Below are 115,343 nucleotides of genomic sequence, written 5' to 3'. Positions count from 1 at the left end.
TGAAGGCCTTGCCGTTGTCGGGATTGATCGCCAGCGAATCCAGCGGGCAGATCTCCACGCACAGCGTGCACCCCTCGATGCACAGCGATTCATCGATGGTTACCGGGACATCAGCCCGCTGATTGACCGACGCCATGACGGCTCAGCCTCCAATCGTTGCCTTCGGTGGTGCGAATCAAACTGTTGCGCAGGGTGATCCGATCGCCACGCATGCGGATGTACTCCAGATCCACCGGCCGTCCGTCGGCCAGGTAGGTCAGCCGCTCCAGCAGCAGCAGTGCACTGCCCTCGGGCGCCTGCAGGGTGGCGGCGCTGTGGATATCGGCGGTGATGGCCTCTACCGCGAGATCGGCGGAGCCCAGCGACTGGCCGCTGATCTGCTCGATGAGCGCGAAGATGTCCTCCGACCGCAGATCGCAGTCCAGGACCTGTTCGCCGATATCCGGCGCCAGATAGGTGTGGTCCAGGCTCAGCGGCAGATCGCCCAGGTAGCGCAGGCGCTCCAGATAGACCGCGGATTCCCCCGGCTCGAGCCCGAGCCGGTTGGCGACCGCCGGCGGCGGGGTGAGGCGCAGCGCGGCGCGTACCTCGTTGCGGACCTCGCCGTGCCCGCGCAGTGTCTCCTTGAGTCCGCGCAGGCTGTCCAGGTCGTGATCGTATTTACGCTGCGCCACGTAGGTGCCCACGCGCGGCACCCGGCCGATCAGGCCCTCATCGCGCAGCAGCGCCAGCGCTTCGCGTACCGCGTTGCGTGACACCGCGAATTCCGCGGCGAGTTCGGCCTCGGTCGGCAGCGGGTCCGGGCATTGGCCCGAGTGGATCTGCTGCCGCAGCACATCGGCCACCTGGCGGGCGCGATCGGCCTTGCGAATGGACCGGGCGCCGGCATTCGGGTGCTCGTCGGAGGAGGCCGGATGCGGGCCCTCGGCATGCTGCCGCAGCGGTACCGGATCTGCCGTCATCTCTACCTCCTCACGCTCGTGACCAGCGGTTTCCGAGAGTAATGGGGGAGCGGTGAGGTCCGGTCCGCCGCCGCGGCGCCCGGGGGTGACGCAGATCGCTTTACGCCGCCCGGGGATTCGCCGGACCTGCCGTGATGGCGGGGTCGGCGGCTATTGCGCCACCTGCGCCCGCGGGCCCGCTCATTGAAATCAGGGTGAGTGCAATCCGAACGCGAGCCGTTCTCTGGCGGATGTCGGATTCGGGATGTTACCGTTCGATACATGTCCAACAGCCGCTCGAATCGCGCACGGGTCACCTATGTGACCGTGGCGCTCGGTGTGCGGCTGCCGCGGCAGCGGGAACTGTGTTGTTCCCGGCCGCGCAGCTGAGACCGCTCCAGTCGTCTGTCTCTCGACCCTTTCCGGGCCCTTCTCACTGCCTTGTTGCCGATGTAAGACCCATCCTTCGCGGGCAGTAGCAGACCTGTCCCCGCAGGACCGTGGACAAGGACTCCGCCCATGACGAGCCCCACCCTCGAACGTCGTTCCTCCAGTACTCGCCCGGTACGCAGTGTGCCGCGCCCGGTGGTACCACCGGAGTTGCGGATCACCGACAATCCGGCCGCGGCCGTACTCCGCGCGGCCACCCGTGGCCCGATCTTTCGCGACAACGCCGCGCAGACAACGGGTTTGAGTATAGCCACGGTGAATCGCCAAGTGTCGGCGCTACTTTCGTCCGGCCTACTACGAGAACGCGCCGATCTCACAGCATCCGGCGCCGTCGGCCGCCCGCGGGTCCCGTTCGAGATCGATACCGATCGTTTCGCCACCCTCGGCGTCCACATCGGTGCGAATCTGACCCGGATCGTGGCCGCCGATCTCTCCGGCCGCATTCTCGGCGGTCTCGAGATCGCCACCCCGCAGGCCGCGCAGGAAGCGGCCATCACCATCATCGCGCGCAGCGCCAAGGCATTCCTCGATCGGCTGCCGCGCCGCCGCCCCCTGTGGGTCGGTGTGGCCCTGGCGGGACGCGTCGATCCGGTGGCCGGTGTCGTGGATCATCCTCGCCTGGACTGGCAGTCGGCGCCGGTGGGCCCGATCTTCGCCACCGTCCTCGACCTGCCGGTTTCGGTGGCAGCGCACGTGGAGGCCATGGCCGCCGCGGAACTGCTGCTCAGCACGGGCGCGCCGGAACGTTCGCAGGAACGGCCGGGCAGCAGCCTCTACATCTACGGCCGGGAGACGGTCGGTGTCGCGGTCACGCTGCACGATCGGGTGTACACCCCGGCAAACGGGCCGGGATCGATCGCCCATCTGCCGACCGGATCCGATATCGATTGCTCGTGCGGCCGGCGTGGCTGCTTGGAGGCCTCGGTCGGTGAGGCCGCGGTCCTGGCCCGTGCCGTGCGGGCGGGCATCGTGCCGAAGCGGGAGGCGCCGCGTAAGCCGATGATCTCCGAGCTGTACCGGGCCGCCGAACAGGGTTCGGCGCCGGCTCGGGAGATGCTCTTCGAACGGGCCGAAATCCTGGGCCGCACAGCGGCTCTCGTGCGCGACATGTTCAACCCGGATCGAATCGTGCTGGGCGGCCAGGCCTTCACGGGCTACCGGCCCGGGCTGGAACGGGTGGTACAAGCCTTCGGCCAGGCCACCAGTCTCGCTCCCGCCGATCTGCGGATCAGCCGTTTCGGTGGGCGCGTGCAGGAACACGCCGCGGCCGTCACCTCGCTGAGCGTCTGCTACGCCGATCCGCTGTCGGCGCTGCGCCGGGCCACCCGGTCCTCGCGCTGAGCCGAATCTCGCGCTGATCCGACCCCCGAAGGGAGACGAATCCGGCTGTCGCGCACCCGCGACAGCCGTTCGTCTCCCGTCGTCGTTCGCGGGTCGCTCAGTGGCCGGAACCGCGCGTGGCGCCGAACAGACCCTCCAGCGCGGTGATGAAATACGGGAAGTGTCCGGCGAATCGGTGCAGATTGCGATCGCGTTCGAAACCGCCGAACCAGTACAGCCCGGCCTGACGGTCGGCCGCCAGGTCCACATCGCGGAAGGTGCGAATCCAGTTGTCGGTCCGGCCGCCGATGATGGTGAACGGCAGCGCCCGCGAGAACACCAGCTCGCGGTCGGCGGGGGCGACCTGATCCGGATGCTGGGCGTCGAGCCCGTTCTGGAGGGCCTTCACCTGGGCGGCCAGCTTCCGGCCTGCCGCCGTGCGCACCGGCAGGTAGCGGCCGAGCAGCAGCATCGCCGCACCGCCGAGTGCGATGGCCACGCCGACCAGCGCGTACCCGCTCGACACCGCGAGGCCGATGGTCGCTCCCACACCGATCACCAGCAGTGCGACGCCGACCCAGAAGGTGAGCCCCCGGCGCTCGTGATCGACCAGGGTGCCGCGTTCGATGGCGTCGCGACGCAGGGCCGAGCGCGCCGGATCGGCGGCGACCCGTCCCGGGACGCGCAGCTCGGAGACCAGGACCGACTCGGCGCCCTCGGGCAGCAGGGTCGCGTACACCTGCTTCTCGTAATCGCGCAACTGATCGTCGGCGGGATTCACCCGGGTGATCCGCCAATCCGAATCGCTGACCGGAGTGACCCACAGATACCGGCGAACCGCCAGGTCCACCACGGTCGCCGCGATATCCACGGCATCGGCGGAGCCGTCGAGCAGGACGCCGGCCTCACCCGGCAGGATCCCTTCCGGTGAGACGAATTCGGCGCGCTTGCCGTTGCGCCGTACCGGATCCAGGATCTCCGCGGAGGTCAGCGCCGCGGCGTCCTGGCGGCGCGCCCAGGCCAGGTAGCCGCCGAAGGCCGCCAACGTCAGGAGCAGCACGCCGAAGGCGATCAGTACCGGTGCGGTCACGGCGAACGCGCCGGAACCCTTACCACCGCGGATATCCGCATTCGGTTTCACCGTGCCGGGCGGCAGTTGCAGGGTGACGTCGAGAACATCGCCCTTGTGCAGATTCTCCTCGTGCATGGTGAGCACGCCGTCGGGCTCGACCCGCGCGTCCTTGCACTTGCGCGTATTGCCGGTCGGCCCGACGGTGCAGTCCGCGATGCCCATCTGATAGCTCGGACTGATGATCGATCCGTCGAAGCCGGCGACATCGGTGTTGAGCGCGCCCGACCAGCGGAACAATTGAGTGCCCGGCGCATCGCTGACCGCACCGTGCACCGTGTACTTGAACGAGGATTCGCCGGGCGGCGCCTCCACAGTGAACAGATCCCCCGACACCGTGGCCGAACCCGGACCGGTACTCGAGATATCGGTCACGCTGAAGCGACGTTCCCCATCGTCGCCCAGAGCCACCCGCAACGGCAGCACCATCCGGAACTGCCCACCCTCGGGAACCTTCACCGACTCCGCGACTTCCAGCAGTCCCTCGTCGCTGAGCTTCACGTCAGCGGTGATAGCGACACCGGCCGGCTCCTGCGCTTGCGCGGACGGTGCTGCGGCGAACAGTCCCGTCCCGACCAACAATAGAGCGCCGAGTGCGCCCCCCCGAAAGTTCAGCATGGGGCCCAAGCTTAGCGGTGGGGGCGATTACCGCATCTTGCTATTCTGCGTCAGCGGCAGCGACGATGTGGATGGACAAGGGGGAGCGGGGGAGTGAGTCGACCACCCTATGGGCACGGCCCGAATCCGCCGGTCGGGCGCCCTGTTCCGCCGTACGGTCCGACGCCCGGTGATCCGCGCCGACCCGCGGGTCCACTCCCGGGATACGGCCCGCCGCCAGGCTATGGTCCGCCCCCCGGATACGGTCCGCCACCGGGATACGCTGCGCCACCGGGATACGCTGCGCCGCCGGGATATCGGCCCCCGCCGGGGTACGGGCCGCCCCCCGGATATCGGCCGCCGATGCCGCCGCCGCGACCGTACGGTCCCGCCGGGTCGCGCCCCCGGCCGCCGAAGCGCGGCGGTGGTGGATTCACCGCGGCGATCGTGGTGGTGCTGTTGCTCGTGACGTCCGGTCTGATCCGCGTGGCGGTCCGGACCGGATTCGATACCGCGAGCCACGCCGGTGAGCACTCGAACTACACGTATTCGCCCACGCCCGGCCCGGATTCGCCGGGTGTGGCCGCGACCTCGACCAATCCGCTACTGGCCGATCCGGGTTCGCCACTGAGCCCGGCCCGCTGCGATTACGCGCCGTGGAGCACCCAGGTCGACGCCGCGCGAAAGTTCTTCGAAAGCGCCGCGGGTTGCCTGTCCGCGGCGTGGAAGCCGGTGCTGGAACAGAGCAAGCTCACCTTCACCGCGCCGAAACTCCTTGTCAGTGCGAGCACTTCGGGCATCACTACTCCGTGCAGCGGGTCCAGCAGCAATTTCGCGGCCTTCTACTGCGGCGCGGACCAGACCATCTACATGCCGATCAGCCAGCTGCAGACCGATATGTTCCACGACCACTGGGAGATCTACCTCTCGGTGTTCGCGCACGAGTACGGCCACCACATCCAGGCCCTGTCCGGGATTCTCGGCGCCGCCAACAAACAACGCCGCGGCAGCGGCCTCTACAGCTCGGAGGGCCTGGAGCTCTCCCGTCGAGTCGAGTTGCAGGCCAACTGTTTCGACGGCATGTACTTCGCCTCCTCGACCGGGGGGGCGTCGGTGACGCCGGTACAGGCGCAATCCGCGCGTAAGGATGCCTACGGCCGCGGCGACACCGCCGGTGACATGCGCGACCACGGGACCACCGAACACGCCGGCGACTGGTGGAGTACCGGATTCGACAAGAACGCGACCGCGCGGTGCAACACCTTCACCGCGCCGTCCGGACAGGTGAGTTGATTCGATGACACAGCCGCCGGGATATCCGCCGCCGCCGGGGTTTCCGCCGCCCGGCCGGCCGCCGTACGGTCCGCCGCCGGGCTACGGCCCGCCCCCCGGATACCCGCCGCCGGGGTATCCGCGTCCCACCCACGGTGCGCCGCTGCCGCCGCCGGGTGTGTATCCGATGGGACCGCACGGTCACCCGCCGCTGCCGCCGCCGGGCTACTACCCGCCGCCGCGACGCGGTGGCGGGGGCGGTGGAGCTCTCGGCGCCGTACTCGCCGTCATCATGGTCGTCGTGGTGGTGGGCGGACTCGTCGTGTTCGCCACCACGGGTGGCCGGGACACCGCGTCGGCGTCGTCGTATTCGACCTCTACTCCCAGCTACACCTATACGACACCGTCGTGGGCCACCGGCACCAGCGATCCCACGACCGCCGACGCGACGTCGTCGCGATCCTCCCCGACGACCCGGTCGGCCGCCCGCACCACTCGCGCGGCCGCGACCTCGACCAAACCCGCGGGACCGCAACCCGTCGCCGCGACCGCCACCAATCCGCTGTTCGACGACCACAATTCGGGTCTGATCAATATCCAATGCGGATATCCCCGGTGGGGTTCGGACGTCGCGTCGGCCACCGCGTTCTTCAACGCCGAGAAGGAGTGCCTGGATCGCATGTGGCAGCCGGTGCTCGCGGCCGCCGATCTGCCCTTCCTCAGCCCGACGGTCAGCGCGCCGGCCCGCGCGGTCGACGCCGTATCGCCCTGCACCAGCTCCGGCGGTAGCTACGCGGCGTTCTACTGCTCGGTCAACCACACGATCTACATGCCGCTCGACACCATCCAGATCGAGAAATTCGGCGACCAGTCCGAAATCTATGCCTCGGTCTTCGCACACGAATACGGCCATCACATCCAGGGGATCACCGGGATATCGGCCAAGGAGAACCGGGATCGCTCCAATGCGGGCGCATCCTCGTCGGCCGGGCTGGAACTGTCGCGGCGACTCGAACTCGAGGCCCAGTGCTTCGGCGGAATGTGGGTCGGCTCATCGCAATTCGTGGGAACGCTCGACGATGCCCAGGTAGGCCGGATTCGGCAGACCAACTATCGTCGCGGCGACGGCCAGGGCGATATGCGCGACCACGGCACACCCGATCATTACGGCGCGTGGTACGACCAGGGCCACGACAACAATCGCACCTGGATGTGCAACACCTGGGCCTCACCCTCGGACGCGGTCTCCTGACCTGATCCGATGACGCAGCCGCCGAGATTTCCACCGCCGGGACGCGGACCCTACGGCCCGCCGCCCGGATATGGTCCCCTGCCCGGATACGGCCCACCGCCGGGATATCCGCCGCCCGGACCGCGACAGCCCTACGGCGCCCCGCTACCGCCGCCCGGCGCGTATCCACGAGGGCCGCACGGTATTCCGCCGCTGCCGCCGCCCGGTTACTACGCGCGGCCCTATCCGCCGCCGCGCTCCGGCGGTGGCGGCGCCGGTGTCGTCTTCGCGATAGCGCTGGTCTTCGTCCTGATCGGCGGTCTGGTGGCATTCGCGACGACGGGCGGCCGCAACCACGCGTCGTCGTCGTACGCGACGTCGACCCCGAGCTTCACGTATACGACACCGACCTGGCCCACCACGACCGCGTACGCGACCACCACCCGCTCCTACGCGCGCACCACCTCCGCGGCGCCGACCACCCCCGCCGGTCCGCAGCCGGTTGCCGCCACCTCGAACAATCCCCTGTTCCGCGGTGACAACGGGCTCGACAACCACGCCTGCGACTATCCCGGCTGGGCGCCGAATGTCGTTGCCGCACAACAGTTCTTTCAAGCCGGGGTGGCCTGCCTGGACCGGATGTGGAGGGATCTGCTCGCGGTCCAGAACCTGCCGTTCTCCAGCCCCGGCCTCAGTGTGACCGACGGCGCGCCCGCCGCCTCGCCGTGCGGCGGCAGCCCCACGAATCCGGTCGCCTTCTACTGCAGTGCGAACAAGACGATCTACATGCCGTTGCAGTCGATCTTCACCAACGAGGATCCCGGCGATCCGATCATCTTCCTGACCATCCTCGCCCACGAATACGGCCATCACGTGCAGGCGTTGACCGGAATCATGGCCAAGCAGAATCAGGACGCTCGCGCGGTCGGATCGAGTTCGGCTGCGGGACTGGAGATGTCACGCCGACTGGAACTGGAGGCGCAATGCTTCGGCGGCATGTTCATCGGCTCGTCGACGGCGGCCGGAACCGTCTCCGCCGAACAGGCCGGACGGGCCCTCGACGACAACTACCATCGCGGCGATCAGCCCGGTGATATGCGCGACCACGGCACCGAGGCGCACAACGGCGGATGGCTCGAGTCGGGCTATCACAGCAACCGGGCGCCGAAATGCAATACCTGGCTGGCGTCCTCGGCCGATGTCAGCTGAGGTTGTGCTCGCGCAGACGGGCCAGCCATCGGGCGCCCTCGTCCGGACTGGGGGTCTCACCGCCGATGATGCCCAGCACCCCGAACCCGAGGCCGGTCGCCGCCATCACCCGGTCCGCGATGACCTCCACATCTCCCCACGGGAGAAAGGGTTTGGCGATCATCAGTGAGGCGATCCCGTGTGCGGCCGACCAGAGTATGAGCACCATCTGCATGGGATCGCCCGGAGGCAGCACACCGGAATCCATCGCGTCCCGCACGGTCTGTGAAAAGCGCTGGAACGCACCACTTCCGAGGACCTGATCCACCGCGGTCGGCCCGTCGCCCGTGGCGGAGGTGGCGACCCGGTACTGCCCGGGATGACTCAGCGCGAACCGCACGTAGGCCATACCCTGTTCGCGCATGCGGCTGATCGGTGACGCCGCCGGATCGGTCACAGCGGCCATGGCGGCGTCCAGATCCTCGAACACCTCGGCCACCGCCGCGTCGATCAACTCGGTCTTGTCGGCGAAGTGCCGGTAGATCGACGGCGCGGTGACCCCGACCAGGCTGCCGACCTCCCTGATCGACACCGTTTCGGCATTTCCGGTGCGCGCCAGCAGTTCTCGCGTCGCGGTGAGTATCTCGGCGCGCAATTCGGTGCCGGAGCCGCGCGCGGAACGCGGGCGTCGCGGGGACATCAGGGCCGCCCGACGGGTTCCGGTTGCGTCGGCGGTGTCGGCGGGGCGGCCTCCTCGGTCAGGCCGAACCGGTCGTGCCAGCGGGCCAGCGGAGCGGGCGCCCACCAGTTAGCGCGTCCCATCAATCGCATCAGCGCGGGCACGAGCAGCATGCGGATGATGGTCGCGTCGGCCAGCACGGTGATGGTGAGCCCGAGGCCGAGCATCTGCATGAACGACACTTTCGCGGTGACCATGGCGCCCAGCACGATCGCCATCAGCAGGGCGGCCGCGGTGACGATCCGCCCGGTCCGGGCCACGCCGATGGCTACCGAGCGTTCGTTGTCGGCCGCGGTGCGATCCGAGGCCAGCCAGGCCTCGCGGACCCGGGACAGCAGGAACACCTCGTAGTCCATCGACATGCCGAAGGCCAGGCAGAACATCAGAATCGGCATCGTGGGCACCAGGAAGCCGGTGGGGGTGAAGCCGAGCAGGTCCGCGAAGTGCCCGTCCTGGAAGATCCACACCATCATGCCGAACATGGCGGTCAGCGACAGCGAGTTGATCACCACGGCCTTCAACGGCAGGACGATGCTGCCGGTGAACAGGAACAGCACCAGGAAAGTGGCCGTCGCGATGAGAGCGATCGCCAGCGGCAGCTTCGCGCCCAGTGCGTTCAGGGAGTCGACGTTCATCGCCGCCGCGCCGCCGAACAGCGCCGGTACGGGCGCGGGGACCGCGCGCAGGGCCTGCAACTGATGCTTGGCCTGCGGCGAGAACGGGTCGAGTTTCGAGATGACGGTGAGGTATTGGCCGGCGTCGTTGGACATTCCGGGAGGGCCGCCGCCCATGCGCGCGCCCGAGACGTAGACGCCGCTGCCGGACAACACCGCGCTCACCCCGTCGACCTTCGACAACGCGGTGGCGTAGCCGGTGACGGCGGCCGGGTCGCTCGGTGCTCCCGGCAGCACGATCGTGGTGCCCGCGCCGGTGTTCACGGCCGGGAAATCATTGCGGAGGTCGTCACCCACCGCGCGACTGCTCGATCCGGCCGGCAGCACTCGGTCGTCGGGATAGCCGAATTTGACCCCGAGGAACGGCGCGCCGACCGCGAGCAGCACGGCGATGATCGCGATCGATACCGGCACGGCACGCCGCATCGCCCACACCACCCCGCGGTACCAACCGGATTCGGCCTCCGGGCGAGCGACGGGTGCGGGCCGCCGGACGAGCGTGCGCAGGGTCGTGCGCAGATTCCACGCGTTGATCCGGTCGCCGAGCAGGACGAGCACGGCGGGCAGGATCACGATCGACGCGACGGCCGCGGTCACCACCACCGCGACTCCGGCGTAGGCGAACGACTTCAGGAAGTACATATCGAACACACTGAGCACGGCCAGGGCGAGAACGACGGTCAGTGCCGAGAACAACACCGTCCGGCCCGCGGTCTGCACCGCGCGCACCGCGGCATTCGCATGGGTCCGGCCCGTCGCCAGTTCCTCCCGATACCGGCTGACGATGAACAGGCTGTAGTCGATCGCCAGCGCCAGTCCCAGCGCCGTCGTCATATTGAGCGCGTAGGTCGAGACATCGGTGAACAAGGTGAAGGCACGCAGCAGTGCCAGCGTGCACAGAATGGCGAAGAACCCGACCGCCAGCGGTAGCGATGCGGCGACGACGCTGCCGAACACCAGGATCAGCACGATCGCGGTCAGCGGTACGGCGATCCCCTCGGCCAGCGCCAGATCCTTGGTGACCTGGTTGTTGACATCGTGATAGATCGCCGCGACACCGCCCGCGTGCACGGTGATACCCGGTGGCATGTCGTCCAGGGTGCTCTCGATCTCGCCCGCGGTCCGCTGCGCCCGATCGTCACCGCCGGTCAGGTAGGCCATGACCAGGGCGCTCTTACCGTCGGTGCTGCGCAGGGCGGCGGCGAGCTGCGGCGGGCTGGTCCAGTACGAACGCACTCCGATCGCATCCGGGCGCGCGTCGAGCCGGTTCGCGATCTCGGCGCCGGCCGCGCGGGCCGACGCGGATTCGACGCCATCGTCGGAGTGCACCACCAGCACGAGATTGGGTTCGGCGCCGCCGAAATCATCCGCCACGAGTTTCGCGGCGCGCGTGGATTCGGCGTTGTCGGAGGTGAACCCGCCGGCCTGCAGGTGAGAGGCGGCGGTGGCGCCGAAGCCACCGCAGATCAGCGCGAGCGCGAGCGCCGCGAGCAGGACCTGTTTCGGATAGCGGGTGGCGATCCGCGCGATTCGGGTCAGCATGAGCGCTCCTCGGTGCCGCCGACGATTGGGTAACGGCGTTAGCGTAACGCCGTTACCCACCTAGGGCGCAAGGGCGCGGCGCCTTTCAGCGATCCCCGTCGCCGCTGGGGCGCTCATCGCCCCCGAGCGGATGATGGCCGAAGATCCCGCGCGGAGCGTGCCCGTGCACGCCTTCGACATAGGCCGTCTCGGCGTGCAGGGCGAAGTCGATACCGCCGACCTCGTCTTCCTTGCTGACCCGGAATCCCATCGCACGATCGATGACCTTGCCCACCAGATAGGTGACGCCGAAGGCCCACAGCGCGACCACGATCACGGCGACCGCCTGCTTGCCGAGCTGGGCGAGTCCGCCGCCGTAGAGCAGGCCGCGCGCGCCGCCGGTCATCACCCGGTTGGCGAGCAGGCCGATCAGCAGGGTGCCGACCACGCCGCCGGTGAAGTGCACGCCCACCACGTCGAGCGAATCGTCGTAGCCGGCCTTGAATTTCCAGCCCACCGCGAACGAACACACGACCCCGGCCGCCAAGCCCACGATCACCGCACCGAGCGCGTTCACCGAACCGCACGACGGCGTGATCGCGACCAGGCCGGCCACCGCGCCCGAGGCGGCGCCGAAGGTGGTCGGGCGCCCGTCGCGGATCTGCTCCACGATCAGCCAGCCGAGCATGCCCAGGCAGCCCGCGACCAAGGTATTGAGGAATACCGCCGCGGCCAGCCCGTCGGCCTTGAACGCGGATCCGGCGTTGAAGCCGAACCAGCCGAACCACAGCAGCCCGGCGCCCAGCAGCACGAAGGGCAGATTGTGCGGGCGCATCGCGTCGACCTTGAATCCGATCCGCGGTCCCAGTACCAGCGCCAGCGCGAGAGCGGATGCGCCGGAGGCGATTTCGACGACGAGGCCACCGGCGAAGTCGAGTGCGCCGAACGATGCCAGCCAGCCGTTGGGGCCCCAGACCCAGTGCGCGATCGGGGCGAAGACCACCAGCGTCCAGACCGGGACGAACAGCATCCACGCCGAGAACTTCGCGCGATCGGCGATCGCACCGCTGATGAGGGCGACGGTCAGGATGGCGAAGGCCAGCTCGAAGGTCGCGTACAGCAGTTCCGGGATGCCGCTGCGCACTGTGCCGGGATCGATGCCGATCATCGCGAAATGTTCGAAATTGCCGATCAATCCGCCGCCGGCGTCGTCACCGAACGACAGCGTGTAACCGAGCAGTAGCCACACCACGGTCACCAGCGGGATCGAGATGAAGCTCATCATCAGCATGTTCAGCACGCCGGTTGTGCGGACCATGCCGCCGTAGAAGATCGCCAGGCCGGGGGTCATGAGGAGGACCAGCGCGGTGCTGGCCAACAGCCACGCCGTGGCGGCGGGGTCGATGGTCGGGGGCACGGACAACTCCTTTTCCACACGCGATCGCGTGGGAAGAAAAGTACCGAATCGTCCGGAGCGGGCCGATGACCGCGTCGGATACTTCCGTTCGGATCATTTCCCGCGTTTGCGAGCCAGCCGGGCCAGCGCGCGGTGACCCCGGGCGCCGGGGACCGGCAGATCGTCTTCGACGGCGACCCATTCCGCGGTGGTCAGCCACTGCTGCTGGGCACGCACGTCGGCGGTGTCGTTGAATATCCGCCGTCCGCGGTCGTCGCGCAGATCGTGGGCGAGTACCGACCAGCGCGGGGGCCGTTGGTGCTCGCGGCGATAGCCGTCCAGGAATTCCGCCACCAGGGTGCCGATGGCGTTCACCGGCCGCAGCGACACCCGATTGCCGTATTTCGCCGAATGGAAGCGGCGACCGGCGCACAGTGAGCGAGGGGTGGCGTCGAACGCGATCCACCCGGCACGCTGTGCGCGTTCCACGAGCCACAGATGTTTGATCGCGTTCGGCGCGATATCGCCGACGTGTTCGCGGATCAGGGTGAGGACCGGGTCGGCGCTCAGAATGTCGCGCCGGGTGGGGCCGATGTCGTTCGCTCGCCGGAATTGCTCGGTCTGCTCGGCGAGCACGCGCCCGAATTCGTCGATACTGCGCTGCGCCCGCCGGCCGAGGCGTTCGATGCGTTCGGCCTCCGCGCGGATGCGGTTCTGGGTGATGTGGGTGTGAATCGCGGGCAGGGTCGGCACCTGGCCACGGTCCAGTAATTCGAGAATGGCGCCCGCGGTGGCGGGATCGGCGGCCGCGGCCACCGGCAGCGAGTCCCGGTTGCGGGAGAAATCGCGGGGGCTGATGGCACGGCTGAGTAGATCGGTAGCGGACCGGTCACCGGCGAACTCGGTCTGCGCGAGCCAGGCGGCGGCGATGTCGTCACACGACGGCACTGTCGTCAGTTCCTCCACTGGGGCCGATTCAGTGTTGTGCCCCGGTCGGGATGAGGGACCGACCGGGGACACCAACCTGATGAAGGTTTGGCTACCGAAGTTGCCGAAACCAACGGTAGTCAGACGAATGTGCGGGAGGCCAATCCATTGACTTAATCGTTACTTCCATAAAAATGCGCACAAACAGGGAAGGAGTTCGGAGATATTCGCGGAAAGTCGGAATGGGGGCGAAAGCCGTCCCGTATTACCGAGGAATCGATGTGTGGCGTGGGAGCGGGATCGTTGTGCCGGTCGGTTGTGCGGCCGGTGAGCCGACAACGAGATTGATGGTGATAAAGATCACAGTTTATTGACAGTTCGCGTGGTTCGGGGGCGGCGCTGGGAGAGAAGACGCGCGAATGGTTCTCTGTCGGTGTTCGCCGGTACCCTCGGGCCGTGGCTCTGTACCGGAAGTATCGACCGGCAACCTTCGCCGAGGTAGTGGGGCAGGAGCACGTCACCGATCCGCTGAGTACCGCACTCGACACCGGGCGGATCAGTCATGCCTATCTGTTCTCCGGCCCGCGGGGTTGTGGCAAGACGTCCTCCGCGCGCATCCTGGCGCGTTCGCTGAACTGTGTCGAAGGTCCGACGTCGCGACCGTGTGGCGTCTGCTCCTCCTGTGTGGCGCTGGCGCCCGGGGGGTCCGGAAACCTCGACGTGATCGAGCTCGACGCCGCCAGCCACGGTGGCGTCGACGACACGCGTGAGCTGCGTGATCGTGCCTTCTATGCGCCGGCGGAATCGCGCTACCGGGTGTTCATCGTGGACGAGGCGCACATGGTCACCACGGCAGGCTTCAACGCGCTGCTCAAGATCGTCGAGGAACCGCCCGCCCATCTGATCTTCATCTTCGCCACCACCGAACCGGACAAGGTGCTGCCGACCATTCGGTCGCGCACCCACCACTACCCGTTCCGGCTGCTGCCGCCCGCCACCATGCGTGGGCTGCTCGGCAAGATCTGCGATCAGGAACAGGTCCAGGTCGAGGAGGCGGTCTATCCGCTGGTTATCCGGGCCGGTGGCGGGTCGCCGCGCGACAGCCTCAGTGTGCTGGACCAGCTGCTGGCCGGGGCCGGATCCGAGGGGGTCACCTATCCGCGCGCGCTGGCGCTGCTGGGGGTCACCGATATCGCCCTGATCGACGAGGCGGTCGACGCACTGGCCGGTGACGACGGGGCCGCCCTGTTCGGCACCGTGGACCGGGTGGTCGAGGCCGGGCACGATCCGCGTCGTTTCGCCACCGATCTGCTCGAGCGCGTTCGTGACCTCATCCTGCTGCGGGCGGTACCCGATGCCGCCGAGCGCAATCTGGTCACCGGCCCGGGCGATGTCATCGATCGGATGTCGGCCCAGGCCGAGCGCATCGGCCCGGCCACGCTGGCCCGCTACGCCGAACTCCTGCACGAGGGGCTCGGCGAGATGCGCGGCGCGACGGCGCCGCGGTTGTTGCTCGAGGTCATCTGCGCGCGGATGCTGCTGCCCTCGGTCTCCGATGCGGAAACGGCCGCCCTGCAGCGGCTCGAACGGCTCGAACGGCGGATGGACTCGGGTGTGGTGCCGGTGGCCGCACCGCAGTCGGTCGCCTCGCGGTCGCCCGGCCGCCCGCCGGAAGCCGAGGCGGACCCGGGTGCCGCGCGGTCGTCCGGCGAACCGCGGCGGCGCGGCGCGGAGGCGCTCGCCGCCTTGCGCGAGAAGAAGAGCGCGCCGCATCCGGCGCAGCGCGCCCAATCGCCCACCGGCCCGCAAAGCCAACCGTCACAGGACCTTTCGACGCCCGAAACTCCCACGGCGCCCGCCCCGCCCGCCCCCGCGCCGGCCGAGCCGGATCAGGCCGCCCCGCTCGCCGAGCCGGATCAGGTCACGGTGCCGAGTGCTGCCGACGAGGTCGTCGCGCCGGACAGCGTTCCCGCCGCCGCGCAGTCGCCGGGTCCGGACGATTCCGTCCCGGAGCCGAGTCCGGTGGCGGCCACCGGCAGTCGGATGGATGCGGACGCCGAGGCCCCCGCCGCTCCCGACGCCGAACCGGGCGCGCGCGCTGCGGACGAGGGCATCGCGGACCACGGAGCTGTCGCCGAACCCGTCGATCCGGCCCTCGTGGAGCCGGTGGCCGCGGAGCTCGAGGCCGACGCCGCGGCGCCGTCCCCGGTCTCGGCCGGACCCGCCGCGGCCGCCGAATCGGTCGCCGAATCCGCTGTCGAATCCGAATCCGCCGTGGAGGACGCGGCCAGCGGCGATGCGGCCGATACTTCGGAGGAGTTCGCACCGGCCGGCGCGGAACCCGAATCGGCGCCCGCCGGCGACACGCTGCGGGAGATCGAAGCGGCATGGGCGGATATCCGCGCGAAGGTGCGGGAGTTCGGCGCCGCGGTGCACGCGCTGCTGTCCGGCGCGTCGGTGGCCCGGGTGGACGGCGAGACGATCGTCTTCGCGCATCAGCACGCGCCGCTGGCCCAGCGACTGTCCAATCCGCAGTACGTCGAGGCCGTCCAGTCGGCGGTCCAGGCCGTCGTCGGCCGCCACTACGACGTGCGCTGGGAAGTCGGTTCGGGTGCCGCCGCGGGCGGTACGCGGGCCGGTGGGGCCGAGCGGTCGCCGGGGCGGGGTGCCGCCGCGGACCGGCCGGGCGGCCGGGGCGCGGGATCGGGGCAGGCGCAGGCACCGCGGTACACCCGGCCCAGCCAGGCGCAGGCGCAGGGCGGTGAGTCCGACGCGCGCGGCGGCGCCGACGGCCGCGGTAGCTCCGGGCATGCCCAGCGGCGTGAGTCACACGCATCCGGCAGTGGCTCCGCGGGTGGTCGCGGCGAGCCGGACGACGATATTCCGCCGCCCGAGGCGCCGGATCTTCCGGACGACCCCGGACCGCAGGACTACTCGCCGGTAGGTTACGACGGTGTCCCACCTGCGTTGACGCCGGAGGAAGAGCAGGAGATGCTCGCGGAATCGGCTCGGCCCGTCCCGCCCGAAGAGCGCCGCGACCCCGATGATGTGGCCTTGGAGTTGCTCCGAACTGAGTTGGGTGCCACACGTCTGGGTGGTTGACAGCCACCTGGCGGAATACGTTAAGTTAACCGGAGTTCGCATCCCGCTGTACTATGAACGGGTGGTCGTCAGCGTCGGTGCTACGAGGTTCTATGGTATGCCCAGGCATAGGGGCGTCCCGGAGCCTCGTAGGTCGACGCGTGTCGGCGTTTGTACAGCGTTATGCGCTCGGCGGGCCTGTGGAGGGAACCGTGTGTGACCTCCCGGATCGCCGGTGTGGTGGGCCTGTCGTGTCGTGGCGTCGGTGGCGTCGTGGCGCGGGTGACTCGCCGGGATCGAACACGGTCGGTCGGATGGCCGGTCGGCACCTTTAAGGAAGGAAACACTCCGATATGACCACAGAGGCCTACATTTTCGAGGCCATCCGCACTCCGCGTGGCCGCAACAAGAAGGGCTCGCTGCACTCGGTCAAGCCGATCGATCTGACGACCGGTCTGGTCCAGGAGCTGCGCAACCGCTTCCCGAACCTCGACGAGGATCGCATCTCCGACATCATCCTCGGTGTCGTCTCGCCGATCGGTGACCAGGGTGCCGATATCGCCCGTACCACGGTGCTGACCGCCGGCCTGCCCGACACCGTCGGTGGCGTGCAGATCAACCGCTTCTGCGCCTCCGGCCTCGAGGCCGTCAACATGGCCGCCCAGAAGGTTCGCTCCGGCTTCGACGACCTGGTCATCGCCGGTGGCGTCGAGTCCATGTCGCGCGTGCCGATGGGCTCCGACGGCGGTGCGCTGTTCGCCGACCCGGCCACCAGCTTCGACCTCTACATCGCTCCCCAGGGCATCGGCGCCGACCTGATCGCCACCATCGAGGGCTTCTCCCGCGAGGATGTCGACGCTTTCGCCGTGCGCTCGCAGGAACTGGCCGCGCAGGCCTGGTCCGGCGGTTACTTCGCCAAGTCCGTCGTCCCGGTCAAGGACATCAACGGCCTGACCGTGCTCGATCAGGACGAGCACATGCGTCCCGGCACCACCGTCGCGGATCTGGGCAAGCTGAAGCCCTCGTTCGCCGGCATCGGTGAGATGGGTGGCTTCGACGCCGTCGCGCTGCAGAAGTTCCACTACATCGAGCAGATCGACCACGTGCACCACGGCGGCAACAGCTCCGGCATCGTCGACGGTGCCGCGCTCGTGCTGGTCGGCACCGAAGAGGCCGGTAAGGCCTCGGGCCTGACCCCGCGTGCCCGCATCGTCTCCACCGCGACCAGCGGCGCCGACGCCACCATCATGCTCACCGGTCCGACCCCCGCCGCGCACAAGGCGCTGGCCAAGGCCGGTCTGTCGGTCGACGACATCGACCTGTTCGAGATCAACGAGGCGTTCGCCTCGGTCGCGCTGAAGTTCCAGAAGGATCTGAAGATCCCGGACGAGAAGCTGAACGTCAACGGCGGCGCCATCGCGATGGGCCACCCGCTGGGCGCCACCGGCGCCATGATCACCGGCACCATGGTCGACGAGCTGGAGCGTCGCAACGCCCGCTACGCGCTGGTGACCCTCTGCATCGGCGGCGGCATGGGTGTTGCCACCATCATCGAGCGCGTCTGATCCCGCCAATCTAATTCTCCAGGAGAACGAAAAACTATGACAGAGAACATGATCGGCTGGGAAAAGGATGCCGACGGCATCGTCGTGCTGACCATGGACGACCCGAACCAGGGCGCCAACACGATGAACGAGCTCTACAAGAGCTCGATGCACGCGACGGTCGAGCGCCTGGTGGCCGAGGCCGACGACATCACCGGTGTCGTCATCACCTCCGCGAAGAAGACCTTCTTCGCCGGCGGTGACCTCAAGAACATGATGAAGACCACCCCGGAGAACGCTCCGGACATCATGGAAGAGCTCACCAGCATCAAGGCCGACCTGCGTCAGCTGGAGACCCTGGGCAAGCCGGTCGTGGCCGCCATCAACGGCGCCGCGCTCGGCGGTGGCCTGGAGATCGCGCTGGCCACCCATTACCGCATCGCCGCCGACGTCAAGGGCGTACAGATCGGTCTGCCCGAGGTCTCGCTCGGCCTGCTCCCGGCCGGTGGCGGTGTCACCCGCATCACCCGCATGCTCGGCATCGCCGACGGCCTGATGAGCGTGCTGCTGCAGGGCAACAAGTTCAACGCGCAGAAAGCCAAGGCCAAGGGCCTGGTCAACGAGGTCGTCGGCAGCGTCGAGGAGCTCGTCCCGGCCGCCAAGGCGTGGATCAAGGCCAACAAGGATGATGCCAACGCCGCCGTCCAGCCGTGGGACCGCAAGGGCTACAAGATCCCGGGCGGCTCGCCGTCGAGCCCGGCGCTGGCCGCCAACCTCCCGGCGTTCCCGGCCAACCTGCGCAAGCAGACCAAGGGCCAGAACATGCCGGCTCCGCGTGCCATCATGGCCGCCGCGGTCGAGGGTGCGCAGGTCGACTTCGACAACGCCTCGCTCATCGAGTCGCGGTACTTCGTCTCCCTGCTGACCGGCCCGGTCGCGAAGAACATGATCCAGGCGTTCTTCTTCGACCTGCAGCACATCAACAACGGCGGCTCCCGTCCCAAGGATGTGCCCAAGCGCGAGATCAAGAAGGTCGGCGTGCTCGGCGCCGGCATGATGGGCGCGGGCATCGCCTACGTTTCGGCCAAGGCCGGTTTCGAGGTCGTGCTCAAGGACGTCTCCCAGGAGAACGCCGACCGCGGTAAGGACTACTCGGTCAAGCTCGAGGAGAAGGCGCTCTCGCGTGGCAAGACCACCGAGGAGAAGTCCAAGGCGCTGCTGGACCGCATCCACCCGACCGCCGATCCGCAGGATCTGGCCGGTGTGGACTTCGTCATCGAGGCCGTCTTCGAGAACCCCGACCTGAAGGCCAAGGTCTTCGGTGAGATCGAGGACGTCGTCGACGCCGACGCGCTGCTGGGCTCCAACACCTCCACCTTGCCCATCACCCTGCTGGCCAACGGTGTGAAGCGGGCCGAGGACTTCATCGGTATCCACTTCTTCTCCCCGGTCGACAAGATGCCGCTGGTGGAGATCATCCGTGGTGAGAAGACCTCGGACGAGGCGCTGGCCCGGGTGTACGACTACACCCTCGCGATCCGCAAGACCCCGATCGTGGTCAACGACAGCCGCGGCTTCTTCACCTCACGCGTCATCGGCACGTTCATCAACGAGGCCATCATGATGCTCGAGGAGAACATCGACCCGCAGACCATCGAGCAGGCCGGTCTGCAGGCGGGCTACCCGGCCGCGCCGCTGAAGCTGAGCGACGAGCTCAACTTCGAGACCATGCAGAAGATCTTCAAGGAGACCAAGGAGGCCGCCGAGAAGGACGGCATCAAGATCTCCGAGTCCTCGCTGGCTTCGGGCCGCGTGGTCGAGACGATGATCGACAAGTTCGATCGCAAGGGCAAGCTGCACGGTGCGGGCTTCTACAACTACGTCGACGGCAAGACCGCCGGCCTGTGGGAGGACCTGCGCAGCACCTTCAACTCCAGCCGTGAGCTGCCCGAGGGCGTCACACTGCAGGATCTGAAGGACCGCATGCTGTTCATCGAGGCCATCGAGACCCAGAAGTGCTTCGACGAGGGCGTGCTGACCAGCACCGCCGACGCGAACATCGGCTCGATCTTCGGTATCGGCTACCCGGCCTGGACCGGTGGTGTGCACCAGTTCATCGTCGGCTACCCCGGCGGCAAGGAGGGTTTCGTCGCCCGTGCCGACGAGCTGGCCGCGAAGTTCGGCGAGCGTTTCGAGGTGCCGGCCTCGCTGCGCAAGTAAGGTTCTCGCCGCGGTGACAGACCGCTGAGATCCGCTGCCGCGACCCGGATCACGCCCCGCGTGATCCGGGTCTTCGGCGTTTCGGCGCTACGACCTGCGACGGTGCGATGCCCGGACAACGGTCCCGAATCGAAGCCCGCCGAACTGTGTCCCCATGCCCATCGACCGCGCTACGTTGGAATCAGGGCGGAACGTTCGAGGTGGCTATATGAACCCACAGACGGGCAAGGTCCGCAGCGCCGACAATCCCGCGGCGGACTCGAAGCCGGTACCCGAGGGGGCCGAGTCGGAGGAGGCGCAGCAGGAGGAGGAGGCGGGGGCCAATACCGCGCGCTACCAACCGATTCGTATCGCCGACGAACTCGAGGCGATGGGGTTGTTCGACGCCGAGGAGATCGGCCGGGGTGGCTTCGGCGTGGTGTACCGCTGTGCCCAGCGCGCCCTGGAACGCACCGTCGCCGTCAAGGTGCTGTCCTCGGAGATCGATGAGGAGAGCCGCGAGCGGTTCCTGCGCGAGGAACATGCGATGGGCCGGCTGTCCGGTCACCCCAATATCGTCGATGTGCTGCAGGTCGACGTCACGCCGAGCGGTCTGCCGTTCATCGTCATGCCGTATGCCACCCACGGTTCGCTGGAACAGCTGATCCGCGATCACGGCCCGCTGAGCTGGTCGGAATCGCTGCGTGTCGGCGTGAAACTGGCCGGGGCGATCGAGAGCGCGCATCGCGTCCACGTGCTGCACCGTGACGTGAAACCGGCGAATGTGCTGCTCAACCGCTACGGCGAACCGCAACTGACCGACTTCGGAATCGCCCGGATCCCCGGTGGATTCCAGACCTCCACCAGCATGATCACCGGCTCACCGGCGTTCACCGCACCCGAGGTGCTCAAGGGTGAGGAACCGACCGTGCGCTCGGATGTGTACGGCCTGGGCGCGACACTGTTCGCGCTGATCACCGGGCATGCCGCCTTCGAACGCCGATCCGGCGAACGGGTCGTCGCGCAATTCCTGCGCATCACCACCCAGCCGGTGCCCGATCTGCGCGAACAGGACATACCCGCCGATGTCGCGGCGGTGATCGAGAGCGCCATGGCCCCCGAGCCCGCGGATCGTCCGGCGTCGGCCCTGGAATTCGGTGACGCGTTGCGGGCGGTGCAGATCGCGCACGGCGAGGCCCCCGACGATATGGCGCTGCTGGACGGGGACGGCGCCTCCGAGGAACATGCGGTGGTCACCCCGTCCACCGCCTATCCGATGACGTCGCGGCGCAGTCGCTCGATTCTCGCTCCCTCCGCGCTGCGCGCCCCGGGGGCACCCACCGGGACCGGGGCGCCCCCGACGTTACCGCCTACTGCCGCAACGAAATTCCGCCCGTCGACCCCGACCCGCGAACCCGTCTCACGACCGCGACTGCTGGATACGTTGCGGGCGGGCGGGCGGCGCAAGCTCGCGGTGATCCACGGCCCGGCGGGGTTCGGCAAGAGTACGATCGCCGCGCAGTGGCGTGCCGAGCTCACCGGCCGGGGTATCGCGGTGGCGTGGATCGGCATCGATCACGACGACGACAACGAGGTCTGGTTCCTGGCCCACCTGATCCAGGCCATCCGGCGGGTCGCCCCGAATATCGGCGCCGGGCTCGAGGAGATGCTCGAGGAGCGCCCGGCCGAGTCGGTGTCGTACGCGACCACCACTCTGATCGACGAGATCCACAGCGCCGGCGACACCATCGTGGTGGTGGTCGAGGATTGGGACCGGGTCAGCGACGACGGCGCCCGCCGGGTCATGGATGCCCTGCTGGACAACGGATGTCACCATCTGCGGTTCGTCGTCACCACCCGGGAACAGGCCGGGCTTCCGCTGAGCCGGATGCGGGTGCGTGACGAACTGGTCGAGATCGGAAGTCACGAACTCCGGCTGACCCCGGCGGAGACGCGTCAGATCCTGCTGGACCGCAACGACTTTCAGCTCACCGAGGATCAGGTGGCGCAGATCCACTCCGCCACCGACGGCTGGCCCGCGGCGATTCAGCTGGTGAGTCTGTCGCTGCGTGGCAGCGCCGACGGCGCTCCGGTGGATCCGGCCCGGCTCATCGCGCATCTGTCCGACGGTAACCACGCCATCCGGGAGTACCTGTCCGAGAACGTTCTCGACGGTATCGAACCGCGCATGCTCGAATTCCTGATGTCGATCTCGGTGGCCGAGAAACTCAACGGCCCGCTGGCCGCGGCGCTCAGCGGCGAACCCGACGCCGAACAGCTGCTGGAACAGGCCCAGCAGCGTGAGCTCTTCGTCACCCGCGTCGACCACGATCCCGACTGGTTCCGCATCCAGCCGCTGTTCGCCGAACAACTGCGTGCGCGCCTGGAGCGGGTGCATCCGGGGAAGCTGAAGTCCCTGCACCGCAAGGCATCGCGCTGGTACGCCGAGCATCAGCAGCTGCGGAAATCGGTCGACCACGCGCTGGCGGCCACCGATTTGAAGATGGCGGTCGACCTGGTCGAGAACGGGGGGATGGATCTCATCGACACCTCCCGGCTCGCGACCCTGCTCGGCACTGTATCGAAACTGCCTGTGCAACAGGTGACATCGCGATCGAAGCTGCTGATGGCGCTGGCCCGAGCCAATATCAATCTGCAGCAGTCGGGTGCGGCTCGAACCGCCCTGGGCCGCTTGTCGAATATGCTCGCCCGCAGCTCCCCCTCGGATACCGATGCCACCCGGCAGCGCTGTGAGGCCGCGGTGCTCTCGGCCGCCGATCTGGTCGCGCGCGATCGGACCGACGGCGTGCTGGAGAAGGTCCTGCCGTGTCTGGAGCACCCCGACGAACTCCCGGCCTGGACGGTGTCCACCGCGGCGAATCTGGTGTCCTTCGTGCGGCTGTGCGATTTCGATTTCGACGGCGCGGTGACCATTCAGGATTGGGCCGCGCCCTATCACAGCCGGTCCAAGGATCCGCTGGGCGTGGTCCTCGGCCTGCTCAATACCGGTGCGGTGGCCTATGAACAGCTCGATCTGGATACCGCGACCCGCTGCTTCGAGAAGGCCTGGCAGATCGGCCGGGAGCGGTCCGGGCCGCGGTCGCACGCGGTGTCGGTCTCGGCGGCGCTGCTGGGGGAACTGACCTATCGGCGCGGTGATCTGGCATCGGCGGACAGCCTGCTCGAGCAGAGCCACCTGCTCCCGGCGCGGATCGGCGCGGTGGATTTCACGATCACCACCTTCGTGGTGGGCGCGCGGGTCAAGGCGGCGCTGGGCGATCGCGACACCGCCCGGAACCGGCTGGACGAAGGCGCCCGGATGGCGGTGGAACGCAGACTGCCCCGGATGGCCGCCCACATCCGGGCCGAACGCCTGCGGCTCGGCCTCGAGGATCCGCCGATGATCTCGGGTCCGTCGCCGGTGCTGCGGTACGGGGCCGGAATCGCGGCGTTGACCGCCGAGGCCGAGGAGGTGGCGGCGGTGCGAGGGCTGCTGGCGCGCCACTACCGGAGTATGGACGGCGCCGGCGCGGCGGCCGACGGCATCGAGTCGGCGGTCAAACGCGCCCGCGCGCTCTACGGCCGGATGGTCGAACAGAACCGTCCCCGCGCGGAATTGGACGCCGCGCTGCTGCTGGTCGAATGTCTGTCGGTCGCCGGGTGGAACGGGGAGGCGATCACCACCCTGTTGCCGGCCCTGGACCGATGTGCCCGATTGGGTTGGACCAGGCCGCTTCTCGATGCCGGGCCGGAGTTGAGCCTGCTGCTGCACTCACTACGCGACGATGTGCTGCTCGCCGGTGAGGGGACCGGGTCGTTCGATATTCCCCGGCCCTTTCTCACCTCCCTGTTGCGTTAGCTCCGGCTCTCACACCCGCGATCAGGCGTTCCACCAGGGCCGCAGCGGTACGTCCCAGCTCTTCTTCGGCCCGAGCTTCATACCGAGCACCTGATGCAGCTGCACCACGTTGCGCTCGAAGCCGAGCTGGGAGCCGGCCATGTACAGGCCCCACACCTTGGCGGTGCCCTCACCGACCTCCTCGACGCACTCGTCCCAGTTCGCGACCAGGTTCTTACACCATTCGTGCAGCGTCAGCGCGTAGTGCGGGCGCAGGTTCTCCTCGTGCAGGACCTCGAGGCCGACGTTCTGGATATCGCTGATGATGCGGCCGGAACCGATCAACTCGCCGTCCGGGAACACATAGCGATCGATGAAATCGCCCGCCTTGGTGGTCCGGGAGTTGTCGGGCCGGGTGATGGTGTGGTTCAGGAACAGCCCGCCGTCGCGCAGCTTGCTCTGGATGAAGGTGAAGTAGCCCGGATAGTTCTGCACGCCGATGTGCTCGGTGAGACCGATGGACGACAGCGCGTCGAATCCCGACTCGGGCACGTCGCGGTAGTCGCTGTGGCGCACCTCGGCCAGCTCCTGCAGGCCCTCCTCGACGATCTTGGCCTGCGCCCACTCGGCCTGCTCCTTGGACAGGGTGGCGCCGATGACCTCGACTCCGCGCCGGGCGGCGTAGCGAACCATGCCGCCCCAGCCGCAGCCGATGTCGAGCAGCCGATCGCCGGCCTTCAGGTTCAACTTCTCGAACACCAGGCGGTACTTGTTCTCCTGGGCCTGTTCGAGGGTCTGGTTCTCGTCCGCGTAGCAGGCGCAGGTGTAGGTCATCGACGGGCCGAGGACCAATTCGTAGAACCGGTTGGATACGTCGTAGTGGTGGTGGATCACCTCGGCGTCGCGGTTCTTCGAATGCCGCAGACCCTCGAGCGCGATACGCCGCCAGCGCGGCAGTGTCTCCTGCGGCGGCGGGGCGATGGGCTTGAGCGCATCCCAGCCCAGCGACCGCGCGATGGTGACCAGCGCCAGCGCCGACGGGCGCCGGAACTTCAAGTCGCTCATCGCTTTCAGGATTTCGTACGGATCGCCGGGGTGGACACCCTCGGCGGCCATATCGCCCGAGATGTAGGCGCGCGCCATACCGAGATCGCCGGGTGCGGTGGCGATGTAGTTGATCCCGCGCGGCGTCGTGATCTCGAGGCTGAATTTCGAATCATCGGGTCCGGTGCTGCTGCCATCGTAGGCGGAGAACCGGATCGGGACCCCGCCGTCGACGAGCGTCTCGAAGATCTCGGCGATGCTGAGCTTGGTTCCCAGCTCCGAGAGCGGGGGTAGCTGGGAATCCTTGAATGTCGTCACTTGCGTTGCACCGCCTTCGAATACAAATCCAGCAAACGATGATCGGGGTCGTATCGTTTCTTCAGGTTCGGATAGTCGTCGCCGCCGTAGAGGCGCGCGAAGTCCTCTTCCGAGTAATAGGAATCCGAGTAGAGCGACTTGTGGCCGTCGAGGCGGGCGACCTCGTCCTCGATGGCCCTATTGGCCGCGCCTTCGATCTGGCCGGGTTGTTTCGGCACCGCCGACCAGAATCCGACATTCACGTACGTCCGCTCGGGTTCCAGCGGATAGAGCGGCCACGGGCGCGAGGGGTCGTCCGGAACGCCACTGCCGGGCGTTTCCGCGCTGTCGCGCAACCGAAGTGGGCACAACCAGAGCGGTTCGATCGGAATTTCGCGCAGGAACCAGTGCAGGAAATCGGCGGTCCGCTCGATCGGTACCTCGATGTCCTGCACCACGCGCTCGCGGGGCGGATTACCCTTGCGAGCCTCGAGTTTGTCCGCGATGTCGTATTTGTGGTCCAGCGCGATGAGTTTCCAGTAGAAGCTGGAGCGCCGGTACGGCTTGGGCCAGAACCGGCGGATCTTCGGGTTCTGGGTGCCGAATGCCCGAGAGCACCAGAACCAGTCGGTATCCCAGCGCCACAGGTAGTCGTGGATGGTCAGCCGGTCGCGTGCGGGTTCGGCGCCGTCGTGCCGGATCGACTGGTAGTAGATGTCCATCCCGGTGTAATCGCTGACCGGGCCCGGCTCGTCGGTCTGGCGTCCGAGGACGAGATAGCTTTCGTCGGCGGTGAATACGGCGCCGTCGAGATAGTCGACCCGTTCGCCCGCGTAGCTGCGCTCGGTGACGATCCGCGCCATCACCGACTCCAGCTCCCGCAGATCGTGGAAGCGCACGTGGCGCAACGCCACATACGGCTGCACCGATTCCAGCTCGATCTTCAGCCGGGTCGAATAACCGAGCGTGCCATAGGAATTCGGGAACCCTCGGAACAGATCGGCGTGTTCTCCGTCCGGGGTCACGGTGATGATCTCACCGGCTCCGGTCAGCACGTCGATCTCGAGTACGGACTCGTGCGGCAGACCGTTGCGGAACGACGTCGACTCGATACCCAGACCGGTGACCGCGCCCCCCAGCGTGATCGTCTTCAGCTGCGGAACCACCAGGGGCGCCAGACCGTAGGGCAGCGTGGCCGCGACCAAATCCTCGTAGGTGGTCATACCGGCCACCTCCGCGGTCTTGCTCTCCGGATCGACCGCGATCACCCGGGTAAGTCCCGACACATCCAATCCGGGTGCGGGGTTCTTCGCCCGGGCGCGAAATAAGTTCGACGTCTTCTTGGCCAACCGCACGTTGGCATCGGAAGGAATCGCACGATAGCTGGCGAGCAGACGCTCGACACCTTCTCGGTGCGCGGCAAAACCTGATTCGCGTGCGGCCGGCGCGCGGCCGGCCTTCCCCAACAGACTCACTGCCACACCCTGACGCTATCTCTCCGGGTTTGACCCGGCCACCGCGAGGGTACCTATCGCGTCGATTCTTCACGCATCTGTTGCATTGCGTTCGATCACGAAGGCGGTGCTCCGCCCCCACCTGTATCCGCAGTTCACGCACATATTTCCGCGCGGAAAAGAGTGAGTGGCCATGCGCTGCGCGGTTTGTGACGAATCAGTCGAAAATCGTGAACCGTCCCGGAACCAGCGTTCCGCTTCGAGGGGTGCCGTGGGTCGGCGCCGGCCCGGGCCGGCGCCGGGTGTCCGGTATCGGGGGCGTGCCCGAGGCTCGTCGCCGACTCCGGCTCGTACCGCGGCGGAGGCGGGGCGGGTGCGACGGTGATCCGCCGGCATCGCTCAGCGGTGTCCGGCGGGCGGATAGCCCTGTGGTGCGGGCGGGTATCCACCAGCGGGGCCGGGTCCGTAATTGGCTGGGCCGGCGGCGTATTGGGGATGTCCGTGCGGCGCGGCCGGATATCCGGGCGGCGGCGGGGGATAGCCGGGGCCGGCCGCCGGATATCCGGGCGGGGGATAACCGGCGGGTGGATACCCGGGCGCGGCGGGCGGATACGGCGCCGGATTCGCGCCCGCCGGCGGGTAGCCCGCGGGACCGTAGGCGGGCATCGGCGGATTGGACGGGCCGTTCGGCGTCACCTGCACGGCCTGCCGAGGGCCCGATTCACCCGGCTTGCGCAACTCCTGCACGAGGAGGAACCCACCGCCGGCGATCATCAGCACGCCGACGCCCAGCATTATCCAGCCGGTTCGAGTGTTGCTCGAGGCCTGCTCGTCCATCGAGCGGGTGGTGGTGTGACCACGCTTGCTGACCTGGACGCACTCGTCCCCGGCCTTCATGTCCTGGCCCCCGCAGTCGACCTTGCCATGGCTGTTCAACAGTGAGATCGAGACGACGATCGCGACGATGCCCGCCGCGACGAGGCCACCCCATTTGAGGATGTTCTTGATACGTGATCCGCCGCTGGCAAGGCCCGACACCTATATACCCCTGAAAAGTTGTTCGCTTCGGCAGTGCGAAACAGCATCTGCCGGTCCAGAATTGCCCCAGAGCCCGGCGTAGCATAGCCCGGCAGAACGGCCCGAAATCGAACGAACAGAACAAACCGGATCGGACTAGGAGCTCATTGTGGGACAGGTCAGTGCATCCAGCTCGACCGTCGTGGCTGGTGAACCGCAGCGCGTGCTGGACGCCATTGCGGACTACGAGGGCGTGCGGCCGCGCATTCTGTCCGCGCATTATCGTGACTACAAGGTTCTCGAGGGTGGGAAGGGGGCGGGAACGGTGGCGGAGTGGACGCTGCAGGCCACCGAGAAGCGCTCCCGCAACGTTCACGCCGTCGTCACGGTCTCCGATTCCATGGTGACCGAACGTGATTCGAACTCCACCCTGGTCACCACCTGGACGGTGTCGCCCTCCGGTGAGGGCTCGGTGGTGACTGTTCGCACGACGTGGAAGGGCGCCGGTGGTGTTCCCGGCTTCTTCGAGGGGATCTTCGCCCCGCTCGGCCTGAAGAAGATCCAGGCCGAGGTGCTCGAGAACCTCCAGCGCGAACTGGCCTGAATTTTCCGCGTCGGCACCGCCGACGCGGGTCTCGGCCCGGGTTCTACTGTCTCGCAGCGGGATTCGCAGACAGCGAGGGAAGCGGCGACCCTCAGGCACGGCCTATATCGAAGAGGTTGCCCTCCGGGTCGGCCAGGGTCGCCCAGCGGACTCCGTACTCGTCGAAGTCGCCGATGTGCTCGGCGCCCAGCGCTACCGCTCGCTCGATCTGAGCGCGCCAATCCGGCGCGCTCAGATCGAGGTGGACGGCGTTCTTGCCCGGGGTCTTGTCCGGGACCGCGGTGAACATCAGGGTCGGACCCTGCTCGGCGCTGCCGACGGTCGCGAAGTACCGGTTCGCGTCCGGATTCACCGGTCGATCCAGTAGTCGCCCGTAGAAATTCGCCAGCGTCGCCGCGTCGGCGCAGTCGAAGGTGATGTTGCTCAGCGCGAGTGTCATGTAACTACCTCTCCCGGTTGGGTTCTCGTGGAATTGCGAAAAGTCAGCGCGGGGCGATCGGCCAGCACACCTCGGTGCGGAAGGTGTCCGGATCGCCGGAATCCTGGGGTCCGACCACGTAGATCTCGCGAATCGGTTCCGCCAGCGCGACATCGTGTTCGGCGACATGTGAGCCGAGGGCGCCGTAGGTGCGATCGAAATCGGTGAACGGCCCGGTGTGCACCGCGATCGCGAAACGGCGGGCGGCGAACCGCCGGAGCTCCGTGCCGGGGTGCTCGACGGTCACCGCGGTATCGGCGAGCGGAACGTAGACCACCACCTCGCCGCGGTCGTTTTCGAAGAAGTCCGAGGAGTAGGTGGCCTCGCCCGGCCCCGCCGGATCGACTCCCGCGGCCCCCAACAGCCCGTAGAGCTGCCCGAACGCCGTCGCGCACCACTCGCCGATATCGTCGCGCGCCACCACCGTCGCCATCGCCAGGGCGGTGAACTGCGGCGTCATCCGATAGGTCACCTCGATCGGCGCGCTCGGCGACAACAAGGACCGCAGCGAGGCCACCACATCGCGAGTGCGCAGCAGTTCCGCCTCCATCCGCTCCAGATGATCGCGCAGCGCCGCATCCCGCGCCGCGCGATCCGGTGCCGCCAGTACCGCGCGGACCTGCGGAATCGGCATATCCAGATCCCGTAACCGCCGGATCAGATGCGCCCGCTCCACCTGATCGGTCGAATAGCGTCGATAGCCGGACCCCGGATCGATCGAGACCGGTTCCAGCACCTCGATCTCGTGGTAGTACCGCAGCGTCTTCACGCTGAGACACGTGAGCCGGGAAAACTCACCGATGGACACCGTCGCCGTCATGTGAACAGCACACACCCTCCAGCAGATGGAGAGTCAACTACTGTGGCCTCCGCTTCGCTCCGGCGGTTTTCGGGCCCCCGGTGTGTCTTGTCCTACCGCTCCGTGAGGGCGAAGGTGAGCAGCGGCGTGGTCTGGAAGTGGCCGCGCCACCAGGAATAACCGAGCCAGACCCCGGGAGTGACCTGACGGACCTCGTCGAGGATCTGCGGGGTGATCGAGGGGGCGTAGTCCAGGAGCCAGGCCGGTGCGCCGTCGATCAGGGACGGGCCGGAGTAGGCGTTGGCCGGGAAACCCTCGATTCCGGCACCGGTCACGCGGTTGGTGAGGGTACCGCCGTCGGGTCCGGTGTAGAAGTTCTTGCCCAGCCAGAACGGCGGCGCCACCGCCTCCATCACCGGTGGGCTGGTCACCCAGCCGTTGGTGACGCCGGTCGGGACATCTCCGCGCGGGGCCGCACGGTAGATGTCGTACTGCTGCTGGAACGTGCAATGGTCGTGCAGTGCGGCCACGGTCGCTGCGGGATTGTCGGGATAGAGCACACAGCCACCGCCGAAATCGGTATCCGCGGTCGCGAGGGGTGCCGAGATCGCGGGGGCGAGGGCGAGCGCGGTCGTCACCGCGGCCGCGGCGGCCGCACCCCGGACGCGAGAGCGCGTCGCACGGGAGGGACCCGAGAACACGCGTGCACATCGAATGCCATTCATGGCAGGCCTCCACCGGGTTGCCCCGACCCCTTGCCGTTGCCCGACCCGCATTGATGCTAATTGTCCGTTTGCGGGCCGATGCGGGCCTAGACCCAAACGTGACTAGGCTGGTGTGCATTCGCATCCCGCAGAGAGGACACCCCGTGGAGCCTGGTGGACAGTTCGACATGCAGGCACTGCTCGCGCAGGCACAGCAGATGCAGCAGGCGGTGATGGAAGCGCAGGCCGAAATCGCCGCGACCGAGGTGGCAGGCGAGGCCGGTGGCGGTCTGGTGAAGGTGACGATCAAGGCCACCGGCGAGGTGCAGTCGCTGCAGATCGACCCGAAGGTCGTCGACCCCGACGATGTGGACACCCTGCAGGATCTCGTGGTCGGCGCGATCAACAACGCGATGGCCAATGCGCAGCAGCTGGCCGCCGAAAAGTTGGGTCCGCTGGCCGGCGGTATGGGCGGCGGCGGGGCCATGCCCGGCCTGCCGTTCTGATACCCGGGCATTCCGGTGTACGAGGGTCCGGTTCAGGATCTGATCGACGAGCTGGGCAAACTTCCCGGCGTCGGTCCGAAGAGCGCGCAGCGCATCGCCTTTCATCTGCTGTCGGTGGAGCCGCCGGAGATCGATCGGCTGCAATCCGCCCTGCAGAAGGTGCGTGACGGGGTGCGGTTCTGCGTCGTCTGCGGCACGGTCTCCGATGGTGAACTGTGCCGCATCTGCGCCGATCCGCGCCGCGACCGCACCATGATCTGCGTCGTCGAGGAGCCCAAGGACGTGCAGGCGATCGAGCGCACCCGCGAGTTCCGCGGCCGCTACCACGTCCTCGGTGGTGCGCTGGATCCGCTGTCCGGGGTCGGCCCGGATCAGCTGCGCATTCGAGAGCTGTTGGGACGCATCGGCAATCAGGAGGACGGAGTCGATGTCACCGAGGTGATCATCGCCACCGATCCCAATACCGAGGGCGAGGCGACGGCCACCTATCTGGTGCGGATGCTGCGTGACTTCCCGGGATTGTCGGTCACCCGGCTGGCCTCCGGCCTGCCGATGGGCGGCGATCTGGAATTCGCCGATGAGCTGACCCTGGGCCGGGCGCTGTCCGGCCGCCGCACGCTCTAGAAGCCGACCGGCTCCCAGTCGAACGTGTCGAGCCGGCTGCGGTCCTCCGCGGTCCAATCCCAGATGAGCGTGGCCACCTGCGCGGGGTCTTCGAGCCGGATACCGAAGTGCCGGTCGGGGGAGCCGTCGCGGAACTCCAGCAGGTAGCTGCCGGGCTCGTCGCGATAGGTCTGGATGTAGACGTGATCGGCGCGTTCGACGATCAGGTACGGATTGGGTTCGGCGAGTTCGGCCACCCACTGCCGCGTGAGCCGCTCGGTCAGGTACGGGAATTCGCCGGCTCCGCCGTGCGTGACGGTGGCGTCGATCCGGCCGGTGGGATCGATCAGCCAGTTCAGCTGCGGATCGTAGAGCGCGTAGTCGCGTGGGGTGGCCAGCTCGAACAGCAGATCGCGGACATGTCCGACGGCGTCGTAGTGGGCGGCGACGTAGAGCGCGGCGCCGGTGCCGTCACCGCCGGCGGTGACGCTGAGAAACGCGTCCTCTTCCGGCAGTTCCTCGTTACGCCGGTTCACGTCGGCGGCGATGGCCGTCACGGCATCGGTCGCCGGCTGCCCCTGCTGTGCGGCCAGATAGGTCTCCACCGCATCGGTCGTCGTGGCGACACCCGCGGGCAGCAGGACGTGGTCGTAACTCATTCGGCCAGGTTACGTGGTGGGCCGCCGAGGGTGCTTTCGTCACCTCGGTAGCGACCTGTAAACTGGCCGACATCATGCAGCGGGCACTCCTTCTCGGCCGCCGCGACGGGGTCTGACACGGACCGGCTCCCGTCGCGGGGTTCAGCTGTGCCGGTCGACCCAGATATTTGGGACACCCACCCACACCCTCGGAGAAACGCCATGTCACCCGCTGACGCCTTCGTATCCGGCACGCGCACCATCACCGCGCCGTCCAAACCCGCGCCCGCCGACCAGCCCGCGTGGAACAAGCAGAAGAACTCCTCGATGCCGACCTTCCGGTACCGGCCCTTCGCCGAGGAGGTCGAACCCGTCACGCTGCCCGATCGGACCTGGCCGAACAAGGTCGTCGACCGGACGCCGGGCTGGTGTGCCGTCGACCTGCGCGACGGCAACCAGGCCCTGATCGACCCGATGAGCCCGGCCCGCAAGCGCCGCATGTTCGATCTGCTGGTGCGGATGGGATACAAGGAGATCGAGGTCGGATTCCCGTCGGCGAGCCAGACCGACTTCGACTTCGTCCGCGAGATCATCGAGGACGGCGCGATCCCCGACGACGTCAGCATCCAGGTGCTCACCCAGTGCCGTCCGGAGCTGATCGAGCGCACCTTCGAGGCCTGCCAGGGCGCGGCCAACGTGATCGTCCATTTCTACAACTCGACCTCGATCCTGCAGCGTCGCGTGGTCTTCCGCGCCGATCGCGCGGCGGTCAAGAAGATCGCCACCGACGCCGCGACCCTGTGCCTGGAGATCGAGCAGCGCTACCCGGACACCAACTGGCGCTACGAGTACAGTCCCGAGTCCTACACCGGCACCGAACTGGAATACGCCCGCGAGGTGTGTGACGCGGTATCGGAGATCATCGCGCCGACCCCGGACAAGCCGCTGATCATCAACCTGCCCGCGACGGTCGAGATGGCGACGCCGAATGTGTACGCCGATTCCATCGAGTGGATGAGCCGCAACCTGGCCCGCCGCGATTCGATCGTGCTGTCGCTGCACCCGCACAACGACCGCGGCACCGCGGTGGCCGCCGCTGAGCTGGGCTATCAGGCCGGCGCCGACCGGATCGAGGGCTGCCTGTTCGGCAACGGCGAGCGCACCGGCAACGTCTGCCTGGTCACCCTGGGGATGAATCTGTTCTCCCGCGGTGTGGATCCGCAGATCGACTTCTCCGATATCGACGAGATCCGCCGCACGGTGGAGTACTGCAACCAGCTGCCGGTGCACGAGCGCCACCCCTACGGCGGCGACCTGGTCTACACCGCGTTCTCCGGCAGTCACCAGGACGCGATCAACAAGGGCCTGGACGCTATGAAGGCCGCCGCGGACGCGTCCGACGCCGATGTCGACGACATCGTGTGGGAGGTCCCGTACCTGCCGATCGATCCCAAGGATGTGGGCCGTACCTATGAGGCCGTCATCCGGGTGAACTCGCAGTCGGGCAAGGGCGGTGTCGCCTACATCATGAAGACCGACCACGGCTTGGTGCTGCCGCGCCGGCTGCAGATCGAGTTCTCGCAGGCGGTCCAGAAGATCACCGACGGCGAGGGTGGTGAGGTCACTCCGAAGGAGATGTGGGACGTCTTCGCCGACGAGTACCTGAACCCGATCCTGCCGCTGGAGCGCATCCGGCAGAAGGTGACCGCCGCCGAAACCGACAGCGGGACCGACACCGTCACCGCGGTGGTGAAGGTCGACGGCGTCGAACAGGAGATCATCGGATCCGGTAACGGGCCGCTGGCCTCGTTCGTGGACGCGCTGGCCACCATCGGCTACGACGTGCGGGTGCTCGACTACTCCGAGCACGCGATGTCCTCCGGTGACGACGCGCAGGCCGCCGCGTACGTCGAGTGCGCGATCGGCGACAAGGTCACCTGGGGAGTGGGTGTCGCGACGTCGATCACCACCGCGTCACTGCGCGCGGTCGTCTCCGCGGTGAACCGCGCACTGCGTACCCGGTGATCCGCACGCACCCCGCTTGACAGCCGAGACCGCCCATCGCCGGGAAGGCGATGGGCGGTTTTCTGCGATAATCCGACTGGTACGGGGTGCGGCCCTTATTCACCGGCGGACCGGTATTCGGCCAGCGTGCTAGCGTTGTGGCGCATTGGCCGCGAGCTCTCTGCTCGAACTTCTCTCCGAGCAGATGGGGGAAACGTGACGACTAACGACAACTCCACTTCACCGCCTTGGTTGCATGCGCAAACCGGCGATGTAGCTGCCGAACACGACAATCCGACCTCGCCGCCCTCTCAGGACGAATCAGATGCGGATTCGAGTGCGCCCGCGCTCGATTCCGATCCGAACGGCGCCCCGGCGGACGGGGCCGCGGGCGAGTTCGAGCACGCCGCGTCCGGCATCATTCCGCCGGTGCCCGAGGGCATCGAACAGACCACCTTCGCGCCCGGACCGCAGTTCGGACCCGAGGGCGGCCAGTTCCCGCCTGCTCAGGGGGGTTTCGCGCCGCCCGGGGCATTTCCGCCGGGTGGCCCCTATCCGCCGGATCCCGGTTTCGCGCCGCCGGGATCGTTTCCGATGAACGATCATTCGGGCCCGTTCACCCCGCCCGGTGATCCGAGCGGTTTCGCGCCGCACGACCAGAACGGGTTCGCGCACCACGATCCGAACGGCTTTGTGCCGCAGGGTGATCCGAACAGCTTCCCGCCGCCGGACCAGAACGGCTTTGCGCCGCAGGGTGATCCCGGCGGTTTCGCGCCGCAGGACCGCAACGGTTTCCCGCCGCCCGGCGATCCCAACGGTTTCCCGCCGCCCGGCGACCAGAACGGTTTCCAGCCGCCGTGGGCCGCTCACGGCCCGGGGCCGGACGGATTCGCGCCCCCGCCGGGCTATCCCGGCGAGCAGGGTTTCGCACCGCCGCCGGTCCAGCCCGATCAGGGCGGGTTCCCCGGCGATCCGAACCAGTTCGCACCGCAGGGGCCGAGTGGTGAGTTCTATCAGCCCGGTCCGCCGGGCGGCTTCCAGCCGGGCCCCGGTGAGTCCGGAGACTTCGCACCGCCCAGCGGTTACGGCGAGGTGCGCCAGGAAACTCCGTACGGCGAGATCCGCCAGGAGATCGGCAGTGACGGCATGGTTCGCCGCGTCTTCGACGAGCCGCACGCTCCGCCACCCGCGCCCGAACAGCCGGTAGGCGATGCCGATCCCGCGGGCGGGCAGATCTTCAGCTGGGCGCCGCCTCCGGTCGCGCCCCCGCCGCCGCAGCCGCAGTATCAGCAGCAGCAGTATCAGCAGCAGCCGCCGCAGCAGCAAGGTGGCTGGCAGGGGCAGGGTGGTCCCGGGCAGCAGCTGCAGGGTTATCAGCAGCCGCAGCAATCGAACTTCCAGCCGCAACATATGTCCCAGCACGACCAGTCGGCGCATTCGGTCAACGACCTGAACCTGCTCAAGCGCGCTCGGCGGTCTCCCCGCAGCGGCTGGCGACGAGCCGTGCACAAGATGTCCGGTGGCGCCATCAACCCCGGCGAATCGTCGGCCGATGTCGTGTTCCGCGAACTCGTCGACCGGGTGAACCAGCCGGTGCGCGGCGATTACCGCATCGCCATCCTCTCGCTGAAGGGCGGCGTCGGAAAGACCACGACCACAGTCGGTTTGGGGTCGACCTTCGCCTCGCTGCGCGGTGATCGCGTCATCGCCATCGACGCCAACCCCGACCTCGGCACCCTGGCCCATCGCGTGCCGCGCCAGACCCGTTCGACGGTGCGCAATCTGCTCGAGGATCAGCACATCAGCCGGTACTCGGATGTGCGTGCGCACACCTCCCAGGCCCCGAGTCGGCTGGAAGTGCTTGCCAGCGAACAGGATCCGGCCGTCTCGGAGGCCTTCAGCGAGGCCGACTACCGCCGCGCGATCGGCATCCTGCAGCAGTTCTACAACATCATTCTCACCGACTGCGGTACCGGTCTGATGCATTCGGCCATGGCCGGTGTCCTGGATATGGCCAGTTCGCTGATCCTGGTGACCTCACCCGCGATCGACGGCGCCCGCAGCGCCTCGGCCACGCTGGACTGGCTCGAGCACCACGGCTACAGCAAGCTGGTGGAACGCACCGTGGTGGTGGTCAACGCCTCCCGTCGTGGCGCCTCGACCGTCGATCTGGATCAGCTGCGCAAACTGTTCCTCGACCGCACCCGCGCGGTGCAGGTGGTGCCGTTCGACGACCACCTCGCCGAGGGAGCGGAGATCGATCTGGAACTGGTCAGCAAGCCCACCCGGCGGGCGTTGCTGGAATTGGCGGCCATGGTCGCCGACGATTTCGGATATCACGTGCCGCAGCCGCCGTTCCCGGGGCCGCATACGCAGTATCCCGGACAGCAGGGCCACTACCAGGGGCCGCAGGGGTACTGATTCGGCAAATTCCTACTCCGCCGAATTGTTACCCCAATCGATCCGGGTCCGACCGGCACCGCCTACAGTTACCCGCGGTGTGGAGGTCCCGATAGATGGCAGAACAATACGGGGCCGTCTCGCGAAGAACGGTACTTCGCGGGGCGGCCGGCGCGGGCGTGTTGACCGCGGGCGCGATGCTGCGTCCCATTCGTGCGAATGCCGATCCGGGTCGGCGGGTCGCGATTTTCGGGGGCGGCGTCGCCGGTCTGACCGCCGCACACGAATTGATCGAACGCGGATTCGAGGTCACGCTCTACGAACGCCGGGCGCTCGGCGGTAAGGCGCGCAGTATTCCGGTGGCGGGCAGCGGCCGCGACGGCCGCTCCGACCTGCCGGGCGAGCACGGATTCCGCTTCTTCCCCGGCTTCTATCACCACCTTCCCGACACCATGCGGCGAATTCCGTTCGCGGGTAATGCCAACGGCGTCTGGGACAATCTCGTTCCGGCCGCCGAGGCACGATTCTCCCGTGCCGGTGCCGACGACACCATCGTGCCGATGGGCAAGGCCGGAAAGCCGTGGGCGAGCCCGGACGATTTCCGTCAAACCGTCGCCTCGGTGGTCTCCACATCGATGAAGATGCCGATGACCGACGCGATGTATTTCGCGAATCGGCTGCTGGTCTTCAATACCAGCTGTGACGACCGGCGCATGGGCCAGTGGGAGAAAGTGGCCTGGCGCGATTTCGTGGGTGCCCGGGGCCGCTCCCAGGAATTCCGCATGCTGATGTCGCGCACGCTGACCACGCTGCTGGTCGCGGCCAAGGACGATCACGCCAGCACCCGCACGATCGGCTCGATGGGCGAACAGTTCCTGGGCAATCCGCTGGAAACCGGTAACGACGGGCCGCTGGACCGGCTGTTGAACGGCCCCACCAACGAGGCGTGGATCGATCCGTGGGTGGCGCACCTGCGCGGGCTCGGGGTGCGGTTCGAATCCGCCGAATTGAGCGGGCTCGAGGTGCGCGATCGGCGGATCTCCGGTGCTCGGATCTCCGGTGGCGGGGGCGGAAACCGGTCCGTGGACGCCGACTATTTCGTCCTGGCGGTGCCGGTCGAGGTCGCGCGCGGATTGTGGACGCCGGAAATTCTCGCGGTCCGACCGGAATTGGCGGCGATGAACGATCTGGTCGTCAACTGGATGAGTGGTATCCAGTTCTATCTGCGCCGGCCCACCGAGATCGCGCGCGGGCACACCGCCTACGTCGATTCCCCGTGGTCGCTGACCTCCATCGCGCAGAATCAATTCTGGGCCCGCACCAAGGTTTCCGAACTCGGCGACGGTTCGGTCCGGGACTGCCTGTCGGTCGATATCTCGGACTGGAACACACCGGGCATTCTCTACGGCAAACCGGCGATCGAATGCACCCATGACGAAATCGCCAGGGAGGTCTGGGCGCAGCTCGGCAAACACCTGGAAGGCCGTTCGGCACTGCGGGATTCGGATCTGGTGTCCTGGTTCCTCGATACCGGTGTGGACTGGGACGCCGCGCGCGGGCGCAATACCAATGCCGATCCGCTGCTCATCAATACCGCGGGCTCGTGGGCGGCTCGGCCCGAAGCGCACGGTGGTCTCGAAAATCTTTTCCTGGCGGGCGATTACGTGCGCACCCATATCGACCTCGCGACCATGGAGGGGGCCTGCGAGGCGGCCCGGACCGCGGTGAACGCCCTGCTGGACGTGGCCGGTTCCGATGCCGCCCGCTGCCGGTTGTTCACGCTGTACCGGTCGCCGGAGCTGGAGCCGCTGCGCCAGGCCGACCGCGCGCGCTACGCCGCCGGGCAGCCGAACATGTTCGACGTGCCGATGTAGGCGCCGCGGGAACGGCACCGGCGCGCAACGAGTTCGGCATCGCATGCCGTCGATGTGCGGGCCCACGCCGCGCGCCGGGTGTGACCGAACAGACTGACAGCGCCGGATATCGCGGGTTCAATGGGGTGATGAGCGAGATCACCAGCGCCGCCGAACTTCGGGAACTGCTCGGTGAGCCGACGCCCCGCGCCGCGACGAAGGAACGGACGCGACTGCACCAGCGCGACCGAGAGTGGATCGCGACCGCGCCGTTCGCCGTCCTGGCGACCAGCGACGCCGACGGGAACTGCGATGCCTCCCCGAAGGGTGATCCGGCGGGATTCGTGCACGTGATCGACGACCTCACCCTGGCCATCCCGGAGCGGCCGGGCAACCGCCGGGGCGACGGATACTTCAACATCCTGTCGAATCCGCACGTCGGGGTGCTCTTCCTCATTCCCGGACGCAACGAGACGTTGCGGATCAACGGTCGCGCGCGGTTGCTGCGCGATGCGCCCTATTTCGACGACATGGTGGTCAAGGGGCACCGGCCGATCCTCGCCATCGAGGTCGCGGTCGAGCAGATCTTCTACCACTGTGCCAAGGCGTTGCTGCGCAGTGAGTTGTGGCGTCCCGAGCGCTGGCCGCGAGATCCCCTGCCCAGCCATGCGGTCCTGGTGAAGGAGGTCCAGCGCAACACCACCGAATCACTGGAACAGCTGCGGGACTATTACTCGCCGGAGAACTACGGGCGAATGCTGTACTGACCCGGCTCCGCCGTGCCCGCCGCCGGTCCGAGCGATGGCGCCGCCCGGCGCAGGCCCCGGCGGCAGCCCGCCTGTCACAGATCACATCGGCCGCTCGCGCGCGGGTGTGTCCCCACCAATACACTCGCGTGGTGGCAGACATCTCGATGCGCGGACGGCTGGCGCTGCGGGCGGCGGCAACGGCGTCGTGGGCCTCGCAGAAGGCCGGGCGCGGTAAGGGGTCGATGATCGGCGGGCTGATCGCCCTGCGGATCGCCCCGGACATCATGACCCAGCTGGGGCGCGACCGGCGCACGGTGCTGGTCACCGGAACCAACGGCAAATCGACCACCACCCGGATGGCGGCGGCGGCGCTGGCCGAACTGGGCCGCGTGGTCACCCAGGCCGACGGCGCCAATATGGACGCCGGTATCGTCGCCGCGCTCAACGTCGACCGCACCGCACCGCTGGCCGCGATCGAGGTCGACGAACTGCATCTGCCCCATGTGGCCGATGCCCTGAATCCGGCCGCGGTCGTCCTGTTGAACCTGAGCCGCGATCAGCTGGACCGGGTCGGCGAGATCAACATGATCGAGCGCAAACTGCGTGCGGGTATGGCGCGCCATCCCGAGGCGGTCCTGATCGCCAACTGCGACGATGTGCTGATCACCTCCATCGCCTACGACCACCCGAATGTGGTGTGGGTGTCGGCCGGCAGCGGCTGGGCTGTCGATGCCACCAGTTGCCCGCGCAGCGGTGAGCCGATCGTCTGGGAGGGCGCGCACTGGCGCAGTACCGGCGCCGATTTCGAGCGTCCGGAACCGCAGTGGTGGGTCGACGCGGACTATCTGTGCGGACCGGATGGACTGAAATTACCTCTGCGCCTTGCCCTTCCGGGGCGTGCGAATCGCGGTAACGCAGCTCAGGCGGTGGCTGCCGCGGTGGCGCTGGGCGCGCAGGCGGAGACCGCGGCGCAGGCCACCGGCACGGTCCGCGAGATCGCCGGTCGTTACCGCACCGTCCAGGTGGGCGAGCATTCCGCACGACTGCTGCTGGCCAAGAATCCGGCCGGCTGGCAGGAGGCGCTGTCGATGATCGACCCGGCCGCAACGGGTTTGGTGATCGCGGTGAACGGTCAGGTGCCCGACGGTGAGGATCTGTCGTGGCTGTGGGATGTGCGTTTCGAACACTTCGAGGGCACCCAGGTCGTCGCCGCGGGTGAACGCGCCACCGATCTGGGCGTGCGTCTGACCTATGCCGGAGTCGATCACACCACGGTGCCGAATCCGTTGCGCGCCATCGCTTCCTGTCCGCCCGGTCAGGTCGAGGTGCTGGCGAACTACACCGCCTTCCGGGATTTGAACCGCGATCTGGATGCCCGGGGATGAGGACGGAATCATCGATGAGCGAGTCGACGGTACGGATCGGGCTGGTGCTGCCCGATGTGATGGGCACCTACGGCGACGGCGGTAACGCGCTGGTGCTGCGGCAACGGCTGCGCATGCGCGGTATCGACGCCGAGATCGTGGAGATCACGCTGAACGATCCGGTCCCCGAATCACTGGACCTGTACACCCTCGGCGGTGCCGAGGACTCCGCACAGCGGCTGGCGACCCGGCATGTGCGGCAGTATCCCGGCCTGCAGCGCGCGGCCGCGAAAGGTGTTCCGGTACTGGCGATCTGCGCGGCCATCCAGGTCCTCGGCAACTGGTATCAGACCTCCGCCGGGGAGCGCGTCGACGGTGTCGGGCTCTTCGATGTGACCACCACGCCGCAGCGGGTGCGCGCCATCGGGGAGGTGGCGACCACGCCGGTGCTGACCGGGTTGAGCCAGCCGCTCACCGGATTCGAGAATCACCGGGGCGGAACGACTCTCGGACCGGACGCCACCGGTCTGGGCCGGGTCACCAAGGGAGTCGGCAACGGGGTGGGCGACGGTCTCGAGGGTGTGGTTCAGGGCTCGGTGATCGGCACCTACATGCACGGTCCGGCCCTGGCCCGCAACCCGGAACTGGCCGATTACCTGCTGGCGCGGGCGCTCGGTGTCGGCGAACTCGAGCCGTTGGACCTGCCCGAGGTCGATCGGCTGCGCCGCGAGCGTCTACGTGCCTGAACGCGTGCGCGGGCACGCCTGAATCCGGGGACCCTCGCTGAACAGTTGATATAGCTGTTCGATATGTAATGGCGCCTCCCGCTGCCGCCGATCCTGTTGAGACAACTGCCATTCGGCGGTAATCTCGCGCGCGGCCATGCGTGATGAGGGAGGTGGCCGGTGCACAGACGCGGCTTTCTACAGGCCGCCGGTGCGGCAGCAGTGCTGGGCGTCGCGGGCGCATTGCGTGGTGTCGGCCCGGCCGCAGCGGATCCGTTGTGGAACGAGTTGTTCCGCGGCTGGGTTCCCGAGATCTTCGCGCCACTTCCCGATCCGCCGGAGCACACCGAGGCGATCGTCGTCGGGTCCGGATTCGGCGCGGCGGTCGCGGCCCTGCGGCTGGCCGAGGCGGGGATCTCGAATACGGTGCTGGAACGCGGCTCACGGTGGCCGAACGATCCGCAGCGGGAGATCTTCACCGGTGATGATCTACCCGACGGCCGGGGTTTCTGGCACCGTACGAGTTTCACCGGCGTCACCAAGGTCCCGATGGAATTCGCCGACTTCGGCGGTGTCCTCGACGTCACACCGTTCGGCGGTATCGATGTGTGGCGCGGCGCGGCGGTCGGCGGCGGCTCGGTGGTCTTCACCGGCTGCATGATCGCCCCCCAGCAACGGCATTTCGACGAAATCTTCGCAGGCACAGTCGATTACGGTGAACTCGACCGGATCTACTATCCGCGGGTGCGGCAGATGTTGCGGCTGTCACCGATGCCGGCCGATATCTACAATTCCGAGCCGTTCACCCACTCGCGGATGTGGGACGCTCAGGTCCGCAAGGCCGGATATCAGCCGCAGTTCAGCGATTCGATCTTCAATTGGGACGTCCTGCGCGCCGAATTGGCCGGCCGGACCCGCGCGTCGGCCACCGCGGCCCGCAGCAATCTGGGCAACTCCAACGGCGCGAAGTTCGATCTGAACCAGAACTATCTGAAGTACGCCCAGGACTCCGGCCGGTCGAAGGTTTTCCCGGGCCACCGGGTGGACAGCATCGGCCGCGACGGCAACCGGTATGTGGTGCGGATCAGCAAACTCGATCCGACCGGCGCGATACTCGCCGTCCGCACGCTGACCTGCGACAAGCTCTTCCTCGGCGCCGGATCCATCGGCACCACCGAACTGCTGGTCCGCGCGCGGGACACCGGTGCGCTGCCGAATCTCAACGAACACGTGGGCGCCGGCTGGGGTACCAACGGTGATGTGGTGCTGGCTCGCAGCGCGAGCCGGTTGGCCGGGTTGGGACAGGGTGTGCCCAGTGCCGGCCGGATCTTCGACGATTCGGAGATGCCGTTGAGCCTGGAGAGCTGGTACATCCCGGGCATTCCCGTGGAGACCGGAGGGCTGGCCTCGCTCGGGCTCGTGATCGACCCGACGCGGGCCACGATCACCTACGACGCCGGGCGTGATGCCGCCGCCCTGAACTGGCCGCGTCGGGCGCAGGACGCGATCGTGGCCGCCTGCCGCACGGTCGACCGGCGTATCGGTGAGCGTGCGGGCGCCCTCGTCGACTACGGGCCGATCGGCTACGACGCGAACGCTCCGTTCACCGCGCATCCGCTGGGCGGCGCGGTACTCGGGCGGGCCACCGACAACTACGGCCGGGTATCCGGATATCCGGGCCTGTACGTCGTGGACGGTGCGGCGATCCCCGGCAGCACCGGTGCGGTCAATCCGTCGCTGACCATCACCGCGGTGGCCGAGCGCAATCTCGAGGCGATCATCCGCTCCGGTCACTGATTTCACACGGGTGCGACCTTCGCGGCGGCTTCCCGGAGGCCGCGGTGCCGTTACTCTCTGCGGGTATCCGTTCGATGTGGAAGGGACCGTTCGTGCCGCAGTACTCGTACCCGCGTAAGCCGCCCGCGTTGTGGACCGATCTGGTGATGCTGGCGCTGGCGGTCGTCTCGGTGGTACTGGTCGCCTGGATCACGTTCTTCCCGGTCTCGGGGCACACGTATCACGTGATCGTGGCGATCGACTATTCGGTCTGTGCGATCTTCGCGGCCGAGTTCCTGTGGCGCTGGCGGCGCGCGGACTGGTCGTGGACCTTCCCGTTCGTGTACTGGTACGAGGTGCTGGGCATGATCCCGGTGACCAGTCCGATATTCCGCGGTTTCCGATTGCTGCGGATCGTGGTGATCCTGGTCCGGCTGGCCCGGGTCGCCGACCGGGCGTTCGGTGATCGGGTCACCGCGGCGGTCGTCAACCGTTCGGTGGGGGTGATCGTGGAGGCGGTGAAGCGTCCGGTCACCATGGCGGTGCTGGAGGAGGTCGCCGACGTGCTGCGCCGCGGTCGGTACACCAGCAACATCGCCGCCGCGCTCGAGGAGAATCGGGATGAGCTCGATGCGATGATCCTGGACCTGATCAAGAACGATCCGGCGGCGGGCCGGGTGCGCTATGTGCCGTTCCACGACGAGATCATCCGGGCCATCGCCGATACCAGTTTCCGGATCGTCTTCCAGGTGCTCGCCGACCCGCGCACCGATGAGCTGGTCGGAGATGTGTTGCGGGAGAACATCAATCAGATGCGTGAGGCCGTGCGCGACGGTGCGGACGTGCCGGAGACGGTGGATCACAAACTACTGCGCGCATCCGGTGATTCCGCACCGGGCCGGTGAGCATCGCCGTGCCGGGCGGCGTCGCGCGGTTGTGCGTAACGCAGTGTCTCCCAGCAGATCAGCGCCGCCAGTACCGCGCACAGTATGCCGAGCGCGGCCATCGCCGGGAGCTGGGCGGCCAGTGGCACCAGCGCGATCAGTACGGCGGCGGTGAGCACCCGGGGCCACAGCACCACCGCGGTCGCGTAGTGGCGGAAGCCGACCAGGGCGAGCAGGTACAACACCACGCCGCCGTAGAGCGCGTACAACGGAATGCCCTGTAACCGATCGTGCAGGCTGTGCCCGGCCGCGCCGCCCAGATAGTTCAGTGTCTTCTTCAATCCGAGCGACAGGGCGACGATGCCCACGACCATCGGGAAGTGCCAGAAGGTGTAGCAGGTGCGGGCTATCTGCACCCGGCGCGCGCCCCGGGCCCGGCTCAGCGCGTGTTCCACCACGCTGGCCGCGACATCGAAGTACGCCCACCACAACAGGCCCGAAACCGTCAGCGCCAGGAGCGAACCCACGGTGATCGACCAGGAGATGGGCAGTCCGGCCACTCCGACGCCGATCGAGACGATCGATTCGCCGAGGGCGACGATCACGATCAGCCCGTGCCGCTCGGCGAAATGCGAGGCCGAATTCAGCCGCCAGTCGTTACCGGCGAAGAAGGTCCACGCCATATCGCCGGCGACGGCCGCGAACCACAGCACGATCTGCACGGTCCCGTGTTCGATCGCGGCGACGATCAACAGGGTGGTGCCGATGGTGATCGATCCCGCCGCCCACCGGCCGACCTGGCCTCGCAGCTGCCGGTCCTCGGTGCTGGCCAGCCAGAACATCGCCAGATGAACCAGCCGGATCACCAGATAGCCGATGGCGAAGACCAACGGTCCGTACCAGCCGCCGGGCATATCGTGGAAGGCCTCGGGAATCACCTCGGCGACAATGAGCCCCGCGCCCATCGCGATGAACAGCGCGACCCGGGCGATTCCTTCGTCGGCCTTCACCACATTGCCCAGCCAGGCGTAGGCGATCCACACCCACCACATCACCGCGAGCACCAGTAGCGCCCGCACCAGGTTGAGCGCGGTGACCTCGTGCGCGGCCAGATCGGTCACCTGGGTGAACGCGAAGACCAGAACGAGGTCGAAGAACAGTTCCAGCTGCGTCACCGAGGCGTTCTCGGTGACCACCTGAATGCGCGTGCGTCTGACACCGGTCATCCGCACATCGTGACAGGTCAGCGGGCGGTTCGCCGGATTCGGCGGTCCGGCGCTCAGCCCACCTCGTAGTTCTCGGCGAAGGGGAACTTCTCGATGTATTCGATGAGGTTGTGTACGGCCTCGTCATTGGCCCGGGAAAGGGTGCGCTTCAGCAGCACGCCCGGTACCGGGATGGGCAGGTACACCTCGGAGTGGTACCAGACCTCGGTGCCGTCTTCGGTCTCCTCGATATCGAACCAGCCCTTGCCGCCGCCGCCGGCGGCGCTCTCCACCACCTCCCACGCGATGCGCGCGGGCGTACAGGTGTATTCGAGGACTTGGCGATCGGAATTGTTCAATGTCGTCACCGTGGCGTACACACGCCGGGGGCGATCGAATTCGTCGCGGGTGGCCACGCGCACATCACGATGCGCAGGGGACCATTCCGGGATCCGGTCGACGGCTAGCAAGGCTTCCAGAACCTGGTCGGGTTCGACGTCGATGATGAATCGGTGGTCGGTCTTCGTGCGCATGTTTGGCCCTCCACCCCCCGTACTTCTTCGGAAGATTGTCTACAGCGTCACAGCCGGTCGTCAACCGTATGGTCTGTTCCGCGGTAACGGAGACCGACCAGTTTGATTCCACTCGGGAGCGGGCCCGATGTTTGCAGTCGCGGACGGGGGCGGTATCGCGCGGGCGGCCGCCCGGGGGTGCGGCCGGGATTCGCCCGGCGTTCGCGGGGGGCCCGCGATCGGCGCGCGGCCAGTCTGCCCCCGGCTGGGAAAGGGGGCTTGACGTTGCGCGCCGTCACGGTTACCGGTGGTGGAGGACCTCGCAGTCGGGTCCGGGGAACACCAGACTCTCGTGTCCGTCCTCGAACCGGACCATGTAGGGCGGGGTGCCATCAGTGCCGCGCGCCTCGAGTATCTCGCCGGTGCGCTCGGGCATCCCCACGGCATTGCTGTGCACGCGGATGTGATCGCCGACCTGAGCCTGCATGTCCGCCATTATCGACCGATGTGATGCTCATCACAAGGCGGTGGCATTCACTGTCCGTCGGCCGGAATCGCTCGTTCGACGGCCAGCCGAATCAGTTCGCGGGCCTGATCCTCGGTGAAGACGTCCGGCAGTGTGAGCCGCTCGACGATGAGCCAATTCAGTGCCAGATAGAGCAGTAGCACCGAATCCGCGTCGCCGGGCTGGCCGGATTCGAGATGGTTGCGGATGTTGAAGTCGATATCGGCGCGGACGCGTTCGGTGAGCATGCGCTGCAACTCCGGCCTGCGGGTCGCCTCCAGGCGCAATTCCAGCTGCGCCAGATAGCCGGTGCGGAAGGCCGTGATGCGGTCGACCGTTCCGGAGAGCAGTTCGGTCACCCCCGCGCGAGTGCGCGGGCCGTCCATGAGTTCGGCGAGGGTGGGGGCGTCGGGGGTGAGCCGCTCGTAGAACCGGCTGCCGACCTGGGTCAGCAGGTCGTCTCGGTTGGCGAAGTAGTTCGATGCCGTCCCCGCCGGCACTTCGGCCTGCTTGTCGACCGCGCGGAAGGTCAGCCCCCGGGCGCCCTCACGTGCCAGTACTTCGATCGCCGCGTCGAGCATGACCTGCCGTCGCTCTGGATTTGTCCGCATTGTCTTGACACCACTCCGTTTGTAGTACTACGTTGAAACCACTTCAAGCAGAGTACAACAGGTTGGGTGGTTCTGAAGATGCGAAAGCTCGTCTATTACGTCGGGGTGTCCCTGGACGGCTACATCGCCGGACCTGGCGCCGAGGTCGAGTTCTATCCGCTGGCCGACGACATGACGGAGGCGATGAACGCGCGGTATCCGGAGGTGGTCCCCACTCACATCCGTCCGCATTTCGGGATGGCTGTGGATACACCGAACAGGGAGTGGGACACGGTGATCATGGGGCGCGGCACCTACGAGCCCGCCCTGCAGATCGGGGTGCCGAGTCCATATGCCCATCTGAAGCAATACATCGTGTCGAGCACCCTGGAACCGGTCGACGACCCGAACGTCGAGATCGTCTCGGACGATCCGGTCGCGCTGGTGCGGAAGTTGAAGCAGCAGGACGGCAGGGATATCTGGTTGTGCGGCGGCGGCACACTCGCGGGCGCGCTGATCGAGGAGATCGACGAGCTGATCATCAAGAGCTATCCGGTGCTGGCCGGCGCCGGGATCTCGGCGCTGTCCGGCAATTTCTCGCCGGCTGCCTTCCGGCCGGTTCAGCGGCGGGAATTCAGCAACGGCGCCCAGGTCACCTGGTTCGAGCGGGCCTGACCTCGAACCGTTGCCATTCGACAACCACGCGGAGGTAGATATGCGAAAGAGCACTGTGGACAAGGCCGTTCGGCGCCATTACCCGAACCGTCCGCCGCACGCGGCGACGAAGGTCAACTGGACTCGCGGAGGAAAGAGAGGCGTACCCGGCGGATCGGGTTGTCGACGTTGAGGTCGACGAAGGCCACCGACTGCCAGGTGCCCAGGGTCAGCTCGCCGTTCAGCACCGGCACGGTGGCATAGGGCGCGATCAGGGCCGGCATCACATGGGAGCGGCCGTGCCCGTGGGAGCCGTGGGCGTGGCGCCAGCGATCGTCGGCGGGAAGCAGATCGCGCAGCGCGGACAGCAGGTCGTCGTCACTGCCGGCGCCCAGCTCGATCAATGCGACGCCGGCGGTGGCGTGCGGGACGAAGATGTGCAGGAGCCCGTCCCCGCCGTCGGCGTTCTCCCGCAGGAACATGGTGCATTGCGGGGTCAGATCGTGCACCACCTCGCGGTCGCCGGTGCTCAGCTCGATCTCGATGCTCTTCATGGGCCCATCGTGCTCCCTCGGGATTGTGGATAGGGGCGAACCCGGCGGTCGAGTTTCCCGATCCGATCTCCTGCCGTGCCGGTTGCGCAGCGACGCCCGTGTGATTACTCACATCCCCGCGGTATTCCGCCGCTTCGCTGCCTGTCGACGCCGGTATTCGGCGAGGTCGGCACGGTTATTCGAAAATATGCGGCGGATCGTGCTGCGCCACAACGGCGATCCCGCGCCCGAAAGCCACGACGACACCGATCGTCGCTGGTCCGAGCGCCGTGGCCGGGCCGTGCGGCGGAGTGATCGATTCGGCTCGAGCGGAGGTAGGCCTCCTGTCGGTGGACTCCGGTCGGTACTCTTGGTGCCTGGTAACAGCAGCTAGTCGATCTTGGAGGACCCCACTGTGGCTCTCGTCGTTCAGAAGTACGGAGGATCGTCGCTCGAGTCTGCCGAGCGAATCCGGCGCGTCGCTGAGCGGATCGTGGAGACGAAGAAGCAGGGCCACGATGTCGTGGTCGTGTGCTCGGCGATGGGTGACACCACCGACGAATTGCTGGATCTGGCCCAGCAGGTGGCGCCCTCGCCGCCGGCTCGTGAGCTCGACATGTTGCTGACCTCCGGTGAGCGTATGTCGAACGCGTTGGTGGCCATGGCAATTCATTCGTTGGGCGCCGAGGCTCGTTCGTTCACCGGATCCCAAGCCGGGGTCATCACCACCGGCACCCACGGCAATGCCCGCATCATCGACGTCACCCCCTCCCGGGTCCGCGAGGCTCTCGATGAGGGCATGATCGTGCTGGTCGCGGGCTTCCAGGGCGTATCGCAGGACAGCCGCGACATCACCACGCTGGGCCGCGGCGGTTCCGATACCACCGCGGTAGCGCTCGCCGCCGCGCTCGAGGCCGACGTCTGCGAGATCTACACCGATGTCGACGGCGTGTTCACCGCCGATCCGCGCATCGTGCCGGATGCGCAGAAGCTGGATCAGGTGAGTTTCGAGGAGATGCTCGAGCTGGCCGCGACCGGCGCGAAGGTGCTCATGCTGCGCTGCGTCGAATATGCCCGCCGCTACAACGTTCCGGTGCACGTGCGGTCGTCCTATACCGACCGCAAGGGCACCTACATCTACGGATCGATGGAGGACATCCCCTTGGAGGACGCAATTCTCACCGGCGTCGCGCACGATCGCAGCGAGGCCAAGGTGACCGTGGTGGCCCTGCCGGACGAGCCGGGCTACGCGGCCAAGGTGTTCCGCGCCATCGCCGATGCCGAGATCAACATCGACATGGTGTTGCAGAACATCTCCAAAGTCGAGACGGGCAAGACCGACATCACCTTCACCCTGCCCCGTTCCGACGGCCCGCGCGCGGTGGAGTTCCTGACCAAACGGCAGGGCGAACTCGGCTTCACCCAGGTGCTCTACGACGACCACATCGGCAAGGTGTCGCTGGTCGGCGCGGGCATGAAGAGCCACCCCGGCGTCACCGCCACCTTCTGTGAGGCGCTGGCCAAGGCGGGTATCAACATCGACCTGATCTCGACCTCCGAGATCCGTATCTCGGTGCTGGTCAAGGACACCGAACTGGACGGGGCCGTGCAGGTGCTGCACAAGGCCTTCGATCTGGGCGGTGACGAGGTCGCGGTCGTGCACGCCGGAACGGGGCGGTAACCGATGGGTGTTCGGGTAGGTGTGGTCGGCGCGACCGGTCAGGTCGGCGCCGTCATGCGGAAACTGCTGGAAGAACGTAACTTTCCCGCCGACGAGGTGCGGTTCTTCGCCTCCTCGCGGTCGGCAGGCAAGAAGCTGCCGTGGCGCGGCGGTGAGGTCGTGGTCGAGGACACCGAGACCGCGGACCCGAGCGGGCTGGATATCGCCCTGTTCTCCGCCGGCGCGACCATGTCCCGGGTACAGGCCCCGCGTTTCGCCGCCGCCGGAGTGACGGTCATCGACAACTCCTCGGCCTGGCGCAAGGACCCCGAGGTGCCCCTGGTGGTCAGCGAGGTGAATCCCGAACAGACCAGGAACCTGGTCAAGGGCATCATCGCCAACCCCAACTGCACCACCATGGCCGCTATGCCGGTGCTGAAGCCGCTGCACGACGAGGCCGGCCTGTCCCGGCTGATCGTCTCCAGCTACCAGGCCGTCTCCGGAAGCGGACTGGCCGGGGTCGAGGAACTCGCCTCCCAGGCGCGCGCGGTGATCGACGAGGCCGAGAAACTGACCCACGACGGCAGCGCCGTGCGGTTCCCCGCGCCGAACAAGTACGTCGCGCCCATCGCCTTCAACGTGCTGCCGATGGCGGGGGCGATCGTCGACGACGGCTCCGGTGAGACGGACGAGGATCAGAAGCTGCGCAACGAGAGCCGCAAGATCCTCGGCCTGCCGGAGCTGCTGGTGAGCGGCACCTGCGTGCGGGTCCCGGTTTTCACCGGGCATTCGTTGTCGATCAATGCCGAATTCGATCGCCCGCTCTCGGTGGCCCGTGCGCAAGAACTGCTCGCGGCCGCTCCGGGGGTGAAACTGGTCGATGTCCCGACTCCGCTGCAGGCCGCCGGTGGCGACGAATCGCTCGTCGGCCGCATCCGCCAGGATCCGGGCGCGCCGGAGGGGCGCGGGCTGGCGCTGTTCATCTCGGGTGACAACCTGCGGAAGGGCGCCGCGCTCAACACGATTCAGATCGCGGAAGTGCTGCTCGCGCAGCGCTGAGTATTCGATTCGGAATGGGCCGTCCGGACAACGGGCGGCCCATTCCGTGTCCGTGCGCCTGTGATCCCCGGCCGGGTCAGCGCCCGCGCAGTCCGTCGAAGACCACGGCGAATGCTCGCGCGCGCTGATCTTCGGTCGCGGTGTGGGTAACGGTGAAGGTGCCCTTGAGTATTCGCATCAGATCGTCGATGTCGATATCCGCGCGTACCGCCCCGGAACCCTGGGCGCGTTCCAGTACCCGAGCCGTCACCGCCTGGAATTCCTTTGTGGGCCCGGTGATCTCGGCCATCTGGTGACCGCCGAGCGCATCGGCGAGATCGCGCTTGACGGCGCCCTGGCCGACCATGTGATCGAGTAGTTCGAAGAAGGCCGCGCCGGGATCGTCGGCGGCCTCGAGTCCGCGCGCGTACTCGATCATTCGCTCGATGTTGTCGACGATGGCGGCCTGGAACAACGCTTCCTTGGTGGGGAAGTGACGGTAGACGGTGCCGGGCCCGACCCTCGCACGCCGTGCGATCTCATCCAGCGGCACCGAGATCCCTTCGGCGGCAAAGGCTTCGCGTGCCGCCGCCAATACCCGCTCGCGGTTCCGGCGAGCGTCGGCACGCAGGGCGCGGCGCGGTTCGGCCGCCGGTTCGGCTGTCTGATTCTCCGCCACAGCGAGATTCTACCCGGTAACCGTTGACAAACGGGGCGCACGTTCCGGATTATAAACGGGGCATACGTTCCGCTTCTGTCTTCGAGGAGTACATCATGGTTTCCCCTTCGGTACGCAGTCCGCGCGACATCGTCGAGCAGCTGTTCTCGACCCTGTCCTCCCGTGATGCCGATACCTTCGTGGCGCACCTGTCCGCGGATGTGGTGTTCGAGATCCCGTTCCCGATTCCCGGTATGCCGCAACGAATCCAGGGCCGGGAGGCGGTTCGCGAGCATCTGGCGCAGCGGTGGTCGGGCCTGTCGGGAGTCGAGATCCACGGGATCTATCCCACGGTCTACGAAACGGCCGACCCCGATGTGTTGTTCGTGGAGAACGATGTGGACATGACCGTCGCCGGCAGCCGAGCCCGAGTGCATACCTCGGTCAACAGGGTGCATGTGCGCGACGGTGAGGTCACTCTCTTCCGCGACTACATGGATACCGCGCGGGTGGCGGGCCTGCGCGACTGACCGCGGGCGTGCCGTTCAGCGGATGCCCGGCGTGCGGGGATCGGGACCCACGCAGGCCAGCAGCAGGCAGCCGGCCGGCGCGTCGGAGAACGGTGGCGCCAGCGCGATATTCAAGCAGGACAGCACATTACAGCCGTGATAGGTGTCGGGGCCGATGCCGAACAGGGCCAGCGTGATATCCGGATCGAAGTAGGTGCGGGGGTCCAGCGTCACCGGCGGTTCGGTGTACGGGCCGGGATCCGTGATCGGCGGCTGCTCGAAGGCCGCCAAGAGCCGGCGGAAGAATTCCCAGGTCAACTCGGTCGGATTCTGCAGGATGCCGGTGGGCCCGCCCGCGCTGCGATTGCCGAACACCCCGGTCCAGACCACGGTCAGTCGCAGGCTGGGAATGAAGAAGGCGTTCTGCAGCCCCATTCCCGACATCGCGAAGACGTCCGCGGGCAGGAACGACGGCATCTCGATGCAGCCGGGCCGCACCCAGAACAGGTAGCCGTAACAGGTGTGGGTGGGGCTCGGCTGCCGGGCCTGGTTCAGGTAGTCCGATGAGATCACCCGCTGTCCGTTCCACTGCCCGCCGTTGCCCACCAGCAGGGCGAGTTTGGCCAGGTCATCCGGAGGAATCAGCAGATGGGCGTAGCCGTAGGTGTGGCCGGAGCGATCGCGGGCCCAGTAGTAGTCGCCGCGGGCGATCCCCAAGGGAGCGAACAACTCTCGCTGCGCGAAGATCTGCAGTGGTTCGCCGACCGCCAGTTCCACGACGTAGGACAGCAGATCGACATTGCGCTGGCTGTAGGAGAACCGCGTGCCCGGCGGATTGTCGAACGGCACCCCCAGGGCCTGGACCGCGCTGTTCGGATCGATCGGGATGACACCGGACACCCCTTCGTTGATCACCCCGACCCGCAGCCCCGAGGTCTCGGTGAGGAGATCGTGAACGGTGATCGCGCGGTGGGCGTCGTCGCCGACCCCGGGGGGAAGATAGCGGCCGATCGGTGCGTCGAGATCGAGTTCACCCCGATCCCAGGCGATTCCGGCGACCAGCGACACGATGCTCTTGGTGACACTCCAGACGTTCCACGGCACCGTGCCGGTGGCGGCGTTGGTCGGACCGGATCCGATCAGGCAGTTGTTTCGAAAGATCTTGACGTTCAGTCGATTCCGCTCGGCGGCGAATTGCAGGGCCGATGCCAGCCGGGTGGAGTCCACACCCACCGACTCGGGTGTGGCGGAGGCGAATCCGCGGTCGGAGGTGACCGCGCAGTCGAGTTCTCCCTCCGCGCGGGCTTGGGGCGACGCGGCGCAGGCGCCACCGACCACAACCGTTACCAGTACCCCGATCACCCAGCCGAGTAGGCGTCCCATGAGCCGAGGTTAACCTCCGGCATCCGGGTGCGGGCTCGAGACTCGGCTGCCCGCAACCAAATCGGAATCGGCGCGCGAGGGCGGGGGTGGGAAGTGATCGACGCCGCCGGGCGGGGGCCTGGCGGCGTCGATACGCGGCACTACTGCGTCGAGTGGAACGGATGCCACGCCGGCTCCGCCGCTCGGGTGCCGACGCCCGACAAGCGCCTCTCGGCGAGTGGTCGCTCGAAGCGACAAGGGGTGCGGCCCGGGGCTGTCCCGGCGTCGGCAATCGGTATCAACCTGTGGGTACCCCGATCTATTTCACGAGCGGACTGTGATCTGGACAACGGACCAAGTCGGTGCCGCGTCGCCGTGGACGGTCCATGACCCTCAAAACATTCCTATGGGTCTTTTCTTGACTTATTCCAGAAAATGGGCAGACTGGGCTTATGCACACCGGTGGTTTCGATCCGCGCGAGAGGTTGCGCGCGGTCGGCCTGCGGGTTACTCGACCGCGGGTCGCGGTGCTGGATGCGGTGTCAGCCCAACCGCATTCGGATGCCGATCGGGTGGCCGCCGTGGTCCGGGAGCAATTGGGTTCGGTGTCGACGCAGGCCGTCTACGACGTGTTGCGCGCCTGTGTGGACGCCGGGCTGTTGCGCCGGATCGAACCGGCGGGATCGGCGGCGCGGTACGAGACGCGTATCGCCGACAACCACCACCACCTGGTGTGCAGGAAATGCGGCACGGTCGTGGATGTGGACTGTGCCGTGGGCCGCGCTCCCTGCCTCGACCCGTCCGATACCCACGGATTCACGGTCGATGAGGCCGAGGTCGTGTTCTGGGGGCTGTGCCCGAATTGTCGTCGCGCCGCCGACGCACCATCCCGATGACGGATGCCCGCAAACTAGAGGAGGTCTCCATGGCCGAGTCGCTCGCCAAGCCGACAACCACCAATACCGGTACCCCGGTGCCCAGCGACAACGAATCGCTGACCGCCGGTACCGAGGGTCCGATTCTGCTGCACGACCACTACCTGATCGAGAAGCTCGCGCAGTTCAACCGGGAGCGGGTGCCCGAGCGCATCGTGCACGCCAAGGGTGCCGGAGCCTACGGTGAGCTCGTGGTCACCGGCGATGTGAGCCACTACACCAAGGCGGCGCTGTTCCAGCCGGGTGCGCGGACCGAATCGCTGGTGCGGTTCTCGACGGTCGCGGGTGAGCAGGGCAGCCCGGATACCTGGCGCGATCCACGCGGATTCGCCGTGAAGTTCTATACCCCCGACGGCAACTACGACCTGGTCGGCAACAACACGCCGGTCTTCTTCATCAAGGATCCGATCAAGTTCCCCGATTTCATCCGCTCGCAGAAGCGGTTGCCGGGCAACGGACTTCGCGATCACAACATGCAGTGGGACTTCTGGACACTGCGGCCGGAATCCGCGCACCAGGTGACCTGGCTGATGGGCGACCGTGGTGTGCCGAAGACCTATCGGCATATGAACGGCTACGGTTCACACACCTATCAGTGGATCAACGCCGACGGTGAGCGGTTCTGGGTGAAGTACCACTTCAAGACCGATCAGGGCGTCGACCATCTGACTCAGGCCGAGGCCGATCGGCTCGCCGGTACCGATCCCGACTACCACCGCCAGGATCTGTGGGACGCCATCGAGCGCGGCGACTTCCCGAGCTGGACGCTCTACGTGCAGGTGATGCCGGTCGGTGAGGCGGCGAGCTACCGCTTCAATCCGTTCGACCTGACGAAGGTCTGGTCGCACCGGGACTATCCGCTGATCGAGGTCGGCACGTGGACGCTCAACCGCAATCCGGGTAACTACTTCGTCGAGATCGAGCAGGCGGCGTTCGAGCCGTCGGCGATCGTGCCGGGCATCGGCTATTCACCCGACAAGATGCTGCTGGGCCGGGTGTTCGCCTATGCCGACGCCCATCGCTATCGCATCGGCACGAACTACCATCAGCTTCCGCCGAACCGCGCGCGGGCGGCAGAGGTGCACTCCTATTCCAAGGAGGGCGCCATGCGCTACGACTTCAACGCGCCCGATGTTCCGGTGTACGCCCCGAATTCGTACGGTGGCCCGCATGCCGATGCGGCGCTGGCCCCGGAGGAGGCGGCCTGGAGTTTCGAGCCCGAACAGGTCCGCGCCGGCTATATCGAGCACGCCGAGGACAGCGACTGGGCGCAGCCGGGGACCCTGGTACGTGAGGTTTTCGACGACGGGCAGCGGGAGCGGCTCGTGAGCAATGTCGTCGGCCATGTCCTCGGCGGCGTGCGGGAGCCGGTGCTGAGCCGGGTGTTCGAATACTGGAAGAACGTGGACCCCGAGATCGGCAAGCGCATCGAAGAAGGAGTGCGCGCCGGCCTGAACGGCAACGGCTGATCGCCGACGAGCGCGGGCCCGCACCGGATCTCCGGTGTGGGCCCGCTTCCTGTCCGGCCGTTCGAGCGCCGACGGGGAGTCGCGGACTCCGAGTCGTCGTGAAACATGCCTTCCCGCACGGTTGCCGAGCCGTGCGCACGGAGCCGCTGCCTCGTCCGCGGCCGCGTGCGAAGGGTCAACGGTGTACGTCGGTGGGGGGCAGCAGGGTGTCGACGAGCCGGACCGCGGTGGTGGTGTCCAGCGGTGCGTGACCGAGCAGGAAGCGATACCAGAACAGTCCGTAGATCAGGTCCACGAGCAGGTCCGTCTCCGTGTCGGCGGGCAGCTCGCCGCGTGCGATGCCGTGTTCGAGGATGCCGCGCACGGCAGCCCGCCGGGTAGCGGTGAAGGTCCGCAGCAGTTCGGCCAGGTGCGCGTCGTGTGCGGCTTCGCGAACCAGTGCGCGCAGCGCGGGCTGGGTCGAATCCTGTTGAGCGCCGGTGAAAGTGGATTCGACAACGCTCAGTAGATCGGCGCGTACCGAGCCGGTGTCGGGTGCGGGTACGTCCTGGCGGGCGCGGTCGAGCAGGGCCTCCAGCAGTACCGCACCCTTCGAAGGCCACCAGCGGTAGATGGTCTGCTTACCGACCCCGGCCGCGGCCGCGATCGAATCGACGGTGACCGGCTGCCCGTCGGAGGCGGCGAGCTGTGCCAGCGCGGCGTCCAGAATAGCCCGGTGCGTGGCCTCGTTGCGGCGGCGCCCCGTGTGGGCCCGAGCCCGTGGCGACGGGGAATCCGGCCGCGGCCGTGGCGATCCCATGTGCACCTCCCGCTGGTGACAGTGCGCGGGAATAGGTTACCCGCAGATCTCGTTGTCGAGACTGTCAGTCTCGTCAAACTGTACAGGACAGGAAGAGCAGTTATGAGCGCTCCCAGCACCATCAGCAACCTCACCCCGCGTGTCGTCGTCATGGGCGGCAGTTCCGGGATCGGCGAGGCCACGGCCGCGCTGTTCGCCGGCGAAGGGGCCGAGGTCGTCGTCACGGGCCGCAGTCGGGACAAACTCGATGCGGCCGTGGCCCGGCTGGGCGGGAAGACCACCGGCTACCGGCTCGACGCGACCGATCCGGCGCAGATCGTGGCGTTCTTCGAACAGTCCGGCCCGATCGACCATCTGGTGATCGCGGTGAGCGGTTCCGCGGGCAGCGGATCGTTCGCCGAACTCGATCTCGATCAACTGGCGGCCGGCTTCGACGGAAAGTTCTGGCCGCAGGTCAGAATCGTGCAAGCCGCACTACCCCAGCTGAATTCGAACGGTTCGATCACCCTGATCACCGCGGCGTCGGCACACGCCGCCTTTCCCGGCACGGCCGGGCTGGCCGCTGTCAACGGCGCGCTCAACGCCATGGTGGCGCCGCTGGCGGTGGAACTGGCTCCGGTGCGGGTGAACGCGGTCGCGCCCGGCGTCATCGATACCGAATGGTGGGACCGGGTGCCGGAACAGCAGCGGCGCGATCTGTTCGACGGCCTCGCCGCGACCACCCCGGTCGGGCGGGTGGGTAATCCGCGGGAACTGGCGCAGGCCGTCCACCTGCTGGCGACCAACGGCTTCGTCAGTGGCGTCGTGCTCGACGTCACCGGCGGGGCGAACCTGGCCACCGGCCGCTGAACACCGGACCGCGGCGGAGGCCCTCGGCGCCCGGTGTCCGGGTCAGGGCCTCAGCCGTGAGTTCAGGCCATCCATGATCAGCCCGAGTTCGTGCTCGAAGTTCTCCTCGCGGGTGCGGGCGGCGTCGCGTCCGGCATGGCCGACATAGCGTCGATAGACCCGCGGATAGGGCCGCGCCGCGGTCTCGGCCGCGGCGATCATCCGCTCGAACCACAGTTGTTCGTCCAAGCCGCTGCGGGCGATGGCGGCCAGCGCGGCGGCCTCGGTCGAGGTCGTTCCGATGGTGTAGGCGAAGATCGCGTTCAACACCCGATCAGCCGACTCGTCGTCGAATCCGGCGCGTTCCAGAATCGTCAACATCGCTTCGGACAGGCGCAGCATATTCGGTCCGAGGTAGACCAGTCCGGCGCTGGCCATCGTCATCGGAATCCACGAGTGCCGCAACATGATTCGCCGAATCTCGCGGCAGAGTTCCAGCATGGTGGCCCGCCAGTCCTCCGGGGCGGGATCGATGGGTAGCGCGATCTCGCCGAAGGCCTCGTCGACGACCAGTTCGAGCAGTTCGTCCTTGTTCGCGACGTGGGTGTAGAGCGAGGTCGCGCCCGCCCCCATCCGGCTCCCGAGTTTGCGCATACTCAAGGCCTCGAATCCATCGGCATCGAGCAGTGCCAGTGCCTCGGCCACGATCTGCTCCCGGCTCAGCGCCGGTTGCTCGCGCCGCGACCGTTGCGGACGAGTCCACACCGACGGGAGCTGTGCGGCGGTATCCGGCGTATCGGCGGTATCCGGGGTTCGGGCGGCCATCACCTGTCCTTTCGCATGTCCGATCCAGCATAGCTGCAGTCGTACGGTGTTCGATTCAGCGAACAATGTTCCCATTGCGCACGCTGTGCGACGGACCGTACAGTGTTCGGCATAGCGCACGGTGTGCGCAGGAAAGTCGTTCGAAAGGGTTCACGATGAAAACTCCGGAATCGACCGCATCGGCGGTCGGCGCCTCGCGCCGCTGGCTGATCCTGGTCGTGCTGTGCCTCAGCTCGCTGGTGCTGGTCATCGACAATATGGTGCTGACCGTGGCGGTTCCGCAGATCGCAACCGATCTACACGCCAGCGCCCAGCAGGTGCAATGGATCATCGATGGGTATCTGCTGGTTTTCGCCGGTCTCCTGCTGACCTCGGGCAGCCTGTCCGATCGCTTCGGGCGGCGCCTGGTGATGGTGATCGGCCTACTGCTGTTCGGCGGCGCCTCGCTGCTGGCGGCCTATGCGAACAGTCCCGAGATGCTGATCGCCGGGCGGGTGCTGATGGGTATCGGCGGGGTGGCGATCATGCCGAGCACCTTGTCGATCCTGATCACGGTCTTCGATGACCGGGAACGGCCGAAGGCGATCGCGGCCTGGAGTGCGGTGGCCACCCTCGGTATGGTCGGTGGCCCGGTCGTCGGCGGCGTACTGCTCGATCACTTCTGGTGGGGTTCGGTCTTCCTGATGAACGTGCCGATCGCGGCTGTCGCCATCCTGGCCGCGCTGGTGCTCATGCCCGAGTCGAAGGGGCCCTGGCGACGGCCCGATCTGCCGGGCGCGGTGCTGTCCATCATCGGAATGACCTCGCTGGTGTGGACGATCATCGCGGTGCCGGAGCGCGGCTGGACCGATACCGGAACAGTTGTCGCGCTGGTGCTCACCGTGATCGCCGTGGGCGGCTTCATCGTCCGGGAATTGACCACCGACGCGCCGATGGTGCCCCTCGACCTGTTCCGCAACCGGACCTTCACCGGTTCGAGTTTCTCGCTGGTCCTGGTGACGTTCGCCAACGGCGGTCTGGTTCTGGTGCTGACCCAGTATCTGCAGTTCGTACTGGGCTACTCGCCCATGCGGACCGCACTGGCGTTCACGCCGATGGCGGTGGCGGTCCTCGCATTCAACGGACTGGGCGCGGCGGTGGTCCCGAAGCTCGGTGCCAAGCTGGTCACCATTGCCGGCCTGGCGATCGTGACCTCAGGATTCGGAGTGTTGGCGACCCTCGACACCGGCAGTGGCTTCTGGCTGCCGGCCCTGGCGATGGCACTGCTCGGCGCCGGTGCCGGTCTGGCGATGCCCGCCGCGATCGGCGCGTTGATGAGTGCGGTGCCCTCCGCGCACGCCGGAGTCGGTTCCGCGCTCAACGACACCATTCAGCAGACCGGGGCCGCGCTGGGAGTCGCGATCCTCGGCGCGATCCTCGCCGGGACCTATTCCGCCGAGATGCCGGAGACCGCGCCGGCCGGTGCTCGTGAATCGATCGCGGGTGCTCTCGGCACCGGCGACACCCGTCTGGCGGATCTTGCCCGCGACGCCTTCAGTTCGGGTATGCAGTCCGCCTTCGCGGTCGGTGCGGTGGCCGCCCTCGCCGCCGCCGTGCTGGCGATCGTGCTGATGCGGAATACGAAAGCGGTTGCGGCACAGGAAGGCACGGGCCCGACCGGCGAACTGGTCGGCACGCGCTGACCGGCGGCCGCGGGCATCGTCGGCGACAGGAGGCGAAGTCCGCGGCGAGCCGTTGGGCCGCTGCGGGCTCAGATCAGGCCGAGCCAGTAGAGCGCGCAAGCCAATACGAAGACCACCGCAGTTTCCATGACTCCATCATTCCTCGAGTTCGGCGCCCGCGCCGTCGTCCCCGGTCGCGGCGGCCAGGATGCGGAAGATCCGCCCGGCCGGCCACCCCTCGTGGGCAGACCGAGCGGATCGACTCGGTATTGCATGGGCCTGATGGGGAGGCCCTCCGTGGTTACGCGGCGCTGCCGCCGTCGGGCCTCGGCCCCATCAGGCCGTACAGCCGGTGGGTGATCCTGCCGCCCCCTCTCGCGGCAGGAGCACCTCCCGGTGTCGAGATCGACAATGCCGGGAGGTGCTTGCCGCGCCCTTAACGAGCGCTTACGGGGGTGACGGGGGCGTCAGCCGACGATGACGACGACCAGTCGCCGTTCGGTCTCCTCGATGACGCCGCCGACCTTGCCGGAATCGGCCTCGGGGTCCGTCATCGCGGCCGGGCCGCCGAACCAGGTAATGGATCGGCGCGGATCCAGTTTGTCGAGAGCCTGGGGCAACGAGTAGTCGATCTGCTCGACGCGGACCACGCAGATATGGCAATCGGCCAGCACGGCCGCATCGCGGCGGCACTGGCCCGGACCGCCGTCGAGGATCAGCGTGCCGGCGTCGGCGACCGCACCGGCGCATCGGGTGACCACCGCATCGGTGCGTTCCCGGTCCAGGATCGACAACTGCGGCTGATCGTCGAGGACGCGATGATCGGCATCCACCGACCAGTGCAGCAGCCACTCGTCGGGCAGCCCGTCCGGCGCCAGCGCGGACCGGGCGCCGTGGGCGCGCAGCGCGAGGTCGAGGGTCGCGGGGATCTCCTCCGGATCTACTCGATGTACCTGGGCCCCATGATGTTTGAGGCGGGCAGTGAATATTTCGACGATCTCGGCCTGGTCGGCAGCCGAGGTGGCAGGCGCGTGCCGCTGATAGTTGCGCGGCACCGGGACCGTGCGTTCGTCATCGGGTAGCGCCTCGAGGGCATCGCGCACGCGGCGCAGGAATTCCTCCCGCGAGGTCACCGTGAATCTCCCGTTCGATATTTGCTCCGGCTCCTCCCGCCGGAATGTACATCCGCGACCAGGCTACCGTGCGGTAGGAGTTCGCGAGCTCAGCCCGCGGATTCGGTGCGACGCCGACGCCGGATCAGGGTGACGATCAGATCGGATGCGGTGGCCACCCACACCGCCAGTGCCACCCATGCTTCGGCGTGCCCGAAGCCGACCATCCACTGCTCGCCGGTGACCCGTCCCAGTTCCGCGGTGCCGACGCCGTACATGCCCACGGGGAAGACGATGCTCCACAGACCCGGTTCGTAGGCCAGTCCGAAGTGCCGCACCAGATGGCGCCAGATCCCGGCCGCCAGCAACAACGGCACCAGCCAGCTGCCGAAGGCCCACAGCACCAGGACCGAACCCTCGAGCATCGGCCGCACGGTGCCGATCAGAGGTATCGTGTCCCGATCGAGGATCTGGGTGCCGGCCAGGACGCTGATCGCGGTGGCGCCCATGAAGATCCAATAGGTCGGGGCCAGGCGTTCCGCCGTCATCGCCACGCTGAACAAGCCGCCGAGTACGACCGCCGCCACGATCCCGTACAGGACCACCCCGACCGACCAGCACAGCAGCGCCGCCACCGCCAAGCGCTGACTCCACGGATGGGGCAGGGCCGTGGCCGCCACCGCCACCGCCTGGGTGCCGACCACCCACAGGAACCAGGTGCCGTTCGCGCCGGTGAGCGCCGCCGGCGCATCGTGGTTGAGCATCAGCAACGCGGGGATCGAGTAGCACAGCACCACCCAGGCGACGGTCGCCACGAGTAGCAGGACCAGCGCCGCAGCCACCTGATCGTGCCGGGCCAGCCCCGCCGACATCACCCCCGTGGCGGCGACGAAGGCGAGATAGGTGAAACCGGTGGCCGGATTCACCGCATCGGCCACGACGCGGTCGCGGTGGTAGACGATGCGCAGCACCGTCGCGATCACCAGTACCGCGTAGGCGATCAGTCCGATGACCAGCAGCGCCGTGCCGCCCCAGCTCCACCCCGCCGCGCCCACGGCCCGCGAGACGATGCCGGTCGCCATGACCGAGGCGAACCAGCCCGGCCCGAGGTTCGCCACGAAACCCACTCGCCGCCCGAACGACTCGTCCACAGCGCGAGTGTTCCACGCCCGCGTGCGGCGCCCGCGCATCCACACCGAGGACCGGGGAGTCGTGCACTCGGCCCGGGGCCATCGAAAGGCCCCGGCTGTGGTTGTCGGCACAGCCGGGGCCGGTGCCGAATTACGCGGAGGCGCCGAGGAATTCGGCGGCCTTCTCGCCGATCATGTAGCACGGCGCGTTGGTGTTACCGCCGGTGATGGACGGCATGATCGAGGCGTCCGCGACGCGCAGGCCCTCGATACCGCGCACCCGCAGCTGCGGGTCGACCACGGCGCGTTCGTCCACACCCATCCGGCAGGTGCCGACCGGGTGATACACCGAGTGGATACGCATCGGCAGTTCACGCCGCAGCGCGGTCTCGTCGGTGAACGCGGGGCCGGGGGAGAGCTCCTCGGTGATATCGCCGGCGATGCCCTTGTGCGCGGCCGCCTCGCGGATCATGCCGATGGCCTCGACCAGGAAGTCCATATCGGCCGGATCCGACAGGTAGCCGGGGTCGATCAGCGGCGAGGCCAGCGGATCGGTCGAGGCCAGCCGCAGTTCGCCACGGCTCTTGGGGTAGATCAGCGTCGGGAAGACCGTCATCGCCTCGCGGCGGTCGACCAGGTGCAGCTTGTCCTCGTCCTGGTTGGGCGACGGGTAGCTCCACGGCAGGGTGTGGATCTGCATGTCCGGGACGTCCTTGGCGAAGGAGGTCCGTACGAAACCGACGGATTCGAACACCGTGCGGCCCATCCACGAGCTGCCGGGCTTACGCAGCTCCCGCAGGAAGCCGGCCGCGAAGTGCGTCGGGATGCCGCGGTGCAGCGCCTTCTTGGAGACGAAGGTCATCGGCACGAACAGGTGGTCGTGCAGGTTCTGGCCGACGGGCAGATCCGCGTTCACCTCGATGCCGAGGTCGCGCAGGTGGCCGGCGGGGCCGATGCCGGACAGCATCAGAATGTGCGCCGAGCCCATCACGCCACCGGAGACCACGACCTCCTTGTTGGCGCGGATGATCCGGCGGCCCTTCTTCTCGATGACCTCGACGCCGGTGGCCCGGCCCTTCTCGATCACGACGCGGGCCACGTGCGCGTGGGTGACGACCTTCAGATTCGGGTTGGGGCGGTTGGTGATGAAGCCGCGCGACGAGCTGAAGCGCAGGCCGTCCTTCACGCTCTGCTGGAAGATACTGATGCCCTCTTGGGACTCACCGTTGTAATCCTCGATGACCGGGACGCCGAAGGTGTCGGCCGCGGCCTCCATCCATTCCTTGGCGATCGGGGTCAGTTCCTTCTGCCGGGTCACCTCGATGGGGCCGCCCGCGCCGCGCAGGTCGGTGGCACCGTCCTCCCAGTTCTCCAGCCGCTTGTAGGCGGGCAGCACGTCCTCGTAGCTCCAGCCCTCGCAGCCCTCGGCCGCCCAGGAATCGAAGTTGGCCTTGTTACCGCGCACGAAGAGCATGCCGTTGACCGAGCTGGAACCACCCAGCACCTTGCCGCGCGTCATCGGGATCAGGCGCTCGGCGGCGTGCTTCTGCGGCACCGAGTACTGCGACCAGGTCACCTGATGCTTGAGCTGCGGCACCGTGTGCACCGTCGTGATCATGCCGGGGACACTGACCAACTTGGTGTTGTCCTTGCGGCCGGCCTCGAGCAGGATGACGCTGGCGCCGTGCTCGGCGAGCCGACTGGCAACGGTGGCACCGGAGCTGCCCGCGCCGATGACGATGTAATCGGCTGCGCTGGTGTCGGTCATGTTCGGTTACCTCATCTTCGAAGTGGTAGCGGCTGATCGCGGCTGCGCTCGGCGCGGGAGCGTGCCTCAGATCACTGTAGAACAAGTTCTAATAATGGTGAAGACACGGAGCCGTGAAATCGACCCGCGAGACGCGGTCCGGCATTGACTTCGCGCCGATGACCAGCAGTGTTCGCTGGGGCACACCATAGAACAGGTTGCAATTCGGGGAGGGCGGACCGGTTCGGAGCCGCATCCAGGGATGGGGTGTGACCGGTGGCCGTCGCCACGGTGCGCGGGAGAGCGGCACTCGCGAGATCCGAGATTCCGCCTACTATTTGCGACTGTGACCGATATTCGTGAAATTCCCGTTCAGACCCTCGCAGGCGACCCCGCGACGCTGGCCGGACTCGCCGGCGACAAGTCGCTGCTCGTGGTCAATGTCGCCTCGAAATGTGGTTTGACACCGCAGTACACCGGGCTGGTGGAGCTGCAGCAGACCTACGGCCCGCGCGGTTTCAGCGTCATCGGGGTGCCGTGCAATCAGTTCATGGGGCAGGAGCCGGGTACCGCCGAGGAGATCCAGGAGTTCTGCTCGACGACCTACGGTGTGGATTTCCCGCTGCTGTCCAAGGTCGACGTGAACGGCGACGAGCGTCATCCGCTGTACGACGAGCTGGTGCAGACCGCCGACTCCGAGGGCAACGCGGGCGATATCCAGTGGAACTTCGAGAAGTTCCTGGTCGATCGCGACGGTAAGGTCGTCGGTCGTTTCCGGCCGCGGACCGAACCGCAGGATCCGAGCGTCGTAGCCGCCATCGAGGCGACGCTGTAATTCTGCCCCGCTTCGCTGCGGCGGGGTTGCGCCTGTCTCGCGAACGTTTACGAGACCGGTGCGGCGGGCGGGTGGAATTCGGAATCAGTTCCGCAAAACCTGCAGGGCCGATTTCTCCAGCCGGTCGGCGATTTCGGCATACGAGGCGTAACCCACGCCGGCCCGCACCAGGGCGCCGGCGTAGAGCAGTTCCAGGGTTTCCACCACATCGGGATCGGCATCCGCGCCGAGGGCGTCGAGCAGTCGGCGGCGGATCTCGGTCCCGATGCGAGTGCGCAGATGCGCCACATCGGGATCGGTGCCCAGCAGCGCGCTGGTCACCGCTCCGGCCAGCGCCGGTTCGTCGGCGACCAGCATGGCGATCTGGCGCAGCACCGCGACCACTCGCACGGTACTGTCGGAACTCGCCGCGGGATCCGGTGGCGGGTCGGCGGCCAGCCGACGCCAGAACACCTCGGCGACCAGGTGCTCCTTGGAGGAGAAATAGGTGTAGGCGGTGGCGGTGCCCACGCCGGCGGCCGCGGCCACCATGCGTACGGTGAGGCCGGCGAAGCCCTCACGTGACAGCACTTCCAACGCGGCCTTGGTCAACCGGTCGACGGTATCGGCCTGCTTCTCGGTGAGGCGGCGGCGAGTTGCCTCCATATTCACCGGAGTAGGCTCGGTGGAAATGGGATCGGACACGTGTCCGGATGCTACTATCATGAAGCTTCGATAGCAACTCGCATAGCCGTCTACGAGCGGATATGGTCGCAAATCACAAATAGTTGTATCCCGCTCGCATATGTGCTGACCGATGGCGCCGAGGATGGGTACGGAAAGGTGTTCTCCTGATGACTCGCGCCGATTCGGTAATTTCCGCGGGCACCGAGCGATTGTTCGAACTGGCCGAGCAGGCGATCGGATTCATGCCGGTAGACGAAGGTCGAGCGCTGTACGAGACCGCCAAACGATATGCCGGCGACGGAATTGTCGTGGAAATCGGAACGTATTGCGGAAAATCGGCGATTTATCTCGGTGCGGCCGCCCGGGAAACCGGCGCCACCGTTTATACGATCGACCATCACAGCGGTTCGGAAGAGCATCAGCCCGGCTGGGAATATCACGACACCTCTCTGGTCGATCCGGAAACCGGCCGCTTCGATACCGTCACCACATTTCGCCGGACCATGGTGCGCGCGGAATTGACCGATACGGTGATCGGCGTGGTCGGGTCCTCGGTCACCGTGGCCCGGCACTGGTGCAGCCCGATCCGACTGCTGTTCATCGACGGCGGGCACACCGAGGAAGCGGCACAGCGCGATTACGACGGCTGGGCGCACTGGGTGGCCGCGGGCGGAGTACTGGCGATCCATGATGTATTCCCGAACCCCGAGGACGGCGGCCGGGCGCCGTTCCACATCTATCGCAAGGCGCTGGACAGCGGTAATTTCCGCGAGGTCGCCGCGATCGGATCGCTGCGCGTGCTCGAGCGCTCCGCCGGCTGCGGCGGCAAGGCCTGAGCCGATCGCGCGGTAACAGCCCGAGCCGGCCCCGCGGGCGGCTCAGCTCGGCGAGCGCACGCAGTCGCAGGCGAGTCCGGTGGTGATATCGGCCCCGGGCGCGAGATCCCGGAAGATGCCGCTCCCGCCGGTGGTGCGGGCCAGCGCGTCCGCGGCCAGCACCACCGCGGCCCCGGTCCAGGTGGTCCGCTCCTCGGGCCAGCGTTTACCGTCGGCGAAAACCAGTCCGGTCCAATAGGATCCGTCGTCCTCGCGCAGGTGCTGCATACTCGCCAGCAGGCGCCGGGCCCGCTCGTCGTCGCCCAGGGCGTCCAGTGCGAGCACCAGTTCGCAGGTTTCCGCCCCGGTCACCCAGGGCCGGTCCGAGACGCAGCGGATACCGATGTCGCCGACGACGAAATCGTCCCAGCGCGCGGCGATCCGGGCCTGTCCGGCCGCACCGCGCAGCGCGCCGGACAGCACCGGGTAGTACCAGTCCATCGAATACCGGTCCTTCTCGGCGAAGGATTCCGGATGATGGCGCAGGGCATGGCCGAGTCGCAGCGCCGCGACCTCCCATTCCGGTTGCGCGCTGCCGAGCACATCGGCGATCGCCAGCGCACAGCCGATGCTGTGGAACATACTCGAGCAGCCGGTCAGCAGGGCCTCCGGCAGAATGCCGTGCGCCGTTTGCAGCCAATGGATTTCGCCGTTGCGGCCCTGCTGCAGGGTGATCACGTAGTCGATGGCCGCCCGCACCGTCGGCCACATCGAATCCACGAACCCGCGATCACCGGTGCAGCGGTAGTAGTGCCAGACGCCGGTGGCGATGTAAGCGCAGAAATTGGTGTCGGTATCGGGGTCCTCGACGATGCCGTCGCGGAACTGCAGCGGCCAGGAGCCGTCGGCGCGCTGGGTGTCCGCGGACCAGGCGTAGGCAGCGCGCGCGGCATCACGCAGCCCGGCCACCGTCAGCGCCATCGCCGATTCGACGTGGTCCCAGGGATCGGTGTGCCCGCCCCGGAACCACGGGATGGCGCCGTCGCTGTACTGTTGTGCGGCAATGGATTCCGCGGTCCGCAGACATTGACGGGTGGTCAGGACTCCGGGGATCGACGGCAGCTCAGCGGCGGGCACCGGATACCGCCGGCTTGGTGAAATACAGCGCGACGCTCTTACCGATCATCGGATCCAGTGCGGACTCGGCGAATCGGGTCAGCCACGGCCGCTTCATCATGTCCCAGACCAGCATCCGGTGGTACATCCGTACCGGCAGCGCCTCCTGCTTCTCCACCCCGACCGCGCATTTGAGCCACCAGTACGGTGCGTGCAGGGCGTGCGCGTGCTCGCTGTGGATGAACCGCATGCCGCGCGCGGCGACCTTCGCGCGCAGTTCGTCGGCCTTGTAGATGCGCACGTGCCCGCCCTCGTTGGCGTGATACTCGTCCGAGAGCGCCCAGCAGATGCGCTCGGGCAGCCAGCGCGGGACCGTGATCGCCAGGGCGCCACCGGGTTTGAGAATGCGCACCAACTCGGCGATGGCGGCCTCGTCGGCCGGTACGTGCTCGAGGATTTCCGAGGCGATGACCACGTCGAATTCACCGTCGTCGAACGGCATGGCCAGCGCGTCGCCCTGAACGGTCTCGGCGGTCGCGTACTCCGGCGCCTCACCGGCCTCCACCAGCGCGCCGAACATGATCTTCACATCCGCGAGGTCGTCCGCGTTCTGATCGAAGGCGACGGTATCGGCGCCGCGCCGATACGACTCGAAGGAGTGCCGCCCCTGGCCGCAACCCACATCGATGACCCGGGCGCCCGGCCCGATACCCAAACGATCGAAATCGACGGTCAGCATACGTTCGCCTCCTGTGTTGCGGGGGTGAGATCGGTGCCCTGGCGGCGGGCGATCGCACGTTCGTAGACCGAGACGGTCTGGGCCGCGACGGCCTCCCAGCTGAATATGGTCAGCGCGCGATGACGTCCGGATTTGCTCAGTTCGGCGACCCGGCGCGGCGAATCCAGCAGCGTGCCGAGCACCCGGGTCAACTCGTCGACATTGCCCGGCTCGACGAGCTCGGCGCAGTCGGCCACGACCTCCGGCAGGGCGCCCGCGCGGCTGGCGACCAAGGCGGTGCCGCTGGCCAGCGCCTCCACGGCGGGCAGGGAAAAGCCCTCGTACATCGAGGGAATGCAGGAGATCTGGGCCGATGCCAGCAACTCGGCCAGAGCCTCGTCGGACAGCCCGCTCGACACCGTGACGATATCGGAGATGCCCAGTTCGGCGATCAACTTCTCGGTGGGGCCGTTGGGTTCCAGCTTGGCCACCAGCTGCAGTTCGACCTCGTGGGTCAGCCGCAGCCGGGCCAGCGCCTGCAACAGATGGGAGATGCCCTTGAGCGGCTTGTCGGCGCTGGCGACCGCCACGATCCGGCCCGGTATCCGGTCCTCGCGGGGCCGGTACAGCTCGGTGTCGACGCCGAGCGGGACCACGCGTAGCTGATCGGCGTCGACCCCGAAATCGTCGGCGATATCGGTGGCCGAGGACGAGGAGACCGTGATCAGATCCGGGATCAGCCGCGCCACCCGCCGCTGCATACCGAGGAATCCGTACCAGCGGCGCACGAAGGCCTTGCGCCGCCACGGCGCGGCCGCCAGGTCCACCTCCCGATCGCGCGTGATCGGATGGTGGATGGTGGCCACCAGTGGCAGCTCCCGGGCGATATCGAGCAGACCCGAGCCCAGGCACTGGTTGTCGTGCACCACGTCGAAATCACCGGCGCGCGCCCGCAACAGCCGGGCCGCGCGCATGCTGAACGTGCGCGGTTCCGGGAATCCGGCGGTCCACATCGTGCCCAGCTCCAGCAGATCGATGCGATCGCGGATCTCACCGGGGCGCGGTGTGCGGAACGGATCGGAGTCGCGGTAGAGGTCCAGGCTGGGCACCTCGGTCAACCGCACCCGGGGGTCGAGCAGTTCCGGATACGGCTGTCCGGAGAACACCTCGACCTCATGGCCGAGTTCGGCGAGACCGTGACTCAACTTCCGGACATACACCCCCTGCCCGCCACAGTGGGTCTTGCTGCGGTAGGACAGCAGGGCGATACGCACGTCTTCGGCTCACTTCCTGTTCAGGCGCCCAACCCGGCCGGCGCGAGCTTGCCGGCCAGACGTTCGAGATAAGCCAGCACCTCGGCTTCGGACTTGTCCGGCAACCCGTACAGTACGTCGGTCACCCCGGCCTTGCTCCACTCGGCCAGCCGCTCCACATCGGGCTTGCCGTCGAGCGCGACCACGCGCGGAGTGTCCTCGCGGCCCTCCTCCTGCCACACCTTGCCGAGCAGTCGCAGCCGTTCCAGCAACGTCTCGGTTTCGTACGGGGTGGTGATCCAGCCGTCGGCCGAACGGGCGATCCAGCGGAAGCCCTGTTCGGTGCCCGCGGTGCCGATGAGCACGGGAACCTTGGCCTGTACCGGTTTGGGCCACGCCCAACTCGGGCCGAACTTCACGAATTCGCCGTCGTAGCTGGCCTCTTCGTCGGTCCACAGGGCGCGCATGGCCTCGAGGTATTCACGCAGCACGGTGCGCCGCTTCTTACCCGGCACGCCGTGGTCGGCGAGTTCGTCGGTGTTCCAGCCGAATCCGGCGCCGAGACTGACCCGGCCGCCGGACAGGTGATCCAGGGTGGCGATGGTCTTGGCCAGCGTGATCGGGTCGTGTTCGACGGGAAGTGCCACCGCCGTGGACAATTCGATCCGTTCGGTGACCGCCGCGGCAGTCCCGAGCGCCACCCACGGATCGAGGGTGCGCATATAGCGATCGTCGGGCAAGCTCTCATCGCCGGTCAGCGGATGTGCGGCCTCGCGCTTGATCGGAATGTGGGTGTGCTCGGGCACGAAGAACGACGAGAATCCGCGTTCCTCCGCGGCTTTGGCGGCCGCGGCGGGGGTGATGCCGCGATCGCTGGTGAACAGGACGATGCCGAAACGCATGGTGTTCCTTTCGAAGTCGTGCGGGACACCCGCACCCGGTCGCGCCGATGAGAGGGTTGCGCATGGTGTCTCATCGGCGCTCCTGCCGATCCGGCATCAGTTCGACGCGGAACCGTCGTTGGCGGCGGCGCGGCCGGCCCGGCGGCCGTAGAAGCTGCCGTCACCGAGCGACGTGCCACTGGCGTAACCGCCCGCGCAGACGCCCGAGGTGCAGCGACCCGCGGCGTACAGGCCCGGGATCGGTTCACCGGTCACGTGCATGACCCGGGAATCGAGGTCGGTGCGCAGACCACCGAGGGTGAAGCCGGCGGTGAACCCGCGCATATCGAAGCCGGCCACCGGCGTGCCGATCGGCTTGACCCACTGCTCCTTCTTGCCGAGCATCGGGTCGGAGCCGGATTCGGCGTGCCGGTTGTAGACCTCGACCGTGGCCTGCAGCGCACCGGCGGGCAGGCCCATATCGGACTCGAGTTCCTCGACCGTTTCCGCCGCCCAGGTCGGCGGCTGCCGGAAGTAGGGAGAGCTGGTCTCGGTCTTCAGGGCCTCTTCCAGCGCTTCCTCGTCGATGATCAGGAACGCCTGATTGTCCTGCTGGATGAGGGTGGCCTGACCGATCCGGCCCGGGTAGGTGTCCTCGGCGATGTAGCGCTGGCCGCGGCCGTTGACCAAGATGCCGCGCACCATCGTCTGGGGATCGCCGAAGAAGGCGACCTCGGTGGCGTCCATATGCGCCAGTTCCGCACCCAGGGCCTGGGCGACGCGGATGCCGATACCGTCGTGCTCCTCGATCGCGGCGGCGGGACGTCCGATCAGCCGGGGCGCGTAGCCCTCGATCATCTTGGTCTCGTAGGCGAAACTTCCGGTCGCCAGGACCACGCCGCGCCGCGCCCGGATGTTGAGCAGGGTGCCGTAACGCTTGGCCACCACACCGACCACGCGGTTGTCGTCATCGACGATCAGCCGTTGGATCCGGATGTCGTATTCGGCTCGCACCCCGAGCTTTTCGGCGGTGTCGGTGAGCGGCTTCATCAGCATGTAGCCGCCGCCCTGCTCACCGATGCGCTTGTTCTGCATCTGCGGCAGGTGCCCGCGCGGGGCGGGAGTGGCGATGTCCTTGAATGGGGCGGAGTTCTCGCCGCCGGAGTACATCAGACCCTCGTCGTGCGGCGGTTCCCAGCCCGGCTCGCCCCAGAATTCCTCCTTGAACGGAACACCCTGGGCGACAAGCCAGTTGAAGTGCTCGACGCTGCCCTGGCAGTAGTCGTGGATCTTGGCCTCGTCCACACCGGGCCCGAGGGCCGCCAGCATGAACTTCTCCATGTTCTCCGGAGTGTCCTCGAAGCCGAGGGCCTTCTGCAGCGGAGTACCGCCGCCCAGATAGATGAAGCCGCCCGACAACGATGCCGCGCCGCCCCAGCCGCCGGTGCGCTCGAGCACCAGGACATCGGCGCCGGCTTGGGCCGCTTCGATCGCGGCGGCCGCACCGGCTATGCCGTAGCCGGCGATGACCACGTCGGCTTCGTCATCCCATTCGCTGATCTCGGCGGCTGACTGTGGTCGTACACCCTGGGTGTCGGACATGTGGCGCTGATCCTTACTGTTCGGTGGTGGCCTGTTCGCGGGCCGCTCCGGCCGCCCGATCGGCGGCCTTCCGCTCGGCCGCGACGACTTTGCCGATGACACTGTCGAGTTTCGTACCGGCTCCCCAGCCGGTGTAGTGGCACAGGAATATCGCGATCTCGCGCAACTGTTCCTCGGTCAGTTCCCCGTTGCGCAGGGCCGCGCTGACCTGGATCTCGGTCACATCGAGATGACCCTGTGCGGTGAGCGCGCCGAGCAACAGCAGGCGGCGGTCCCGGTCGGACAGTTGCGTGCGGCTCCAGATATCGGCGAACAGGTGGTCGACGGTCACCGCGAAATGTTCGCCGGGGCCGTCGGAGACCTCCCAGCCGTAGACCTCGCTCATCTTGGCCAGGCCGCGAGCGCGCCGATCGTCGGGCGCCCCGTTGTCACTGCCGGTCATGACTCTCCTCTGCGGTCTCTGCGATCGGTCCGGGACCGACGCCGAGACCGTCGCCGAGTCCGTTCAAAGCCTTACGCGCGAAGGGTAATTCGACGCCGAGCCGCTCACCCAGTGCCAGCGCCAGCGACAGATCCTTCTCCCCGAGGTCGCGGGTGTGGGTGAAGATCGGATGCCAGAAATCATCGGCGGCGACCGGTGCGGTGGTGTCACGCAACATGATCGCGCCCGCGCCGCCGGTGATGGCGTCCGAGTGCCGGACCACCTTGCCCAGGTCGACGATGTTCAGCCCGGCCGCCTCCGCGAGGCGCTGGGCCTCGGCGGTAGCGGTGAACGAGACGAAGTGCAGCAGGTTGCGGGCCAGTTTCATACGGGTGCCGGCGCCGACCTCACCGGCGTGGACGACCAGTTCGGCCCAGTGTCCGAACGGTTCGCGCACCTTCTCGAAGGCGTTGTCGCTACCGCCCACCATGACCGCCAGCGAGCCCTTCTTGGCGCCCGCGGCACCGCCGCTGACCGGCGCGTCGACGAATTCCACCCCATGTTCGGCACAGACCGCGGCCAGTTCCACCGCGGTGCGGTCGCTGATGGTCGAATGCACCGCCACGACCGTGCCCGGCCGCGCGGTGGTGAGCACTCCGTCGGGTCCGGTCAGCACGGACCGGACCTGGGCGTCGTCGAGGACGACGATGGAGATCACCGCCGCGCGTTCGGCCACCTCGGCGGCCGTCTTCGCCGGTTCGGCACCCCCGTCGACGAACGGTTGCATCGCCTCCGCTCTGGTATCGCAGACGACCAGGCCGCCGGGGCGATTCAGCAGACGCTCGGCCATCGGCGCACCCATGTTGCCCAGGCCGATGAAGCCCGCAGCGTTGGTGCTGTCGTTCGTGGACCCGCTCATGGGTACCTTTCGGTGCTGTCTGGACACGTGTACGGAACTATAGGTTCGACTCTGATCTTGGCGCAAGAACTTGTTTCAATTCCGTCCTCTCGACGGAGGGTGCCACACCCGCGCCGACCACGGTCTCATCGGGGCTCGCGGTCCCGGTCGCGCACCCGTTCTCCGGTGGCAAAAATGGCTGATCCATTGTCGGGTCCGAATTGCGGTGGTAGCGTCCAGACACATGTCCAGCGATGTGTCTTTCGCGCCTGTCCGCGAGAGATCTCCCGGCCTGAACTCGTTCTCGAAACCGGGCTGACGGACCCATGACTCCCCGCGATCGCCCGCACCGGCGCTCGCCTCGACTCAGACATCGGCGACGGCCGGTGACCGAATGTGAAGGAAACCGCAGTGACCGAAACTGCCAAGTCCGGATTCGACCGGGACGAACTCGACGAAATGGTCCGCCGCTGGGTGGTGGAGAACCAGAACTGTGAGAAGGCCGGGGATTGGCGTCCGCTGGCCGATATGTACACCGAGGACGCCACCTACGGCTGGAACTATGGGCCCACCCAGGAGTTCATGGCCGTCGGTCGCGAGGAGATCCGCGATCTCGCCCTCGGGCAGGAGATGGACGGCCTCGAGGGCTGGACCTACCCGTATCAGGACTTCGTCATCGACGAGCGCAGTGGCAACGTGATCGGCCTGTGGAAGCAGGTCAACGAGAACACCCGGGCCGACGGCCGCAACTACAGCCCGGAGGGCATCGGCGGCAGCTGGTTCCGTTACGGCGGCGACTTCCAGTGGTCGTGGCAGCGCGACTTCTTCGACTTCGGCAACGTCTCGGCCCTGTTCGTCGAGATGATCACGGCGAATGCGCTGTCGGACGGCATGCGGAAACGGATCGAGCGGTCGGCCGCCGGACCGCTCCCGGGGTGGTACAAGATCGGCGAGTCGCCGGTCCCGCTGTGGTGACCGATATGCGTCACAGCAGGTTCGCCGAGCTCAGCCGGGAACAGCTGGCGGTGCTGGTGCCCGAACTCCTGCTGTGCGGGCACCTCATCGACCGCTCCGGGATGGCGCATTCGATCGGGGCCTTCGGTCGTGATGGCATGGCTGAGGTGGCGATCGAGGAATGGCAACTGGCCAGTCCGATCTACACCCGCCGGATGCGCGCGGCACTCGGCATCCCCGGCGACGGGGTCGTCACCATTTTCAAAGGGCTGCAACTGGATATCGGTGCGCCGCCGCAGTTCATGGACTTCCGATTCCGCGTCGACGACGACCGCAACGGCGAGTTCTGGCTGGACCACTGCGGCGCCCTCGCCGATGTCGAGCCGATGGGTGAGGACTACGTGGTGGCCATGTGCCACACCATCGAGGACCCCACCTTCGACGCGACGGCGCTGGCCACCAACCCGCATGCGCGGGTGCGCCCGATCCACCGGCCGCCGCGCGCGCCGGCCGATCGAGTCCCGGTGTGCGCGTGGACGGTTCGCATCGATCCGGCCAACGAGCCGCCGAAGGAACCCGCCAATGCCGCGCGGATGGCCGCCTTCGCCGCCGTCGATCTCGAATTGGCGCCGATCGCCGCCGGCGGGCCGGGCCGATCCGACTACGCCGGCCCGCTGCTGAGTGATATCGATTTCACCGACTTCTCCCGTGCCGCGTTGGTGCGGATGGCCGATGAGGTCTGCCTGCAACAGCATCTGCTCAATCTCGGCTTCCTGATCGCCGTCGGTGATCGCGCCGATGCCGAGACCACCGCGGCCATCGCCCGCAAGCAGTTCACCGGTATCGCCGGACTCACCTCCGAACGACTCCGGGAGGCAATGGGATTCGGCACCGGCTTCGACGACCTGGCGCGGGTGCTGCGGCTGCATCCGGCGTGGAATCCGCTGCCCTACGTCGAGATGGAGATCGACTCCTATCACGATTCGGCGGTGCTGCGGATCGCGCGCGACAGCCCCGGCGTGCGCGACGGCGGGTGGCCGGCCGCGATCGACGCCGATCATCTCGAACCATTGACCGCCATGGTCCGCGGCGTGAACCCGCGGTTCGAGGTGCACGCCCGCGCCGGTGACGAATCCGAACTGGTCGTCGAGATAACCCAGGCCGCAACACCTTTCAAGGAGTCGCCGGAGGTGGCCATCACCCGGTTCAGCACCGGTGCGGACTTCCACTTCTCCGCGCGGCAGTCGCTGCCGCTGACCGTCGTCTAGTTCCGATACGCCGCACGCAACGAGAGATATCGACTATGCCCAACAATTTCGCCGACCTGTTCGAGCACGCCGTGGACGCCATGCCGGATCGGGTGGCGCTGGTGCAGGGCGATCGCCAGGTCACCTACCGGGAGCTGGAGAATCGCGCCAACCAGCTGGCTCACCATCTGGCGTCGGTGGGATTGGGGGAGGGGAGTCACATCGGATTCCAGATGCACAACAGCATCGAGACGATGGAAACCCTGATCGCGGCCTTCAAATTGCGTGCGGTCCCGATCAATATCAACTACCGCTACGGCGCCGACGAGTTGCGCTACGTCTATGACAACGCCGACCTCGAAGCGGTCGTCCACCACCGGTGCTACTCGCCGGTGGTGGATCAGGTGCGTCCGCAGATCACCACGCTGCGCCACAGCTTCGTCGTCGACGACGATCAGGGCGGCGACGGTGTGTCCAGCGAGTCCACGCCGTACCAGCTGGCGTTCGAGAACAGTTCCACCGCACGCGATTTCGGTGAGCGCAGCGCCGACGACCTGTTCATGATGTACACCGGTGGCACCACCGGCATGCCCAAGGGCGTGATGTGGCGCCAGGAGGATATGTGGCGGGTTCTCGGTGGCGGTATCGACTTCTACACCAACGTCCCGGTGGCCGACGAGTTCGAGCAGTCCCGGGTCGGTTCGGGCAACGATCCGCTGCGCTGGCTGATCCTGCCGCCGCTGATTCACGCCGCCGCGATGATGCCCACCTTCACCGCATTGTGGTCGGGCCAGACGGTGATCTACGAACCCCGCTTCGATCCCGACCGGGTGTGGCAGGTGGTGGCCGCGCGCGGCGCCCATATCGTGGTCATGACCGGTGACGCCATGGCCCGGCCGCTGGTGAACTCCTTCCAGCGGACGCCGGTGGACGCCTCGACCGTGGTCGCGCTCGCCTCCGGCGCCGCACTGCTGTCGCAGCCGGTGAAGAACGACATGCTGGAGCTGTTCCCGAATGCGATGATCACCGATTCGATCGGCTCCTCGGAGACGGGATTCGGCGGCATCGGCGTGGCGGAGAAGAATGCCGACCCCACCCGCGGTCCGCGCGTGCAGACCGGTCGCGGCGCGGTCGTGGTGGACGACGAGGGCCGGCCGGTCGAGCCCGGCACCGAGGGGTGGATGGCCAAGACCGGGTCGGTGCCGCTGGGCTACTACAAGGATCAGGCCAAGTCCGACAAGCTGTTCCGCACCGTCGACGGTGTGCGGATGGTGATCACCGACGACCGCGCGCGGGTGGAACCGGATGGTCACATCACCCTGCTCGGGCGCGGCAATATGGTCATCAACACCGGCGGTGAGAAGGTCTTCGTCGAAGAGGTGGAGGCGGTCGTGAAGTCCCATCGGGACATCTACGACGTCGTGGTCATCGGGGTGCCGCACGAGCGCTGGGGTCATCAGGTCGCCGCGGTGGTGTCGCTGGAAGGCTCGGCGGAGCTGGATTTCGCGGATCTCGAGGCACATGTGCGCACACATCTCGCGGGCTACAAGTTGCCGCGCAGCATCTGGGTGGTCGATGTCGTCGGGCGCACCCCCAGCGGGAAGCCGGACTATCGCTGGGCGAAGTCGCACGCGGAGAAGGAGACGCCGGATTTCGTGGTCGGCGGCTGACGGACCGGTCCCGGTGAATGGGAATTCGAGACCGGGGCCTGCCCAACCGGACTGGAACGTGTTCTACTTGAGAGGTGACAGCGGTGCATTCGGTCCTCGGTGACAAAGTCAGGATGCCGGTCGAGATTCGCGACGCCGACGCCTGTGCGGCCACATTTCTCGTCGACGCGCGAGCCGCGCGGGAGATCATCGCGCCGACCGGACTGCGACCGTTGCTGGTTGCCGGGCGGGCGGTGTGCTCCCTGGTCTTCGTGCGCTACGTGGACGGCGACCTCGGCCCATACCACGAGTTCGGGCTCACCCTGATGGTGCGCGGTGGCGACGGCGGTCCGGGCGTGTACATCCCGTGGCTGCCGGTGAACCAGAGCTTCACCTGTGCGGCGGGCCGCGAGATCTGGGGCTTCCCCAAGGAGATCGCCGACATCGACATCACACCGGTGCGACGAGGCAAGCGCTGCGAGGTGCGGATCGACGGCAAGCTGGTGGTCGCGATGCGCACCGCCGGCGGTGTGCCGTCACCGGGCGGTATGGGCGGCGCCTCGATCGCGGCCTACACCCTGATGGACGGCGTGCTGCGCCGCACTCCGTGGGTGATGAATCCCGAACAGGTGCGGATGGGATTGGGCGGCACCGAGATCGAGCTCGGTGACCATCCGGTCGCCGAGCAGATGCGGGCGCTCGGCCTGCCCAAACGCGCATTGTTCAGCAGTCGAATCGGTCTGTTGCGCATGACGTTCGAGGATGCCCGAGTCGTGTGACGGGCCAGGCCTGCCGAGCTGCGCGGTCCGCTCGTGGGTCCGGCGATGCGGGATTCCGCGTAATCCAGGAGGTTCGATGACGAAAACAGCAATTGTGACCGGCGCGGCCAGTGGCATGGGCCGGATGGCCGCCCAGCGCTTGGCGGCGGCGGGTTACAAGGTGGCCGCACTCGATATCAACGAGACGGGTCTGGCCGAAACCGCCCGCCGTTCCCCGAATATGAGCACCTACACCTGCGATGTCGCCGACGAGCAGGCGGTGCGGACGGTGATCGAGAAGGTGCGCGGGGATCTCGGCCCGATCGACCACGTGGTGCACGCGGCCGCGTTGTGTCGCGTGGGTTCGGCACTGACCCACGATGTTTCGGAGATGCGCCGGTTGATGGACATCAACTACGGCGGCACCATCAATATCTGCCAGGCCATCGTGCCGGAGATGAAGCAGCGTGGCCGCGGGACCCTGGTCCTGTTCGCGTCGGTGGCCGGTTGGCTGCCGTCCCCGGGGTTGGCCGCCTACTCCGCCTCCAAGTTCGCTGTCGTCTGCTATCACGAGGCACTGGCGCAGGAACTGACCGGTACCGGCGTGCGGCTGATCTCGATCTGCCCGCCTATCGTGGAAACCCCGCTGCTGGACGGTATTCGATCCGAGGACGCCTCGGTGGTCGCCGGCCAGAAGGGCATCGCGCCGGAGAAGGTGCTCGATGCGGCGGAGCGGGCGGTGGCGAACCCCAAGGCGCCGCTGTTCGTCTTCCCCGGACCGGCCAAGCCGCTGGTTCTGGCCCGCCGATTCGTGCCGAACTTCCTGCGCAAACAGGTGATTCGAATGGTCAAGCCGCAATTGTGAGGTCGCCGGGCGGGTTCGGCGGCCACCCGATCCCACTCGAATGAACAGCCGGGCTCCGATATCGGAGCCCGGCTGTTGTCGTCAGCGTCTGTGGGGCCGACTCCGTCGTCAGGGTCTGTGGGCCCGACTCCGTCGTCAGCGTCTGTGGGCCGACTCCGTCGTCAGCGTCTGTGGGCCGACTCCGTCGTCAGCGTCCCTTGAACTCGGGTTTGCGGCGCTCGGCGAAGGCGCGTGGGCCCTCTTTGGCATCGTCGCTGCGGAATACGGTGAGGCCGAGCTTGGCGTCGATCTTGAACGCCTCGTCCTCGTGCATACCCTCGGTATCGCGCATGGTCTTCAGGATCGCCTGCACCGCGAGCGGGCCGTTGGCATTGATCTTCTCCGCGATCTCCAGCGCCTTGTCCAGGGCGGTGCCGTCGGGCACCACATGCCCGATCAGCCCGTACTCCTTGGCCTCCGCGGCCGTGATGTGACGACCGGTCAGCAGGATGTCGGCGGCGACGGTGTAGGGGATCTGCCGGGGCAGGCGCACCGCCGAGCCGCCCATCGGGAACAGGCTCCACCGGGCCTCGGACACACCGAATTTCGCGCTCTCACCGGCGATCCGGATATCGGTTCCCTGCAGGATCTCGGTGCCGCCCGCGATGGCCGCGCCCTCGACCGCCGCGATCAACGGCTTGGTCAGGCGCCGGCCCTTGAGCAGGCCCGGGATATTGGTCGGATCGAAGGCGCCGCCCTCGCTCATGTTCGCGGCCGGATCCTGCTTGGTCATCGCCTTCAGATCGGCGCCCGCGCAGAACGCGCCGCCGGCGCCGGTGAGGATGCAGGAGCGGATCTCCGGATCGTTGTCGACGGTGTCCCACGCCTGCACCATCAGCTCGAGCATCTCGCCCGACAGCGCATTGCGAACGGCCGGGCGGTTCATAGTGACGATCAGGGTGGCGCCGCGTCGCTCCAGCAGCGCGTGTGGTTCCGTGTTGCTACCTGTTTCAGTTGCTGCCGTCGTCATCGCCGACCCACTTTCCTCATGGAATTACTCGCGTTTTGCGGACGAAGTTACCCCGCAACGTTGTACAGAACAATAACGTGTTCTAGTTTGGATGATGGTGACCGCCGTCACGGGCGGCAAGTTATGGAGATCGCTGATGGAGACAACGACGCACGGCGACGCTGCGGCGGCGTCGCACGACGACACCGCGGCGGCGTCGCACGACGACACCGCGGCGGCGTCGCACGACGACACCGCGGCAGCGTCGCACGACGACACAGGGCCTGCCTCGCATACCGGCGCCAGCACGCTGCCGCCGCGGATCACGAAGGCGATGATCGACCGGCTGACCGGGATGATCACCGCGGGCACGGCGGGGGCGAAACGGGACCCCTACGAGATGGTCGAGGTGTACACCGGCGCCGTCGTCGGTGAACTGCCGCAGTCGTCGCCCGAGGATGTGGCCGCGGCGGCCGACAAGGCCCGTGCGGCCCAGCGCGAATGGGCGAGCTGGCCGGTCAAGCGCCGGCTGCGGGTCTTCGAGAAGGCCCATGAGCTGATTCTGTCCGAACTGGACACCATCGCGGACCTGATTCAGATCGGTTGCGGCAAGACGCGGCGGATGGCGATCGAGGAATCGTGTGATCCGCCGATGGTGATCAGCCACTACCTCAAGCACGCCGAGCGCATCCTGAAGCCGACCAAGCGCGGTGGTGCGATGCCGATCATCTCCACCTCGACCGAACAGCATCGCCCCAAGGGGGTCGTCGCGGTCATCGCGCCGTGGAACTTCCCGTTCGCGATCTCGATCTCCGATTCGGTTCCGGCGCTGATCGCCGGGAACGGTGTGGTCATCAAGCCGGACAACAAGACCGCGTTGTGCACGCTGTACGGCGTGGAGTTGCTGCGCAAGGCGGGACTGCCGCGCGATCTCATCCAGGTCGTCTGCGGCACCGGCCCGGATGTCGGTCCCGCCCTGATCGACAACAGCGACTTCGTCATGTTCACCGGTTCCACCGCCACCGGCCGCACCATCGGCGAGCGCGCCGGGCGCAACCTGATCAGCTGCAGTCTCGAACTCGGTGGCAAGAATCCGATGCTCGTACTCGACGACGCCAACCTGGACGAGGTCATCCCGGGCGCGGTGTTCGCGGTGTTCGGCAACTCGGGTCAGGCGTGTATGCACATCGAGCGCATCTACGTCCACGACCGCGTGCACGACGAGTTCGTGCGCCGATTCGTCGCCGCCGCCGAGGAATTGGGCGCCAAGGCCGGCGCCTCCTACACCTCCGATCCCGAATTCGGCTCGCTGGTGTCGGTGGACCACATGCGCCGGGTCGCCTCCCACGTCGACGACGCGGTGGCCAAGGGCGCGACCGTACTCACCGGCGGCAAGCCGCGCCCGGATGTCGGCCCGGCCTTCTACGAGCCCACCGTGCTGACCGGTGTGACCCCCGAAATGGAACACGCGACCCTGGAGACCTTCGGCCCGGTCGTCACCATCTACCGCTACACCGACGAGAACGAGGCCATCCGCCAGGCCAACGCCACCACCTACGGGCTCAATGCCAGCGTCTGGAGTGCGGATCTGGCGCGGGCCGAGCGGATCGCCGACCGGCTCGAGGCGGGCAATGTGAACGTCAACGACGGCTTCGTCGCCACCTACTCGGCGAAGATGACTCCGTCCGGCGGGGTGAAACAGTCCGGTGTCGGCACCCGCCACGGTGACGCGGGCCTGCTCAAGTACACCGACACCGTCAATATCGGGGTGCAGAAGAAGCAGGTGCTCTCCGCGCGGGCGGGGATGCCGTTCGAGAAGCAACTCAAGAGCACCCTGATCACACTGCGTCTGAGCCGGCGGTTGCGGATTCGCTGAGGGGCGATCGCGAAGGGCCCGTTCGCTCCTGCGCCGAACGGGCCCTTCTCCCTGCCCGGCACCCCGCTGTGCCGGAACGCTCTGCTGCCGGATGTGCTCGCTCCCGGTCTATTTCGCGCCGATCGGCTTACCGAACAACGATGCGAAGGTCTCGCCGAAGGTCGAGGCGAGCATCTGGAAACCGTTGGGGTCCAGCAGTAACCAGCCCGCATCGGCGGTGTGGCACCCCGGTTGGGCGGGCACGCCGTTCAGGCGATCGCGCAACCACAGCATTGCCGGACCGCCGCCGGAGATTTCCGTGGCCACATGTTCGGCGAAGTGCTCGCGGGTGTATTGCACGGTGGCGGAGGGGCTGTGGCAGTAGGTGTCGACCAGGGTGTTGACCTGGCCGACCGGGACGATCTCATCCGGATTGGCCTGCCAGATGTACATCGGCATATCCGGAACCGAGGTGCCCATTCGAGTCTTGTCGAGCACGTCGGAGATCGCCGGCTGCTGCATCGGGTCGCCCGGAACCCGCAGCATGCCTTTGATATTCAGGAACGGCAGCAGCGAACTGACGTACTGCACGCACAGGCCGCTCTGAACGGTGGTCAACCCCTTGCCCAGCGGATCCATGTGGTCGTCGATGAAACGGCCGAACTCCGGATATTCGTGGGTCAGGCCCATGACGGCGGCCAGGATCAGCCCGGAGGTCGCCTGTCCGTTGGCGACGTTCAACGTCATTCCGAGATCTGCCGGGACACCGCCCTCAGCGGCGCCGACGATATTCAGCTCCGGTGCGTAGCTGCTCTTCAACTCGGCCGCGTGGCCGGTGGCGATCGCGCCGCCGGAGTAGCCGTAGAGGCCGATGCGGGTATCGGGGCTCAGTCGCATCGGCTCGAAATCGCGGGCGGCGCGAACACCGTCCAGGGTGATCCGTCCCGCCAGCGGACCCGCGGCGTAGGCGTTGTTCGGTCCCTCGTGATCCGGAATCACCACCCCCCAGCCCTGTTGCAGCGCGCCTTGAGCGATGACGAATTCGGCGGGGGCGACGATTTGACCGAGAAACGGGCTCGCCGAGAAGTGCTGGAGCGCGTACGACGGCGCGCAGTAGCCGGCCAGGGAGTCCTCGGCGATCTGCATCGATACCAACTTGTCCGGTGCTGAACCGCGTGGTTTCAGAACCGTCGCCACGGCGGGGATGGGCTGATCGCGGCTGTCGTTCGACCGGAACGAGATCTGCCAGGCATCGACATTGACCGGAATCAACCCGAGATTGGCCACCTGCACCTGACGCGCGGCGATGATCTCACCGGGCGCCTTCGCGGCCACGATGTCGGCCGCCGGGTGGTAGAAGCCCGGATCCAGCTCGGGTGGCAGCGGAATCGGGGCCGCGGGTGCGACCGGCGCCGGATCGGCGCCGGCGGGTGGTGGGGCGGCCGCCGTGCCCGCCAGGACGGTCAGCGCCGTCATCGCCGCGAACAGGCCCGCCGGCCTGCGGATTCGGCGCATCCAGTGGTCGATCACGCTCGCCCTCCTTCAATAATGCGAGACTGCTCCGTCTCACATATTCAGCGAACTATGGCACAGCGGTGAGGTGTGCCGCAAGAAATTCTCGGTGGAGCCGCCCGATCGAACAGGGCGGTCAGGGCGTTTCCTCGGAAGTCGCCGGTGACCAGCGCTGGTCGACCTTCGCCAGTCGCCAGTACGCGATCGCGACGATCCAGGCCAGGACGAACAGTCCGACGATCGCGAAACCCGCGTTGTTGAGATCGATCCCCGCGACCCACTCCACCGCCGGCCCGCCGAATCCGGTGTCGTCGTGCAGCACCTTGATCAGCTCGATCGAGCCGATGAACAGCGCCACCGCGATCGACAGTCCCGTGATGGCGAGGTTGTAGAAGATCTTGCGCACCGGATCGGAGAAGGCCCAGTCGTAGGCGACATTCATGAACAGCCCGTCGAGGGTGTCCATCAGGCTCATCCCGGCCGCGAACAACAGTGGCAGCACCACGATCGCGTACCACGGCAGACCCGCCGCGGCGCCGGACCCCGCGAGGGCCAGCAGCGCGACCTCGGTCGCGGTATCGAAGCCGAGGCCGAACAGCACACCGACCGGATAGACGTGGAAGGGCCGGCCGACCATCCGCATCACCGGAGCCAGCAGCCGGGCCAGGAAACCACGCGCTTCCAGGGCATCCTCGAGTGCGGCGTGGTCGTAGCCGCCACCCCGGCGCAGCTCGCGGAACACCCGCCAGATCCCGATCAGGGCGACCACGTTGAGCAGTCCGATCAGATACAGAAACGATCCCGACGCGATGATCGAGACGGTGCCCAGCGTCCTGCGGGTCGGCGAATCCTCGTCGAGCAGGGTGCCGACCACCCGGGCGCCCGCGACCACGAGTGCGGCCAGGGCGAACACGATGGTGGAATGTCCCATCGCGAACCAGAACCCGACCGATTTGGGACGCTGGCCGTCGCTCATCAATTTGCGCGTGGTGTTGTCGATGGCGGCGATGTGGTCGGCGTCGAAGGCGTGCCGCAGGCCGAAGGTGTAGGCCGTGATCCCCAGGCCGATACCGAACACCTCGGTGCCGACCCGGTAACCGTGTGGCGCGATCGCGCCGAACAGCAGCCCGAAGCCGATCACATGCATCAGGGCGACCACGCCGAGCAGGGCCAGCGCCTCCAGCCAGTCCCGCCGATGCCAGTCACGGAGGACGTCGCGAACCATCCGGCGACGAGTGGACATGGGCCACAACCCTTCTGGAGAACCCGCGTCCCCGTCCGTACGCAGCGACGGCAAGGGGTCTGGCTGACAGCAAGGGCTGAATACAGTGGCGCGACCGCGCCGGAATCACACCGGCTTCCCGTTCCCATCGCGAGAACTTGTCAGCGGACTATATCAACGCCCGCGCACCGGTCCGGCCGCACACCGAACCGTTCAGTACGATCGCGCCGGTCCGTTCGCCACGATGCCGTGATGGCGTTCGGCGACGTCGGGATGTGCGCGGATACGGGACTTCCAGGCGTTTTCGCCATACGTATCGAAGATCGGATTCGCCGGATCCGCGGTGACGCCGCGGGCGGCCGCCGCCAGTTCCGGTGGGAGGGGCAGCGGCGGGATCCGGGCATCCAGGGCCGGATTGAGAAAGTACGGAATCGAGATCCGGTCGGTCCCGGGCTCCGGTGCGAGGACTCGATGCCGGGTGGCGCGCAGATAGCCGCCGGTCGCCACCTCCAGCAGCTCACCGATATTGACGATGAACGCCCCCGGCAGTGGTGGCGCGTCCACCCACTGCCCGCACGACAGTTCCACCTGCAGCCCGCGGGAATCCGGTTCGACCAGCAGTAGGGTCAGCACCCCGGAGTCCTTGTGCGCGCCGACTCCCTGGGGATTGCCGGCATTGCCGGGGTAGCGCACCACCTTGATCAGCGTGACGGGCCGGTCGGTGAAGGACGGGTCGAAGAAGCTCTCGGAGGCGCCCAGCGCCGCCGCCCAATGCCGCAGCAGGGCGCGCCCGACCGCCGCCAGCGACTCGTCCCAGGACCGCAGCGCGGGCCGCAGCTCGGGCAGCGCGGAGGGCCAGAGATTGGGTCCCTGGAGCCGCCAGTAGCCCTGCGCGTCCGGGATCGCCTCGGCCTCGGGGCCGATATCGATCTGCTCGCGCCAATCGACCCGGCCGTTGGTGAGTTCACCGCCCAGCCGCGAATAGCCACGGAACTGCGGGCTACGCAGCTGGCTGATCTCCTGTTTGGCCGCGTCCGGCAGGGCGAAGAATCGCCGGGCCAGGGCCAGCAGTTCGGTGCCGCGTTCGGCGGGGATGCGGTGCCCGGTCAGGTAGAAGAAGCCGAATTCATGTGTGGCGGCGCGTAGTTCGGCACGGAAACGCCCGGGATCGGCTTCCGCGGTTGTCAGGTCGAGTACCGGGAGTACGCGCTCGGCCATCGCACATCCTTCGTTTCTCGTTCACAACGGTCATCGTCAGCTCTACCGTATTCTCCGAGTCGCCGGAAGGTTTCGACTCGTGCGGAATTCAATGGTGCCGAATCGGAGGGAATCGAATGTATTCGATAGGTATTCCGGCGACCGAATCGTCGTGATTCAAAGGGAAGGAATTGCCTTTCGCGACACCTATGCTCGGCCCAGCCGATGAGCATCACCGTGCCGTCGTGCGCAGTGTCGAGAGGAATTACCTGATGCCCGGACGTATCCGCACCGCATTATCGATATTCGCAGCCGGCACGGCTGCGGCTGTGCTCCTCACCGCCTGCGGCAGCGGAGGGTCCGCCCATACCGAGAACGGGGTGACATCCCTGCGGTATCTGGGCTGGACCGATCAGGTCACCGTTCCGGAACTCGCGGAAAGTCTCGGATTCTTCGACGGCAAGATCAAGCTGGAGTGGTCCGGCAATACCATCAGCGGTCCGCAGGAGATCCAGACCGCCGCGACCGGCCAGATCGACTTCGGCGGCGCCTTCGCCGGCGCGGTCGCGAAGCTGGCCGGGGCCGGGGCGCCCATCACGGCGGTCGTCAACTACTACGGATCGGACGAGAAGTCGTTCCAGGGTTACTACACGCTCGAGAACAGCCCGATCCGCTCGGCCGCCGACCTGGTCGGCAAGAAGGTCGGCGTGAATACCCTCGGTGGTCAAAACGAGGCAGATATTCACGACGCGTTGAAGAAAGCCGGACTGAGCGTCGATCAGATCAAATCCGTGCAATTGGTAGCGCTGCCGCCGCCGAATATCGAGCAGGCACTGCGTCAGGGCCAGATCGATGCCGCGGCGCTGAACGGGCAGTTCCAGCAGCGCGCGGTGGCGAACGGCGGGGTCCGACCGATATTCACCGAACTCGACGAATACGGCGGTCCGATCAACGGCGGCCCCTATGTATTCCGCAATGATTTCATCGCGAAGAATCCCGATGTGGTGCGCACCTTCACCACCGGGGTGGCCAAGGCCCTCGAATGGGAGCGCACGACCCCGCGTGATGCCGTGATCGCGAAATTCACCGAGATCATCAATGCCCGGCATCGGCCCGGTGAAGACACCTCGACGTTGAAGTACTGGCTGTCGGTGGGGGTTCCGTCCCGGTCCGGCAAGCTGTCGGATGCGGATTTCACCCGCTGGCAGAGCTGGCTCGAGGACACCGGTGGCATCGATCACCCCCTGGATCCGAGCAAGTTCTACACGAACAAGTACAACTCGTTGCTGCAGTCGTCGGACGCCGCGGGGAAATAGGGCCCGCGCACGCCGCGGCTTCGGCGGGTCGGCACCGGCGACCCGGCCCGCCGGTGCGGCATCATGCTGCACATGACCAAGCCCGTACCCACCGGCGGCGCGCGCGGGCTGGCGCACCGCCTGGTTCCGATGAGCGGCCGCGATCCCGATGAGCCCGGGCGCGTGTCCTCACCCCTGGAGTTGCTGTTCGATCTGACCTTCGTCGTCGCGGTCGGCACCTCCGCGACGTATTTCGCGGAGATGGTGGCGGCCGGCCACGCGGGCAAGGCCACCATCGCCTTCGTGCTGGCGATGTTCGCGATCGTCAACGCGTGGATCAACTTCAGCTGGTTCGCCTCCGCCTTCGATACCGACGACTGGCTGTACCGCGGGCTGACCATGGTGGTGATGATCGGCGTCGTGGTCTTCGCGCTCGGCCTGCCCGCGATGTTCCACTCGGTCGATGTCGGCGATCACCTGGACGTGCGGGTGATGGTCATCGGCTACATCGTGATGCGCGTCGCGATGGTGTCGCAGTGGTGGCGCGCCGGGCGGGAATCGCCCTCGTTCCGGCATGTCGGTTACGCGAGTATCCGGTGGACGATCATCGCCCAGATCGGCTGGGTCGTCATCGGATTCGTGCATATGCCACTGCTGGTGGCCGGTGTGGGGTGCGTGCTGCTCGGGGTGCTCGAACTGCTCGTGCCGGTGCTGACGCAGGGCCGCGCGAGCGGCACCCCGTGGCATCCGCATCACGTCGCCGAGCGCTACAGCCTGTTCGCCATCATCGCGCTCGGGGAGGGTGTGGTCGGCACGGTCGCCTCGTCGGGCGGGCTGCTCGGCGGCGCCGACGGTGGGAATTGGAGCGCCGACGCCATCGCCGTCGTCGTCGCCGGAGTCGGCCTGACCTTCGGTATGTGGTGGGTGTACTTCACCACCCCGTTCGGCGAGATCCTGGTGCACCGCCGCGATCGCGGTTATCTGTTCGGTTACGGCCACATCCCGCTCTACATGGGGATCGCCGGGGCCGGTGCCGGTCTGCACGTCGCGGGCCTGCAACTCGAACATCACTCACGGATCGGCCCGGTCGCCGTCGTCGCGGCGCTGGCCCTGCCGGTCGGCGTCTACCTGCTGATGGTCTATCTGCTGCACACGCTGCTGCTGTCGTCCGCCGACCCGTTCCACCTCCTGCTGATCACCCTCACCGGCATCGTCCTCGCCCTCGCGGTGATCCTGGCCGCGGTCGGCGTACCGATCGCCGTCTGCCTCCTGGTCGTGATGGTCTCCCCCTTCATCACCGTCGTCGGCTACGAAACCGTCGGCCATCGACACCAGCGGGACATGCTCGCCGGGCTGCAATGATCGTGCCGGGCGCCCGTGTCCTGCCTATCGTGTGGGCGGGCGCTGCGACCAATGCGGGCGCTGGCTCGGTTGCTGCTGCGCCGAATACTGCTGCGGTGGAGTCCAGAGCGGCACATCGTGGGTCTGCGGCGGGCTCCACAGCGGCACGTCGTAGGTCTGCGGCGCAACCGGTGCGGGACCGGCCGATTCACCCTGCCCCCGCCCGGACCCCTTGATCAGACTGACGACCAACAGAATCGCTCCCGCGATGAGAATGATGATCCCCAGGATCACCACCAAGCCGATGAGTGCCGCCACGAACAAAGTTGTAGCACAGAGACTTCCGGTGGTCCCGGGAATGGGGACGACCACGCCGCCGATGCCGATATCCAGAAGCGCCGGAACCGGATCGAGCCCCGGCGCCCGTGCTTCCGTTCCACCGCAACGGAATCGGACCAGCGGGCCGTCGTGAACGGTCTCACCTGTCGCCGTTCGGCTCGATGATCTCCGACAGCGTCGCTCCGGCGCGCAGGAGCGCCAGTTCACGTCGGGAGATCGCGTCCAGGCGGTCGGCGAGGGCGTCGAGTGAATGGCTCACGTCGTGCAGGTCCCGGATCGCGGTGAGTGCGGTGCGGACGTCGGTGATGCCGTAGCCCGCGGCGCGCAGGGCGGTCGTGATGCGGGCATCCCGGATCGCGGGCAGGGCGTAGCGGCGGGCCGATCCCGCCGGGGTGGCGACGCGATCGGGTGCGATCAGGCCGGCCTGTTCCCAGAACCGCAGTGTCGACGCCCGCAGCCCGAGTGCCCGGGCCAGTTCGGTGATGGTCATGGTGTCGGCTTCGACCGGGTCGGCATCGGTCGCCGCTTCCTGGTGGATGGCCTCGAGTGCCTCCCGGGCGGCTATGGCCTGGGCTCGCTCCCGGTTGAGTCCGGTGTGCAGGGAGCAGACGAGGGCGGCGGCCCGATCGGTCGGCAGGGTGCGGATCGATGCCATCGCGCGCCGGGCCTCGACCGGTCCCACCGCGTGGGCGAGATCGCGGTACGCCCGCAGTTCCCGGATGTGAACCGCGGAGAACCGCCGGTAGCCGTTGTCCGCCCGTACCGCGGTCGCGATGACCCCCAGTCGCTCCAGATCGCGGATCTGCTGGGCCGAGTATCCGGTCGCGACCGCGACCGCGGTGACGGTGAGCCGGTCGCTCATGTGCGAACCCTCCATAAGCACTTCAAGTTCATGCTCGAACCATGAGTATGGACCAGATACTGGAGACGATCCGGACGTTCGACGGCGTATTCGAGCTCGCCCCGGTAGCGGGCGGCCCGTTCCCGGAGATCGCCTGGGGTGACCACTTCTTCTACTACGCCCCCGACGGTCACGTGCCGCGCAACGAGCAGCCCTACGCCACCATCGTCACGAAGAACTATCCCGACGACAGCGCCTGCGATCTCGACCGCCCGGGCCGCAGCCGTCTGAACATCCACATCGGCGCCCGGGCCTTCACCGAACTCGTCGGCGCCGATCCGCGAGCGGATCCGGGGCCGGTCGACTTCACGGCGGCCGACACCGTGCTCCCGCATCCGCTCTATCGCCGGCAGGGCTGGATCGCGATCGTCGACCCGGATATCCGAACGCGCGAGGTAGCGATCGGTCTCCTCCGCGACGCCCACCACGCGGCCCGGCAGCGCGCGCAACGGCGGCGGTCCGCGCGGTAGGTCAGGACACAGCGAGCGGCTCTGACGGGATCGGTCAGGCCTCTGTCGTGTGTCCACACGAGTTCATGCCTGGGGGCGAGATGGCGCGGGACGGCGAGCTGACGGTGCGGTTGCTCGGCATCAGGGTAAGTCCCTGTGGGGCAAGATGTCTGGAGCCGCACGTGACGCTGAGCCCGTTGGGGCGCCGTGACCCGGGACTTTCGTGAGGTAGCGACGTGTGCTGCCACGTTGCGCCGCCGCCCCCACGATCCTTTGCTCTCTTTTGAATTGTGCGAGTTGATATTTGGCCGACCTGGATTGCGTAACGTGGAATGCCCACAACCCGATCTGTCAGTGCGGCCGACGATCGCGAGGAGCGCCCATGTTGTCCAGTTTGCTGCCGGGGGTGAGGCAGTTCCGCACGCCGCTCGCAGCGGGCGCTGTGCTGGTCGTCTCGATCGCGCTGTGTATCGGTGTCGGCAGACTAACCGGTCCCGGCGCGAGCGGGTTGACGCGGGACGCGCACCAGCTTGCGGCGGCCGCGGGCAGGCCGGTGGCGATGGCAGCTCTGGGATTCGTCGCGTTCCTGACCGGAGTGGTGTGGCAGTCGGTTTGGCAGTTCTCAGTGCGCGCCGTTCGCCGCAGGGTGGGGCCGCGGAGCTCGCGGGAAGCGTACGCGACGACGTCTCGTGCAGTGTTTGCGGGATTGTCGAAGCGGGTGCTGGCCCAATTGACGGATGTCGTCGCTACCAGGCTGCGGCGTGAGCTGTCGACATCGGGAACCCACGCCGACGAGTTTCGGGGCGCGCTGAATCGGCTGACCGAGGGCAATGGTGACGCGAACGCGAGAGAGCGTCTGGTGCGCTCGGGTGCCGAGGCGCTCACCCCGCTAGCCGTGCAGGAGCTGCTCGAGTTGGTGCCCGCACGGCTGATCACCGCCGAGAAGGACCTGTGGACGAGCTGGGACCAAGCCAGGGCGGAAGCCGAGTTCAGGTCTACCTTGGCGGTGCCGCTCGGTGCACTGGCCTGTGCGCTTGCGATCATGTACCACCCGTTGTGGTGGTTGGGGGTGCTGATCGTGCCGGTGTTGGTGCAGATCGCCAGCGAGAGCGGCCGGCGGGGCACGGAAGTGCTGCTCGAAGCGGTGCGTGCGCAGAAGGCCCCACTGTTCGACGTGGGGACGATGCCCTCAGTGCGTTGGGCGGTGCGGAGCGCGGCCGGTACGGCCGCGCAAGAGATTTCGGCGTCCGTCGGGCAATTGGACCACGCGGGGTAGGCAGCGGGGAGCAGCAACATGGACCAGCAGTTCGTCAGCTCGGTCGCCTCGATCGGCGATCGTGTCGAGATCAGGTTGACCTTCGGCGACCTGATCACGGGCGTGTTGACCGATCTGACCTCTGACCGGCTGACCGTGGTCCAGGAGAACGGTGCGGGTGTCACGTTGATGCTCTCCTTGATCGCGCTGGTGCGTCGGAGTGGCCCGGAACCGCAAGCACCGTCACCCGTGCCTTTGGGCTCGGCGCATATGCCGGCTCCAACGGCGAGCATTCCACCGGTGCCGGTACCGGAACCGAAGCCCGCATCGGTACCGGAACCGGAACCGGAACCAGGGCCGGCGCCGGAATCGGAACCAGGGCCGGAACCGGAATCGGAACCCGCGCCCGAACCGGATCAGGGGTCAGCGCCCGAACCCACTGCGGTGTCGCCTGTGCTGGAACCCGAGCCGTCGCGCGAGTTCGAGCCGATCGTGGTCGAGGCCTACGACGAGGGCGACGAGGATCCACTCGAGCTGTTGGCACAGGTGTCCGTGCTGCCGATACGCGCCCGGCTGATCGGCGCCGAGCAGCACCGGGGCGAACTGGAGTCGATCTGCAACTCGCTGGTGAACGCCGAGCGCATCCATGAGCTGTCGCCCCGGTTCGGTAGGGTGCCGCGGCTGTATCGGCGCGCCAAGGACCTCCAGCGGCGCGACCCGCATAGCACGGACATGTACTACCTCTGCGGTGTGCTCGGCATCCTGAGCCAGGACTACGAAGGGGCGCGGCCCTACCTTTCCACGGGCGCCGACCTCGACAGCGACCCGGAGTGCCTTCGCTTGCTGGCGATCGCATCCGCGCACGCGAACGATCAGGACACGGCCGCGTACGCACTGATCCGATATTTCCGTCAAGTCGATCCCGACACCGAGGACCCGTTGTGGACCCTCCTGGTCCGCATCCTCGACTATTACCGCCTCGGCCGGAACATACTGCATGAACTGCGTGCACTCCCGCGGAGGAACAAGGCCGCGCAGGATCTGGTGGAGACCGCGCTTGCGGGCACCGTGCCGCCGTCGTTCCCGGTGTCGCGGCCCAAGGGGGCCAAGCGCATGGGCATCCGCCGCGTGCCGGCTCAGGAGAGCCAGAAGGCGAAACGCCAGGAAGATGGCCCGTCGCACCGTGTAGCCGCCTCGGATGCTCAGGAACCGAGGGCTGCGAGCGGTCCGCGGCGCGGTGAGACCGCCTACCAATGGGCGAAGCGCTTGGAAAACCGGGACAAGAACCTCGCCGCGGCCAAGCTCGCCTACCGGGAAGCGATCGCGCAGAGGGTGCGGACCGAGAGCGCGGTGAAGGATCTCGCCTGGCTGACTCGGCGCACTGACGGCCCGGTCGCAGCGCTCGAGGTGATCACCCGGGAGTTCCCGCATCTGGTCAAAAAGGGCGACGCGCTCGACAACATCCTGATCGACTTCCACGTCGGCGCAGGCAATCACGACGAGGCCCTGGTGATCCTGCTGAGGCAGTTGAACCGGGTCGACATCGCTGACGCGAAACGCAACCACCTGCGCCAGCAGGTCGCCTACGTGAAGTTCACCGCAGGCAAGGACTCCATCGCGGACTGGGAGACGGTGGTCCGAAGCAACCCGACCGCGGCCGCCCGTCGCGGCCTCGCTCTCGCCCTCATCCAAAGCGGCAAGGCGGAGGACTTGGAGCGTGCCGAGGATGTCATCGCTCCGGACGACGATGACAAGGCCCGCGATATCCGCAGTCGGATCAATCAGATCCGGGCGGGTGAGTCGAGCGGTGTCGATCCCCGGTGGGCCAGCAAGATCCTGGGCAAGCTCGACCAGTTCGCGATGACCTCCCTGGTCGACTTCGTCATGGAGCACTACTCCACCAACGCTACGAAGATTCGTGACCAGCGTAAGCGCGAAGGCAAGAAGCTGGACCGCGACGACGCGCACCGGTTAGCGGAGGGAGCGCAGCGGCAACGTGGGCGAGCCCGGGAGGGCAGCGCGGATGGCTACATCTCGGCTGCTGTGCTCGCGTGGGAGACTGGGCGCGACGACTTCCTCGAGCTGCTGTGCTCGGGGTTGACCGGTGTGGCGGACATCGTGTTGGAGCAGCAGGTGCCCGAGGCTGCGCGTGGCCTCTACATCGAGGCGATGCGCGTGTCGGAACGGCTCGACGAGCAGACCGAGCACCCCGACGCCCGGCTCGCGCTGTCCCGGTTCCTCAGTTCGCTGGACGGACGACGTGCGCTGATGCCACGGTCGGGCCGTGCGGAACCGCAGCTCGAGAAGATCATCAGCCAGCAGTTCGATGATCACAATGCGCAGGTCTTCGACCTGGTCACCCAACTAGTGTCCCAGGTCGACATGGCCAGCGACCAGGTGCTCGACGCGATTTGGGGAACGCCGGAGTTGCGCAATGCCGCCCTGGTCTATCTCTCGCAACGCGTGGGCGCTGAGCCCGACGCCACGAAGGAGGTGATGACCCGGGCGTGGAGGCGGCTGGGCGAACGGGAGGCGCAGAAGTACCCGGAGGCCATCGCGCAGTTGCAGTTTCTCCAGGACATTCGGCTCAACGAGGACGTGCTGGACAACACCGCCGAGCGCCTGGAGAAGCTCTCGGCCGGTGTGCTCGATCCAGCGCTGCTGCGCAGGCTGGCGGACGGTCTGCGACCGCTGCGGGACTACCTCTACGAGACCTCCTTCGAGGACCGGGAAGCGAGCCTGCGCCGCACCGCCGAGCACATGCGTCTGATCAAGCAGGAGATCGTGAAGGCGCCGACCACGTTGGCGGTCGAGGTGGTGTGGCCGGTCTGCACCAAGATCGAGCGCACGGTCGAACAGTCGAAGCGGCAGCTGAACGCTCGCCACCCAGCAGCCCCGACGATCGGACAGGAGCTGGCCACCAGCACCGTGGATAAGTCCGGTGTGATCACCGTGCAGATCAACGTGGGCAATAAGGAGAAGGCTGCTCCGCTGGAGTCCCCGACCCTGATCGTCACGGACGATCCGCGCTTCTTCCAGGCCGAGGAGTCCATGCTGCCCCTACCAAGCGCGGTCCGCGGCGGCCAACACCACGTCCAGGTGGTGCGGTTGAAGGCGACTCCTGACGCGTTGGCGGCGGGGGCGTTCTCACTCGAAGTCTCCCTCCAGTACAACGTGCGGTACACGGACGAGACCCAGACGACCTCCGTTAAGCTGCCGATCCGGGTGCTGTCGGGCGACGATTTCCGCCCCATCAAGCCCAATCCGTTCCGCGAGGGCGCGATGGGGAAAACCGTGGAGAACTCGGAGATGTTCATCGGCCGAGACGAGGTGTTGCGACGCATCCTGGAACGGTTCGACGGCGAGCAGTCGCCAGGAAGCGGCGTGGCCATCTTCGGGCAGAAGCGCGCAGGGAAGTCGTCGATCCGAATCCACCTGCGCTCCATGTTGGAGGCCCGGCCCGACTTCATCGTGGTCGACATGGAGAACGTCGGCCTATTCAGCCCGGCCAAGGGCGACGAGGACAGCAGGCGGCTGATCGCCGAGATCCTCTGGTCGATCATCACGGCGGCCGAGCGGGCGGTGCGGTCCCAGTTCGGCGACCGCATGCCGGAGCAGACCCTGTCGGCGGGGTGGACAAAGGCGGAGTTCGTCGCCGAGTACCAGCCGGTGTTGCTATTCATCGACCTCGTCCGCGACTACATGAGCCGGTGGCCCGCCGAGTCCCGGCCGACGTTGATCGTGCTCATCGATGAGTTCCAGTACTTCGACGAGTGGATACGGACGGGCCAGCTGTCGCCGTCGTTCATGCAGTCGTTGAAGGCGATCATCGAGCGCAGGATGTTCCACCTGGTGATTGTCGGCCAGGACGCCATCGAGCGCCTGATCGCGGAGAACGCCAACGTCTTCGGCGTCTTCGCCTCCGAGCGGGTGACCTACCTCGACGCGAGCAGCGCGGCCCTGCTCATCGACCGGCCCATCCGGGACAACGGCCAGAGCCGGTATCGAGGTGTGGCCATCGACCGGATCATCAAGCTGACCGGCGGCAGCGCGTTCTACATCCAGAAGTTCTGTTACAGCCTGGTCGAGTACATGAACGAGCAGCAGGCGCCGCTCGTCACTGAGGCCGATGTCGAACTCGTGCGCAGGCGGTTCCTGCGCTCGCTTCGGGTCAGCGACTTCGACAACCTGGAGACTGCCGGCTACACCGATCCGGACCAGCCTGATTCGACGACCTACCGCAAGGTCCTCGAGGCGGTCGCGCTGGCCGCCAAGGACGACCGCGCCACCTACGACCGCATCGTCGAATTCTATCGGGGCAGTGCCGAGTTGCGGCCCCTGCTGGACGACCTGGTTCTGCGCGACGTGCTCAGGGAGGAGTCCGGGGCGTATTGGATCGTGGTCCGGCTGTACCAGGATTGGGTGTTGTCGCGGATCGACCTGGATAGGGGGAGCAGGACTTGACCGAGAACCCGTATCGCAACGTGGGACAGCGCGTGCTCGGCGACGCGTTTGTCGGGCGCACGGAGCTGTTGTGGCGGGTTCGCGCCACATGGGAAGGCGACATTCTCGGCAACCTCAGCGTGCAGGGCAGCCACCGAATGGGCAAGTCCAGCTTGGTGGGACGTGCGGTCGAACTCGACAGGGGCAACAGGCCTGACCTGGTGTTCATCTCGGCCAGCGTGGGTGACTATGAGTCCGGTCCCGACCTGTTTCGCGCGCTCGTGCGCAAGGCGCACGCCGAGGTCGTCCAGTCGCCCGGCCGGGCCCAACGATTCCTGCCGCTGCTTGACCAGTCGCTCGGGTCGGTCAACACGACCGAGGACGTCGCCACGCTGCGCGACCAGGTCTCGGAGTACTTCGGCCACCTCGGCTGCGCCGGGTTGTCGACCATGGTCGTGCTCGACGAGTTCGACCGGGCCAGCGGGGTGCTGACCAGGCTCTCGGAGTTCCAGTTCCTGCGGTCGCTGGCGAGCGAGCGCCCGGCCGTCGGTCTCGTGACGATCTCCCGCAAACCCATCCACGTCATCGAGATCGACGCGGTGAGCGGGTCCACCCTCGACGCAGTGCTGTCGTTGCGCTGCGACGTGGGGTGCTTCACCGACGACGAGATCGACCAGATGCTCGACAAGGCGAAACCCCATGGCGTCGACCTGGGCGCGCACCGGGCGGACGTCGTCAAGTTCACGGGTGGGCACCCGTACCTGCTCGCCCTGCTGTGCCACGAGGTCGTGCAGCGATACCGGCAGCGGGGCGGGATCGACGTCAACGCCGCGTACCGTGGCCTGACGCACCAATTCGAGACTCAGTTCGCTGGCCTGGTCCGCGGTCTCGACACGTCGACAGGCGGCCGCGCCGGCTTCCTGCTGCACAAGGTGGTCGATAAGGCCACGGACTCAGTGCCCGCGCCAGACCTCGACCTGATGGAGCGACTCGGCCTGATCAGCAGCGACGGCGCCTCGTTCCGGCTCTTCTCCATGGAGTTCGAGCGCTACGTCCGCCGCGCGATCCCGTCTCCCTAGTATGAGCAATCAAGGTTCGCTACAGCGGAATCGGCGCATCAGGCAGATGACTTCGTGGACTGAGATCCGGTCTGGCTGTGCGCCCTGAACCAGCGCGGTCCGCAATTGATGCTGTTGCGGACGGGCACTCACGATCGGTCAGCCCAACAGTTCGAAATGAGCAAGGCCCCTGACCAGCCGTACCGGTCAGGGGCCTCTACGTGTCTCCACACACGAGCCGGGGTGACAGGATTTGAACCTGCGACTTCTTCGTCCCGAACGACAGGTCAGGCTGTTTTGTCCGACTCCGGCGAGTACCGAAATTGTTGGATCTGCTGCCTGATCAGGCACCAGTTTCGATGGTGGCGTTGGTGTGGATTGAGCCGATCCAATTCTGTTGCGGACGAACTGCGGACCGCGCGATCTTCGCCATGAACGGTTGAGATGGGCGCACCTTGGTCTGCTGGACGATGCCCGCCGGGACTTGACGCTCTCCTAAAGAGTTGCCCGCCAGATCTGCATCGGCCGGATCCGGCGGTGTGCGGCAGCTGTCCAGCGATCAGGGCGTATACGGCCATGACTGGGGTGTCAGCCGTCACTCTAGATTTCAGTCTGTCACTGTAGATTTCAGTGTCGAGGCGCTCCGGTGCCGTAAGTAGACTGTGGGTTCTCCAGCGGCCGGGACTTGGGTCTCCGCGACGGTCACGAACCCATGAGGGTGGCCCTCCAGTGAATGGTGCTCGGCCGCAGCGCTACTTGGACGTCAGATGAGATCTAGGCCATGTGTCGAAGGTGGGTCTGGGACAACTGTCGGCCCCGCTCGTGTCATAGCCCTTGCTCGATGGCTGCGATGTGCACAGTGGTCGGGCAACAGACGGCGTGGCGCTCATAACGGCCAACTTGTTCGCGCGGACTTGACGAGGCGTACCAACAGGTCGCCACTGGTGCATAGGTTGCGAAGCGCGCCGTCGACGGTGGCCTCCTTGGCGACGACAGCCACCACCCGCGGATCCAATCCCGCCCCTACCCGGATGAAGGTCCAGAATGGCCCTCCGGAGTTACCTGGCGTGAGGTCGGCGTTGGTTGCTACCAAGACCGCATCCTTCTCGCTGTCGAACTCGAATCCCGCGCATGAATTTTGGAAGAACGGCCTCCTGCCGCCGAAGACGCCCGGATAGCCGATGGTGGCGAAGTCGGCGAGGGCGGCCCAGTTGTTATCCCATTTCTGAGCGCCCATGCATCCGTTGCTCTGCCCGAGCGGCCGCGTCAGGCGGCCCACCATCTGGTCGAAGTGGGGCCCCGACGGGGTTGGGCGACGCAAGTCGCTGACGAACGACGACCCGAACGGCTCAGCTCCATCGAAGCCGGCCGGTACGAACTTCATCCACCACGATCCGTGGGAGATGCTGACATCAGGGCGCAAATGTCTTGCGGTGAGCAGCACCCGTTGCCCGACGAGTACCCCGGAACCCGACTTGCCGTCACTGTTGGTGACCAGTCCGGCACACCGCCACGGGTAACTGGTGTCCGTCAGCAGGCGACGGTCCTCCGGCGGAAACACATGCAGGTCTGTTACTTTCCACTGCTTGCCCCCGAATGTGTATTCGGTGGTAGCCGGCGCGTTGTATTGCGCGTAGTCCGGGTAGGCGACCATGGGGATGCCCTCGGGCCGGTAACCCTCGAGGCCGTCTTCCTCCACCGCCTCGAGTGCGCTGGGGTCGATGTCCTCGACGCTTCGGCCCATGTTCTCGGGTGCCACCACTTCGGCGGGATCGGGCACCGTTTCCTCGCCCGGCTTCGAGCCGAGTATCTCTTGCGCCTCATCGAAGGAGACCGGCTCATTTGACTGCGGCGTGCTCATGCTGTCCTCCTCGCGTGTTGCGGTGCACACACCGGTTTACGCGCTCACGATCCGATGGTGGGTACCGCGGGTGGTCAAGTGGGGGCCGGGACGCCGACACCGGGTTGGCCATCAGTTCACCTGCGCTGTGAGAGGTATCGAAGCAGCGCTATTTGAATAGGGACAAAGCCCCGATCTTGGTCACATTCGATCCTACCGCATGGCTGAAATAGCCGAAAATTCCTTCATTGCATTCCACGTACACCCAAGCACCCAAATTGAAGGTGTAGACCTTGCCCGGGTGCATTGTCCACAAGACCTCGTAAGGGTTCCCGACCTCGAAAGGGCCCTCCGGGTCGTAGAACTGATCGTACTCACCGTCACTGAGGCGCGAGCGCCAGATAGTTTCAGGCTTAGACGTGATCAATTCGCCGTCCGACAGGACGGTGAGTTCAGTGCCGCCCTCGGTGGTCGCATCTCCGCCTTGGAGCCCGGCCAGGCAAAACCATGAGCGATTCGTCCAAGTCAGTGCGCGCCCCAACACGTAGACATCGTTGGAAGATCCCAATGTTTCGGTAGTGAGTGCAACGCCGACTCCTGCATGAGCATTGATAAATGCGCCATCTTCTTTGACTTCCGCATTTATAGCCGCCACTCCGCTCTTGTCGGAGGTGTATGAAAGCCCGTACGTCCCGTGGGAATTGTCCCACTTCCAGTCGAAGTAGAAGGGCGGCTGGAAAAGCTTCGTCACTAGGCCAAATCTGAGCGCAGCCGCCTTGCTCAACTCGTCGGAATCGATCGCCGGCGGGATCGGCAACTCCAAACTTTCACTTTTCGCGGACTGCTCCTTGGCGGTCGTGTGCGACGTATATGCAGCTTGTCCGTCACTGCCGAAGAGTTTGCGGAAACTATCCTTCTTCGCCTCTCTGAGGAGCACCCTCTCCTGCTGCACGGCACGTCTGCGCTCCGCTGCCCGGTTGGATCGGTCGATCAGTGCCGCAATCGATTTATCGATTTCTCTCCGCATGTCATCCGACAGGTCGTCACTGTAATTCACGTCGACTTGGGTGAGCGATTGAAGCCCCATTTTCTCCTCCGAAATATCATTGGAATTCTCACTTCGCGAGCAGAATCGACATATTGCGGCCCAAGTCGAGCCGCCGCAGCGTGTCGATACCATTATTGTCCTACTTGTACCGAGCGTTGTCACGTTTGGTTCGCATATCGAAGTATCCGCCGAGAATCGGCGAGACCGAGTGACCTGGCGCTCAAACGCGCGCGTCTCCGGCGCGCGAACCGCGCACTACTGTGCAGACTCCGATCAGGATCGGTCGTCCCCCTCAAATGACCCGTTCATCTAATTCACCGGATGGGTCTTGTCTCCCGATTTCCGCCTGCTACACGACTAGGAGCCGGGCCTGTTACGTTCCATGTCAGATCAGTATGAGCGCGAGCGGAATTCGTTACATCCTGGAAGTGCTGACGGTTTATCGTCGTCCTGAGGCCGCATCCGCCATATCATCGCGGAGACGGCCGATCCCTTCCCAACTTCAACGAAATGATCTTGGTGGACCGAGATCCGGTCGAGCTGTGCGCCCCCAAAACACGCTCCCACCAGTGGTTTTCGTGCGGTATTGCTCTGCCTCTGCGGAAGGTCACTAAACACACCCTGCGGGCGCATTCAGTGACCTTCCGCAGAGGCAGAGCGACAGTTGGCATTTGGACTGGTGGGGGAGGGTTTTGGGGACGGATTGTGAACTAGTGGGTTGTTGACTGGACGAAGAGAGACCGGCACGGGGGGTGGTTGCGATATCTGGACAGGCTGCGGTGGGGAGACCGACACGAGGAGGACCGGCACCGGTCGCGTCGGCAGCGCCGTCGGTGGCAAGGATGATCCAGGCGACATCGGTGACTGCGAGAGTCCTCGTCAGGGTATGGCGTGCGGCAGCCGGATCTGCCGACGCGATCCAATAACCATTCGGCACGTTTCGGTAATTGCGCTGCGCTTCTTGATGTTTCACGAGCAGCGATCGGTGGTACGGATCGTTTCCGCTACCGGAGATGTAAGTCGGAACCTCAGGGACACCTGAAGGCCACGACTGATGCAACTCGTCGTGACACCAGGCGACCGCATGTCGAACCGCGATGGGGCGATATCGAGATTCGGAACATTCGTAACAGTGATGTGCGTGCCTGGGTCGCTCAGATGGTGGCCGATGGTGCGGGCGTGCCGATCATCGAGAACGCCGTCGGGATCCTGCGCATGATCCTCGAGACCGCGGTCGAGGATAGGCAGATACTCGGGAACCCTTGTGTCGGTGTAAAACTGCCGAGACAGCGGCACAAGCAGCGCGGCTATCTCACTCACGTGCAGGTCGAACTTCTTGCTCGGAACATCACAGAGAAGCCGACGGCCATAAGGTTCTTGGCCTACACCGGACTCCGGTGGGGCGAGATGGCTGCGCTCAAGGTTTCCAACTTCGACATGCTCCGCCGCCGCGTCAACGTCATCGAGGCTGTCGCAGAGGTCAAGGGCAAGCTGGTGTGGTCCACCGCGAAAACCTACGAGCGCCGGTCGGTGCCCTCACCGAAATTCCTTGCTGAGGACTTAGCCGGTCTGATGCGCGGCAAGGCGCGAGATGACCTGGTGTTCACATCTGTCGAGGGGCAGGTGCTTCGGGTCTCCACGTACCGCAAGCGCGTCTTCAATCCAGCGGTGAAGCGGATTCAGGAGGCCGAGCGGAAGCGGATAGCAGGTGCTGGAGCGAGGCAGCTGGCACGGGTTTTCCGAAGGTGACGCCACGGACCTCCGGCATACCGCTGCCTCGCTGGCGATCAGCGCGGGCGCCAATCCGAAGGCTGTTCAGTTGATGCTCGGGCATAAGTCCGCAGCCATGACACTGGACACCTATGCCGATCTGTTTCCTGATGATCTCGAGGTCGTCGCGGACCGATTGGATGAAGCCGCGCGGGCCGCAATCGAAGCTGCTGCGGACGAGCTGCGGACTGGCACCGACGGCCAACCAATCGAATAGTTCGAAATGAGCAAGGCCCCTGACCGGCGATGCTGGTCAGGGGCCTCTACGTGTCTCCACACACGAGTCGGGGTGACAGGATTTGAACCTGCGACCTCTTCGTCCCGAACGAAGCGCGCTACCAAGCTGCGCCACACCCCGTGAGTTGAGCCTGTCGTAGCTTACAGCAGGCTGGTCCAGAACATTAAATCCCCTGGTTATCGGGCGGGAAGCGGACGGATACTGGACAGGATGCGCTTGGCGGTTTCCTTGTCGACGGACTTGTCCACACCGGTGTCCGCGGCGACGGTCATGACGAAGTTCCCGTTCTCACTCGGGAAGGCGAAGGTGTAGACCGTGAACGTGGTCGCACAGCCGGGAGCCGGGGGCGGCGCGCTACCGGTGGTTTCGACGAAGGCGCCGTGGAGCTGACCGTCCAGGGACACCATCGGTTCGGCGGCCCCGGGAGTGCCGCCGGTGGAATGGGACCAGCCGAAGGTGGCCATCCGTTTCCCGATATCGGCGGCCGCCGCGGCCGGATCCGACTGTGGGGACATGGTGAGGAAGGCATTGGTGCGGGTGTAGTTCGGGCAGTAGTTCTTCCCGTCCTGGGTCAGCCCGGCGATTTCGAGCGGGTTCGAGCCGGAACCCCAGACCGCCGTGCTGACCGGGGCGGGCTTCCACTCCGCCGGTGCGTCGAAAGCCGCACCGCGGTCGAGGATCTGCACGACCTGATAGCCGGGGATCATCGGCGGCGGCGTCGCACCCGCGGGCGGCTTGGTCGCCGATTGCTGCGGTGGCGGGGAACTCGGTGCGGCGGAACTCGCTGGGGGAACGGCCTTCTCACTGCTCAGCGCGCTCACCATCGAGGGCTTTCCGGAGCCCGTGGTGGGCGTGGTTCCGGAGTTCCGGCCCGTCAGGAGCGCGACGGTGACGCCGACCGCTATCACCACGACGACACCGATCCCGGTGATCAGCAAAGCCTTTCGGCGCGGGGGCGGCGGCGGGTCGGCCGGAGGCCGACCGGTCTCGGGCAGCAGCGCGGTCGGCGGGGGCTGCATCGGACTCCAGGCCGACGGTTGCTGATCGCCCGCCCTCGGGTCCCACGGTCCGCCCGGCGCCGCATTCGGCGATGAGAGCGGCTGCTGCGGTGTGACATTCGACCCGAACGGCCCGCCGGCGGGCTGTGCGCCGAATGCCGTTGTGGGCGCGTCGGTTCCGCCGAAGCCCGATCCGAACGACGGCGCGCCGTAGGGTTGGGATGCGGCGCCGAACCCCTGAGCGGGATTCGGGCCGGATGTAGGTGCGCCGAATCCACTCCCTATCGGCCCGTGCGGTCCGGCGGCCGGAAACTCACCGGGAGCCGGGGCCTGCGGTCGTGACCACGGAGAAGAGCCCTGGGGTGCAGCCGGATTCGAGCGCGCGTCCGGCATCTGCCGAATCGCCTCGGTCGGCGCGGACTCCGTGTTGCCCGGTGGCGGGTTGGGCCCTCGCCTCGCGCCCGGGTCGTCGTGGCGCGGCTCGGACCCGCGCTGTTCGAACCCGCGTTGTCCGGACCCATTGCTCACCGTGCTCCCCTGCCTACTGTCGTGCCTCGGCAGGAACCCTAGCGCGCGACGGCCTCCGATTCGGACACGCCATGGCCACTGTCGGCAACGGGGCGCTCCGGCGGCGCGGCCACCAGCGTCAGCAACGTCGCCTCGGGACGGCAGCAGAAGCGGTACGGCGCCCACGGCGAGGTGCCGACGCCGGCCGAGACGTGCAGCCGAGTGTGCGCACCCCAGCGGGACGGGCCCTTCACCCGCGACCGGTCGATTCCGCAGTTGGTGACGAGCGCGCCGAATCCGGGCAGGCACAGCTGACCGCCGTGCGTATGCCCGGCCAGCACCAGGTCGTACCCGTCATCGGCGAACCGGTCCAGCACTCGCGGCTCCGGCGAATGCGTCAGTCCGATGCTCAGATCGGCCAGCGGGTTCGGCGTTCCCGCGACGGTGTCGTACCGATCGCGGGTCAGATGCGGATCGTCCACACCGGCGGTGGAGATCTTGATCCCGGCGACTTCGAGATCGCGGCGCACATGGGTGAGATCGAGCCAGCCGCGCTCGGTGAACGCCGCGCGCAGATCCTGCCACGGCAGCGGATCGCCGAGTACGCGCTTGTGATCCTTGTCGAAGTACTTCAGCGGGTTCTTCGGAACCGGTGCGAAGTAGTCGTTACTGCCGAAGACGAAGATGCCCGGTCGTGACAACAGCGCCGATAGCGACTGGACCACCGCCGGCACCGACTTCGGATGCGCGAGGTTGTCGCCGGTGTTGACCACCAGGTCGGGTTCCAGGGCGGCGAGTTCGCGGACCCATGCCTGTTTGAGCTTCTGGCCGGGCGTCATGTGCAGGTCGCTGATGTGCAGCACGCGCAGGCTCGACGAGCCCGGCTGCAGCACCGGCATCGTGGCCTCACGAAGGACGAAGGCATTGCGTTCGATCAGCGAGGCATAGCCGATTCCGGCCACTGCGGTACCGGCGGCCGCGGCGGCGACCTTAGCTCCGGAGCCCAGCGCTGCTCGTCGAAGTGCGGGGGACGAGAATACGGGCATCAGACCAGAATAGGCGACCACTGTGACGAATACCGAGTGTGATTCCGCACAGGCATCCGGTTTGTCGCGCGGTGCCGGGGTCCGACACGAGCGCGATCATGGTAAATGCGGTGGGAGCGTTCGCGCGCAGCGGCTACCGTGTGGCCCATGTCGGAACTCAAATCGAAGTTGCGCGCCGATCTGACCGCGGCCATGAAGGCCAAGGACGCATTGCGCCTGAATACGCTGCGCATGCTGTTGGCGGCGGTGCAGAACGCCGAGGTCGCCGGCTCCGAGGCCAAGGAGCTGACCGATGCCGAGGTGATCTCCGTCCTCGGCAAGGAGGCGAAGAAGCGCAATGAGGCGGCCGTGGTCTACGAACAGGCCGGTCGCGGTGAGTTGGCGGCCAACGAGCGGGCCGAGCAGGAGGTCATCGACGAATATCTGCCGACCCCGCTCACCGATGCGGAGGTCGCCGATCTCGCCGACACCGCCATCGCGGATGTGGCCGAACAGCTCGGCGAACGTCCTGGCATGAAGCAGATGGGCCAGGTCATGAAGATCGCGACGGCGCTGGCCGCCGGTCGCGCGGACGGTTCGCGGATCTCGGCGGCGGTGCGATCCCGGCTGTAGCTTCGGCAGAACAGCGGAAGGGCCGGCGAATGTTCGCACATTCGCCGGCCCTTCCTCGTCGCCGCGGTACGTCGCTACCGCGGCAGCGGTATCGGGATGGGTGGCAGTCGCGGCACCGGTATTCCGGGCAGCCCCGGCAGACCCGGCGGTGGCGCGGCCGGGCCGGGGCGCGGTATCTCGCGCTGCGTGCCGTCGCTGACGAATACCGTGATCACCGATCCGGGGATCGCCGAGCCGTTCGGTGTCGTCCCGGTGACCGTGCCCTTGGCGGCCGAGCCGGGTGAGGTCACCAGCGATACCTGGAATCCCGCGCCGATGAGCACCGACCGGGCCTCGGCTTCGGACATGTTGTTCACATCCGGGATCTGCGCGTTGTTCGAACCGCGCACGTATTTGTCGTCCGGCGGTGGCAGCACCGCGGGCGGGAATTTGTCGAGCGCCGGTTTGATACCGCTGAACCAGCTGCGCGCCGGCTCGTTACCGCCGTAGAGATTGCCGTCACCGCAGCTGCGCAGCGGGAACGAGCAGATCTCGCCGGGGGTGGGGGAGTCACCGTAGATGTAGCCGGCGCCGGCCATCGAATTGGTGAATCCGAGGAAGGCCGAGGAACGGTGCGTTTCGGTGGTTCCCGTTTTCGCCGAGACCGGAACGTTCCAGCCGGCCGCACGGGCCGATCCGGCCGCGGTGCCGCCGATGGCGTCCTGGCTCAGCGCGTTGGCCAGGGTATTGGCCAGCCCCGGTTCGACAACCTGCTCACAGGCCTGCTGGGTGAGCGGAACCTGCTTACCGTCGCGGTCGATCACCTCGGCGATCGGCGAGGGCGGGCACCATTTCCCGCCGGATGCGATCGTCGCCGCGACATTGGACAGCTCCAGCGGGTTGATCGCGACCGGGCCCAGTGTGAACGAGCCCAGATTCTGCTGCTTGATCATGTCGGCCAGGCTCTGATTGCCGTGGCCGGAGGTGCCCGCGTCGGCGTAGGAGCGCATTCCCAGCCGGATCGCCATGTCGACGGTCGGGGTCACGCCGACGTCCTGGATCAACTTCACGAACGCCGTATTCGGCGATTGTGCGAGCGCCTCGGTCACCGACATCGGCGATCGGTAATTTCCGGCGTTCTTCACGCAATAGGTGGCCGGTGGACAGCCGGCCGCACCACCGTTACCCATACCCTTGGCCGCGAAGAACGACGGCACATCCAGTTGTGCGCTGGTGCCGAGCCCCTTCTCCATCGCCGCGGCCGTGGTGAAGATCTTGAAAATCGAGCCCGCGCCGTCACCGACCATCGAATACGGCTGCGGCTGCACGGTTTGATGCGCGCCCTGATCCAGGCCGTAGGTGCGGCTCGAGGTCATCGCCAGAATGTGATGGGAGTCCTGGCCGGGAGCGATGATGCTCATGACCTCGGCGATATCTTCCAGGTTCGGGTCGGTCACCTGATTCACCGCGGCCTTGACCGAGTTCTGGACCGTCGGATCCAGTGTGGTGCGGATCAGATACCCGCCCTTGTCGATCTGATCCTTGCTGATTCCGGCATTGGCCAGATATTGCAGCGCGTAATCACAGAAATACCCGCGATCACCCGCGGCGATGCAGCCGCGCGGCAGGCCCTTCGGCTCGGGCAGCACATCCAGCGGCTGCTGCTTGGCGGCCCGGAATTCCTCGGCCCGGCTGGGAATGTTCTGGATCAGGGTGTCGAGGACGGTATTGCGCCGCTCCAGCACGCCCCTCGGATTGGTGTAGGGATTCAGCTTCGAGCTGGACTGGACCATACCGGCCAGCATCGCCGCCTGGCCGACCTTCAAATCCTTGGCGTCGACGCCGAAATAGGTCTGGGCGGCATCCTGAATTCCGTACGAACCGTTGCCGAACGGCACCAGGTTCAGATACCGGGTCAGGATCTCGTCCTTGGTGAGTTCTTTCTCCAGGGTCAGCGCCATGCGAATTTCGCGCAGCTTACGGGCGGGGGTGGTCTCGATCGCGGCGCGGCGTTCGGCATCGGTCTTGGCGACCACCAGCAATTGGAAGTTCTTCACGTACTGCTGGTCGATGGTCGAGGCGCCCTGCTGGACCTCACCGCTGGACGTGTTGGTCAGAAAGGCTCGCAGCGTGCCCTGCCAGTCGACGCCGCCGTGTTCGGCGAAACGCTTGTCCTCGATGGAGACGATCGACAGCTTCATGTCGTTGGCGATCTTGTCGCTCGGGACCTCGAAACGTCTCTGCTCGTAGAGCCAGGCGATGGGGGCTCCGGTGGCGTCGACCATCGTCGACACCGCGGGTGCGGTGCCCTCCACCAATTCCGAGGAAACGTTGTCCACGGCATCGGCGGCGCGGTTCGACATGTACCCGAAGCCGCCGGCGAGTGGGAACAACAATCCGGCGACGAGTACGGCCGCTAGGACGCAGGCGCCGGCGAGCCTCGCGAGCGTTTGTGAGATCGGCACGCGCCCCAGCCTAATTGGCCCGCCGTCACATGCGCGGTGCGCGGTCGGCGGCGCGCCATGGGGGCAGGTCACAACCACCCCGCAGGGACGGGCGTACCAGAAAATCCGGGCACGGTCTTGCGCTCGCCCCATACCTTTACCTAGATTGAGAACTCAGTGTGATAGAGCTAACACTCAAAGTGGAATGTGGTGCGGAGCGCAGCGGGGTTTGGGTTGCTGTGGGCTGCACGCGATTCCGGAGCGCCGTTGACCCGGTGTTCGGACTGCAAAGGGGCACACCAAATGCACATGACTACCCCCATCGCTCGATTGGACGTGGAGCAGGCCGAAGCGAGAATCGCCTGGGTGTCCCAGGCCCGATGCAAGGAAGTGGATCCCGACCAGTTGTTCGTCCGTGGTGCCGCCCAGCGCAAGGCGGCCACCATCTGCCGGCATTGCCCAGTGCTCATGGAGTGCGGTGCCGACGCCTTGGACAATCGGGTGGAATTCGGTGTGTGGGGCGGGATGACCGAGCGGCAGCGGCGTGCGCTGCTCAAGCAGCATCCCGAGGTGACCTCCTGGGCGGAGTTCTTCCGCCTGCAGCGTCAGCAGAAGGTCGCGATGTAGTCGACGAACCCATCGGTCCGAGCCCGCGATTGCGGGCTCGGACCGTTTTCGGCCGGTGACGTGCGGAATCGGGGCCGCACGTCCGGGTGCCGGACACCGGTAGGGACCGGAATCGGGGAATGAACGAAATCAGGCGGGAGATCCGGCGAGTTGGTCGCCGACCGCGCGCAACGCGTCCAGATCGGATACTTCGTACGGCAATGCGGTGACCGTGACGATCGGGACCCGCGGATGAGCGCCGGTGAAGCGGTGCAGAAGATGCTGTTCGCGTTGGGCGGTGACCGCGCGATGGGCGTGGATACGCAGGATATCGGCGGTCAGGGTCGCGGGGTCGGTGGCGGCGTCGGCCGCGGTGGTCTCCGCCGCGGTGCCGTCGGCACCACTGCCCGCCCCGGCGCTGAGCCGGTCCGCACCGGCGGTCGCCTGGGCCGGCGACAGCGCGCACAGCACCGGATGGGTGCGATTGAGCACCAGCCCGGCCAGCGGCATCTTGTCCGTGGACAGTCGATCCACGAAGAACGACGCCTCCCGCAGCGCATCCGGCTCCGCGGCCGCGACCACGAGGAAATGGGTGCCGGGCCGCGAGAGCATGGCGTACGTGCGCTCAGCGCGGTCCTGGAAGCCGCCGAACATCGATTCCAGTGACTGCAGGAACAGCGAGGCGTCCTTGAGCATCTGCCCGCCCACGATCGTCGACACCCCGCGCACGGCCAGGCTCATCGCGCCCGTCACGAAGCGGCCGACACCGCGCCCGGGCGCCATGATGACCCGGATCATCCGGCCGTTGAGAAAATTGCCCAGCCGTTTGGGCGCGTCGAGGAAATCCAGCGCATTGCGCGACGGGGGCGTGTCCACGACGACCAGATCCCAGTCCCGCTTGGCGACCAGTTGCCCCAGTTTCTCCATCGCCATGTACTCCTGTGTTCCACCGAAGGACGAGGCGACCGTTTGATAGAAGGGGTTGGCGAAGATCTGCTCGGCCTTGTCCGGGCTGGTGTGCTCGAGCACCATCTCGTCGAAGGTGCGCCGCATGTTCAGCATCATGGCGAACAGTTCGCCCCTGGCCGTCTCGGGCAGTTGCACCCGTTGCGGGGCGTTGCCGAGGTCGCTGACCCCGAGCGACTGCGCCAGCCGCCGCGCTGGATCGATGGTGAGTACGACGACCTTGCGGCCCTGTTCGGCCGCGCGCAGTGCGAGTGCCGCCGCGGTGGTGGTCTTACCGACCCCGCCGGAGCCGCAGCACACCACGACCCGGGCCGTCGGATCGGCGATGATCGCCTCGATATCCAGTTCCGGGGTGGCGGGAGGAACCAGCGCGCTCGGATGACTCATCAGCGGACTCCCTGCGCGCTCAGATGTTCGGCCAATTCGTACAGCCCGCCCAGATCCATTCCGTCGGGCAGGGCGGGCAGATACAGCCTGCTGATATCGACCTTCGCCAGTTCCGCGGAGCTGTCGTCCTGTGCCTGCAGGGTGGCCGAATGCTCCACCGCTTCCCGGATCAGGCCCTGGAAGTCGTTGTCGTCCAGGGTGATCCCGGCCTCGGCCAGGCCGGCGCGGACCGTGGCCGGATCCAGCTCGCCGTTGGCGACCCGGGCGCGCACGGGGGCGGGGAGGAATCCCTCGGTGGCGCGGTTGACGATGACGGTTCCGATGCGGAAGTCGGATTCGGTCAATTCCGCGATCGCGTCCGCGGTCTCCTGGACCGGCAGCGCCTCGAGCAGGGTCACCAGATGGACGATGGTCTGCTCGGAATGCAGCAGCGCGGCCACCCCCTCGGCCTGGCCCGCGATGGGGCCGCCCTTGGCGACCTCGGCCATGGCCTTGGTGACGTCGAGAAATCCGGCGATCCGGCCGGTCGGCGGCGCGTCGATCACGATCTCGTCGTAGACGGTGCGCCCGGATCTATCGGTGCGGACCGCGCATTCCTTGATCTTGCCGGTGAGGATCACATCTCGCAGACCCGGCGCGATCGTGGTGACGAATTCGATGGCACCCATCCGGCGCATCGCCCGGCCCGCGAAGCCGAGGTTGTAGAACATGTCGAGATACTCGAGGAAGGCGTGCTCGATATCGAGCGCCAGCGCCATCACCTCGCCGCCGCCGTCGGCGGTCGCGATCTTGGTTTCGGTGGGCGGCAGCGGGGGCAGATCGAACAATTGGGCAATCGACTGGCGGCCCTCCACCTCGACCAGCAGTACCCGGCGGCCACCGGCGGCCAAAGCGAGCGCCAAAGCGCCTGCGACCGTAGATTTTCCGGTCCCACCCTTGCCGGACACATAATGCAGCCGCGCTTTGTCGGCCCGGTCCGGCCACCCTAATTTCAGTCCCGGCTCTTGCGAAACGGGTACTGCTGTCGGTACTCCCACGCTCGCGAGCCTATAACCCGTTACGAAACAGCGACCAGAGGATCGGCCTACTGTCTGGTACGACACAGCGGACTTCCGTCCGGGCCCGAATTGTGCTGATCGCCGTCATCCGGGGGCGGGCGAGTCCCTCGGCCGCACGGTCCCGGTGGCATCCGCACCAGTACGCTTCTGCGACATGAGCGATGTGACGGTCTGGGAATACGCGACGGTGCCGCTGTTGACGCATGCGACCAAACAGATTCTGGATCAGTGGGGTGCCGACGGCTGGGAGCTGGTCACGGTGCTGCCGGGGCCGACCGGCGAACAGCACGTGGCATACCTGAAGCGGCCCAAGCAGTGACGGCGGGCACCGGCTGGCGCGCCAATCTCGACCGGCTCGGGCTGACCCTGCCGCCGGTCGCGGCTCCGGCGGGCGCCTACATTCCGGCGATCCGTTCCGGTTCGATGGTCTACACCGCCGGTCAGTTGCCGTTCGTGGACGGTGCGCTGTCGGCGACCGGCAAGGTCGGCGCGGACGTGGGAATCGAGGAGGCCGCGCGGGCCGCCGGACTGTGCGCGCTGAACGCGCTGGCCGCCGTGCACGATCTGGTCGGCCTCGACGCGGTGGTGCAGATCGTCAAGGTGGTCGGCTTCGTCGCCTCCGCACCGGGTTTCACCGATCAGCCACTGGTGATCAACGGCGCGTCCGAGCTGCTGGGCGAGGTTTTCGGCACCGCCGGGGTGCACGCGCGCTCGGCGGTCGGGGTCGCCGAGCTGCCGAAGGGAACTCCGGTCGAGGTCGAGCTCATCGCCGAGATTCGGGGTTGAATGGGGAGATGACTGATGGCCGCTTGACCGTCATATCCGGATTACCGGAGGTGGCAGCTGATTGCGCAAGTACACGTCGCGGAGAGGCGGAGCAGCACTCATGACTCCGAGTCATCCCGCGTACGGGCAGCTGCGACCGGTCACCGAGACCGCGTCGGTACTGCTGGCCGACAATCCGAACCAGATGACGCTCGAGGGCACCAACACCTGGATTCTGCGTGTCCCGGGTCGATCCGACTGCGTGGTGATCGATCCGGGGCCGAAGGACAAGGCACACAGTGAGGCGATCGCCAGGGAGACGGGCGGAAATATCGCGCTGACGCTGATCACCCACCACCATCACGACCACACCGGTGGTATCGAACGGCTGGTGAAACTCACCGGAACGCCGGTGCGGGCGATGGACCCCGGATATGTGTCCGGCTCCTCGGATCCGCTGGCCGACGGTGAGATCGTGGAGGCCGCCGGATTACGTCTCACCGTGATCGGCACACCGGGCCATACCCGGGATTCGGTGAGTGTCCTGCTCGACGACGCGATCGTCACCGGCGACACCGTGCTCGGCAGCGGCACCACCGTCCTGGAATCGCGCGACGACGCCCTCGGCGACTATCTCGCCTCCCTGGACCGGCTCGCCGAGCTGGCCCCGGGCCGTGCCCTGCTACCGGCACACGGCCCCGATCACCCCCAGGCCGAACCGGTGATCAACTACTACATCCAGCACCGGCAGCAGCGCTTGGAGCAGGTCCGGGCAGCACTGCGCGAGCTGGGCGCGGACGCGTCGCCGATGAAGGTCGTGGCCCGCGTCTACGCCGATGTGGACAAACGACTGTGGCCGGCCGCGCGCAGTTCGGTCCAGGCGCAGCTGGCCTACCTGCGGGGCCGGAACTAGCCGGATGCGCCGAAGCGCGGTGGGAGATCCCTACCGCGCTCGGCGAGCCAGACGCTCCGAATCGGAGATCAGGACGCTCTTGCCCTCGAGCCGGAGCCAACCGCGATGGGCGAAGTCGGCCAGGGCCTTGTTCACCGTCTCGCGCGAGGCGCCGACCAGCTGGGCGATCTCCTCCTGAGTGAGGTCGTGCGTCACCCGGAGCGCACCCGCCTCCTGTGTGCCGAACCGCTGTGCGAGTTGCAGCAGCGCCTTGGCGACACGGCCGGGGACGTCGGTGAAGATCAGATCGGCCAGGTTGTTGTTGGTGCGCCGCAAGCGGCGGGCGAGCACCCGCAGCAACTGTTCGGCGATCTCCGGGCGCTGATCGATCCACGCCTTCAGCGCATCGCGATCCATGGTCACCGCCCGCACCTCGGTCACCGTGGTGGCCGTGGACGTACGCGGACCCGGGTCGAAGATCGACAGCTCGCCGAACATATCCGACGGACCCATGATGGTCAGCAGATTCTCGCGCCCGTCCGGGGACCGACGGCCGATCTTCACCTTGCCCGATGTGATGATGTACAGCCGATCGCCGGGCTCGCCCTCATTGAAGATGACATGGCCGCGGGGGAAATCCACGGGCTGAAGCTGTTTGGCGAGAGCAGCCACCGCGGTGGGCTCGACGCCTTGGAAGATGCCTGCTCTGGCGAGGGCCTCGTCCACGAATGTGCTCCTTATGGGAATTGACGGTGCTTACTGCGGCGTCAGCGGGCTCCTACGTGTTACGCAGACTGCCGCCTGGCTCGTCGCTATCGCCACAGCTCTGGACCGAAGCTTTCGGCCGACAGTGCAGTCTACTTGCCATCCGCGCAGCGTAGTGACAGACACCACGTAACGTGCGGTTTGTGAACGGGCGCGGTGCCGCGAAAAGTTCCCGGGTCCGGATATCCGCCGGTCGGCGGCGGTACCGGCTCAGCTGGCCTGGGCGACGTCCAATTCGTCACGGTTGCGGCGGCGGCCGCCGGAGCCCGCGTGTGCCGGTACGCCCAATTTCGCGAGCTCGTTGACCTCGGCATTGCTGGCCCTGTCCAGATATTGCTGGACCTCTTCACCCGGTTCGAGCAGCTTGCGCAGCCGGTTCTCGACGCGTTCCATCAACAGTGCGAACAGCATCAACAACACCGGGAAGAGCACCACAGCGAGTCCTTGCATACGGGTGAGTAAACACGGAGAAGGTCTCAGATGGAACACGGGAAGAGTTCGCGAACGCGCTCACGTCGGTGCGGTTCCGTATGGTGGACGCGTGCGTGAACCCAGATCCAGCGCCGTGAACGGGCATAACTCGGCCACGACGGCCACCACTGCGGCGTCGGTCACAAAAGTCGAATCGAGTTCTTCGACCGGGACCAAATCTTCGCGCGCGAACTCGAAACCGGCCGCGCGTTTCGCGGGAGAGACCCGTCTGGGCCTGGTCCGCCGTGCACGCCGGATGAATCGGACACTGGCGGTTGCCTTTCCCGATGCGCACTGCGAACTGGATTTCACCACTCCACTCGAATTGGCCGTCGCCACAATCCTTTCCGCCCAGTGCACCGATGTCCGGGTAAATCAGACAACTCCGGCACTATTCGCGCGGTATCGCGATGCCAAGGGCTACGCCGAGGCCGACCGCACCGAACTCGAGGAATACATCCGGCCCACGGGATTTTTCCGCAACAAGGCGAATTCGCTCATCGGGCTGGGGCAGGCACTGCTGGAGCAGCACGACGGTGTGCTGCCGGGAACTCTGGCCGAATTGGTGAAGTTGCCCGGTATCGGTCGTAAGACCGCCAATGTCATCCTCGGCAACGCCTTCGATGTGCCGGGAATCACCGTCGATACGCACTTCTCCCGGCTCGTACAGCGCTGGCAGTGGACCACCGCCGACGATCCGGTCAAGATCGAGCACGCCGTCGGTGAGCTGATCGAACGCAAGGAATGGACGATGCTGTCGCACCGGGTGATCTTCCACGGTCGCCGGGTCTGTCATGCCCGGAAGCCGGCCTGCGGCGTCTGCATTCTGGCCAAGGACTGTCCGTCGTTCGGCATCGGTCCCACCGAGCCGACGACGGCCGCCGCGCTGGTGAAGGGGCCGGAGGCCGAGCATCTGCTCGAATTGGTGGGCCGGTGAGATCCATACCCGCGGCATGGCGGTGGGCATTCGTAGTTCTGATCGCAGTGGTGGCCCTGGCGGTGGCTGTCTGGCCGCGTGGCGAGCACAGCACGCCGTCGGTGACGGCAACCGCGGTGCAGGGTGGCCCCCAGGCGGCCTCCGATGGCCAGCGCGCCGCCGCCGCCCTGGCCGCGTGCCCGACCGGGGAGCCGAGCACGGAACCGCCCGCCCCGGCCTCGGGACCGCTGGCCGGGATCACCCTCGAGTGCCTGGCTGACGGCCGGCCGATGGATCTGGCCGCGGCCTTGGCGGGCCGGCCGGCCCTGCTGAATCTGTGGGCCTACTGGTGTGAACCGTGCGCCCGCGAACTGCCGGCCCTGCAGCAGTACGCGGCCCGGGCCGATGCGGTGCCGGTGCTGACCGTGCACAGCAGCCCCGATGAGGGCAAGGCCCTGGCCCGCCTCCGCGATCTCGGTGTACACCTGCCCGGCGTGCAGGACGGCGACGGAAAGGTGCGCGCGGTGCTGAACGTCCCGCCGGTCCTCCCGATTTCGGTGCTCGTTCGCGCCGACGGATCGATCGCCAAGGTGCTGGTGCAGCGGCCGTTCGAATCCGCCGACGACATCGCCGCCGCGGTCACCGCGGGGCTGGGAGCCACCTCGTGAGCGGTGCTGAACAGGTGCTGATCGCCGACGATATTCCGGAGTGGTTGCGCGGGGTGGCCGAACACGAGCCTGCCGATCCGAGGGGTGTCAATCAGGTCATCCACCGCACCGCCGCCGCTCTGGCCTCCGCCGCGCTGCGGCCCCGGGAGGCCGCGGTTCTCGTGTTGTTCGGCGGGTCGCCCGATGCCGATCCGGCGGCCCGCGGCGGCCTGCCCGGCGATGCCGATGTGCTGCTGACCCAGCGCGCCGCGACGCTGCGCCAGCATCGGGGCCAGGTGGCCTTCCCCGGCGGCGGAGTGGAACCGGGTGACGAGGGACCGATCGGTACCGCGCTGCGCGAGGCCCGAGAGGAGACCGGCCTCGAGCCCGGTGGGGTGGAACCGTTCGCGGTGCTGCCCAAGATCTTCGTCCCGCCCTCGCGGTTCGACGTGACGCCCGTGGTCGCCTACTGGCGGACTCCGGGGGAGGTCCGGGTGGTCAGTGAGACCGAGGCCGCTCGGGTGGTCCGGGTGCCGCTGGCGGACCTGATCGACCCGGCCAACCGGTTCGTCGTACGCCATCCGCTGGGGTATATGGGTCCCGCCTTCGCGGTGGATGGCATGCTCGTCTGGGGTTTCACCGCCGGTGTTCTCGCCGGCCTGCTCGCGGTATCGGGATGGGAGCGGGACTGGGATCACCACGATGTGCGTGATCTGCAGACTTCGCTCGCGGCAGTGGGGATGACGTTATGAGTAGTTCCGGGTGGCTCGACCTCGCGGTCATCATCATCGCGCTGCTTGCTGCCTCCTCCGGCTGGCGGCAGGGCGCGGTAGCGTCGGCGCTCGGATTTCTCGGCGTGGTGCTCGGCGCGGTCGCCGGCATCCTGATCGCGCCGCACATCCTGCAGCACATCAGCGAGGGCCGGAAACGGGTGCTGGTCGGCGTGGTGCTGATCGTCGCCCTGGTGGTCGTGGGTGAGGTCGCGGGCATGGTGCTGGGCCGCGCCGCCCGTAGCGGTATGCGCCACCCCTTCACCCGCAGTGTCGACAGTGTCGTGGGCGCGGCGCTGCAGTGTGTCGCGGTGATGGTCACCGCGTGGCTGCTGGCCCTGCCGCTGGCCTCGTCCTCGCAGCCCGGTATCGCGGCGGCGGTCAACGGCTCGCGGGTACTGGCCGAT

Annotated in this window: 101 protein-coding genes and 1 tRNA gene (2 of these 102 only partly in view); 52 read left to right on the top strand and 50 right to left on the bottom strand. The window is 67.0% G+C overall.

Translation table 11 applies throughout. From position 1 onward, the window contains the following. Both LKD76_RS30810 and LKD76_RS30805 read right to left on the bottom strand, forming a co-directional pair. Positions 1–136, bottom strand: the 5' portion of a protein-coding gene (locus LKD76_RS30810; protein ID WP_030516520.1) for a 4Fe-4S dicluster domain-containing protein. 92 nt of this gene lie to the left of the window's left edge; 136 of the gene's 228 nt are visible here — the first part of the coding sequence; its start codon is at positions 134–136; its stop codon lies beyond the left edge, outside the window. After that, entirely contained in the window at positions 111–962 is an 852-nt protein-coding gene (locus LKD76_RS30805) for a GntR family transcriptional regulator (protein WP_227984938.1), read from the bottom strand. Before LKD76_RS30805 ends, LKD76_RS30810 begins: the two co-directional genes overlap by 26 nt. 498 nt (positions 963–1,460) lie before the next feature. Here LKD76_RS30805 and LKD76_RS30800 point away from each other — a divergent pair, with 498 nt between their 5' ends. Beyond that, positions 1,461–2,732, top strand: a complete 1,272-nt coding sequence (locus LKD76_RS30800) for an ROK family protein (protein ID WP_227984937.1) — start codon at positions 1,461–1,463, stop codon at positions 2,730–2,732. A 97-nt stretch (positions 2,733–2,829) separates the two neighbouring features. Here LKD76_RS30800 and LKD76_RS30795 read toward each other — a convergent pair whose 3' ends face one another. Beyond that, entirely contained in the window at positions 2,830–4,341 is a 1,512-nt protein-coding gene (locus LKD76_RS30795) for a DUF2207 family protein (RefSeq protein ID WP_308188606.1), read from the bottom strand. A 459-nt stretch (positions 4,342–4,800) separates the two neighbouring features. Here LKD76_RS30795 and LKD76_RS30790 point away from each other — a divergent pair, with 459 nt between their 5' ends. Genes LKD76_RS30790 through LKD76_RS30775 form a run of 3 tightly spaced genes read left to right on the top strand, consistent with a single transcriptional unit; the run spans position 4,801 to position 8,149 of the window. Further along, on the top strand, positions 4,801–5,730 hold the full coding sequence (locus tag LKD76_RS30790) for a neutral zinc metallopeptidase (RefSeq protein WP_227984935.1): 930 nt from the start codon (positions 4,801–4,803) through the stop codon (positions 5,728–5,730). A gap of 4 nt (positions 5,731–5,734) precedes the next feature. Beyond that, positions 5,735–6,961, top strand: coding sequence for a neutral zinc metallopeptidase (locus tag LKD76_RS30785; protein ID WP_227984934.1), 1,227 nt, complete (start codon positions 5,735–5,737; stop codon positions 6,959–6,961). Positions 6,962–6,970: 9 nt separating this feature from the next. Beyond that, positions 6,971–8,149 carry a neutral zinc metallopeptidase gene (locus LKD76_RS30775; protein WP_305082774.1) on the top strand — a complete coding sequence of 393 codons (1,179 nt, stop codon included), beginning with the start codon at positions 6,971–6,973 and terminating at the stop codon, positions 8,147–8,149. Here LKD76_RS30775 and LKD76_RS30770 read toward each other — a convergent pair. The 4 genes from LKD76_RS30770 to LKD76_RS30755 form a co-directional block, all read right to left on the bottom strand. After that, positions 8,142–8,828 carry a TetR/AcrR family transcriptional regulator gene (locus LKD76_RS30770; protein WP_227984933.1) on the bottom strand — a complete coding sequence of 229 codons (687 nt, stop codon included), beginning with the start codon at positions 8,826–8,828 and terminating at the stop codon, positions 8,142–8,144. The genes LKD76_RS30775 and LKD76_RS30770 overlap by 8 nt on opposite strands. Further along, positions 8,828–11,083, bottom strand: coding sequence for an MMPL family transporter (locus tag LKD76_RS30765; RefSeq protein ID WP_227984932.1), 2,256 nt, complete (start codon positions 11,081–11,083; stop codon positions 8,828–8,830). The genes LKD76_RS30770 and LKD76_RS30765 overlap by 1 nt, the downstream gene beginning before the upstream one ends. 85 nt (positions 11,084–11,168) lie before the next feature. Further along, on the bottom strand, positions 11,169–12,479 hold the full coding sequence (locus LKD76_RS30760; protein WP_227984931.1) for an ammonium transporter: 1,311 nt from the start codon (positions 12,477–12,479) through the stop codon (positions 11,169–11,171). 93 nt (positions 12,480–12,572) lie between these two features. Then, the gene (locus LKD76_RS30755) at positions 12,573–13,424 is read right to left on the bottom strand and encodes a hypothetical protein (RefSeq protein WP_227984930.1); all 852 of its coding nucleotides are present in this window, start codon (positions 13,422–13,424) and stop codon (positions 12,573–12,575) included. Between the two features lie 417 nt (positions 13,425–13,841). On the opposite strand from LKD76_RS30755, the gene LKD76_RS30750 reads away from it, so the two are divergent. The 4 genes from LKD76_RS30750 to LKD76_RS30735 all read left to right on the top strand — a co-directional run bounded on the left by LKD76_RS30750 (position 13,842) and on the right by LKD76_RS30735 (position 24,068). Then, positions 13,842–16,487, top strand: a complete 2,646-nt coding sequence (locus LKD76_RS30750; RefSeq protein ID WP_227984929.1) for a DNA polymerase III subunit gamma and tau — start codon at positions 13,842–13,844, stop codon at positions 16,485–16,487. Between the two features lie 332 nt (positions 16,488–16,819). After that, positions 16,820–18,031 carry an acetyl-CoA C-acetyltransferase gene (locus tag LKD76_RS30745; RefSeq protein WP_227984928.1) on the top strand — a complete coding sequence of 404 codons (1,212 nt, stop codon included), beginning with the start codon at positions 16,820–16,822 and terminating at the stop codon, positions 18,029–18,031. Positions 18,032–18,067: 36 nt separating this feature from the next. Further along, the gene (locus LKD76_RS30740) at positions 18,068–20,230 is read left to right on the top strand and encodes a 3-hydroxyacyl-CoA dehydrogenase NAD-binding domain-containing protein (RefSeq protein ID WP_227984927.1); all 2,163 of its coding nucleotides are present in this window, start codon (positions 18,068–18,070) and stop codon (positions 20,228–20,230) included. Positions 20,231–20,438: 208 nt separating this feature from the next. Further along, complete coding sequence (locus LKD76_RS30735) at positions 20,439–24,068, top strand: serine/threonine-protein kinase (protein WP_227984926.1); 3,630 nt, start codon at positions 20,439–20,441, stop codon at positions 24,066–24,068. A 21-nt stretch (positions 24,069–24,089) separates the two neighbouring features. Here the strand turns inward: LKD76_RS30735 and LKD76_RS30730 are convergent, their stop codons facing one another. The 3 genes from LKD76_RS30730 to LKD76_RS30720 form a co-directional block, all read right to left on the bottom strand. Continuing rightward, positions 24,090–25,409 (bottom strand): class I SAM-dependent methyltransferase, encoded by a 1,320-nt coding sequence (locus LKD76_RS30730; RefSeq protein WP_227984925.1) that lies wholly within the window; start codon positions 25,407–25,409, stop codon positions 24,090–24,092. Further along, a complete protein-coding gene (locus LKD76_RS30725) occupies positions 25,406–26,863 on the bottom strand; it encodes an FAD-binding oxidoreductase (RefSeq protein WP_227985489.1) in 1,458 nt (485 codons plus the stop codon). The genes LKD76_RS30730 and LKD76_RS30725 overlap by 4 nt, the downstream gene beginning before the upstream one ends. 378 nt (positions 26,864–27,241) lie before the next feature. Next, positions 27,242–27,880: a hypothetical protein gene (locus LKD76_RS30720; RefSeq protein WP_227984924.1), complete on the bottom strand. Its 639-nt coding sequence runs from the start codon at positions 27,878–27,880 to the stop codon at positions 27,242–27,244. Between the two features lie 148 nt (positions 27,881–28,028). On the opposite strand from LKD76_RS30720, the gene LKD76_RS30715 reads away from it, so the two are divergent. After that, complete coding sequence (locus tag LKD76_RS30715) at positions 28,029–28,463, top strand: SRPBCC family protein (protein ID WP_227984923.1); 435 nt, start codon at positions 28,029–28,031, stop codon at positions 28,461–28,463. 91 nt (positions 28,464–28,554) lie between these two features. Here the strand turns inward: LKD76_RS30715 and LKD76_RS30710 are convergent, their stop codons facing one another. The 3 genes from LKD76_RS30710 to LKD76_RS30700 all read right to left on the bottom strand — a co-directional run bounded on the left by LKD76_RS30710 (position 28,555) and on the right by LKD76_RS30700 (position 30,441). Continuing rightward, positions 28,555–28,902, bottom strand: coding sequence for a VOC family protein (locus LKD76_RS30710; RefSeq protein WP_227984921.1), 348 nt, complete (start codon positions 28,900–28,902; stop codon positions 28,555–28,557). A 43-nt stretch (positions 28,903–28,945) separates the two neighbouring features. After that, positions 28,946–29,761: a MerR family transcriptional regulator gene (locus LKD76_RS30705; RefSeq protein ID WP_227984919.1), complete on the bottom strand. Its 816-nt coding sequence runs from the start codon at positions 29,759–29,761 to the stop codon at positions 28,946–28,948. 92 nt (positions 29,762–29,853) lie between these two features. Then, positions 29,854–30,441, bottom strand: coding sequence for a hypothetical protein (locus LKD76_RS30700; protein ID WP_227984917.1), 588 nt, complete (start codon positions 30,439–30,441; stop codon positions 29,854–29,856). A 167-nt stretch (positions 30,442–30,608) separates the two neighbouring features. On the opposite strand from LKD76_RS30700, the gene LKD76_RS30695 reads away from it, so the two are divergent. Next, entirely contained in the window at positions 30,609–30,950 is a 342-nt protein-coding gene (locus tag LKD76_RS30695; protein WP_227984916.1) for a YbaB/EbfC family nucleoid-associated protein, read from the top strand. 15 nt (positions 30,951–30,965) lie between these two features. Beyond that, the gene (gene recR / locus LKD76_RS30690; RefSeq protein WP_025346652.1) at positions 30,966–31,574 is read left to right on the top strand and encodes a recombination mediator RecR; all 609 of its coding nucleotides are present in this window, start codon (positions 30,966–30,968) and stop codon (positions 31,572–31,574) included. Here the strand turns inward: recR and LKD76_RS30685 are convergent. After that, complete coding sequence (locus LKD76_RS30685) at positions 31,571–32,212, bottom strand: hypothetical protein (RefSeq protein WP_227984914.1); 642 nt, start codon at positions 32,210–32,212, stop codon at positions 31,571–31,573. The genes recR and LKD76_RS30685 overlap by 4 nt on opposite strands. Before the next feature lie 201 nt (positions 32,213–32,413). On the opposite strand from LKD76_RS30685, the gene leuA reads away from it, so the two are divergent. From leuA to LKD76_RS30645, 8 genes are all read left to right on the top strand, one after another. Continuing rightward, positions 32,414–34,216 (top strand): 2-isopropylmalate synthase, encoded by a 1,803-nt coding sequence (gene leuA, locus LKD76_RS30680; protein ID WP_227984912.1) that lies wholly within the window; start codon positions 32,414–32,416, stop codon positions 34,214–34,216. Positions 34,217–34,789: 573 nt separating this feature from the next. Continuing rightward, positions 34,790–36,616 carry a nucleotide-binding protein gene (locus LKD76_RS30675; protein ID WP_255662233.1) on the top strand — a complete coding sequence of 609 codons (1,827 nt, stop codon included), beginning with the start codon at positions 34,790–34,792 and terminating at the stop codon, positions 36,614–36,616. Between the two features lie 95 nt (positions 36,617–36,711). Continuing rightward, complete coding sequence (locus LKD76_RS30670) at positions 36,712–38,469, top strand: hydroxysqualene dehydroxylase (RefSeq protein WP_308188605.1); 1,758 nt, start codon at positions 36,712–36,714, stop codon at positions 38,467–38,469. A 128-nt stretch (positions 38,470–38,597) separates the two neighbouring features. Further along, positions 38,598–39,215, top strand: a complete 618-nt coding sequence (locus LKD76_RS30665; protein WP_227984909.1) for a pyridoxamine 5'-phosphate oxidase family protein — start codon at positions 38,598–38,600, stop codon at positions 39,213–39,215. Positions 39,216–39,361: 146 nt separating this feature from the next. Then, the gene (locus LKD76_RS30660) at positions 39,362–40,582 is read left to right on the top strand and encodes a Mur ligase family protein (RefSeq protein ID WP_227985487.1); all 1,221 of its coding nucleotides are present in this window, start codon (positions 39,362–39,364) and stop codon (positions 40,580–40,582) included. A gap of 14 nt (positions 40,583–40,596) precedes the next feature. Beyond that, complete coding sequence (locus LKD76_RS30655; RefSeq protein ID WP_227984908.1) at positions 40,597–41,307, top strand: type 1 glutamine amidotransferase; 711 nt, start codon at positions 40,597–40,599, stop codon at positions 41,305–41,307. Between the two features lie 159 nt (positions 41,308–41,466). Beyond that, the gene (locus LKD76_RS30650; RefSeq protein WP_227984906.1) at positions 41,467–43,083 is read left to right on the top strand and encodes a GMC oxidoreductase; all 1,617 of its coding nucleotides are present in this window, start codon (positions 41,467–41,469) and stop codon (positions 43,081–43,083) included. Between the two features lie 44 nt (positions 43,084–43,127). Further along, positions 43,128–43,967 (top strand): ion transporter, encoded by an 840-nt coding sequence (locus LKD76_RS30645; protein WP_227984904.1) that lies wholly within the window; start codon positions 43,128–43,130, stop codon positions 43,965–43,967. Here LKD76_RS30645 and LKD76_RS30640 read toward each other — a convergent pair. The 4 genes from LKD76_RS30640 to LKD76_RS30625 form a co-directional block, all read right to left on the bottom strand. Then, complete coding sequence (locus LKD76_RS30640) at positions 43,922–45,172, bottom strand: low temperature requirement protein A (RefSeq protein WP_227984903.1); 1,251 nt, start codon at positions 45,170–45,172, stop codon at positions 43,922–43,924. The genes LKD76_RS30645 and LKD76_RS30640 overlap by 46 nt on opposite strands. Positions 45,173–45,225: 53 nt before the next feature. Beyond that, positions 45,226–45,684 (bottom strand): SRPBCC family protein, encoded by a 459-nt coding sequence (locus LKD76_RS30635; RefSeq protein ID WP_227984901.1) that lies wholly within the window; start codon positions 45,682–45,684, stop codon positions 45,226–45,228. Positions 45,685–45,964: 280 nt separating this feature from the next. Continuing rightward, positions 45,965–46,150 (bottom strand): DUF1918 domain-containing protein, encoded by a 186-nt coding sequence (locus LKD76_RS30630; RefSeq protein ID WP_227984899.1) that lies wholly within the window; start codon positions 46,148–46,150, stop codon positions 45,965–45,967. 47 nt (positions 46,151–46,197) lie between these two features. After that, complete coding sequence (locus LKD76_RS30625) at positions 46,198–46,779, bottom strand: TetR/AcrR family transcriptional regulator (protein ID WP_227984897.1); 582 nt, start codon at positions 46,777–46,779, stop codon at positions 46,198–46,200. A gap of 78 nt (positions 46,780–46,857) precedes the next feature. Between LKD76_RS30625 and LKD76_RS30620 the strand changes: the two genes are divergently transcribed. Next, a complete protein-coding gene (locus tag LKD76_RS30620) occupies positions 46,858–47,433 on the top strand; it encodes a dihydrofolate reductase family protein (RefSeq protein ID WP_227985486.1) in 576 nt (191 codons plus the stop codon). Between the two features lie 113 nt (positions 47,434–47,546). Here LKD76_RS30620 and LKD76_RS30615 read toward each other — a convergent pair whose 3' ends face one another. After that, the gene (locus tag LKD76_RS30615; protein WP_227984895.1) at positions 47,547–47,966 is read right to left on the bottom strand and encodes a secondary thiamine-phosphate synthase enzyme YjbQ; all 420 of its coding nucleotides are present in this window, start codon (positions 47,964–47,966) and stop codon (positions 47,547–47,549) included. Between the two features lie 394 nt (positions 47,967–48,360). On the opposite strand from LKD76_RS30615, the gene LKD76_RS30610 reads away from it, so the two are divergent. Beyond that, a complete protein-coding gene (locus tag LKD76_RS30610) occupies positions 48,361–49,626 on the top strand; it encodes an aspartate kinase (protein WP_227984894.1) in 1,266 nt (421 codons plus the stop codon). Between the two features lie 3 nt (positions 49,627–49,629). Continuing rightward, positions 49,630–50,664, top strand: a complete 1,035-nt coding sequence (locus tag LKD76_RS30605; RefSeq protein WP_227984893.1) for an aspartate-semialdehyde dehydrogenase — start codon at positions 49,630–49,632, stop codon at positions 50,662–50,664. 76 nt (positions 50,665–50,740) lie between these two features. Here the strand turns inward: LKD76_RS30605 and LKD76_RS30600 are convergent, their stop codons facing one another. After that, on the bottom strand, positions 50,741–51,322 hold the full coding sequence (locus LKD76_RS30600) for a TetR/AcrR family transcriptional regulator (protein ID WP_227984891.1): 582 nt from the start codon (positions 51,320–51,322) through the stop codon (positions 50,741–50,743). Between the two features lie 95 nt (positions 51,323–51,417). Here LKD76_RS30600 and LKD76_RS30595 point away from each other — a divergent pair, with 95 nt between their 5' ends. Continuing rightward, positions 51,418–51,831 (top strand): nuclear transport factor 2 family protein, encoded by a 414-nt coding sequence (locus LKD76_RS30595; protein ID WP_227984889.1) that lies wholly within the window; start codon positions 51,418–51,420, stop codon positions 51,829–51,831. Positions 51,832–51,846: 15 nt separating this feature from the next. On the opposite strand, the gene LKD76_RS30590 is transcribed toward LKD76_RS30595, so the two are convergent. Further along, entirely contained in the window at positions 51,847–53,193 is a 1,347-nt protein-coding gene (locus LKD76_RS30590) for a serine hydrolase domain-containing protein (RefSeq protein ID WP_227984888.1), read from the bottom strand. Between the two features lie 431 nt (positions 53,194–53,624). On the opposite strand from LKD76_RS30590, the gene LKD76_RS30585 reads away from it, so the two are divergent. Both LKD76_RS30585 and LKD76_RS30580 read left to right on the top strand, forming a co-directional pair. Next, positions 53,625–54,068 (top strand): Fur family transcriptional regulator, encoded by a 444-nt coding sequence (locus tag LKD76_RS30585; protein WP_227984886.1) that lies wholly within the window; start codon positions 53,625–53,627, stop codon positions 54,066–54,068. A gap of 29 nt (positions 54,069–54,097) precedes the next feature. Beyond that, entirely contained in the window at positions 54,098–55,576 is a 1,479-nt protein-coding gene (locus LKD76_RS30580; RefSeq protein WP_227984884.1) for a catalase, read from the top strand. A gap of 175 nt (positions 55,577–55,751) precedes the next feature. Here the strand turns inward: LKD76_RS30580 and LKD76_RS30575 are convergent, their stop codons facing one another. Then, positions 55,752–56,375 carry a TetR/AcrR family transcriptional regulator gene (locus LKD76_RS30575; protein ID WP_227984882.1) on the bottom strand — a complete coding sequence of 208 codons (624 nt, stop codon included), beginning with the start codon at positions 56,373–56,375 and terminating at the stop codon, positions 55,752–55,754. Between the two features lie 102 nt (positions 56,376–56,477). Here LKD76_RS30575 and LKD76_RS30570 point away from each other — a divergent pair, with 102 nt between their 5' ends. Then, positions 56,478–57,224 carry an SDR family oxidoreductase gene (locus LKD76_RS30570; protein WP_227984880.1) on the top strand — a complete coding sequence of 249 codons (747 nt, stop codon included), beginning with the start codon at positions 56,478–56,480 and terminating at the stop codon, positions 57,222–57,224. A 42-nt stretch (positions 57,225–57,266) separates the two neighbouring features. On the opposite strand, the gene LKD76_RS30565 is transcribed toward LKD76_RS30570, so the two are convergent. Further along, positions 57,267–58,028 (bottom strand): TetR/AcrR family transcriptional regulator, encoded by a 762-nt coding sequence (locus tag LKD76_RS30565; RefSeq protein ID WP_227984879.1) that lies wholly within the window; start codon positions 58,026–58,028, stop codon positions 57,267–57,269. A gap of 155 nt (positions 58,029–58,183) precedes the next feature. Between LKD76_RS30565 and LKD76_RS30560 the strand changes: the two genes are divergently transcribed. After that, the gene (locus LKD76_RS30560; RefSeq protein WP_227984877.1) at positions 58,184–59,710 is read left to right on the top strand and encodes an MFS transporter; all 1,527 of its coding nucleotides are present in this window, start codon (positions 58,184–58,186) and stop codon (positions 59,708–59,710) included. 446 nt (positions 59,711–60,156) lie between these two features. Here the strand turns inward: LKD76_RS30560 and LKD76_RS30555 are convergent, their stop codons facing one another. From LKD76_RS30555 to LKD76_RS30545, 3 genes are all read right to left on the bottom strand, one after another. Then, on the bottom strand, positions 60,157–60,822 hold the full coding sequence (locus LKD76_RS30555) for a LutC/YkgG family protein (RefSeq protein WP_227984875.1): 666 nt from the start codon (positions 60,820–60,822) through the stop codon (positions 60,157–60,159). A gap of 89 nt (positions 60,823–60,911) precedes the next feature. Further along, the gene (locus LKD76_RS30550) at positions 60,912–61,952 is read right to left on the bottom strand and encodes a tellurite resistance/C4-dicarboxylate transporter family protein (RefSeq protein WP_227984873.1); all 1,041 of its coding nucleotides are present in this window, start codon (positions 61,950–61,952) and stop codon (positions 60,912–60,914) included. A 130-nt stretch (positions 61,953–62,082) separates the two neighbouring features. Next, the gene (locus LKD76_RS30545; protein WP_227984871.1) at positions 62,083–63,699 is read right to left on the bottom strand and encodes a GMC family oxidoreductase; all 1,617 of its coding nucleotides are present in this window, start codon (positions 63,697–63,699) and stop codon (positions 62,083–62,085) included. 325 nt (positions 63,700–64,024) lie between these two features. On the opposite strand from LKD76_RS30545, the gene LKD76_RS30540 reads away from it, so the two are divergent. After that, positions 64,025–64,513: a glutathione peroxidase gene (locus LKD76_RS30540; RefSeq protein ID WP_227984869.1), complete on the top strand. Its 489-nt coding sequence runs from the start codon at positions 64,025–64,027 to the stop codon at positions 64,511–64,513. Positions 64,514–64,597: 84 nt separating this feature from the next. On the opposite strand, the gene LKD76_RS30535 is transcribed toward LKD76_RS30540, so the two are convergent. Next, positions 64,598–65,164 carry a TetR/AcrR family transcriptional regulator gene (locus tag LKD76_RS30535; protein ID WP_227985485.1) on the bottom strand — a complete coding sequence of 189 codons (567 nt, stop codon included), beginning with the start codon at positions 65,162–65,164 and terminating at the stop codon, positions 64,598–64,600. 182 nt (positions 65,165–65,346) lie between these two features. On the opposite strand from LKD76_RS30535, the gene LKD76_RS30530 reads away from it, so the two are divergent. Then, on the top strand, positions 65,347–66,015 hold the full coding sequence (locus LKD76_RS30530; RefSeq protein ID WP_227984867.1) for a class I SAM-dependent methyltransferase: 669 nt from the start codon (positions 65,347–65,349) through the stop codon (positions 66,013–66,015). A 42-nt stretch (positions 66,016–66,057) separates the two neighbouring features. On the opposite strand, the gene LKD76_RS30525 is transcribed toward LKD76_RS30530, so the two are convergent. The 7 genes from LKD76_RS30525 to LKD76_RS30495 all read right to left on the bottom strand — a co-directional run bounded on the left by LKD76_RS30525 (position 66,058) and on the right by LKD76_RS30495 (position 72,904). Beyond that, positions 66,058–67,131 carry an alpha-L-rhamnosidase-related protein gene (locus tag LKD76_RS30525; RefSeq protein ID WP_227984865.1) on the bottom strand — a complete coding sequence of 358 codons (1,074 nt, stop codon included), beginning with the start codon at positions 67,129–67,131 and terminating at the stop codon, positions 66,058–66,060. Continuing rightward, positions 67,118–67,849, bottom strand: coding sequence for a class I SAM-dependent methyltransferase (locus tag LKD76_RS30520; RefSeq protein WP_227984863.1), 732 nt, complete (start codon positions 67,847–67,849; stop codon positions 67,118–67,120). Before LKD76_RS30520 ends, LKD76_RS30525 begins: the two co-directional genes overlap by 14 nt. Next, positions 67,843–69,102, bottom strand: coding sequence for a glycosyltransferase family 4 protein (locus tag LKD76_RS30515; protein WP_227984861.1), 1,260 nt, complete (start codon positions 69,100–69,102; stop codon positions 67,843–67,845). Before LKD76_RS30515 ends, LKD76_RS30520 begins: the two co-directional genes overlap by 7 nt. A gap of 20 nt (positions 69,103–69,122) precedes the next feature. Next, positions 69,123–69,983: an LLM class F420-dependent oxidoreductase gene (locus tag LKD76_RS30510; RefSeq protein ID WP_227984860.1), complete on the bottom strand. Its 861-nt coding sequence runs from the start codon at positions 69,981–69,983 to the stop codon at positions 69,123–69,125. Positions 69,984–70,079: 96 nt separating this feature from the next. After that, a complete protein-coding gene (locus tag LKD76_RS30505; protein ID WP_227984858.1) occupies positions 70,080–71,564 on the bottom strand; it encodes an FAD-dependent oxidoreductase in 1,485 nt (494 codons plus the stop codon). 13 nt (positions 71,565–71,577) lie between these two features. Beyond that, entirely contained in the window at positions 71,578–72,006 is a 429-nt protein-coding gene (locus tag LKD76_RS30500; RefSeq protein WP_227984857.1) for a carboxymuconolactone decarboxylase family protein, read from the bottom strand. Further along, complete coding sequence (locus LKD76_RS30495; protein ID WP_227984855.1) at positions 71,993–72,904, bottom strand: NAD(P)-dependent oxidoreductase; 912 nt, start codon at positions 72,902–72,904, stop codon at positions 71,993–71,995. Before LKD76_RS30495 ends, LKD76_RS30500 begins: the two co-directional genes overlap by 14 nt. 438 nt (positions 72,905–73,342) lie before the next feature. Here LKD76_RS30495 and LKD76_RS30490 point away from each other — a divergent pair, with 438 nt between their 5' ends. From LKD76_RS30490 to LKD76_RS30470, 5 genes are all read left to right on the top strand, one after another. After that, positions 73,343–73,858 (top strand): nuclear transport factor 2-like protein, encoded by a 516-nt coding sequence (locus tag LKD76_RS30490; protein WP_227985484.1) that lies wholly within the window; start codon positions 73,343–73,345, stop codon positions 73,856–73,858. 5 nt (positions 73,859–73,863) lie between these two features. Next, positions 73,864–75,105: a hypothetical protein gene (locus LKD76_RS30485; RefSeq protein ID WP_227984853.1), complete on the top strand. Its 1,242-nt coding sequence runs from the start codon at positions 73,864–73,866 to the stop codon at positions 75,103–75,105. A gap of 35 nt (positions 75,106–75,140) precedes the next feature. After that, a complete protein-coding gene (locus LKD76_RS30480; protein WP_227984851.1) occupies positions 75,141–76,754 on the top strand; it encodes an acyl-CoA synthetase in 1,614 nt (537 codons plus the stop codon). 74 nt (positions 76,755–76,828) lie between these two features. Beyond that, on the top strand, positions 76,829–77,512 hold the full coding sequence (locus LKD76_RS30475) for an acetoacetate decarboxylase family protein (RefSeq protein WP_308188604.1): 684 nt from the start codon (positions 76,829–76,831) through the stop codon (positions 77,510–77,512). 76 nt (positions 77,513–77,588) lie between these two features. Beyond that, positions 77,589–78,356: an SDR family NAD(P)-dependent oxidoreductase gene (locus LKD76_RS30470; RefSeq protein WP_227984849.1), complete on the top strand. Its 768-nt coding sequence runs from the start codon at positions 77,589–77,591 to the stop codon at positions 78,354–78,356. Between the two features lie 187 nt (positions 78,357–78,543). Here the strand turns inward: LKD76_RS30470 and LKD76_RS30465 are convergent, their stop codons facing one another. Beyond that, the gene (locus tag LKD76_RS30465; RefSeq protein ID WP_227984847.1) at positions 78,544–79,365 is read right to left on the bottom strand and encodes a crotonase/enoyl-CoA hydratase family protein; all 822 of its coding nucleotides are present in this window, start codon (positions 79,363–79,365) and stop codon (positions 78,544–78,546) included. 136 nt (positions 79,366–79,501) lie between these two features. On the opposite strand from LKD76_RS30465, the gene LKD76_RS30460 reads away from it, so the two are divergent. Next, positions 79,502–81,220 (top strand): succinic semialdehyde dehydrogenase, encoded by a 1,719-nt coding sequence (locus LKD76_RS30460; protein WP_227984845.1) that lies wholly within the window; start codon positions 79,502–79,504, stop codon positions 81,218–81,220. A 108-nt stretch (positions 81,221–81,328) separates the two neighbouring features. Here the strand turns inward: LKD76_RS30460 and LKD76_RS30455 are convergent, their stop codons facing one another. The 3 genes from LKD76_RS30455 to LKD76_RS30445 form a co-directional block, all read right to left on the bottom strand. Then, entirely contained in the window at positions 81,329–82,714 is a 1,386-nt protein-coding gene (locus LKD76_RS30455) for a lipase family protein (RefSeq protein WP_372466017.1), read from the bottom strand. Positions 82,715–82,847: 133 nt separating this feature from the next. Next, positions 82,848–83,954, bottom strand: coding sequence for a Nickel transporter NicT (gene nicT / locus LKD76_RS30450; protein ID WP_227984844.1), 1,107 nt, complete (start codon positions 83,952–83,954; stop codon positions 82,848–82,850). Positions 83,955–84,146: 192 nt separating this feature from the next. After that, positions 84,147–85,151: an isopenicillin N synthase family dioxygenase gene (locus tag LKD76_RS30445; RefSeq protein ID WP_227984842.1), complete on the bottom strand. Its 1,005-nt coding sequence runs from the start codon at positions 85,149–85,151 to the stop codon at positions 84,147–84,149. A 359-nt stretch (positions 85,152–85,510) separates the two neighbouring features. Between LKD76_RS30445 and LKD76_RS30440 the strand changes: the two genes are divergently transcribed. Continuing rightward, positions 85,511–86,446 (top strand): ABC transporter substrate-binding protein, encoded by a 936-nt coding sequence (locus tag LKD76_RS30440; RefSeq protein WP_227984841.1) that lies wholly within the window; start codon positions 85,511–85,513, stop codon positions 86,444–86,446. Positions 86,447–86,518: 72 nt separating this feature from the next. Beyond that, a complete protein-coding gene (locus LKD76_RS30435) occupies positions 86,519–87,787 on the top strand; it encodes a low temperature requirement protein A (RefSeq protein ID WP_227984839.1) in 1,269 nt (422 codons plus the stop codon). Between the two features lie 24 nt (positions 87,788–87,811). Here LKD76_RS30435 and LKD76_RS30430 read toward each other — a convergent pair whose 3' ends face one another. Next, on the bottom strand, positions 87,812–88,084 hold the full coding sequence (locus LKD76_RS30430) for a hypothetical protein (RefSeq protein WP_227984838.1): 273 nt from the start codon (positions 88,082–88,084) through the stop codon (positions 87,812–87,814). 160 nt (positions 88,085–88,244) lie between these two features. After that, a complete protein-coding gene (locus LKD76_RS30425; protein ID WP_227984836.1) occupies positions 88,245–88,967 on the bottom strand; it encodes a MerR family transcriptional regulator in 723 nt (240 codons plus the stop codon). A gap of 41 nt (positions 88,968–89,008) precedes the next feature. On the opposite strand from LKD76_RS30425, the gene LKD76_RS30420 reads away from it, so the two are divergent. The 4 genes from LKD76_RS30420 (at position 89,009) to LKD76_RS30405 (ending at position 96,232) form a co-directional block, all read left to right on the top strand. Then, positions 89,009–89,476, top strand: coding sequence for a DUF6194 family protein (locus LKD76_RS30420; protein ID WP_227984835.1), 468 nt, complete (start codon positions 89,009–89,011; stop codon positions 89,474–89,476). Between the two features lie 361 nt (positions 89,477–89,837). After that, positions 89,838–90,731 (top strand): hypothetical protein, encoded by an 894-nt coding sequence (locus tag LKD76_RS30415; RefSeq protein ID WP_227984833.1) that lies wholly within the window; start codon positions 89,838–89,840, stop codon positions 90,729–90,731. Between the two features lie 18 nt (positions 90,732–90,749). Beyond that, the gene (locus LKD76_RS30410; RefSeq protein ID WP_227984831.1) at positions 90,750–95,174 is read left to right on the top strand and encodes an ATP-binding protein; all 4,425 of its coding nucleotides are present in this window, start codon (positions 90,750–90,752) and stop codon (positions 95,172–95,174) included. Beyond that, on the top strand, positions 95,171–96,232 hold the full coding sequence (locus LKD76_RS30405) for an ATP-binding protein (protein WP_227984830.1): 1,062 nt from the start codon (positions 95,171–95,173) through the stop codon (positions 96,230–96,232). Before LKD76_RS30410 ends, LKD76_RS30405 begins: the two co-directional genes overlap by 4 nt. A gap of 865 nt (positions 96,233–97,097) precedes the next feature. On the opposite strand, the gene LKD76_RS30400 is transcribed toward LKD76_RS30405, so the two are convergent. Together LKD76_RS30400 and LKD76_RS30395 are read right to left on the bottom strand one after the other, a co-directional pair. After that, positions 97,098–98,072, bottom strand: coding sequence for a trypsin-like serine peptidase (locus LKD76_RS30400; protein ID WP_227984828.1), 975 nt, complete (start codon positions 98,070–98,072; stop codon positions 97,098–97,100). 148 nt (positions 98,073–98,220) lie between these two features. Continuing rightward, positions 98,221–99,138, bottom strand: coding sequence for a hypothetical protein (locus tag LKD76_RS30395; RefSeq protein ID WP_227984826.1), 918 nt, complete (start codon positions 99,136–99,138; stop codon positions 98,221–98,223). Between the two features lie 1,140 nt (positions 99,139–100,278). Between LKD76_RS30395 and LKD76_RS30390 the strand changes: the two genes are divergently transcribed. Together LKD76_RS30390 and LKD76_RS32025 are read left to right on the top strand one after the other, a co-directional pair. Continuing rightward, positions 100,279–100,848, top strand: a complete 570-nt coding sequence (locus tag LKD76_RS30390; RefSeq protein WP_308188603.1) for a tyrosine-type recombinase/integrase — start codon at positions 100,279–100,281, stop codon at positions 100,846–100,848. Continuing rightward, the gene (locus LKD76_RS32025; RefSeq protein WP_308188602.1) at positions 100,808–101,086 is read left to right on the top strand and encodes a tyrosine-type recombinase/integrase; all 279 of its coding nucleotides are present in this window, start codon (positions 100,808–100,810) and stop codon (positions 101,084–101,086) included. Before LKD76_RS30390 ends, LKD76_RS32025 begins: the two co-directional genes overlap by 41 nt. Positions 101,087–101,153: 67 nt before the next feature. Here LKD76_RS32025 and LKD76_RS30385 read toward each other — a convergent pair. From LKD76_RS30385 to LKD76_RS30375, 3 genes are all read right to left on the bottom strand, one after another. Further along, positions 101,154–101,227, bottom strand: a tRNA-Pro gene (locus LKD76_RS30385). A gap of 56 nt (positions 101,228–101,283) precedes the next feature. Beyond that, complete coding sequence (locus LKD76_RS30380; RefSeq protein WP_227984824.1) at positions 101,284–102,126, bottom strand: DUF8017 domain-containing protein; 843 nt, start codon at positions 102,124–102,126, stop codon at positions 101,284–101,286. Positions 102,127–102,671: 545 nt separating this feature from the next. Next, complete coding sequence (locus LKD76_RS30375; protein ID WP_227984822.1) at positions 102,672–103,658, bottom strand: metallophosphoesterase; 987 nt, start codon at positions 103,656–103,658, stop codon at positions 102,672–102,674. 147 nt (positions 103,659–103,805) lie between these two features. Between LKD76_RS30375 and LKD76_RS30370 the strand changes: the two genes are divergently transcribed. Then, positions 103,806–104,270 carry a GatB/YqeY domain-containing protein gene (locus LKD76_RS30370; protein ID WP_227984820.1) on the top strand — a complete coding sequence of 155 codons (465 nt, stop codon included), beginning with the start codon at positions 103,806–103,808 and terminating at the stop codon, positions 104,268–104,270. A gap of 74 nt (positions 104,271–104,344) precedes the next feature. Here LKD76_RS30370 and LKD76_RS30365 read toward each other — a convergent pair whose 3' ends face one another. Further along, entirely contained in the window at positions 104,345–106,714 is a 2,370-nt protein-coding gene (locus tag LKD76_RS30365; protein WP_227984818.1) for a penicillin-binding protein, read from the bottom strand. 282 nt (positions 106,715–106,996) lie between these two features. Between LKD76_RS30365 and LKD76_RS30360 the strand changes: the two genes are divergently transcribed. Beyond that, positions 106,997–107,320, top strand: coding sequence for a WhiB family transcriptional regulator (locus tag LKD76_RS30360; protein WP_305082773.1), 324 nt, complete (start codon positions 106,997–106,999; stop codon positions 107,318–107,320). A gap of 129 nt (positions 107,321–107,449) precedes the next feature. On the opposite strand, the gene bagB is transcribed toward LKD76_RS30360, so the two are convergent. Beyond that, positions 107,450–108,652, bottom strand: coding sequence for an ATPase BagB (gene bagB, locus LKD76_RS30355; protein ID WP_227984815.1), 1,203 nt, complete (start codon positions 108,650–108,652; stop codon positions 107,450–107,452). Beyond that, a complete protein-coding gene (bagA, locus tag LKD76_RS30350; RefSeq protein WP_227984813.1) occupies positions 108,652–109,689 on the bottom strand; it encodes an ATPase BagA in 1,038 nt (345 codons plus the stop codon). Before bagA ends, bagB begins: the two co-directional genes overlap by 1 nt. 175 nt (positions 109,690–109,864) lie before the next feature. Between bagA and sp36 the strand changes: the two genes are divergently transcribed. The 3 genes from sp36 (at position 109,865) to LKD76_RS30335 (ending at position 111,388) form a co-directional block, all read left to right on the top strand. Further along, positions 109,865–110,029 carry a Sp36 family protein gene (gene sp36 / locus LKD76_RS30345; protein ID WP_085997207.1) on the top strand — a complete coding sequence of 55 codons (165 nt, stop codon included), beginning with the start codon at positions 109,865–109,867 and terminating at the stop codon, positions 110,027–110,029. Continuing rightward, a complete protein-coding gene (locus tag LKD76_RS30340; RefSeq protein ID WP_227984811.1) occupies positions 110,026–110,496 on the top strand; it encodes a RidA family protein in 471 nt (156 codons plus the stop codon). Before sp36 ends, LKD76_RS30340 begins: the two co-directional genes overlap by 4 nt. Positions 110,497–110,596: 100 nt before the next feature. Continuing rightward, positions 110,597–111,388, top strand: a complete 792-nt coding sequence (locus LKD76_RS30335; protein ID WP_227984810.1) for an MBL fold metallo-hydrolase — start codon at positions 110,597–110,599, stop codon at positions 111,386–111,388. A gap of 30 nt (positions 111,389–111,418) precedes the next feature. Here the strand turns inward: LKD76_RS30335 and LKD76_RS30330 are convergent, their stop codons facing one another. Continuing rightward, positions 111,419–112,093 carry a Crp/Fnr family transcriptional regulator gene (locus LKD76_RS30330; protein WP_019044571.1) on the bottom strand — a complete coding sequence of 225 codons (675 nt, stop codon included), beginning with the start codon at positions 112,091–112,093 and terminating at the stop codon, positions 111,419–111,421. A gap of 249 nt (positions 112,094–112,342) precedes the next feature. Then, positions 112,343–112,582 (bottom strand): hypothetical protein, encoded by a 240-nt coding sequence (locus LKD76_RS30325; protein WP_227984808.1) that lies wholly within the window; start codon positions 112,580–112,582, stop codon positions 112,343–112,345. Between the two features lie 277 nt (positions 112,583–112,859). On the opposite strand from LKD76_RS30325, the gene nth reads away from it, so the two are divergent. The 4 genes in view from nth to LKD76_RS30305 are tightly spaced (at most 5 nt apart) and all read left to right on the top strand, a layout consistent with a single transcriptional unit that may run on beyond the window. Continuing rightward, positions 112,860–113,540, top strand: coding sequence for an endonuclease III (gene nth / locus LKD76_RS30320; RefSeq protein WP_227984806.1), 681 nt, complete (start codon positions 112,860–112,862; stop codon positions 113,538–113,540). A 5-nt stretch (positions 113,541–113,545) separates the two neighbouring features. Beyond that, positions 113,546–114,187: a TlpA family protein disulfide reductase gene (locus tag LKD76_RS30315; RefSeq protein WP_227985481.1), complete on the top strand. Its 642-nt coding sequence runs from the start codon at positions 113,546–113,548 to the stop codon at positions 114,185–114,187. After that, complete coding sequence (locus LKD76_RS30310) at positions 114,184–114,918, top strand: NUDIX hydrolase (protein ID WP_227984805.1); 735 nt, start codon at positions 114,184–114,186, stop codon at positions 114,916–114,918. The genes LKD76_RS30315 and LKD76_RS30310 overlap by 4 nt, the downstream gene beginning before the upstream one ends. After that, positions 114,915–115,343 carry the 5' portion of a MarP family serine protease gene (locus tag LKD76_RS30305; RefSeq protein WP_227984803.1) on the top strand. It continues 765 nt past the right edge of the window, so only the first 429 of its 1,194 coding nucleotides appear in the window; the start codon lies at positions 114,915–114,917; its stop codon lies beyond the right edge, outside the window. Before LKD76_RS30310 ends, LKD76_RS30305 begins: the two co-directional genes overlap by 4 nt.

Origin of the sequence: Nocardia spumae (genome assembly GCF_020733635.1) — a bacterium.
In the GTDB taxonomy this organism is placed as follows: Bacteria; Actinomycetota; Actinomycetes; order Mycobacteriales; family Mycobacteriaceae; genus Nocardia; species Nocardia spumae.
This window is presented reverse-complemented; position numbering and strand designations above follow the sequence as displayed.

What these genes read in the sequence shown, in the direction of transcription:
- LKD76_RS30455 (WP_372466017.1), bottom strand. Translation starts at nt 82,714, where the DNA reads ATGCGCCGAATCCGCAGGCCGGCGGGCCTGTTCGCGGCGATGACGGCG.
- LKD76_RS30425 (WP_227984836.1), bottom strand. Translation starts at nt 88,967, where the DNA reads ATGAGCGACCGGCTCACCGTCACCGCGGTCGCGGTCGCGACCGGATAC.
- LKD76_RS30735 (WP_227984926.1), top strand. Translation starts at nt 20,439, where the DNA reads ATGAACCCACAGACGGGCAAGGTCCGCAGCGCCGACAATCCCGCGGCG.
- LKD76_RS30520 (WP_227984863.1), bottom strand. Translation starts at nt 67,849, where the DNA reads ATGCTGACCGTCGATTTCGATCGTTTGGGTATCGGGCCGGGCGCCCGG.
- LKD76_RS30615 (WP_227984895.1), bottom strand. Translation starts at nt 47,966, where the DNA reads ATGAAGAGCATCGAGATCGAGCTGAGCACCGGCGACCGCGAGGTGGTG.
- LKD76_RS30370 (WP_227984820.1), top strand. Translation starts at nt 103,806, where the DNA reads ATGTCGGAACTCAAATCGAAGTTGCGCGCCGATCTGACCGCGGCCATG.
- LKD76_RS30380 (WP_227984824.1), bottom strand. Translation starts at nt 102,126, where the DNA reads ATGCAGCCCCCGCCGACCGCGCTGCTGCCCGAGACCGGTCGGCCTCCG.
- LKD76_RS30375 (WP_227984822.1), bottom strand. Translation starts at nt 103,658, where the DNA reads ATGCCCGTATTCTCGTCCCCCGCACTTCGACGAGCAGCGCTGGGCTCC.
- leuA (WP_227984912.1), top strand. Translation starts at nt 32,414, where the DNA reads ATGTCACCCGCTGACGCCTTCGTATCCGGCACGCGCACCATCACCGCG.
- LKD76_RS30590 (WP_227984888.1), bottom strand. Translation starts at nt 53,193, where the DNA reads ATGGGACGCCTACTCGGCTGGGTGATCGGGGTACTGGTAACGGTTGTG.
- LKD76_RS30580 (WP_227984884.1), top strand. Translation starts at nt 54,098, where the DNA reads ATGGCCGAGTCGCTCGCCAAGCCGACAACCACCAATACCGGTACCCCG.
- sp36 (WP_085997207.1), top strand. Translation starts at nt 109,865, where the DNA reads ATGAGCGATGTGACGGTCTGGGAATACGCGACGGTGCCGCTGTTGACG.
- LKD76_RS30420 (WP_227984835.1), top strand. Translation starts at nt 89,009, where the DNA reads ATGAGTATGGACCAGATACTGGAGACGATCCGGACGTTCGACGGCGTA.
- LKD76_RS30495 (WP_227984855.1), bottom strand. Translation starts at nt 72,904, where the DNA reads ATGAGCGGGTCCACGAACGACAGCACCAACGCTGCGGGCTTCATCGGC.
- LKD76_RS30740 (WP_227984927.1), top strand. Translation starts at nt 18,068, where the DNA reads ATGACAGAGAACATGATCGGCTGGGAAAAGGATGCCGACGGCATCGTC.
- LKD76_RS30505 (WP_227984858.1), bottom strand. Translation starts at nt 71,564, where the DNA reads ATGTCCGACACCCAGGGTGTACGACCACAGTCAGCCGCCGAGATCAGC.
- nth (WP_227984806.1), top strand. Translation starts at nt 112,860, where the DNA reads ATGAATCGGACACTGGCGGTTGCCTTTCCCGATGCGCACTGCGAACTG.
- LKD76_RS30675 (WP_255662233.1), top strand. Translation starts at nt 34,790, where the DNA reads ATGAACGATCATTCGGGCCCGTTCACCCCGCCCGGTGATCCGAGCGGT.
- LKD76_RS30655 (WP_227984908.1), top strand. Translation starts at nt 40,597, where the DNA reads ATGAGCGAGTCGACGGTACGGATCGGGCTGGTGCTGCCCGATGTGATG.
- LKD76_RS30710 (WP_227984921.1), bottom strand. Translation starts at nt 28,902, where the DNA reads ATGACACTCGCGCTGAGCAACATCACCTTCGACTGCGCCGACGCGGCG.
- LKD76_RS30545 (WP_227984871.1), bottom strand. Translation starts at nt 63,699, where the DNA reads ATGACCGACACCAGCGCAGCCGATTACATCGTCATCGGCGCGGGCAGC.
- nicT (WP_227984844.1), bottom strand. Translation starts at nt 83,954, where the DNA reads ATGTCCACTCGTCGCCGGATGGTTCGCGACGTCCTCCGTGACTGGCAT.
- LKD76_RS30510 (WP_227984860.1), bottom strand. Translation starts at nt 69,983, where the DNA reads ATGCGTTTCGGCATCGTCCTGTTCACCAGCGATCGCGGCATCACCCCC.
- LKD76_RS30630 (WP_227984899.1), bottom strand. Translation starts at nt 46,150, where the DNA reads ATGCAGGCTCAGGTCGGCGATCACATCCGCGTGCACAGCAATGCCGTG.
- LKD76_RS30490 (WP_227985484.1), top strand. Translation starts at nt 73,343, where the DNA reads ATGGTCCGCCGCTGGGTGGTGGAGAACCAGAACTGTGAGAAGGCCGGG.
- LKD76_RS30660 (WP_227985487.1), top strand. Translation starts at nt 39,362, where the DNA reads ATGCGCGGACGGCTGGCGCTGCGGGCGGCGGCAACGGCGTCGTGGGCC.
- LKD76_RS30585 (WP_227984886.1), top strand. Translation starts at nt 53,625, where the DNA reads ATGCACACCGGTGGTTTCGATCCGCGCGAGAGGTTGCGCGCGGTCGGC.
- LKD76_RS30485 (WP_227984853.1), top strand. Translation starts at nt 73,864, where the DNA reads ATGCGTCACAGCAGGTTCGCCGAGCTCAGCCGGGAACAGCTGGCGGTG.
- LKD76_RS30570 (WP_227984880.1), top strand. Translation starts at nt 56,478, where the DNA reads ATGAGCGCTCCCAGCACCATCAGCAACCTCACCCCGCGTGTCGTCGTC.
- LKD76_RS30435 (WP_227984839.1), top strand. Translation starts at nt 86,519, where the DNA reads ATGACCAAGCCCGTACCCACCGGCGGCGCGCGCGGGCTGGCGCACCGC.
- LKD76_RS30805 (WP_227984938.1), bottom strand. Translation starts at nt 962, where the DNA reads ATGACGGCAGATCCGGTACCGCTGCGGCAGCATGCCGAGGGCCCGCAT.
- LKD76_RS30410 (WP_227984831.1), top strand. Translation starts at nt 90,750, where the DNA reads ATGGACCAGCAGTTCGTCAGCTCGGTCGCCTCGATCGGCGATCGTGTC.
- LKD76_RS30640 (WP_227984903.1), bottom strand. Translation starts at nt 45,172, where the DNA reads ATGACCGGTGTCAGACGCACGCGCATTCAGGTGGTCACCGAGAACGCC.
- LKD76_RS30575 (WP_227984882.1), bottom strand. Translation starts at nt 56,375, where the DNA reads ATGGGATCGCCACGGCCGCGGCCGGATTCCCCGTCGCCACGGGCTCGG.
- LKD76_RS30530 (WP_227984867.1), top strand. Translation starts at nt 65,347, where the DNA reads ATGACTCGCGCCGATTCGGTAATTTCCGCGGGCACCGAGCGATTGTTC.
- LKD76_RS30470 (WP_227984849.1), top strand. Translation starts at nt 77,589, where the DNA reads ATGACGAAAACAGCAATTGTGACCGGCGCGGCCAGTGGCATGGGCCGG.
- LKD76_RS30665 (WP_227984909.1), top strand. Translation starts at nt 38,598, where the DNA reads ATGAGCGAGATCACCAGCGCCGCCGAACTTCGGGAACTGCTCGGTGAG.
- LKD76_RS30620 (WP_227985486.1), top strand. Translation starts at nt 46,858, where the DNA reads ATGCGAAAGCTCGTCTATTACGTCGGGGTGTCCCTGGACGGCTACATC.
- LKD76_RS30560 (WP_227984877.1), top strand. Translation starts at nt 58,184, where the DNA reads ATGAAAACTCCGGAATCGACCGCATCGGCGGTCGGCGCCTCGCGCCGC.
- LKD76_RS30460 (WP_227984845.1), top strand. Translation starts at nt 79,502, where the DNA reads ATGGAGACAACGACGCACGGCGACGCTGCGGCGGCGTCGCACGACGAC.
- bagB (WP_227984815.1), bottom strand. Translation starts at nt 108,652, where the DNA reads ATGAGTCATCCGAGCGCGCTGGTTCCTCCCGCCACCCCGGAACTGGAT.
- LKD76_RS30415 (WP_227984833.1), top strand. Translation starts at nt 89,838, where the DNA reads ATGTTGTCCAGTTTGCTGCCGGGGGTGAGGCAGTTCCGCACGCCGCTC.
- LKD76_RS30465 (WP_227984847.1), bottom strand. Translation starts at nt 79,365, where the DNA reads ATGACGACGGCAGCAACTGAAACAGGTAGCAACACGGAACCACACGCG.
- LKD76_RS30705 (WP_227984919.1), bottom strand. Translation starts at nt 29,761, where the DNA reads ATGACGGCGACGGTGTCCATCGGTGAGTTTTCCCGGCTCACGTGTCTC.
- LKD76_RS30635 (WP_227984901.1), bottom strand. Translation starts at nt 45,684, where the DNA reads ATGCGCACGAAGACCGACCACCGATTCATCATCGACGTCGAACCCGAC.
- LKD76_RS30745 (WP_227984928.1), top strand. Translation starts at nt 16,820, where the DNA reads ATGACCACAGAGGCCTACATTTTCGAGGCCATCCGCACTCCGCGTGGC.
- LKD76_RS30400 (WP_227984828.1), bottom strand. Translation starts at nt 98,072, where the DNA reads ATGAGCACGCCGCAGTCAAATGAGCCGGTCTCCTTCGATGAGGCGCAA.
- LKD76_RS30445 (WP_227984842.1), bottom strand. Translation starts at nt 85,151, where the DNA reads ATGGCCGAGCGCGTACTCCCGGTACTCGACCTGACAACCGCGGAAGCC.
- LKD76_RS30625 (WP_227984897.1), bottom strand. Translation starts at nt 46,779, where the DNA reads ATGCGGACAAATCCAGAGCGACGGCAGGTCATGCTCGACGCGGCGATC.
- LKD76_RS30790 (WP_227984935.1), top strand. Translation starts at nt 4,801, where the DNA reads ATGCCGCCGCCGCGACCGTACGGTCCCGCCGGGTCGCGCCCCCGGCCG.
- LKD76_RS30325 (WP_227984808.1), bottom strand. Translation starts at nt 112,582, where the DNA reads ATGCAAGGACTCGCTGTGGTGCTCTTCCCGGTGTTGTTGATGCTGTTC.
- LKD76_RS30360 (WP_305082773.1), top strand. Translation starts at nt 106,997, where the DNA reads ATGCACATGACTACCCCCATCGCTCGATTGGACGTGGAGCAGGCCGAA.
- LKD76_RS30605 (WP_227984893.1), top strand. Translation starts at nt 49,630, where the DNA reads ATGGGTGTTCGGGTAGGTGTGGTCGGCGCGACCGGTCAGGTCGGCGCC.
- LKD76_RS30565 (WP_227984879.1), bottom strand. Translation starts at nt 58,028, where the DNA reads ATGGCCGCCCGAACCCCGGATACCGCCGATACGCCGGATACCGCCGCA.
- LKD76_RS30670 (WP_308188605.1), top strand. Translation starts at nt 36,712, where the DNA reads ATGGCAGAACAATACGGGGCCGTCTCGCGAAGAACGGTACTTCGCGGG.
- LKD76_RS30800 (WP_227984937.1), top strand. Translation starts at nt 1,461, where the DNA reads ATGACGAGCCCCACCCTCGAACGTCGTTCCTCCAGTACTCGCCCGGTA.
- LKD76_RS30480 (WP_227984851.1), top strand. Translation starts at nt 75,141, where the DNA reads ATGCCCAACAATTTCGCCGACCTGTTCGAGCACGCCGTGGACGCCATG.
- LKD76_RS30500 (WP_227984857.1), bottom strand. Translation starts at nt 72,006, where the DNA reads ATGACCGGCAGTGACAACGGGGCGCCCGACGATCGGCGCGCTCGCGGC.
- LKD76_RS30395 (WP_227984826.1), bottom strand. Translation starts at nt 99,138, where the DNA reads ATGGGGCTTCAATCGCTCACCCAAGTCGACGTGAATTACAGTGACGAC.
- LKD76_RS30595 (WP_227984889.1), top strand. Translation starts at nt 51,418, where the DNA reads ATGGTTTCCCCTTCGGTACGCAGTCCGCGCGACATCGTCGAGCAGCTG.
- LKD76_RS30775 (WP_305082774.1), top strand. Translation starts at nt 6,971, where the DNA reads ATGACGCAGCCGCCGAGATTTCCACCGCCGGGACGCGGACCCTACGGC.
- LKD76_RS30770 (WP_227984933.1), bottom strand. Translation starts at nt 8,828, where the DNA reads ATGTCCCCGCGACGCCCGCGTTCCGCGCGCGGCTCCGGCACCGAATTG.
- LKD76_RS30685 (WP_227984914.1), bottom strand. Translation starts at nt 32,212, where the DNA reads ATGAGTTACGACCACGTCCTGCTGCCCGCGGGTGTCGCCACGACGACC.
- LKD76_RS30335 (WP_227984810.1), top strand. Translation starts at nt 110,597, where the DNA reads ATGACTCCGAGTCATCCCGCGTACGGGCAGCTGCGACCGGTCACCGAG.
- LKD76_RS30785 (WP_227984934.1), top strand. Translation starts at nt 5,735, where the DNA reads ATGACACAGCCGCCGGGATATCCGCCGCCGCCGGGGTTTCCGCCGCCC.
- LKD76_RS30765 (WP_227984932.1), bottom strand. Translation starts at nt 11,083, where the DNA reads ATGCTGACCCGAATCGCGCGGATCGCCACCCGCTATCCGAAACAGGTC.